General features: G+C 70.4%; 91 protein-coding genes, 2 tRNA genes and 7 pseudogenes (1 of these 100 cut by a window edge). 54 read left to right on the top strand and 46 right to left on the bottom strand.

The window, feature by feature from the left end:
- Positions 1–391 precede the first annotated feature (391 nt).
- Positions 392–1,606: a Cmx/CmrA family chloramphenicol efflux MFS transporter gene (locus KI385_RS36550; RefSeq protein WP_238576317.1), complete on the top strand. Its 1,215-nt coding sequence runs from the start codon at positions 392–394 to the stop codon at positions 1,604–1,606.
- Here KI385_RS36550 and KI385_RS36545 read toward each other — a convergent pair.
- From KI385_RS36545 to KI385_RS36520, 6 genes and pseudogenes are all read right to left on the bottom strand, one after another.
- Positions 1,578–3,033: pseudogene (locus KI385_RS36545) on the bottom strand (SDR family NAD(P)-dependent oxidoreductase). The gene KI385_RS36550 and the pseudogene KI385_RS36545 overlap by 29 nt on opposite strands.
- A gap of 178 nt (positions 3,034–3,211) precedes the next feature.
- A tRNA-Ala gene (locus KI385_RS36540) sits at positions 3,212–3,284 on the bottom strand.
- Positions 3,285–3,343: 59 nt separating this feature from the next.
- Positions 3,344–5,374: an FUSC family protein gene (locus KI385_RS36535; protein WP_238576316.1), complete on the bottom strand. Its 2,031-nt coding sequence runs from the start codon at positions 5,372–5,374 to the stop codon at positions 3,344–3,346.
- A gap of 310 nt (positions 5,375–5,684) precedes the next feature.
- The gene (locus KI385_RS36530) at positions 5,685–7,436 is read right to left on the bottom strand and encodes a BCCT family transporter (RefSeq protein ID WP_238576315.1); all 1,752 of its coding nucleotides are present in this window, start codon (positions 7,434–7,436) and stop codon (positions 5,685–5,687) included.
- Positions 7,437–7,514: 78 nt separating this feature from the next.
- Positions 7,515–8,897: a M14 family metallopeptidase gene (locus KI385_RS36525; RefSeq protein WP_238576314.1), complete on the bottom strand. Its 1,383-nt coding sequence runs from the start codon at positions 8,895–8,897 to the stop codon at positions 7,515–7,517.
- Positions 8,898–8,986: 89 nt separating this feature from the next.
- Positions 8,987–10,951, bottom strand: a complete 1,965-nt coding sequence (locus KI385_RS36520; protein WP_238576313.1) for a Xaa-Pro dipeptidyl-peptidase — start codon at positions 10,949–10,951, stop codon at positions 8,987–8,989.
- Positions 10,952–11,168: 217 nt separating this feature from the next.
- Here KI385_RS36520 and KI385_RS36515 point away from each other — a divergent pair, with 217 nt between their 5' ends.
- Positions 11,169–12,671: a M1 family metallopeptidase gene (locus KI385_RS36515; RefSeq protein WP_238576312.1), complete on the top strand. Its 1,503-nt coding sequence runs from the start codon at positions 11,169–11,171 to the stop codon at positions 12,669–12,671.
- Between the two features lie 117 nt (positions 12,672–12,788).
- On the opposite strand, the gene KI385_RS36510 is transcribed toward KI385_RS36515, so the two are convergent.
- Positions 12,789–13,583: an oxygenase MpaB family protein gene (locus KI385_RS36510; RefSeq protein WP_238576311.1), complete on the bottom strand. Its 795-nt coding sequence runs from the start codon at positions 13,581–13,583 to the stop codon at positions 12,789–12,791.
- Positions 13,584–13,953: 370 nt separating this feature from the next.
- Here KI385_RS36510 and KI385_RS36505 point away from each other — a divergent pair, with 370 nt between their 5' ends.
- Together KI385_RS36505 and sph are read left to right on the top strand one after the other, a co-directional pair.
- Positions 13,954–14,097, top strand: coding sequence for a hypothetical protein (locus KI385_RS36505; protein WP_238576310.1), 144 nt, complete (start codon positions 13,954–13,956; stop codon positions 14,095–14,097).
- Positions 14,098–14,246: 149 nt separating this feature from the next.
- Positions 14,247–15,182 carry a sphingomyelin phosphodiesterase gene (gene sph, locus KI385_RS36500; RefSeq protein ID WP_238578004.1) on the top strand — a complete coding sequence of 312 codons (936 nt, stop codon included), beginning with the start codon at positions 14,247–14,249 and terminating at the stop codon, positions 15,180–15,182.
- 23 nt (positions 15,183–15,205) lie between these two features.
- Here sph and KI385_RS36495 read toward each other — a convergent pair whose 3' ends face one another.
- From KI385_RS36495 to KI385_RS36485, 3 genes are all read right to left on the bottom strand, one after another.
- Positions 15,206–15,688: a macro domain-containing protein gene (locus tag KI385_RS36495; RefSeq protein WP_238576309.1), complete on the bottom strand. Its 483-nt coding sequence runs from the start codon at positions 15,686–15,688 to the stop codon at positions 15,206–15,208.
- A gap of 192 nt (positions 15,689–15,880) precedes the next feature.
- Positions 15,881–17,341, bottom strand: coding sequence for an amino acid permease (locus KI385_RS36490; RefSeq protein ID WP_238576308.1), 1,461 nt, complete (start codon positions 17,339–17,341; stop codon positions 15,881–15,883).
- A gap of 114 nt (positions 17,342–17,455) precedes the next feature.
- The gene (locus tag KI385_RS36485) at positions 17,456–19,285 is read right to left on the bottom strand and encodes an AMP-dependent synthetase/ligase (protein ID WP_238576307.1); all 1,830 of its coding nucleotides are present in this window, start codon (positions 19,283–19,285) and stop codon (positions 17,456–17,458) included.
- Positions 19,286–19,411: 126 nt separating this feature from the next.
- On the opposite strand from KI385_RS36485, the gene KI385_RS36480 reads away from it, so the two are divergent.
- Positions 19,412–20,161, top strand: coding sequence for a MerR family transcriptional regulator (locus KI385_RS36480; RefSeq protein WP_238576306.1), 750 nt, complete (start codon positions 19,412–19,414; stop codon positions 20,159–20,161).
- Positions 20,162–20,197: 36 nt separating this feature from the next.
- Here KI385_RS36480 and KI385_RS36475 read toward each other — a convergent pair whose 3' ends face one another.
- The 6 genes from KI385_RS36475 to KI385_RS36450 all read right to left on the bottom strand — a co-directional run bounded on the left by KI385_RS36475 (position 20,198) and on the right by KI385_RS36450 (position 27,640).
- A complete protein-coding gene (locus KI385_RS36475) occupies positions 20,198–22,378 on the bottom strand; it encodes a 3-hydroxyacyl-CoA dehydrogenase NAD-binding domain-containing protein (RefSeq protein WP_238576305.1) in 2,181 nt (726 codons plus the stop codon).
- 34 nt (positions 22,379–22,412) lie between these two features.
- Positions 22,413–23,627, bottom strand: a complete 1,215-nt coding sequence (locus tag KI385_RS36470; protein ID WP_238576304.1) for an acetyl-CoA C-acetyltransferase — start codon at positions 23,625–23,627, stop codon at positions 22,413–22,415.
- Positions 23,628–23,692: 65 nt separating this feature from the next.
- A complete protein-coding gene (locus tag KI385_RS36465; protein ID WP_238578003.1) occupies positions 23,693–24,835 on the bottom strand; it encodes an acyl-CoA dehydrogenase family protein in 1,143 nt (380 codons plus the stop codon).
- 27 nt (positions 24,836–24,862) lie between these two features.
- A complete protein-coding gene (locus tag KI385_RS36460; protein WP_238576303.1) occupies positions 24,863–25,888 on the bottom strand; it encodes an LLM class F420-dependent oxidoreductase in 1,026 nt (341 codons plus the stop codon).
- Entirely contained in the window at positions 25,888–27,081 is a 1,194-nt protein-coding gene (locus KI385_RS36455) for a CaiB/BaiF CoA transferase family protein (RefSeq protein WP_238576302.1), read from the bottom strand. The genes KI385_RS36460 and KI385_RS36455 overlap by 1 nt, the downstream gene beginning before the upstream one ends.
- 178 nt (positions 27,082–27,259) lie before the next feature.
- Complete coding sequence (locus KI385_RS36450; RefSeq protein ID WP_238576301.1) at positions 27,260–27,640, bottom strand: MmcQ/YjbR family DNA-binding protein; 381 nt, start codon at positions 27,638–27,640, stop codon at positions 27,260–27,262.
- Positions 27,641–27,793: 153 nt separating this feature from the next.
- Here KI385_RS36450 and KI385_RS36445 point away from each other — a divergent pair.
- Positions 27,794–28,005: pseudogene (locus KI385_RS36445) on the top strand (MgtC/SapB family protein); the annotation flags it as partial.
- A 38-nt stretch (positions 28,006–28,043) separates the two neighbouring features.
- On the opposite strand, the gene KI385_RS36440 reads toward KI385_RS36445, so the two are convergent.
- Both KI385_RS36440 and KI385_RS36435 read right to left on the bottom strand, forming a co-directional pair.
- On the bottom strand, positions 28,044–29,489 hold the full coding sequence (locus KI385_RS36440; RefSeq protein ID WP_238578002.1) for a sialate:H+ symport family MFS transporter: 1,446 nt from the start codon (positions 29,487–29,489) through the stop codon (positions 28,044–28,046).
- A 116-nt stretch (positions 29,490–29,605) separates the two neighbouring features.
- Positions 29,606–29,743, bottom strand: a pseudogene (locus KI385_RS36435) (dihydrodipicolinate synthase family protein); the annotation flags it as partial.
- A gap of 273 nt (positions 29,744–30,016) precedes the next feature.
- Between KI385_RS36435 and KI385_RS36430 the strand changes: the two are divergent.
- Complete coding sequence (locus KI385_RS36430) at positions 30,017–31,207, top strand: saccharopine dehydrogenase family protein (RefSeq protein ID WP_238576300.1); 1,191 nt, start codon at positions 30,017–30,019, stop codon at positions 31,205–31,207.
- 24 nt (positions 31,208–31,231) lie between these two features.
- Here the strand turns inward: KI385_RS36430 and KI385_RS36425 are convergent, their stop codons facing one another.
- A complete protein-coding gene (locus KI385_RS36425) occupies positions 31,232–31,921 on the bottom strand; it encodes an endonuclease V (RefSeq protein WP_238576299.1) in 690 nt (229 codons plus the stop codon).
- A 141-nt stretch (positions 31,922–32,062) separates the two neighbouring features.
- Complete coding sequence (locus KI385_RS36420) at positions 32,063–32,341, bottom strand: hypothetical protein (protein WP_238576298.1); 279 nt, start codon at positions 32,339–32,341, stop codon at positions 32,063–32,065.
- Positions 32,342–32,406: 65 nt separating this feature from the next.
- Between KI385_RS36420 and KI385_RS36415 the strand changes: the two genes are divergently transcribed.
- The 3 genes from KI385_RS36415 to KI385_RS36405 all read left to right on the top strand — a co-directional run bounded on the left by KI385_RS36415 (position 32,407) and on the right by KI385_RS36405 (position 34,646).
- Positions 32,407–33,828 (top strand): amidase, encoded by a 1,422-nt coding sequence (locus KI385_RS36415; protein ID WP_238576297.1) that lies wholly within the window; start codon positions 32,407–32,409, stop codon positions 33,826–33,828.
- 208 nt (positions 33,829–34,036) lie between these two features.
- Positions 34,037–34,336: a YciI family protein gene (locus KI385_RS36410; RefSeq protein ID WP_128503069.1), complete on the top strand. Its 300-nt coding sequence runs from the start codon at positions 34,037–34,039 to the stop codon at positions 34,334–34,336.
- Positions 34,337–34,484: 148 nt separating this feature from the next.
- Positions 34,485–34,646, top strand: a complete 162-nt coding sequence (locus tag KI385_RS36405; protein ID WP_238576296.1) for a hypothetical protein — start codon at positions 34,485–34,487, stop codon at positions 34,644–34,646.
- A gap of 39 nt (positions 34,647–34,685) precedes the next feature.
- Here KI385_RS36405 and KI385_RS36400 read toward each other — a convergent pair whose 3' ends face one another.
- Positions 34,686–36,152, bottom strand: a complete 1,467-nt coding sequence (locus KI385_RS36400; RefSeq protein WP_238576295.1) for a sugar porter family MFS transporter — start codon at positions 36,150–36,152, stop codon at positions 34,686–34,688.
- A gap of 358 nt (positions 36,153–36,510) precedes the next feature.
- Between KI385_RS36400 and KI385_RS36395 the strand changes: the two genes are divergently transcribed.
- From KI385_RS36395 to KI385_RS36385, 3 genes are all read left to right on the top strand, one after another.
- Entirely contained in the window at positions 36,511–37,416 is a 906-nt protein-coding gene (locus KI385_RS36395; protein ID WP_238576294.1) for an SIS domain-containing protein, read from the top strand.
- Positions 37,417–37,474: 58 nt separating this feature from the next.
- Positions 37,475–38,356: a class II fructose-bisphosphate aldolase gene (locus KI385_RS36390; protein WP_238576293.1), complete on the top strand. Its 882-nt coding sequence runs from the start codon at positions 37,475–37,477 to the stop codon at positions 38,354–38,356.
- A 504-nt stretch (positions 38,357–38,860) separates the two neighbouring features.
- Positions 38,861–39,664, top strand: coding sequence for a DeoR/GlpR family DNA-binding transcription regulator (locus tag KI385_RS36385; protein WP_128503077.1), 804 nt, complete (start codon positions 38,861–38,863; stop codon positions 39,662–39,664).
- 477 nt (positions 39,665–40,141) lie between these two features.
- On the opposite strand, the gene KI385_RS36380 is transcribed toward KI385_RS36385, so the two are convergent.
- Entirely contained in the window at positions 40,142–40,924 is a 783-nt protein-coding gene (locus KI385_RS36380) for an SDR family oxidoreductase (RefSeq protein WP_238576292.1), read from the bottom strand.
- Between the two features lie 470 nt (positions 40,925–41,394).
- Between KI385_RS36380 and KI385_RS36375 the strand changes: the two genes are divergently transcribed.
- Entirely contained in the window at positions 41,395–41,970 is a 576-nt protein-coding gene (locus KI385_RS36375; protein WP_238576291.1) for a TetR/AcrR family transcriptional regulator, read from the top strand.
- Between the two features lie 340 nt (positions 41,971–42,310).
- The gene (locus KI385_RS36370) at positions 42,311–42,622 is read left to right on the top strand and encodes a hypothetical protein (RefSeq protein ID WP_238576290.1); all 312 of its coding nucleotides are present in this window, start codon (positions 42,311–42,313) and stop codon (positions 42,620–42,622) included.
- A gap of 175 nt (positions 42,623–42,797) precedes the next feature.
- On the opposite strand, the gene KI385_RS36365 is transcribed toward KI385_RS36370, so the two are convergent.
- Positions 42,798–43,415, bottom strand: a complete 618-nt coding sequence (locus KI385_RS36365) for a TetR/AcrR family transcriptional regulator (RefSeq protein WP_238576289.1) — start codon at positions 43,413–43,415, stop codon at positions 42,798–42,800.
- A 217-nt stretch (positions 43,416–43,632) separates the two neighbouring features.
- Between KI385_RS36365 and KI385_RS36360 the strand changes: the two genes are divergently transcribed.
- Complete coding sequence (locus tag KI385_RS36360; protein ID WP_238576288.1) at positions 43,633–45,570, top strand: FUSC family protein; 1,938 nt, start codon at positions 43,633–43,635, stop codon at positions 45,568–45,570.
- Positions 45,571–45,656: 86 nt separating this feature from the next.
- Positions 45,657–46,163 carry a MarR family winged helix-turn-helix transcriptional regulator gene (locus tag KI385_RS36355; RefSeq protein WP_128503089.1) on the top strand — a complete coding sequence of 169 codons (507 nt, stop codon included), beginning with the start codon at positions 45,657–45,659 and terminating at the stop codon, positions 46,161–46,163.
- Between the two features lie 193 nt (positions 46,164–46,356).
- Here KI385_RS36355 and KI385_RS36350 read toward each other — a convergent pair whose 3' ends face one another.
- Complete coding sequence (locus KI385_RS36350) at positions 46,357–47,370, bottom strand: WD40/YVTN/BNR-like repeat-containing protein (RefSeq protein ID WP_238578001.1); 1,014 nt, start codon at positions 47,368–47,370, stop codon at positions 46,357–46,359.
- A gap of 477 nt (positions 47,371–47,847) precedes the next feature.
- Here KI385_RS36350 and ssgD (KI385_RS36345) point away from each other — a divergent pair, with 477 nt between their 5' ends.
- Positions 47,848–48,261, top strand: coding sequence for a spore wall synthesis regulator SsgD (gene ssgD, locus KI385_RS36345; protein WP_238576287.1), 414 nt, complete (start codon positions 47,848–47,850; stop codon positions 48,259–48,261).
- Positions 48,262–48,398: 137 nt separating this feature from the next.
- Positions 48,399–48,657 (top strand): annotated as a pseudogene (locus KI385_RS36340) (response regulator); the annotation flags it as partial.
- Here KI385_RS36340 and KI385_RS36335 read toward each other — a convergent pair.
- Positions 48,644–49,447: a TetR/AcrR family transcriptional regulator gene (locus KI385_RS36335; RefSeq protein ID WP_238576286.1), complete on the bottom strand. Its 804-nt coding sequence runs from the start codon at positions 49,445–49,447 to the stop codon at positions 48,644–48,646. The pseudogene KI385_RS36340 and the gene KI385_RS36335 overlap by 14 nt on opposite strands.
- Before the next feature lie 134 nt (positions 49,448–49,581).
- Here KI385_RS36335 and KI385_RS36330 point away from each other — a divergent pair, with 134 nt between their 5' ends.
- From KI385_RS36330 to ssgD (KI385_RS36320), 3 genes are all read left to right on the top strand, one after another.
- Positions 49,582–50,100 (top strand): PH domain-containing protein, encoded by a 519-nt coding sequence (locus KI385_RS36330; protein WP_238578000.1) that lies wholly within the window; start codon positions 49,582–49,584, stop codon positions 50,098–50,100.
- Entirely contained in the window at positions 50,097–51,758 is a 1,662-nt protein-coding gene (locus KI385_RS36325) for a PH domain-containing protein (protein WP_238576285.1), read from the top strand. The genes KI385_RS36330 and KI385_RS36325 overlap by 4 nt, the downstream gene beginning before the upstream one ends.
- A gap of 142 nt (positions 51,759–51,900) precedes the next feature.
- Positions 51,901–52,314 carry a spore wall synthesis regulator SsgD gene (gene ssgD, locus KI385_RS36320; RefSeq protein WP_238576284.1) on the top strand — a complete coding sequence of 138 codons (414 nt, stop codon included), beginning with the start codon at positions 51,901–51,903 and terminating at the stop codon, positions 52,312–52,314.
- A gap of 191 nt (positions 52,315–52,505) precedes the next feature.
- Here ssgD (KI385_RS36320) and KI385_RS36315 read toward each other — a convergent pair whose 3' ends face one another.
- Complete coding sequence (locus KI385_RS36315) at positions 52,506–53,285, bottom strand: polysaccharide deacetylase family protein (protein ID WP_238576283.1); 780 nt, start codon at positions 53,283–53,285, stop codon at positions 52,506–52,508.
- A 150-nt stretch (positions 53,286–53,435) separates the two neighbouring features.
- Here KI385_RS36315 and KI385_RS36310 point away from each other — a divergent pair, with 150 nt between their 5' ends.
- The 4 genes from KI385_RS36310 (at position 53,436) to KI385_RS36295 (ending at position 56,848) form a co-directional block, all read left to right on the top strand.
- Positions 53,436–54,143, top strand: coding sequence for a response regulator transcription factor (locus KI385_RS36310; protein ID WP_128503105.1), 708 nt, complete (start codon positions 53,436–53,438; stop codon positions 54,141–54,143).
- A complete protein-coding gene (locus tag KI385_RS36305) occupies positions 54,140–55,672 on the top strand; it encodes an ATP-binding protein (protein ID WP_238576282.1) in 1,533 nt (510 codons plus the stop codon). Before KI385_RS36310 ends, KI385_RS36305 begins: the two co-directional genes overlap by 4 nt.
- Positions 55,669–56,316: a hypothetical protein gene (locus tag KI385_RS36300; protein ID WP_238576281.1), complete on the top strand. Its 648-nt coding sequence runs from the start codon at positions 55,669–55,671 to the stop codon at positions 56,314–56,316. The genes KI385_RS36305 and KI385_RS36300 overlap by 4 nt, the downstream gene beginning before the upstream one ends.
- Before the next feature lie 130 nt (positions 56,317–56,446).
- Positions 56,447–56,848: a DnaJ family domain-containing protein gene (locus KI385_RS36295; protein ID WP_238576280.1), complete on the top strand. Its 402-nt coding sequence runs from the start codon at positions 56,447–56,449 to the stop codon at positions 56,846–56,848.
- 9 nt (positions 56,849–56,857) lie between these two features.
- On the opposite strand, the gene KI385_RS36290 is transcribed toward KI385_RS36295, so the two are convergent.
- On the bottom strand, positions 56,858–58,135 hold the full coding sequence (locus KI385_RS36290) for a DUF4185 domain-containing protein (RefSeq protein ID WP_238576279.1): 1,278 nt from the start codon (positions 58,133–58,135) through the stop codon (positions 56,858–56,860).
- Positions 58,136–58,403: 268 nt separating this feature from the next.
- On the opposite strand from KI385_RS36290, the gene mutA reads away from it, so the two are divergent.
- From mutA to KI385_RS36270, 4 genes are all read left to right on the top strand, one after another.
- The gene (gene mutA / locus KI385_RS36285; RefSeq protein ID WP_238576278.1) at positions 58,404–60,287 is read left to right on the top strand and encodes a methylmalonyl-CoA mutase small subunit; all 1,884 of its coding nucleotides are present in this window, start codon (positions 58,404–58,406) and stop codon (positions 60,285–60,287) included.
- Positions 60,287–62,560 carry a methylmalonyl-CoA mutase gene (gene scpA, locus KI385_RS36280; protein ID WP_238576277.1) on the top strand — a complete coding sequence of 758 codons (2,274 nt, stop codon included), beginning with the start codon at positions 60,287–60,289 and terminating at the stop codon, positions 62,558–62,560. The genes mutA and scpA overlap by 1 nt, the downstream gene beginning before the upstream one ends.
- A gap of 13 nt (positions 62,561–62,573) precedes the next feature.
- Positions 62,574–63,581, top strand: coding sequence for a methylmalonyl Co-A mutase-associated GTPase MeaB (gene meaB / locus KI385_RS36275; protein ID WP_238576276.1), 1,008 nt, complete (start codon positions 62,574–62,576; stop codon positions 63,579–63,581).
- Between the two features lie 150 nt (positions 63,582–63,731).
- A complete protein-coding gene (locus tag KI385_RS36270; protein ID WP_238576275.1) occupies positions 63,732–64,097 on the top strand; it encodes a coenzyme f390 synthetase in 366 nt (121 codons plus the stop codon).
- Positions 64,098–64,130: 33 nt separating this feature from the next.
- Here the strand turns inward: KI385_RS36270 and KI385_RS36265 are convergent, their stop codons facing one another.
- The gene (locus KI385_RS36265) at positions 64,131–65,033 is read right to left on the bottom strand and encodes a LysR family transcriptional regulator (RefSeq protein ID WP_238576274.1); all 903 of its coding nucleotides are present in this window, start codon (positions 65,031–65,033) and stop codon (positions 64,131–64,133) included.
- A gap of 111 nt (positions 65,034–65,144) precedes the next feature.
- Positions 65,145–65,648, bottom strand: a complete 504-nt coding sequence (locus tag KI385_RS36260) for an ATP-binding protein (protein WP_238576273.1) — start codon at positions 65,646–65,648, stop codon at positions 65,145–65,147.
- Positions 65,649–65,843: 195 nt separating this feature from the next.
- Between KI385_RS36260 and KI385_RS36255 the strand changes: the two genes are divergently transcribed.
- Together KI385_RS36255 and KI385_RS36250 are read left to right on the top strand one after the other, a co-directional pair.
- On the top strand, positions 65,844–66,086 hold the full coding sequence (locus KI385_RS36255; protein WP_238576272.1) for a DUF397 domain-containing protein: 243 nt from the start codon (positions 65,844–65,846) through the stop codon (positions 66,084–66,086).
- Positions 66,087–66,177: 91 nt separating this feature from the next.
- Complete coding sequence (locus tag KI385_RS36250; RefSeq protein ID WP_238576271.1) at positions 66,178–67,086, top strand: helix-turn-helix domain-containing protein; 909 nt, start codon at positions 66,178–66,180, stop codon at positions 67,084–67,086.
- A gap of 112 nt (positions 67,087–67,198) precedes the next feature.
- Here the strand turns inward: KI385_RS36250 and KI385_RS36245 are convergent, their stop codons facing one another.
- The 3 genes from KI385_RS36245 to KI385_RS36235 form a co-directional block, all read right to left on the bottom strand.
- Positions 67,199–68,014, bottom strand: coding sequence for an SAM-dependent methyltransferase (locus KI385_RS36245; RefSeq protein WP_238576270.1), 816 nt, complete (start codon positions 68,012–68,014; stop codon positions 67,199–67,201).
- A gap of 285 nt (positions 68,015–68,299) precedes the next feature.
- On the bottom strand, positions 68,300–73,027 hold the full coding sequence (locus KI385_RS36240; protein ID WP_238576269.1) for a caspase family protein: 4,728 nt from the start codon (positions 73,025–73,027) through the stop codon (positions 68,300–68,302).
- On the bottom strand, positions 73,024–73,998 hold the full coding sequence (locus KI385_RS36235) for an antibiotic ABC transporter ATP-binding protein (RefSeq protein ID WP_238576268.1): 975 nt from the start codon (positions 73,996–73,998) through the stop codon (positions 73,024–73,026). The genes KI385_RS36240 and KI385_RS36235 overlap by 4 nt, the downstream gene beginning before the upstream one ends.
- Before the next feature lie 289 nt (positions 73,999–74,287).
- Here KI385_RS36235 and KI385_RS36230 point away from each other — a divergent pair, with 289 nt between their 5' ends.
- From KI385_RS36230 to KI385_RS36220, 3 genes are all read left to right on the top strand, one after another.
- Complete coding sequence (locus KI385_RS36230; protein WP_238576267.1) at positions 74,288–75,001, top strand: ABC transporter ATP-binding protein; 714 nt, start codon at positions 74,288–74,290, stop codon at positions 74,999–75,001.
- Between the two features lie 89 nt (positions 75,002–75,090).
- Entirely contained in the window at positions 75,091–75,738 is a 648-nt protein-coding gene (locus KI385_RS36225; RefSeq protein WP_238576266.1) for a TetR/AcrR family transcriptional regulator, read from the top strand.
- Between the two features lie 66 nt (positions 75,739–75,804).
- Positions 75,805–76,686 (top strand): class I SAM-dependent methyltransferase, encoded by an 882-nt coding sequence (locus KI385_RS36220; protein ID WP_238576265.1) that lies wholly within the window; start codon positions 75,805–75,807, stop codon positions 76,684–76,686.
- 48 nt (positions 76,687–76,734) lie between these two features.
- Here KI385_RS36220 and KI385_RS36215 read toward each other — a convergent pair whose 3' ends face one another.
- Positions 76,735–77,208, bottom strand: a complete 474-nt coding sequence (locus KI385_RS36215) for a DUF6314 family protein (protein WP_238576264.1) — start codon at positions 77,206–77,208, stop codon at positions 76,735–76,737.
- A gap of 232 nt (positions 77,209–77,440) precedes the next feature.
- Here KI385_RS36215 and KI385_RS36210 point away from each other — a divergent pair, with 232 nt between their 5' ends.
- From KI385_RS36210 to KI385_RS36200, 3 genes are read left to right on the top strand one after another with little or no spacing between them, the layout of a single operon-like run.
- Positions 77,441–78,910: an aldehyde dehydrogenase family protein gene (locus KI385_RS36210; RefSeq protein WP_238576263.1), complete on the top strand. Its 1,470-nt coding sequence runs from the start codon at positions 77,441–77,443 to the stop codon at positions 78,908–78,910.
- Positions 78,907–80,481 carry an APC family permease gene (locus KI385_RS36205; protein WP_238576262.1) on the top strand — a complete coding sequence of 525 codons (1,575 nt, stop codon included), beginning with the start codon at positions 78,907–78,909 and terminating at the stop codon, positions 80,479–80,481. The genes KI385_RS36210 and KI385_RS36205 overlap by 4 nt, the downstream gene beginning before the upstream one ends.
- A gap of 15 nt (positions 80,482–80,496) precedes the next feature.
- Entirely contained in the window at positions 80,497–82,059 is a 1,563-nt protein-coding gene (locus KI385_RS36200) for a GMC family oxidoreductase (RefSeq protein ID WP_238576261.1), read from the top strand.
- A gap of 752 nt (positions 82,060–82,811) precedes the next feature.
- On the opposite strand, the gene KI385_RS36190 is transcribed toward KI385_RS36200, so the two are convergent.
- Genes KI385_RS36190 through KI385_RS36175 form a run of 4 tightly spaced genes read right to left on the bottom strand, consistent with a single transcriptional unit; the run spans position 82,812 to position 86,480 of the window.
- Positions 82,812–83,687, bottom strand: a complete 876-nt coding sequence (locus KI385_RS36190; protein ID WP_238576260.1) for a substrate-binding periplasmic protein — start codon at positions 83,685–83,687, stop codon at positions 82,812–82,814.
- Between the two features lie 29 nt (positions 83,688–83,716).
- The gene (locus KI385_RS36185) at positions 83,717–84,475 is read right to left on the bottom strand and encodes an amino acid ABC transporter ATP-binding protein (RefSeq protein ID WP_238576259.1); all 759 of its coding nucleotides are present in this window, start codon (positions 84,473–84,475) and stop codon (positions 83,717–83,719) included.
- On the bottom strand, positions 84,472–85,275 hold the full coding sequence (locus KI385_RS36180) for an amino acid ABC transporter permease (protein WP_238576258.1): 804 nt from the start codon (positions 85,273–85,275) through the stop codon (positions 84,472–84,474). Before KI385_RS36180 ends, KI385_RS36185 begins: the two co-directional genes overlap by 4 nt.
- Positions 85,275–86,480 (bottom strand): amidohydrolase, encoded by a 1,206-nt coding sequence (locus KI385_RS36175; RefSeq protein ID WP_238576257.1) that lies wholly within the window; start codon positions 86,478–86,480, stop codon positions 85,275–85,277. Before KI385_RS36175 ends, KI385_RS36180 begins: the two co-directional genes overlap by 1 nt.
- 124 nt (positions 86,481–86,604) lie before the next feature.
- On the opposite strand from KI385_RS36175, the gene KI385_RS36170 reads away from it, so the two are divergent.
- From KI385_RS36170 to KI385_RS36145, 6 genes are all read left to right on the top strand, one after another.
- Positions 86,605–87,735 carry an ArsR/SmtB family transcription factor gene (locus KI385_RS36170; protein WP_238576256.1) on the top strand — a complete coding sequence of 377 codons (1,131 nt, stop codon included), beginning with the start codon at positions 86,605–86,607 and terminating at the stop codon, positions 87,733–87,735.
- Positions 87,736–88,154: 419 nt separating this feature from the next.
- Complete coding sequence (locus tag KI385_RS36165) at positions 88,155–88,364, top strand: hypothetical protein (protein WP_238576255.1); 210 nt, start codon at positions 88,155–88,157, stop codon at positions 88,362–88,364.
- Positions 88,365–89,567: 1,203 nt separating this feature from the next.
- Positions 89,568–94,214 (top strand): DUF6531 domain-containing protein, encoded by a 4,647-nt coding sequence (locus KI385_RS36160; protein ID WP_238576254.1) that lies wholly within the window; start codon positions 89,568–89,570, stop codon positions 94,212–94,214.
- Positions 94,215–94,357: 143 nt separating this feature from the next.
- Positions 94,358–94,609 carry a hypothetical protein gene (locus tag KI385_RS36155; RefSeq protein ID WP_238576253.1) on the top strand — a complete coding sequence of 84 codons (252 nt, stop codon included), beginning with the start codon at positions 94,358–94,360 and terminating at the stop codon, positions 94,607–94,609.
- 608 nt (positions 94,610–95,217) lie between these two features.
- A complete protein-coding gene (locus KI385_RS36150) occupies positions 95,218–95,646 on the top strand; it encodes a DUF6086 family protein (protein ID WP_238576252.1) in 429 nt (142 codons plus the stop codon).
- Between the two features lie 57 nt (positions 95,647–95,703).
- On the top strand, positions 95,704–96,042 hold the full coding sequence (locus tag KI385_RS36145) for a hypothetical protein (RefSeq protein ID WP_238576251.1): 339 nt from the start codon (positions 95,704–95,706) through the stop codon (positions 96,040–96,042).
- Here the strand turns inward: KI385_RS36145 and KI385_RS36140 are convergent.
- The 6 genes and pseudogenes from KI385_RS36140 to KI385_RS36115 form a co-directional block, all read right to left on the bottom strand.
- Positions 96,007–96,091, bottom strand: a tRNA-Leu gene (locus KI385_RS36140). The two genes, KI385_RS36145 and KI385_RS36140, sit on opposite strands and share 36 nt — an antisense overlap.
- A gap of 274 nt (positions 96,092–96,365) precedes the next feature.
- A complete protein-coding gene (locus KI385_RS36135; protein WP_238576250.1) occupies positions 96,366–97,961 on the bottom strand; it encodes an aldehyde dehydrogenase family protein in 1,596 nt (531 codons plus the stop codon).
- Positions 97,962–98,158: 197 nt separating this feature from the next.
- Positions 98,159–98,597, bottom strand: a pseudogene (locus tag KI385_RS36130) (ATP-grasp domain-containing protein); the annotation flags it as partial.
- Between the two features lie 129 nt (positions 98,598–98,726).
- A complete protein-coding gene (locus tag KI385_RS36125; RefSeq protein ID WP_238576249.1) occupies positions 98,727–99,104 on the bottom strand; it encodes a chorismate mutase in 378 nt (125 codons plus the stop codon).
- Positions 99,105–99,398: 294 nt separating this feature from the next.
- A pseudogene (locus KI385_RS36120) lies at positions 99,399–99,911 on the bottom strand (sugar phosphate isomerase/epimerase family protein); the annotation flags it as partial.
- A 363-nt stretch (positions 99,912–100,274) separates the two neighbouring features.
- The gene (locus KI385_RS36115; protein WP_238576248.1) at positions 100,275–100,958 is read right to left on the bottom strand and encodes a GntR family transcriptional regulator; all 684 of its coding nucleotides are present in this window, start codon (positions 100,956–100,958) and stop codon (positions 100,275–100,277) included.
- Between the two features lie 225 nt (positions 100,959–101,183).
- Here KI385_RS36115 and KI385_RS36110 point away from each other — a divergent pair, with 225 nt between their 5' ends.
- The 3 genes and pseudogenes from KI385_RS36110 (at position 101,184) to fdhD (ending at position 104,077) form a co-directional block, all read left to right on the top strand.
- Positions 101,184–102,485, top strand: a complete 1,302-nt coding sequence (locus tag KI385_RS36110; RefSeq protein WP_238576247.1) for an FAD-dependent monooxygenase — start codon at positions 101,184–101,186, stop codon at positions 102,483–102,485.
- A 37-nt stretch (positions 102,486–102,522) separates the two neighbouring features.
- Positions 102,523–103,198: pseudogene (locus tag KI385_RS36105) on the top strand (4Fe-4S binding protein); the annotation flags it as partial.
- A 24-nt stretch (positions 103,199–103,222) separates the two neighbouring features.
- Positions 103,223–104,077 carry a formate dehydrogenase accessory sulfurtransferase FdhD gene (gene fdhD / locus KI385_RS36100; protein WP_238576246.1) on the top strand — a complete coding sequence of 285 codons (855 nt, stop codon included), beginning with the start codon at positions 103,223–103,225 and terminating at the stop codon, positions 104,075–104,077.
- A gap of 122 nt (positions 104,078–104,199) precedes the next feature.
- On the opposite strand, the gene KI385_RS36095 is transcribed toward fdhD, so the two are convergent.
- Positions 104,200–104,643, bottom strand: a complete 444-nt coding sequence (locus KI385_RS36095; protein ID WP_238576245.1) for a MarR family winged helix-turn-helix transcriptional regulator — start codon at positions 104,641–104,643, stop codon at positions 104,200–104,202.
- Positions 104,644–104,781: 138 nt separating this feature from the next.
- Here KI385_RS36095 and KI385_RS36090 point away from each other — a divergent pair, with 138 nt between their 5' ends.
- Both KI385_RS36090 and KI385_RS36085 read left to right on the top strand, forming a co-directional pair.
- Positions 104,782–105,723: a quinone oxidoreductase family protein gene (locus KI385_RS36090; protein ID WP_238576244.1), complete on the top strand. Its 942-nt coding sequence runs from the start codon at positions 104,782–104,784 to the stop codon at positions 105,721–105,723.
- A gap of 249 nt (positions 105,724–105,972) precedes the next feature.
- Positions 105,973–107,943, top strand: coding sequence for a sialidase family protein (locus KI385_RS36085; RefSeq protein ID WP_238576243.1), 1,971 nt, complete (start codon positions 105,973–105,975; stop codon positions 107,941–107,943).
- On the opposite strand, the gene KI385_RS36080 is transcribed toward KI385_RS36085, so the two are convergent.
- Positions 107,885–108,967 carry a bile acid:sodium symporter family protein gene (locus KI385_RS36080; protein ID WP_238576242.1) on the bottom strand — a complete coding sequence of 361 codons (1,083 nt, stop codon included), beginning with the start codon at positions 108,965–108,967 and terminating at the stop codon, positions 107,885–107,887. The genes KI385_RS36085 and KI385_RS36080 overlap by 59 nt on opposite strands.
- A gap of 201 nt (positions 108,968–109,168) precedes the next feature.
- Between KI385_RS36080 and KI385_RS36075 the strand changes: the two genes are divergently transcribed.
- From KI385_RS36075 to KI385_RS36055, 5 genes are all read left to right on the top strand, one after another.
- Complete coding sequence (locus KI385_RS36075) at positions 109,169–110,032, top strand: LysR family transcriptional regulator (RefSeq protein WP_238576241.1); 864 nt, start codon at positions 109,169–109,171, stop codon at positions 110,030–110,032.
- 253 nt (positions 110,033–110,285) lie between these two features.
- Complete coding sequence (locus KI385_RS36070) at positions 110,286–112,112, top strand: AMP-dependent synthetase/ligase (RefSeq protein ID WP_238576240.1); 1,827 nt, start codon at positions 110,286–110,288, stop codon at positions 112,110–112,112.
- Positions 112,113–112,242: 130 nt separating this feature from the next.
- Positions 112,243–113,283 carry a hypothetical protein gene (locus tag KI385_RS36065; RefSeq protein ID WP_238576239.1) on the top strand — a complete coding sequence of 347 codons (1,041 nt, stop codon included), beginning with the start codon at positions 112,243–112,245 and terminating at the stop codon, positions 113,281–113,283.
- A gap of 41 nt (positions 113,284–113,324) precedes the next feature.
- Positions 113,325–114,158 carry an aldo/keto reductase gene (locus tag KI385_RS36060; protein WP_238576238.1) on the top strand — a complete coding sequence of 278 codons (834 nt, stop codon included), beginning with the start codon at positions 113,325–113,327 and terminating at the stop codon, positions 114,156–114,158.
- A 224-nt stretch (positions 114,159–114,382) separates the two neighbouring features.
- Positions 114,383–115,174: a VOC family protein gene (locus tag KI385_RS36055; protein ID WP_238576237.1), complete on the top strand. Its 792-nt coding sequence runs from the start codon at positions 114,383–114,385 to the stop codon at positions 115,172–115,174.
- A 20-nt stretch (positions 115,175–115,194) separates the two neighbouring features.
- Here KI385_RS36055 and KI385_RS36050 read toward each other — a convergent pair whose 3' ends face one another.
- Positions 115,195–115,343 carry the 3' portion of a class I SAM-dependent methyltransferase gene (locus KI385_RS36050; protein ID WP_238576236.1) on the bottom strand. Its footprint extends 766 nt past the window's final position, so the window shows 149 of its 915 coding nt (coding positions 767–915); its start codon lies off the right edge, out of view — the gene reads right to left on this strand; the stop codon is at positions 115,195–115,197.

The raw sequence follows: 115,343 nt of genomic DNA, 5'->3' as shown, positions 1-115,343 counted from the left end.
CTGCGCCCATGTCCAGCCCCGAGGCGTCAAGACGCTAGCCACCGGTCGTCCGGTGGCTCCTCGCGTCGTCGAGCCGTCGCATCGCGATGTCGCGCGTTGCGCCAGCGCGCCGTTGTGCCCTGGCGCCGGCTGCGTTCCGCTGCCACCGGACCGCCGTAGTGCGGGCTGTTTCCCGACCTGAGATCCGAGTTCCGAGTTCCGAGATCTGACATCCGAGATCAGGAATCCGAGATCCGAACCGGGCGTCACGCTGTGACGCCGGCAGGTCGTTCTGCGCGGTAGCCGCGTGTGCCCGGCCGGACGGTCCGTCGCTTGGCGACCTCGTCACGGGCATCGCCGCGCGTCTGCCGCCGCACCGTGTCGATCCACCATGTGGTTGCGGAGTGTTGCTGTGCCCTTTTTTCTCTATCTGCTCGGACTGGCGGTCTTCGCCCAAGGCACGTCCGAGTTCATGCTGTCCGGCCTGCTGCCGGACATCGCCGCCGATCTGCAGATCTCGCTCTCGGCAGCGGGGTCACTGACCTCGGCCTTCGCCGTAGGGATGATCGTCGGCGCGCCGCTGATGGCGATCCTGAGCCTGCGCTGGTCGCGGCGCGGCGCCCTGCTGACCTTCCTGGTCACCTTTCTTCTGGTCCATATCGTCGGTGCGGTCACCACCGACTACGGGGTGCTGCTGGCCACACGGGTCATCGCGGCGCTGGCCAACGCCGGCTTCCTCGCGGTGGCCCTGACGACCGCGACCGCGGCGGTCCCGCCGAACGCCAAGGGCCGCGCCACCTCCGTGCTGCTCGGCGGCACCACCATGGCCTGTATCGCGGGCGTACCCGCCGGTGCGCTCCTCGGTGAACTGTGGGGCTGGCGCTCGGCGTTCTGGGCGGTGGCTCTGGTGTCGGTGCCGGCTGTCGTGGCGATCGTGTGGTCGGTACCGGCCGGCGGCGGACGGGACTCCGCCGCCGGAGAGCCGAGCGCGCGCGGCGAACTACGAGCACTGCGCAGCCCACGGCTGGTGGTGACCCTGCTGCTGGGCGCCCTGGTGAACGGCGCGACCTTCTGCACCTTCACCTACCTCGCGCCGCTGGTCACCGATGTCGCCGGAATCGGAACGAGCTGGGTGCCGGCCGTGCTGGCGCTCTTCGGTCTGGGATCGTTCGTCGGGGTCGGCGTCGGCGGACGGCTGGCCGATACCCGTCCCGTGCCGCTCCTGGTGGCCGGCGGGGTGGCCCTGCTCATCGGGTGGGCCGTCCTGGCGCTGACGGCCGGCAGTCCGGCGGCGACCGTGGTACTCGTCCTCGTCCAGGGAACCCTCTCGTTCGCCGTGGGATCCACCCTCATCGCACAGGCGCTCTACGCGGCGACCGGGGCGCCGACCCTGGCCGGCGGGTTCGCCACGGCCGCGTTGAACGTGGGTGCGGCGATCGGCCCCTGGTGGGGTGGCGCCGCCCTCGGCATGGGGTTCGGCTACCGCGGGCCGGTGTGGGTCAGCGTGCTGATGGTGGCTCTCGCACTGGCCACCGGCGGGGTGGCCGGTGCGGTGCCCCGGCGCAGGACGGCCAAGATCAACGATCGGCAGCCCGTGGTCACCACGCGGCTTCCTGGTAGTCCTTGAGAAAGACCCCGGCGACCTGGTCTCCGGCCTCGCCCCGCACGATCGGGTCGTAGACCCGGGCCACGCCGTCGACGATGTCGAGCGGGGTGCGAAAACCGGCCTTGGCGATCCGCTCCTTCTTCGGCAGCGGGTTCTCGTCGGTGATCCACCCCGTGTCGACGCTGCACATGTGCACGCCCTGGGCGGCGAGTTCGGGCCCGCTGGTCCGGGTGAGCATGTTCAGGGCGGCCTTGACCATGTTGGTGTGCGGATGCCCGCCGGTCTTTCTCCGTACGGTGAACCGCCCTTCGGCGGCGGTCACATTCACCACACAGCGGCGGGGTACGGCGAGGCGAGCAGCAGGGCCAGCAGCCGGTCGCAGAGCAGGGTGGGCGCGACGGCGTTGACCAGCTGGTCTCCAGCAGTTCGGCCGGGTCGAGCTCTCCTGTGCGCGCCGACCAGGAGTTGACGGGCGCGGCATCCGGCAGCAATCCGGCCTCGTCGACGGCGGACGGCAACAGCCCGGCGTTGTCGACGGCGTCCGGCGACCACGGGGCCTGGCCGCCGCCGTCCGGCAACCACGGCGCCTCGTCAACGCCGTACGGCAACAGCCCGCCATGCTCGACGCCGTACGCCGCCGGCCCGGCCTCCTCGAAGAATCCAGGGGCGCGGCGGACACCGGCCGGCAGTTCGCCGCCGTGCTCCCGCTCCCCCGCCGCGAGCAGCGCCTAGGACGCGGGCTGCCGGCGCACCGTCTGTGCCGCGTTGTTGACGAGGATGTCCAGCGGACGGCCCTCGTCCCGCAACTCCTGGCAGAGCCCCAGGACCTGGCGCGGGTCACGCAGATCGATACCGACGACGGTGAGCCGGTCCAGCCGGTCCGCGCTGCCCGGCGCGGCCCGGAACCGGCGCCGGGCGTCGTGCGGGAAACGCGTGGTGACCAGCAGCTCCGCGCCATCGCGCAGCATCATCAGCGCGAGCTGGAACCCGATCTTGACCCGGCCGCCGGTGAGCAGCGCGCGCCGCCCGGTCAGATCCGTACTCAGCCCCCGGCGGGCGGCGTTGCCCGCGGCGCACGCGGGACACAACAGGTGGTAGAAGGAATCGGTGTGCCGGTAGAGCGCTTTGCAGACATAGCAACGGTGCGGGCGGGACAACACGCCGCTCCTGCCTCCCTGTTGGGCGAGCGGAGCATCCTCGCGCCGCTCCGGCGCACCGGTCGTGGTCGCGGCCAGCACCGCCGCATCGGCCGCGGCCCGTTCCGCCTTGCGTGCCGTGCGCCGGGTGAGCCGGCCGTCGCGTACGAACGACTCGGCGACGCGTTCGGCACGCAGCCGCACGGGGTCGTCGACGGGCAGCGCCCGAAGCCGGGCAACCATACGGTCGAAGGCGGCGAGCTCCTCGTCGGTGACCGTGGTGGGCGCCCCGTCAGTGACCGTGCTGGGCATCTCGTCGGTGACCGTACTGGGCACCTCGTCGGTAACCGGGCCGCTGCCCGTGCCGTCGGGCGAACCGTTCTGCCCCCGTAGTGGCGCTTCCATCCCGTTCCCCGCCCCCCATGGCCGGCGTTCCCCGGTCCCCGCGGCAGTGAGCGGGTGCCGCGCGGCCGATGCGAGCGGGCAGCTGCCCGGACGGCCGGATTCGAACCGGCGTGACCCGCCCTGCCAGGGCGGCGCGCCTGCCTCTGCGCTACGTCCGGGCAGTGCCGTAGAGCGCATCCGGCGACGGGATCAGGCCGCGCCCACGGTGCACACCGGCTCAGCTCGCCCCGGCGTATCCGCGAATGCGCTCCAGTTCCGCCGCCACGTCCGTGAGCGTGGCGCAGTCCGGAACCGGCCGCAGATCGGGCCCCGAGAGAGCGGCCTCGCGGCGTCGGCGCGGATCCTCCAGGGCATCGGCCATCGCGGACAACGCCTGGCACAGCCGCTCCGCCTCGTCCACGCCGGGGCGGTGAGCGCCGTGGTCGAGGCGTACCGCGCAGGCGGTGGCGGCGTCCACGATGCGTTCGGCCGCGGTGACCACGGTCAGCCAGTCGGGATTGCGGTCGCGGGCGGCGAGGAGTTCCGCCGCGGCGGTCTCCGCTGCCGTCCTGGCCTCCCCCAGCGCCCGGTAGGCGGCCCGGCGCAGCGCCAGCCGCTCGGTGGGGTCCTGCCCCGGCTCCGCCTCCAGTACGTGCCGCAGGAACTGCTCGGTGCTGCGCAGCGCCGCGGTGACCCGGTGGCCGACCCGGCGGCGCGGGTCCGCGAGCCGTGGCAGGTGCCCCACGACAAGGACGATGCCGCAGGCGATGGAGGTGTCGACGATCCGCTCACCGGCGGCCTGCGGATCCCCGCTGACGTGCACGAACGACAGCACCATGAGAGTGATCGCCACGGTCTGCAGCGCGAAGTGGCGGGTGGCGAACGGCAGCAGGGCGCCGCCCGCACCGGCCATCAGCGCGGGCCACCACGAACCCGTCAGCAGCAGGCCCGCCCCGGCGAAGACCAGCACACCGGCGACGGTCCCGGCGAAGCGGTTGACCGTACGGGAGAACAGCGGGCCCAGGTCCGGCTTGACGAGGAAGGTGGCGGTCGCCGGGAGCCAGTACCAGTGGTCGGCGCGGAGCAGCAGGGCCACGGCGGCGCTCGCGGCGATGCAGACGGCGACCCGCAGGCCGTAGTCCCGCCCGGCGGGCCCGAGCAGGCTGCGCCCGCGCCGCGTCCGCGCACCGACGACACCCAGCACGCGGCGTGCCAGGGACGCGCCGGCCGGACCGCGACGGGACGAGGCCGGGGCACCGTCCGCTTCCGGCCGCGACCGCGCCTGCGTCCGCGCCAGCTGCTGTGACGAGGGCTCCTGGCGGGCGAAGGCCACCGCGGCGTCCAGCAACGCCTGGTCGAAGGCGCCGCGCGCGGCCGTACTGGTCTCCGGTGCGGACAGCCGGCCCGGCGGCCGCCCGGTGCGCAGCGCATCGGCGAACCGGCGGGGGCTCTGTGCGACCCGGGACGGCAGCGGCCGGGCCTCCCACAGCAGCGCGACGCTGGCCTCGCACAGCGCGGTGGCTGCGGCGAACCGCTCGGTCAGCAGCAACTCCTCGGTACGGGCGGGCCGGCGCAGCAGCCGGTCGGTCAGCCGGCGCAGCCGCAGCGCCTCGTCGGCGCGGTCCAGCGCGCCGGTGAGCCGGCGTCTGGCGGGCTCGGCGCCCGCGCCGCCGGCCGCGCCCAGGGCGTCGGCGAGCGCGTCGAAGACCGTGGCGACCGCCGCCCGCTCGCCGCTGAGCGCGCCGCCCGCGGGACGGGGCGAGCGCAGGACGAGGCGCAGCAGAAGCAGCCACAGGCAGCCGGCGAGGACGTACAGCGCCTTCGCCCAGGGCGCCCCGGGCAGCGGCATCCCGGCGCCCAGGATGGTGGTGGCCAGCATCTGCATCCCGGCGTTGGAGCGCACCGGCCCGGCCACGCTGCCCGCGCCGGAGACGAAGCCGACGGCGAAGAGCGCCGGCACGAGCCACCAGCCCGCGCCGACCGCCTGCAACGAGGCGCCGATCAGCATGCCGAGCGCCGAGGCGAGGGCGGGCAGGCCGATGTGCACGATGCCGGTGCGGCGGGTGCCCGGGCGGTCGTTGACGCCGGCCAGCATCGAGCCGAGACCGGCCAGCACTCCGGGCGCCGGGTGGCCGGTCGCGATGCCCGCGCCGAGCAGCGGCCCCGCACACAGCGCACCGCGGGCGACGGCGGCCCAGGGCACGGGCAGCCGTTGCCAGCGGAAGGGGTGCGCCAGCCAGGCGGGCACGGCGCGCTGCGCGCGGAGCATGGGTCTCCTCAGACGACGGCGTACGGACGGCGGCAAGCGAATCCGAGGGGCGACATCGGCCGACGGTGCTGGTACCAGCCTAAGGTCCGGGTTTGTCCGCACCACTGCCGGAGGGTTACCGCAAGATCTCGAACGGGCGGCGGGGAGCACACTGCCGTCACCCCCGTCCCTGCGGTCAGCGGCCGGGCATGACGAGCAACACAGGTGACGTGGTGCGTGGTCGGCGGTGGCGTGATCGTTCTGACGTCGGCGATCGCGCTGTCGAAGCCCCGTGGAGGGCCGCTGACTTCGGCCCTCCACGGAGGTCCCGCTAGCTGTCGGCCTTGCCCCCGGCGCCGCTGCCGTCGACGACGGCGGCATCACCGTCGCTCCCGTCGCCGTGGCCATCGCCCTCGCCCTCGGCAGTGCCGCTGCCGTTGCCGTTACCGACGGGCCCGATCCGGAACTCGAAATCACCGTCGTACTGCTCATGACCGGCGATCACCGCCAGCTCGACGGCTTCCTCACCCTTCTGGCCGCGCACGATCAGCGGATCGCTGCGCAGATCCCGCATCAGCGCCCAGCACATGACGATCATCACGAGCAGGAAGGGCACCGCGACCAGGATCGTCAGATTCTGCAGTCCGGTCAGGGCATCGCCCGAGCCGCCCCCGATCAGCAGCATGATCGCGGCAACCGCGCCGGTCACCACGCCCCAGAAGATCACCACGGGCCGGCTCGGCTCGAAGGTGCCCTTCTGCGACAGGGTGCCCATGACGATGGACGCGGCATCGGCTCCGGAGACGAAGAAGATGCCGACCAGGATCATGACGAGGATGCTCATGACCGTGGCGAGCGGGTACTGGTGCAGTACGTCGAAGAGCTGGCCCTCGGAGGTACTCGACCCGCTGAGCTGCTTGGAGTCCTGCAGCTTCATCGCCGAGCCGCCGAACACGGCGAACCACAGCAGGCTGACCACGCTCGGCACGAGAATGACGCCGCCGATGAACTGCCGGATCGTCCGCCCGCGGCTGATCCGGGCGATGAACATCCCCACGAAGGGCGTCCAGGAGATCCACCACGCCCAGTAGAAGACGGTCCAGCTGCGCAGCCAACTGTCCACATCGGCGCCGCTGCTGGCCTCCGTACGGCCGGCCAGCTGCGGCAGTTCGCCGATGAACGAGCCGAGGGAGGTCGGCAGCAGATTGAGGATGAGGATGGTCGGCCCGACCACGAACACAAAGACCGCCAGGATCAGCGCCAGCACCATATTGATGTTGGACAGCATCTGGACGCCCTTGGCGATCCCGGAGACCGCGGACAGGATGAACGCGACGGTCAGCACGGTGATGATGACGACCAGCAGGCTGGTGCTGACACTGTCCATCCAGCCGAGCACCTTGATGCCGCTGCCGATCTGCAGCGCACCGAGCCCCAGCGAGGCCGCGGAGCCGAAGAGGGTGGCGAAGATGGCCAGGATGTCGATGACCTGACCGCCCCAGCCGTTCGCCCGCCGGGTGCCGATCAGTGGGGTGAACACCGCGCTTATCGTCTGCCGCCTCCCCCGCCGGAAGCAGCTGTACGCGATGGCCAGGCCCACGACCGCGTAGATGGCCCACGGGTGCAGCGTCCAGTGGAACAGCGTGGTGGCCATCGCCGTGTCCATCGCCTGGGCGGCGTCCTTGGGATCGGTGCCCGGCGGCGGTTTGGTGAAGTGCCCCAGTGGCTCGCTGACACCGTAGAACATCAGGCCGATGCCCATGCCCGCGCTGAACATCATCGCGATCCAGGACACGGTGCGGAATTCGGGCTCCTCGCCCTCCTTGCCGAGCGTGATCCGGCCGTACTTGCTGACGGCCAACCAGATCGCGAAGATCACAAATCCGGAGGCGGAGAGCACAAAGGCCCAACCGCCGTTGTCGATAACCCAGTTCAGCATCGACGTCGATACGTTCTTGAGCGATTCGGTGGAGGTGGCTCCCCAGGCGATGAAGGCGAGGGTGAGCAGCGCGGTCACTCCGAAGACCACGCGGTCGGTCTGTGGTGGTCCGGTCCGCTGCGGGTCATCGGGGAGATCCGTCATGGATGACGTGCCACCCCCGTCTCCGGCCGCTTTGACTGTGTCCGGCACGCGTCAACCTTTCGATGGGCCATATTTTCCCTACCCGTTACCCCCTACCACACGAGGGCAGACGTCCATGGGCGTCGCGACCGTAAGGTGATATCCGGCCCGTTGGTCCAGCAGCAGCGGGACGAGCCGGCGCAGCGGCTGGCGCAGCGGTACGACCACACCGCCGTCCGCCCGCTTCCAGCGCACGCCGTGCAGCGCCAGTTGGTCCTTGACCTCGGCGAACTGTGCCGCGTCCAGGCGGTAGGCGCAGGGCGGGTCGGACAGGATCTGTGCGTCGGTGGGAGGTTCGTTGTCCGCGCCGCCGAGGTAGACCGGGCCGTGGTCGGTGTATCCGGCGAGCCGGGCGGCGGCGGTGGCCGCCTCGATGCGTGGGCGGTGCCGGTCGAGGAAGGTGAACGCGCCCTTCAGGGCGGCCAGTTGGGAGTCGACCCGGCGCCGGTTGTTGAGCGCGGGGTCGGCCTTCTCGGCAGTGGCGAGCGCAGCGAGATGGGGGTCCCCCCAGCCGGAGGCTGGGGGAGGATCGACCCGGGTCTCGACGAGCAGTCCGACCGAGCCCTTCACGCCCGCCGTGTTGCGCAGAATCCGCTCCTGGCCGTCGCCCGCCACCTGCTTGATGGGCGCACCGGTGTCCGGGTCGGTCCAGATGCCGTAGACGCCGGTGGTGAATCCGGCCTGGTGGACGGCGGGTTCGACGAAGTCCTCGGAGAGCGCACCGGCTTCACGGTGCACCGCGTGCGAGGTGTTGAGGTTACGGGGCCACAGCGACAGCAGGTCCTTCATGTAGTACGGGACCGTGGGGCCGTACTCGTGCAGGTCGTAGATGGTGTCGGGGCGGTAGTCGCGGATGACCGCGGCCATCGCGCGGGCCTCGGCGGTCTTGAGGGCGATGTGGTCCCGGTTGATGTCGGCGCCGTCGGAGTTGCCGCGGGTGTCCGCGGCCCGGCCGTCGGGGTTGGCGGTCGGTACGACCAGGACGCTGGTGCGCTCCAGGAAGCGCCGGGTCGCCCGGTCGCTGGCGTAGGCGAGATCGCGGACGGTGGTCAGACACGCCTCGCGCCCGGAGGGCTCGTCACCGTGCTGTGAGCAGATCAGCAGGACGGAGTTGCCGCGGCGTACGTCCGCGGGGCGCTCGGGGGCCGGGGCGCCGATGCGTACGAGCTGCAGCGGGCGGTCCTGCCGGGTGGTGCCGATCCGGTCGATCCGTACGCGCGGCGAGGCATGATCGACGGCGGCGAGGAACTCCTGCTCCTCGGACTGGCTGGTCCAGCGGGCACCGTGGCTGGTCTCGAACCCCGTACGGGGTGTGCGGGCTCCGGTGGCGCCGGCGGGCGAGGCCGGCAGGGTCGCACCGAGTGTGGCCGTCAGGCCGAGGGCCAGCGCACCCAGGACGAGGCGGCGGGAGCGGAGTATCACGAGGAGGTGCCTCCCTTGGTCGAGCGGTGGGGGTGGGGGTGACGTGGGGGTCGGGGCGGGGCCGCCCGCGGTGGGGCGGCCCCGGGCGGTCAACTCGCGTCCGGCATCCGGCTGATCGAACGCGGCGGGGCGATCCCGTCGAGCGGCGCCGCACCGTCCGCATACCGCGGCGCACCGGCGGTGGCCCGTGCGAAGGCCGGTGCGCCGCCGGTCAGCGGAAGTTCGGCGGAGGTGCGGGACAGATCGACAGTGAGCTTCGGCCGGGAAGCGGGCGGGTCGATCAGGCCGGCGTCGGTCCCGGCCACGATGAGCGCGAGGCGGTGTCCGGCGGGCACGATGTGATCGCTCGCGGCCAGGTCGAGGGTGAGGGTGTAGGGCTTGCCGGGGGTGAGCGGACGGCCCTTGTGGGGATCGGCGTAGTTGCCGAGGTCGGCCCAGCCGCGGCTGAAGACCGTGTGCGCCACCTTCTGGGTGTCGGCGGCGGTCTCCTTGAAGCAGCCGGTGTCGCCCTTGGTGCCGGCGCCCCAGCAGGTGCGCCGGTCGAGCGTGGTGATGCCCTCGCCGTCGGCCGCGTAATTGCGGATGGTGTCGGGGCCGAGGTCCACCAGGACGGCGGAGAGGTGGGCGGTGGAGGTGCTCGGGGTGACGGTCACGGTCACCTTGCCGGAGCCGGACAGCCGCAGCGGTGCGCGCAGCGGCCCGGTGCTGAACCCGGCCTTGGCGGGCGTCGATTCATCGATATGGGAAGCCCAGTCGGCCTCGCTCAGCCGCGGGTCGTCGGTGAAGGACTCGGTGGCGCCCTGCGGTGCCTTCTCGGTGCCGAGGACGCCGACGCCGGGCGCGGTGCCGGCGCGCGGCCGCAGGGTGGTGGCCGCGGTGCCGGGCGCGGGCCACTGCGGGTCGGTGGACCACGTTCCGGGAGCACGCTCGATATCGGCCATCGGCGCGCGCTCGATGCCGTTGTCGTAGCCCATCAAATAGTGGTCGAACCAGTGGTGCAGGGTCTTGACCCAGTCTGTGCGGCGGTAGTCGAACGGGTCGACATGCCCGGTCTGCGAGAGCCAGATCTTGCGTTCGACGCCGTGCCGGGCGAGCGCGTCCCACCACTGACCGGCGTGCCGGGTGCGGACGTTGAGGTCCTGCATACCGTGCACCAGGAAGACGCTGGCCCGGACCTTGCCCGCGTTGCGGACATAGTCCCGCTCGGTCCACAGATCGGTCCAGTCGCCACTGCGCGGCGCACCGTCGACGAGCTTCTGCTGTACGGCGGCGCAACGTTTTTGCGCGTCGGGGCTGTCGACCAGGTCCGCGAGGGAGTCGGGGCCGGAGCCGTAGAGCGGGGCGCCCTTGGCGAAGTAGTAGTCGTACCAGGAGGAGATGCCGGCGATCGGGACGATGGTCTTCAGCCCCTTGACGCCGGTGGCGGCGACGCCGTTGGCGATGGTGGCGTCCCAGCTCTTGCCGATCATGCCGGTGCTGCCGTTGGACCAGTCGGCCGCGACGGGTTTGCCTCCCGTACGCGCCGTATAGGCGCGGCCTCTGCCGCCCAGCCAGTCGACGACGGCCTTCGCCGACTGGATGTCGGAGCGGCCGCCGACGTCCACACAGCCGTCCGAGCGGTTGGTGCCCGCCAGGTCGACAAGGACCGTCGCATAGCCGCGCGGCACGAAGTAGTTGTCGTAGTAGAGCGGGAACTGGACCGGCCGGCCGTGGTCGTCGTAGGTCTTCTTCTGGCTCTCGTTGCCGCGTCCGCAGCAGGAGTAGTACGGACTGGCGTCCATGATCACGGGTATCCGGCGGCCCTGCTGGGCGGGTTCGGAGGGCCGCACAACGTCGACGGCGACGCGGTCGGTCTTTCCGTCCGCGTCGCCGTCGAGCCGTGTGTCCACCCAGACCGATTCGCGTATCGCGCGGTCGTAGGAGTAGACGGGTCTGCTCTCACCGGGCGCCGCCTGCGCGGCGGCCGGCCCGATCAGGGCGGACAGCAGGGCGCCGACGGCCGCCAGCACGAGCGCTGTGAAGGGGATGCGGGGGATCCGCGCAGGATTGGTCACGGGCGGACGGTAGCGCGGCCCAACTGCCGTGCGTAAGGGGGCGGGTGACGGCGGGAGTGCGGGCGGTGACGTAAGGGAGGGACGGTGACCGGACAACCACCGGGGCAGATGGTGGTTCATGTCGGTCATGTGTCAGATCAGGCCATGTACATGACGCTGGCCCGGCGGAGTACATAGGGTCTGAACAGAGCCATCCCCCCTACGAGTTGGAGGACTCGTGCGTCACAGACTCCTCGTCCCGGGCGCGGCCGCGCTCAGTCTGCTGCTGGCGATCCCGGCCTCCGCGGCTACCAACGCCGATGGACACGGCACCCCGGGCGCTCCGGGCGTGGGCGACACCTACTACCCCGAGAGCGGAAACGGCGGATACGACGTTTCCCACTACGACCTGCGACTCAAGTACCAGCCGAAGACGGACCTGTTGGAGGGCACGGCGACCCTGCTGGCCAAGACCACCCAGGATCTCTCCCGCTTCAACCTGGACTTCGGCCTCAAGGTCAGCGAGATCCGGATCAACGGCAAGAAGGCCACCTTCGCCACGTCCGGCAAGCATGAGCTGGAGGTCACCCCGGCCACCCCGCTGGAGAAGGGCAAGCAGATCAGCGTCGTCGTGCGCTATGCGGGCAAGCCCTCCGAGCTGAAGATCGACGGCTACAGCGCCTGGGCCCGTACGCCCGACGGCGGCGTGGTGGCGCAGGAGCCGGACTCCGCCGTGTGGTGGTTCCCGAGCAATGACCACCCCACCGACAAGGCGACGTACGACGTTTCGGTGGCGGTCCCGGACGGCACCCAGGCGCTCAGCAACGGCGTACTGGCCTCGCAGTCCTCCAAGCTCGGCTGGACGCGCTACAACTGGCGCTCGGACAAGCCGCAGGCGACGTACCTGACGACGCTGGCCGTCGGCAAGTTCGACATCACCACCGACACCACCGCGAACGGCCTGCCGGTGATCAACGCCATCAGCCCGGACCTCGGCGCGAACGAGGGATCGGCGCGGGCGAGCATCGAGCGCACCACCGAGGCCACCGAGTGGCTGGAGAGCGTCTTCGGCCCCTACCCGTTCAACGCGGTCGGCGGCTATGTCCCCAACGTGCCGGCCCACTACGCGCTGGAGACCCAGACCCGCCCGTTCTACGGCGCGAAGGTCTTCGACCGCGGTACGAACGTCTCGGTCGTGGTGCACGAGCTGGCGCACCAGTGGTACGGCGACAGCGTCTCGCTCAAGGACTGGAAGGACATCTGGGTCAACGAGGGCTTCGCCGCCTACAGCCAGTGGCTGTGGTCGGAGAAGGAGGGCGAGGGCACCGCTCAGGAACTGGCGGACTATGTCTACGCCCAGCACCCGGCCGATGACCCGTTCTGGACGGTCAAGCCGGGCAACCCGGGCGCGGAGAACCAGTTCGACGGCGCGGTCTACGACCGTGGCGCGCTGGCCCTCCAGGCGCTCCGCAACAAGGTCGGCGACAAGGTCTTCTTCGGCATCCTCAAGTCCTGGCCGACGGAGAACAAGTACGGCAATGCCTCGGTGGCCGACTTCGTGAAGTTCGCCGAGAAGAAGTCCGGCAAGCCGCTGGCCGACTTCTTCGACACCTGGCTGTTCCAGCCGTCCAAGCCGGCCGCGGGCGCGGTCAAGCGGACGCTCGGCGCACCGCACACGCCGGTCGCACAGCCCAAGTCGTGGAAGCAGATCGCGGCCACGCACGACGTGCACGGGCACTGAACCGCTGCACGGGCACTGAACCGCTGCACGGGCGCTGAACCGCTGCACGGGCGCTGATCCGGCCGGAGTCGGGGTGATCCCCCGGCTCCGGCCGGATCCGTCTCCACCCCGCCCCGTTTACCCGCGCGCCGCCCGTCGGGCCCGGCGCGCGATCGGCATGAAGCGCAGCCGCTCCGGAAGTACCGGCACCACGGCGCGTACGACCATCCCGAACCTGCGCAGCCGGCGCTCCTGTGCGTCCGTCCACTCCAGGCCGATGGCGCGCCGGGCGTCCGGCGGCATCAGCCCGATGGTGAGGAAGCGCCGGAAGCGGGCGAACCGCGGACCCAGCCAGGTCCAGGTAAGCCGGAGGAGCAACCGCAGCCACCGCGGCCCGCGGTCCGGGACCGGCACCGGCCGGTCCGTCGCGATCAACTCCCGTACCACCACGGTCGCTTCGAGATCGTTGTCGAGGACCTTGCGGTAGTAGGGCCAGAACTCCTCGATGGTCTGCGGCATATCACGGTCACGGATGCCGAGGATCCGGCCGACCTGGAGCCACTCCGCGTACAGCGCTCGCTCCTGCGCCTCGGTGAAGGGGCGGCCCAGGTACTGCTGTGCGTACCGGAAGACGGGGTAGCCGGTCGCGTGCACCCAGGCGTAATAGGCGGGGGTGAGCGCGTGGTACTTGCGGCCATGGGCGTCGGTGCCCTGGATGGTCTTGTGCAGCTGCCGCAGCCGGCGCCCCTCCTCGGCCGCGCCCTCACCCCCGTACACCCAGAGCTGTAGGGAGACCAGCGACCGCTCGCCGCGCCCCCAGGGGTCCGTACGGAACACGGAGTGGTCGTCCACGCCGGCGCCCACCGCCGGGTGCGCGACCTGCATGGTCAGCGCGGGCGGCAGGGTGAGCAGCATGCGGATGTCCCCGACCATCGACCAGAGGACACCTCCGACCGGTGGGGGCTTTGGGTCATTATTCACCGTAATCATGTCATTAATCATGATACGGCGGCTCCCAGCGGCCGGCGGAAGCGGGGCCCGTGCCGGGCCGGCGCGTGTTCCGGTACGCCATCAACCTCGCAGGGCGATCCGCAGCGGCGGCAGCACCAGAGCCATCAGACAGTGCGCCGGCCGGGCGAACAGCCGCCAGCCCCTCGGGCGCCACCTCGGGCAGCCACCGCACCGGCGGCCTCTACGAGCGCCTCGACTCGCCCAGCACATCCCGTACGGACCGGTTCAACTCCAGCCGGTCCTGGACCACGGCATCGTAGTGGACGCAGAACAACGCCCAGTTGGGCGGCAGATGATGGACAGCCACGGCTACGGCTACGGCTACGCGACCGAGTACGGCAGGGAGCGCCAACTCCGCACGGCCGTGATCTCCACCGTCCACGGCAGCATCGGCGAGACCCCACGCGACATCATCGGCAGGGCCTTCGATCTCTGAATCCGATGTGACCCGTACATCTCCTGCCTCCCGGGAGCTTACCTAGAAGTAACCCCGGCTGGTTGGATAAGCGCCACTGGACCAAGTCCCCACCCCCACAGGGAGATTCAGTGTCGCTCTCCACGCTGCGCACGGCCCGTGCCGCCGCGATGGCCACGGCCCTCGCCGCTGTCACCGTGGCCGCCGCTTCCCCCACCGCGTCGGCCGCCACCACCCCCCATCTGAAGGTGCTCAGCTACAACATCTTCCTCATGAGCAAGAACCTGTATCCCAATTGGGGCCAGGACCACCGTGCACAGGCGATCGCGGCCGCGGACTTCTTCCAGGGCAATGACGTCGTCGTGCTCCAGGAGGCGTTCGACAACTCCTCCTCCGACGCGCTGAAGTCGCAGGCCGCCGCGCAGTACCCGCACCAGACTCCGGTGGTGGGCCGGAGCAAGAGCGGCTGGGACGCCACCGGCGGCGCCTACTCGACCGTCACCCCGGAGGACGGTGGGGTGACGCTGCTGAGCAAGTGGCCGGTCCTGCGCAAGGAGCAGTACATCTACAAGGACGCCTGCGGTTCGGACTCCCTCTCCAACAAGGGCTTCGTCTATGCGGTGTTGGACGTCAACGGCACCAAGGTGCATGTGGTCGGCACCCACACCCAGTCCACCGACTCGGGCTGCAAGGCGGGCGAGGCGGCCGCGGACCGCGCCAAGCAGCTCAAGGAGATGGACGCCTTCCTGGACGCCAAGAACATCCCGGCGGACGAAGAGGTCATGGTCGCCGGCGACCTGAACGTGGACTCACACAGCGCCGAGTACAACGCACTGCTCAGCAACGGCGACCTGGCCCCCGCCGACAGCCGCACGGGGCACCCGTACTCCTTCGACACCCAGGACAACTCCATCGCGAAGTACCGCTACCCGGACGACCCCCGCGAGGACCTGGACTATGTCCTGCACCGCAACGGCCATGCCCGGCCCGCCGGCTGGCAGAACGAGGTGATCAAGGAGGAGTCGGCGCCCTGGACGGTCTCCAGCTGGGGCAAGGACTACACCTACACCAACCTCTCCGATCACTATCCGCTGATCGGCGGCTGAACCGCGGCCGGCGGGCGCAGACCTCACCGGTCGTAGACCGTCACCGGTATGCCGTGCCGGGTGAGCCGCTCGGTTATCAGCGGCTCCACCCGGGACCACTTACCGCCCGCCAGCCCACAGCCGATGCGTGGCATATGGACCGACGCCCCGAGCTCCTCGGCCCTGGCCGCCACCCGGCCGAGCCCGGCATCGATGGCCTCGTACCGCACCGGGACGCCCTTGCTGCCCGTACCCATTCCCCGCTGCCCGACGACATTGGCCACCCAGAGCCGCTCGCCGACCTGGACGAACTGGGCCGCGCCCAGCCCGAAGTCGTTCCGCGCCCGCTCGCGGTGCCACCGGCGATAGGCGGCCTCCGGCTCCGGCCAGCGGCGGGAGAGCGCAAGCACGAAGCCCTTGCCCCAGCCGCCCAGGTCGTTGCAGATGTGCGCGATCACCTTGACGCCCTTGCCCTGCGGGGCGGTGGCGTCCCCCTTGACGTAAGAGATCCCCGTGTTCTCGGTCATGAATCCAAAGTAAGGGCGACCACTGACAATCGGCCGGGCCGGCGAATCCGGACCGGCGGGCCGCCGGGACAGTCAGGACCCCCAGCACCGCCGGACCGCCAGGCCGGCGCCGCACACGCGAAAGGGCGGCCGCGGAAGCCTCTCGGCCTCCGCGACCGCCCCTGATTCGTCAGGCGCCCGCTACGTGCGTGGCTACTTCGACAGCTCGCGTTCCTTGGCGATCCGGGCCACCCGGCCGCGGACCGCGAACCAGCCGCCGACCAGCGCGACGGCGAGGACCGGGATGATCATCACGGTCTGGCGTCCGACACCGTCGTCGAACCACATCAGGACGATGACGCCGAGCAGGAAGGCGATGGTGGCGATATCGGTGATCGGCGTGCCGGGGAGCCGGAAGCGCGGACGCTCCACCAGGCCCTCCTTGGACCGACGCACAAACACCATGTGGCAGACCATGATCGTGCACCAGGTGCTGATGATGCCCAGCGCCGCGATGTTCAGCACGATCTCGAACGCCTCGCCCGGCATGACGTAGTTGAGGCCGACACCCAGCACACACACCGCCGAGGTGAGCATGATGCCGCCGTACGGCACCTGGTTGCGGTTCATCAGGCCGGCGAACTTGGGCGCGGAGCCCGCCATCGACATGGAGCGCAGAATGCGGCCGGTGGAGTAGAGGCCGGAGTTCAGGCTGGACATCGCCGCGGTCAGCACGACGAGGTTCATCACATCGCCCGCCGCCGGCACACCGACGTTGGACAGCACCGTCACGAAGGGGCTCTCGCCGCCGACGTACTTGTTCCACGGCAGCAGCATCGCGAGCAGGATCACCGAGCCGACGTAGAAGACGCCCACCCGCCACATGATGGAGTTGACGGCCTTCGGCACGACCTTCTCCGGCTCGTCGGTCTCGCCGGCGGTCACACCGACCAGCTCCACCGCGGAGTAGGCGAAGACCACACCTTGGAGCACGATCACCACAGGCAGCAGGCCGGTCGGGAAGAGACCGCCATGGTCGGTGAGCAGATTCAGCCCTGGTGTGTGCCCGGCGACCGGGTGCTGGGTGGCCAGCAGGAAGATGCCGATGAACATGAAGACGACCAGCGCGGCGACCTTGATGATCGCGAACCAGAACTCCAGCTCACCGAAGATCTTCACCGAGATCAGGTTCACCGTCAGCACGACCGCCAGGGCGATCAGCGCCATCACCCACTGCGGGATGTCGGTGAACAGGCTCCAGTAGTGGGTGTAGAGGGCGATCGCGGTGATGTCGGCGATACCGGTCGTCGACCAGTTGACGACGTACATCCAGCCGGCGACGTAGGCGCCCTTCTCCCCCAGGAACTCACGGGCGTAGGAGACGAACGAACCGGACGACGGGCGGTGCAGCACCAGCTCGCCGAGGGCCCGCACGACGAAGAAGGCAAAGAGGCCGCAGACCGCGTAGGCGATGGCCAGCGCGGGTCCGGCGGAGTGCAGTCGGCCACCGGCGCCCAGGAAAAGGCCGGTTCCGATCGCTCCACCGATGGCGATCATGTTGACGTGCCGGCCCTTGAGGCCCTTGCTGTAACCCGCGTCGCCCGCATCCTGCTGCGCGGCGCTCCCCCCGTCAGGTGACCTCTGGGCTGCGTCGGTGACGGTTTCTGTGCTCACTGCTGGTGTATCTCGCTTTCGGGCAGGCGCTTAGCGATGGCCGGATTCCGCGGATCGCGCGGACGACCGACGGCACACCTTCCCCGAAGAGTGCTCCCCCGTCTGTGGGCAAGATCACAGCGTGTATAGGCCATCCAAGATTTGTCCGTATTTGTCACGAATTTCCCGGCGTCGCATTTTCAAGGACGGCGTCAGTTCGCCCGATTCCGGACCCCACTCCTCGCCCAGAACCGAAAACTTCTTGACCTGTTCAGTGCGATTAAGGCAGAGATTGGCCGCCGCGACGGCCCGCTCGATCTCCGCCCGTACCTCCGGATGCCCGGCCAGCTCCGGCAGAGTGCCCTCGATGCCGTGCCGCGCCGCCCAGACCGGGGCCAGCTCCGCGTCCAGGACCAGCAGCGCGACGAGATACGACCGGCCGTCGCCGTGCACCAGCGCCTGCCCGATGAGCGGATGCTCCTTGAGGGTGTTCTCGACCAGTGCCGGCGAGACGTTCTTGCCGGTCGAGGTCACGATCATTTCCTTCTTGCGGTCGGTCAGCCAGAGGAAGCCGTCCTCGTCGACCCGTCCGATGTCACCCGTCGCGAACCAGCCGTCGGCGCCGGTCGCCGGCTCCACCGATCCGTCGGCCCGCAGGTACCCCTCGCACACGGTCCGGCCCCGGACCTCGATCTCCCCGTCCGCGGCCGTCCGCACCTCCACACTGCCGATCGGACGGCCGACCGAGCCCAGCCGGAAGCCACCGGGACCGTTCGTCGTGGTCACCCCCACCGTCTCGGTCAGCCCCCAGGCATCCATGATCACGATGCCCAGACCGGCCCAGAACCGCACCACATCGGGGGGCATCGGCGCGGCGGCGCTCGCCGCCCACACCAGCCGGTCGAATCCGGCCGGCGCCAGCAGCGGATCGAGCACCTCGGCCTTGGCCCTGGCGTACGCGTCCGCCAGCTCCTCGGACGGGCGCTCCCCGCGCTCCTTGCACGCGACATACGCACGGGCGCACTCACCCGCCGCCTCGACGGCCGTCCGCCGCTCCTCGGGGAGCAGCGCCAGCGCGGCCCGTACGGACGCCGCCAGCTTCTCCCAGACCCGCGGTACGCCGAAAAACTCCGCCGGATGCAGCTCGCGCGCGCTCTCCGCGACGGCAGCGGGATCCGCGCAGAGGTAGACGTGCGAGGCACGGAAGACCGGCAGATAGATGCCCAGCATCCGCTCGGCGATATGCGCGAAAGGGAGGTAGCAGAGGTGCTCGACATGATCGGGCAGCTCCACCACGGCATCCAGTGCCAGCGCGTTGAGCAGCACATTGCGATGGCTGACCACGACGCCCTTGGGGTCGCCGGTGGTGCCGGAGGTGTACACGACGGTCAGCGTGTCGGCCGCGTCCGCCTGCCGCCAGGTCTCCTCGAACGCCTCGGGTTCGTACAGCTCGGCGCCCCGGCCGGCCAGTGCCGCATACGTCTCCTGTGTGTCCGTCTCACCGGTGTCATCCGCCTCGACGATCACCAGCTTCTCCAGCCGGGCCGCGGCATCATCGAGCAGCGGCGCCCAGCGCCCGAGCTCACGCGCGCCTTCCAATACGGCGAAGCGGGCCCTGCTGTGCCGGACGATATGGGCGATCTGTTCGGGCGCGGCGGTCCCGTACACGGTCACCGGGACCGCGCCGAGGTGCACCAGGGCGAGGTCGCTGAGCCAGTGCTCGGGGCGATTGCCCATCATGAGGAGAACGATCTCGCCGCGCCGTACGCCGAGCGAGCGGTATCCGGCGGCCAGTTCCGCGACCCTGCGGCGGACCTCGGCCCAGCTGAGCGTGCACCAGCCGGACGTCTCAGGGGCGCGCCAGGAGAGCGCGGGCAGCTCTCCATGGTCCTCGGCGTTACGTAACAACAGGGCGGGGAGGGTGAGTTCGTCCGGTGCTCCGGGCAGACGCAGGATCGTGGTCAACGCGGCCTCCTGGCGATGTGGGCCGCCGGCTGCGGACCGGACGGGGGGAGTCTCTGCGCGGTTCTGCACGATCGCGCAGGATTCAGAAGGTTTCACAAGAGTGGTGAGACAGCAATACTGTTGAACATGATGGAGTCCGCCACCGATCTGACCGTCGACGAACTGGCCGCCCGCGCCGGCGTCACGGTCCGCACGATCCGCTTCTACAGCACCCGCGGCCTGCTGCCGCCGCCGGAGATCGGTCCGCGCCGGGTCGGCCGCTACGGACCGGACCATCTCTCGCGGCTCGCGCTCATCGAGGAGCTCCAGCACCAGGGCCTGACGCTGTCCGCGATCGAACGCTATCTGGCGCAGCTGCCGCCCGATCTGAGCGCCCAGGATCTGGCCATCCACCGTGCGCTGGTGGCGAGTTGGATCCCGGACAAGGCGGAGGACGCGACCCGGGAGCAGCTGGAGCGCCGGGTCGGCCGGGAGCTGACCGAGGAGGACCTCGACCGGCTGGCGGCCATGAGCGTGCTCGTACGGACCGATGACCCACGGGTCTTCCGGGTCGACCCGGGGCTGCTGCATCTGGGTGCCCGGCTGCTGGACGTCCCGATCGCGCTGGAGACCATCCTGGCGGCACGCACCGTCGTCATCGAGCACACCCGCTCGGCGGCCCGCGAGCTGAGCCGGCTCTTCAAGGACGAGGTATGGGAGCCGTACCGGGAAGGCGGGCCGGACGAGGAGGAGATGGCGCGGATGAAGTCGCTCTCGGCCCATATGCAGCCAATGGTGGTGCAGGCACTGGTCACCGCCTTCCAGCGGTCGATGAAGCAGGAGCTGCGGGAGTCGTTCGGCAAGGAAGAGCGGAAAGAAACCGGGAGCGAGGGGTGACGGGGACGGGCCGCGGCGGCCCGCCCCCGAGCCCGGTCAGTCGCTGAACTTCTCGCCCTTCTCGGCCTTTTCGACCAGCAGCGCGGACGGCGCGAACCGGTCGCCGTAGGCCGCCTGCAGCTCGCGGGCGCGGGCCACGAATCCGGGCAGCCCACCTTCATAGCCGTTGATGTACTGGATCACGCCGCCGGTCCAGCCCGGGAAGCCGATGCCGAAGAGGGAGCCGATGTTGGCGTCGGCGACGGAGGTGAGCACGCCCTCCTCGAAACAGCGGACGGTGTCCAGCGCCTCGGAGAAGAGCATCCGCTCCTGCATGTCGATGAACGGGATGCCGGCTCCCTCCTTGGCGAAGTGCTCGCGCAGCCCCGGCCACAGCCCGGCGCGCTTGCCGTCCTCGCCGTACTCGTAGAAGCCGGCGCCGCGGCTGCGGCCGGGGCGGCCGAACTCGTCGACCATCCGGTCGATGACCGTGTCCGCGGGGTGCGGCTGCCAGGTGCCGCCGGCCTCCTCGACCGCCCGCCTGCTCTCCTCGCGGATCTTGCGCGGCAGGGTGAGGGTCAGCTCGTCCATCAGGGACAGCACCTTGGCCGGGTAGCCGGCCTGGGCGGCGGCCTGCTCGACGGAGACGGGGTCGAGGCCCTCGCCGATCATCGCCACACCTTCGTTGATGAAGTGGCCGATGACGCGGGAGGTGAAGAAGCCGCGCGAGTCATTGACGACGATCGGGGTCTTCTTGATCTGACGGACCAGGTCGAAGGCGCGGGCCAGCGCCTCGTCGCCGGTCCGACCGCCCTTGATGATCTCCACCAGCGGCATCTTGTCGACCGGCGAGAAGAAGTGCAGGCCGATGAAGTCCTGGTCGCGCTCGACGCCCTCGGCCAGCAGGGTGATGGGCAGGGTGGAGGTGTTGGAGCACAGCAGCGCGTCCGGCGCGACGATGTGCTGGACCTCCTTGAACACCTTGTGCTTGAGGGCGACGTCCTCGAAGACCGCCTCGATGACGGCGTCACAGCCCGCGAGGTCGGCCGGCTCGGCGGTGGGTGTGATGCGGGCCAGCAGCTCATCGCGCTGCTGCTCGGTCGTACGGCCCCGGGAGAGCGCCTTGGCGAGCAGCCCCTCCGCATACGCCTTGCCCTTCTGCGCCGCGTCCAGGGTGACGTCCTTGAGGATGACCTGCATCCCGGCCTTGGCGCAGGAGTAGGCGATGCCCGCGCCCATCATGCCGGCGCCGAGGACCGCGACCTTCTCGACCTTGCGGGGCTGGATGTCCTTGGGGCGGTTGGCGCCGGAGTTGACGGCCTGCAGGTCGAAGAAGAACGCCTGGATCATGTTCTTGGAGATCTGGCCGGTCACCAGCTCGACGAAGTAGCGCGCCTCGATGGTCTGCGCGGTCTCGAAGTCGACCTGGGAGCCCTCGACGGCCGCGGCGAGGATGTTGCGCGGCGCCGGGTACGGGGCGCCGTTCAGCTGCTTCTTGAGGTTGGCGGGGAACGCCGGGAGGTTGGCCGCGAACTTCGGCTGGGCGGGGGTGCCGCCGGGGATGCGGTAGCCCTTGACGTCCCAGGGCTGCTGGGACTCGGGGTGCTCGTCGACGAAGGCACGGGCCTTGGCGAGCAGCTCCTCGGGGGTGGCCGCGACCTCATGGATCAGCCCGGCGTCCTTGGCCCGGCCGGCGTTGTACTGGGTGCCCTGGAGCAGCACCTTCAGCAGTGCGTCGGCGATGCCGAGCAGCCGGACCGTACGGGTGACGCCGCCGCCGGCCGGGAGCAGACCGAGGGTGACCTCGGGCAGGCCGATCTTGGTGCCGGGGGTGTCGAGGGCGATGCGGTGGTGGCAGGCCAGCGCGATCTCGTAACCACCGCCCAGCGCCGCGCCGTTGATCGCGGCGACGACCGGCTTGCCGAGCGTCTCGATACGGCGCAGATCGCGCTTGATGCCGTTGCCCGCCTCGAAGGCCTGCTGGGCCTGGGCGGGGGTGACGGCGATCAGGTCGCGCAGGTCGCCGCCGGCGAAGAAGGTCTTCTTGGCGGAGGTGAAGATGATGCCGCGGATGCTGTCCTTCTCGGCCTCCAGGCGGTCGGCGACCGCGGTCAGGGAGGCCTTGAAGGCGTTGTTCATGGTGTTGGCGGACTGGTCGGGGTCGTCCAGGACCAGGGTGACGATGCCGGTCTCGTCCTGTTCCCAGCGGATGGTCGACGACGCAGGGGACTCGCTCACTGTGGCTTCTCCGTAAGGGGGATGGGACGGGCGGTCAGAGACGCTCGATGACGGTGGCGATGCCCATACCGCCGCCGACGCAGAGGGTGGCCAGGCCGTAGCGCTTGTCCTGCCGCTCCAGCTCGTCGATGAGAGTGCCGAGGATCATCGCGCCGGTGGCGCCGAGGGGGTGGCCCAGAGCGATGGCGCCGCCGTTGACGTTGACCTTGTCCAAGCTCAGCCCCATGTCCTTGACGAAGCGCAGGACGACGGCGGCGAAAGCCTCGTTGATCTCGACGAGGTCGATGTCGTCGATGGTCAGTCCGGCCTTGGCCAGGGCCTTGCGGCTGGCCGGTGCGGGGCCGGTGAGCATGATCGTCGGCTCGGAGCCGGAGACCGCTGCGGAGATGATGCGGGCCCGCGGGGTGAGGCCGTAGCGCTCGCCGACCTCCTTGGAGCCGATGGCGACGAGCGCCGCGCCGTCCACGATGCCGGAGGAGTTGCCGGCGTGGTGGACATGGTCGATCTTCTCGACCCAGTGGTACTTCTGCAGGGCGACCGCGTCGAAGCCGCCGGCGTCACCGATGGTGGCGAAGGAGGGCTTGAGGCCGGCCAGGGAGTCGGCGGTGGTGCCGGGGCGCATGTGTTCGTCGTGGTCGAGGACGACCAGTCCGTTGCGGTCGCGCACCGGGACGACCGAGCGCTCGAAGCGGCCGTCCTTCCAGGCCTCGGCGGCGCGCTCCTGGGAGAGCGCGGCGAACTCGTCGACATCACGGCGGGTGTAGCCCTCGATGGTGGCGATGAGGTCGGCGCCGATGCCCTGGGGGACGAAGCCGGTGTCGAAGTTGGTCATCGGGTCGGCGAACCAGGCGCCGCCGTCGGAGGCCATCGGGACCCGCGACATGGATTCGACGCCGCCCGCCAGGACCAGGTCCTCCCAGCCCGAGCGCACCTTGGCGGCGGCCATGTTGACGGCTTCGAGACCGGAGGCACAGAAGCGGTTCTCCTGTACGCCGGCGACGGTGTCGGGCAGCCCGGCGGCGATCGCCGCGATCCGCGCGATGTCCGAGCCCTGGTCGCCGACCGGTCCGACGACGCCGAGCACGATGTCGTCGATGGCGGCCGGGTCGAGGCCGGGGAAGCGGCGGCGTACTTCGTGGATCAGGCCGACGACCAGGTCGATCGGCTTGGTGCCGTGCAGTGCGCCATTGGCCTTGCCGCGGCCGCGCGGGGTGCGGATCGCGTCGTATACGTACGCTTCGGTACTCAAGTCAACAAGCCTTTCGCATGAGGGTGGAGGCAGGGCAGCGGGTGGGGACCGGGGCCGGTCCGGGGTCAGCCGAGCAGGGAGCGTCCGATGATCTCCTTCATGATCTCGGTGGTCCCTCCGTAGATCGTCTGGATACGGCCGTCGGTGAAGGCCTTTGCCACGCGGTATTCCGTCATATAGCCGTAGCCGCCGTGGAGTTGCAGACAGCGGTCGGCGACCCGCTTTTGCAGTTCGGTGGCCCACCACTTGGCCATCGAGGCGTGCACCGCGTCCAGCTCGCCGGCGGAGTGGTCGGCGATACACCGGTCGAGAAAGGCGCGGGTCACGGCGCATTCGGTGGCCATCTCGGCTATCTCGAAGCGGACGTGCTGGAGCTTGGCCAGCGGCCGCCCGAACGCCTCACGCTCCTTGACGTACTGGCTGGTGATCTCCACCAGGTGTTCGGCGGCGGCGATCCCGGACATGGCGATGCTCATCCGCTCCTGCGCGAGATGGGTCATCAGATGGATGAACGCGCCGTTGAGCTCGCCGAGCAGATTCTCCTTGGGGACGCGTACGTCGTGGAAGAACAGCTCGGCGGTGTCCTGGGACTTCTGGCCGATCTTGTCGAGGTTGCGCCCGCGCTCGAAGCCCGCCATACCGCGCTCGACCACCAGCAGGCTCAGCCCGTGCGCCCCGCCCTCGGGCGTCGTCTTGGCCACGACGATGACCAGGTCCGCGAGGATGCCGTTGGAGATGAACGTCTTGGAACCGTTGAGGATCCAGTGGTCCCCGGCGTCCTCGGCGCTGGTGCGGATGCCCTGCAGATCGGAGCCTGCACCGGGCTCGGTCATGGCGATGGCGGTGATGATCTCGCCGCTGCAGAAGCCGGGCAGCCAGCGCCGCTTCTGCTCGTCGGTGCCGAGGGTCGTCAGATACGGGCCGATGATGTCGTTGTGCAGGCCGACGGCGAGCCCGGCGGCGCCGGCCCGGGTGAACTCCTCGGCCAGCACGGCGCTGTAACGGAAATCGCTCTGCCCGCCCCCGCCGTACTCCTCGGGCACGGCCGGCCCCAGCAGCCCCTGTCTGCCGGCCGCCCGCCAGGCGTCCCGGCTGACGATGCCGTCCTTCTCCCACTGCTCGTAGTGCGGCGTCACCTCCTTGGCGAGGAAGGTGCGTACGGTCTCCCGGAAGGCGTCGTGGTCCTCGGTGAAGATCTGGCGCTGCATCTGCGCGGTCATCGCTGCGGGCCCTCCTCAGAGCCAGTTCTTGACGGTCTCGATCAACTTGGCGGGCTCCGGCCCCACGGGGTGGACGTTGAGCATCGTGACGCCCGCCTCCCGGAACGCCGCGATCCGCTCGCGGACGTACCCCTCGGGCCCGCACAGCGACATCAGCTCGCAGAATTCGTCCGGCACGGCCGCTTCGGCCTCCCGCTTCTTCCCGGCGAGGTAGAGCTCCTGGATCCTGTCGGCGGCCTGTTCGTAGCCGTAGGCGACGGCGAGGTCGTGGTAGAAGTTCTTGCCCTTGGCGCCCATCCCGCCCACGTACAGCGCGATGGCCGGGCGGGCGAGGTCCCGCGCGGCGGCGGCATCCTCGCCGATGGACAGCAGGCCGCCGGCGACGGTCTGCAGCGGGCCGAGCGCCGGATCGCGCCGGGCGGCGCCCTCCGCGAGCGGGGTGCCCCACACCTCACCGGCCTTTTCCGGGATGAAGAGGGCGGGCAGCCAGCCGTCGGCGACCTCGGCGGTCAGCCGGACGTTGGCCGGCCCGAGCGCCGCGACATACACCGGGATCTCGGGGCGCACCGGCCGGGTGAGGATCTTGAGAGGTTTGCCGAGCCCGCCGCCCTTCTCCGGGGGCAGCGGCATGTCGGTGATGCCGTGGTGGTCGATGACCTCGCGCCGCCAGATCCGGCGGCACAGCTCGATGGTCTCGCGGGTGCGGCCCAGGGGCTTGTCGTACGGCTTGCCGTGCCAGCCCTCGATGACCTGCGGGCCGGAGGCGCCCAGGCCGAGCAGCGCCCGGCCACCGGAGAGGGCGTCGAGTCCGGCGGCGGTCTGGGCGATCAGGGCGGGGGTGCGGGAGTAGACGTTCAGGATCGCCGAGCCGATCTCGGCCCGGTCGGTGCGGGCGGCCAGGAACCCCATGACGGTGGGTGAGTCGAAGCCGTAGGCCTCGGCGACCCAGATGGCGTCCAGACCGGCAGCTTCCAGCGCGGCGACCTCTTCGGCGGCCCGGCGCGGATCGGCCGCGTACTGGAGCGTGGTGGCGAGTTCCATCAGCTGGCGGCGTCCTTCTGCTGGATGCGGCTCGGGCCGGCGGGCGGTGCCCCGGCGGGATCGGCCGGCGGCGGGGCGAGCAGGCCGGGGGCCTGCCAGTCGCGGGCGATCTCTTCGGTGTCCGCGCCGGGCTGCGCGGGCGGTCTGCGTACCGCGCCCGGGGTGCGCGAGAAGCGGGGCGCGGGCGCGGGCTGGGTGATTCCGGCGTGGTCGACGAAGGTGCCGCGGGCGGCGAGGTGCGGATGCCGCGGCGCCTCGCGCAGCGACAGGACGGGCGCCACACAGGCGTCGGACTCCTGGAACACCGCGGTCCACTCCTCGCGGGTACGGGTCTTGAAGCGGGCGGCGATGGCGGTGCGCAGCTCGCCCCAGGCGGCGAAGTCGTCGCGGCTGGGTGCCTCCTGCTCGATGCCCAGGAGGCGGATGAACTCGCCGTAGAACCGCTTCTCCAGTGCGCCGACCGCCATATAGCCGCCGTCGGCGGTCTCGTAGGCGCCGTAGAACGGTGTCCCGCCGTCCAGCAGATTCGCGCCGCGCCGGTCCTGCCATCCGCCGGCCGCCAGCATGCCGTGGATCATCGCCGTCAGATGGGCCGTGCCGTCGACGATCGCGGCGTCCACGACCTGGCCTTTTCCGCCTTCGGAGCGGGCGTGCTGGAGGGCGGCGAGGACACCGATGACGAGGTAGAGCGAGCCGCCGGCATAGTCGCCGACGAGGTTGGCGGGGATGGCGGGCGGGCCGTCGGGCGGGCCGATCATGCCGAGGGCGCCCGTGATGGCGATATAGCCGATGTCGTGTCCCGCGGTGTCGGCGAGCGGGCCCTGCTGCCCCCAGCCGGTCATCCGGCCGTAGACCAGCCGGGGGTTGCGCGCCAGGCACTCCTCGGGCCCCACGCCGAGCCGCTCGGCCACACCGGGGCGGTACCCCTCCAGCAGCACATCGGCGCGCTCGGCCAGCTCCAGCACCTGCGCCACCCCTTCGGACGCCTTCAGGTCGACCAGCACCGAGCGTTTGTTGCGGTTGGTGATGTCGTACGCCGGATCGATGCGCAGCCCGGCGCCTCCGGGCCGGTCCACGCGGACGACATCGGCGCCGAGGTCGGCGAGCAGCATGGCGGCGAACGGTCCGGGGCCGATGCCCGCGAGTTCGACCACCCGCACGCCGCTCAGCGGGCCGCTCCCTGACTCTGCCATCGCGCCCCATACCTTTCCGCACTGTGACACTTCTGATGTAACACTCGTGATGTTAAGAACGTGTTCCACTTTCCACAAGCCCCCCGTGCCAAGTGGCAACCGCGGAAAAGGCCCGCGCCGACGATGCTCAACTGCCATCGCCGCCACGGGCCTTTGCGCGCCTGCTGCCGCTGCGCCGCTATCCCCCGTCGAGCTCGGCGATGAGCTTCTTGGGGGCTATCGCGCGATAGGACTCCTCGGCCCAGTCGCAGAGCAGGTCGGCCGGCGGAGCGTCCCTCTCCTCCAGCGGGACCCGTACCCATCCGGACCTGCCCAGGCCGTAGCCGGCCGGCTTGGCGCCGGGCGAGGTCAGCGCATGGGCATGCGCCTCCGGATCCTTGAGCTTGAGCGTGAGCCCCAGCGGATGGCTGCCGTCACCGGCACCGAGGAAGACGAAGACCTTCTTGTTGACCTTGATGACGCTCTCGCCCCAGGGGAACTCCTCCACGGCCCCGGGCAGCCCGAGCGCGAACGCCCGCACCCGCTCCCGCACCGCCGCCGGACCCGCCGCCTTCGCCATGCGCTCCTCCACGTCCGTTCCCCCGTACGGCACCGCCTGCGATGCCGCCCGGCGCCCCGCCCGTACCGCGGACGCCGGCCCACGCATTCCACGCTAACGGCGACCACTGACAACGGCCCGCGGAGCGCCGGATGACGGGCCGACAGAGGGACTATGGCCGCTGTGCCCGACGCGCAACTCGCCGCCGCACTGTTCGACTTCCACAGCGGCCAGGGACTGTGTCGGTTCACCGAGCCGGCGATAGCGCTGCTGCCGCCCTCGCTGATCGGCCTCGAACGCGAGGCGCGACAGAAACGCGCCTCGGCGGCGGTCCGATCTTCGTCAGGAGGGACGCGGTCCGCGGGCTGACGACGGCCGCCACCATCCCACCGGCCCGTACGGGCCGCCGTCCGCCGAAGCGCCACTACGCCGAGTCGGGCGTCGGCTCCCCGGGAGCGGAGCCGGGCGAAGCCTTCGAGGCAACCGTCCCCGCTCCCCCGGCCTGCGGAACGAGATGGTCGTCGGGCGCCTGACGGTCCACCAGCCGGCCCAACCGCTGGGGGACGTTGCCACCCACCAGGACGATGACGACGAGTGTCAGCCCGAAGGTGAGCACGGCGAGCGCCCGCCCCAGGGGCATGCCTTCGGCCAGATGGGCTCCCAGGACGGGCGCCACCGCCCCGCCCAGGGCCCCGACGTTGTAGACAAAGCCCAGCGAGGCGGCGCGGGTCGCGGTCGGGAAGTGACCGGCGATGTACTTCGGCAGGATGCCGGAGATGCCCTGGCTGAGCGCCAGCAGCCCGAAGAGCAGCACGCCGAGCAGCGGCAGGCTGTCCTGCACCGCGAAGACCGGGAAGACGAAGACGAGGGAGGCCAGCAGGGTGCACGCGTAGGCGCGCCGGGTACCGAGACGGTCGCCGACGAAGCCCGCCAGCCAGCAGCCCGCCATGGCGCCGAAGCCCGCGTAGAACATCACGTCGCCGACCTGCCCGGGGGCGTACCCGAGATCGGTCTTCAGGTAGGTGGGCAGCAGGGCCTGGATGGGCCAGCTGTAGAGGAAGGCGCTGAACACGGTCACCATCAGGGCCACGTACAGCAGCCATCCCCGGCGACCGCCGAGTTGCACGGCGAAGGCGATCAGACACAGCGCCGCGGCGACCGCCAGCCAGGGGACGTACCCCGCGCCGACGGGCGTGAAGACGCAGAACAGCGCGACCGCGGCGGCCGCCGCCAGGACCGCGTTGGTCCAGGAGCGGACAGCTCCGGTGAACAACGGCCGGAAGGGGTTCGGGCGTTCCGCTTCCGAGCGGGCAGCGGCGCCGATCTCGTTCTGCCAGTCCCCGGCTTCCGGCAGCGACCTGCGCACCCACAGGGCGACGAGGACGGGCAGAACGCCGATCCAGAACATCCAGCGCCAGCCCCAGTTGGGGATCACCCACTTGTACAGCTCGGCCGCGAGGACGGTGCCGCCCGCGTAACCGGAGATCAGGAATCCGGAGGCACGGTTGCGCCATCGGGTGGGCCAGCTCTCCAGCACATACGTCACACTGGCGCTGTACTCCCCCGCCATCCCCAGCCCGATGACCAGCCGGGCGACGAACAGACTGGTGTAGCCCCAGGCGAACCCGCAGGCGAAGGTACCGAGCGAGTAGAGCAGGATGCTGGCGATCATGGCGGCCTTGCGGCCGTAGCGGTCGCCCATCGCACCCAGGACCGCGCCGCCCAGCCATCGGGTGATGAAGGCACCGGAGATGAGCGAGGCGGCGGTGGCGGTGCTCAGGTGGAAGTCGTCGGCGATCTCGGTCAGCACCAGCGTGATCAGGACGAAGTCGAAGCCGTCGAGGAGATAGCCGATCCAGGCGGCGAACATCGCCTTCCACTGGCGCGGGGTGACCTCCTGGTACCGGCGACGTCTGCGGTCAGGGGTGTCCACGGGGCGCGTCGTCACAACAATCCGGCCTCCTCCAGCAGTCGGCGGACGGTTCGGTGCGCGGCGGCGCCGACGAGGTGCTCCACGAGCGCGGCCAGCGACCGCATATCGACCCGGCCGCTCTCGGAGAGCGGGGTGCACAACGGGGGCACGACTCCGGTGAGGGGTGCGGGAAAGGGCGAGGCAAACGGCATGGCGTCCGGCTTTCTGCCGTACGGTCCTGTCCGGGAGAGCACCGAGAAGAGCAACGCCCGGCAAGCTGGACATTGGACGTCCTACCTCGTCGGTGCCATCGGTGAATCTGGCCCGGCCGCGACGCCCTGTCAAGACCGCATACCGCACCCCGTGTCGCCCACTGACGGCCAACAGGAAAGCCAAGAGGACGGCCAAGATCCACCGTTGACGGGACGACGGCGACTGCCTAGGGTCCGGAATCCAGGTCAAGAGGGCGGTCGAGAGGGCGGACGATGCGACGGCAGGACACCTCCGGACGGGCTCATGACCTCGTCCTGTACGGCGCCACCGGTTTCGCCGGCGCACTCACCGCCGAATATCTCGCCGCGCACGCCCCCAAGGGCTGCCGCTGGGCGCTGGCCGGGCGCAACACCGCCAAACTGGAGCGCCTGCGCGACCGGCTGGCGAAGATCGACCCGGCCTGCGCCGATCTGCCGCTGCTGCGGGCCGACAGCGGCGACCCGGACGCACTGCGCGCCCTCGCCGCCGGCACCCGGGTGCTGGCGACGACCGTCGGCCCGTACCTGGTCCACGGCGAACCCCTGGTCGCCGCCTGCGCCGCGGCCGGCACCGACTACGTCGACCTGACCGGCGAGCCGGAATTCATCGACCGTATGTATCTGCGGCACGATGCGACGGCCCGCACCTCTGGCGCGCGCCTCGTACACGCCGGAGGGTTCGACTCCGTCCCGCACGACCTGGGTGTCCTCTACACCGTGGGGCTCCTCCCCGACGGCGTCCCGCTGCGTATAGACGGCTTCGTACGCACCAACGCCACATTCTCCGGCGGCACTCTGGCCTCCGCGCTCACCGTCGCCTCGCGTCCGGTCGCCATGGCGCGGGCCGCCCGCGAGCGGCAGCGGGCCGAGCCGCGACCCAAAGGGCGCACAGTGCGGGCGTCGTTGGGCCCGCCGATCAGGAGCAGCGAGACACGCACCTGGGGCGTGCCGTTGCCGACCCTCGACCCGCAGATCATCGCCCGCTCGGCCGCCGCTCTGGACCGCTACGGCCCCGACTTCCGCTACCGCCACTACGCCGGGGTACGGCGGCTGCCGATCGCCGTCGGCGGGGCGCTGGGTGCCGGGGCGCTGTGCGCGCTCGCCCAGGTGCCGCCCGCGCGGCGCTGGCTGTCGGGCCGTCTGGAGCCGGGCGACGGTCCGAGCCCCGAGCGCCGCGCACGCAGCTGGTTCACGGTGCGCTTCGTCGCCTCCGGCGGCGGCAAACGCCTGATCACCGAGGTCTCGGGCGGCGACCCCGGCTATGAGGAGACGGCGAAGATGCTCGCCGAGTCGGCGCTCAGCCTGGCCTTCGACGACCTGCCGGAGACCGCGGGCCAGGTGACGACCGCGGTCGCCATGGGGGACGCGCTGACTGCCCGCCTCCAAAAGGCGGGGATCACCTTCCGCGTGGTCCGGGAGCAGTAGCCGGAACCCGCACCGGCCCCGCCGTCACGTGCTCGCGAGCGCCCTGCGGCACAGCGAGTCGGCGGCCCGGGTCGTCTCCGGAAGGCGGTATGCGGCCGCCAGATGGAGCGTATGCGCGCAAGCCCGGTCGAGGCCGACGCGGTGCCCCACGGAGACAAAGACCGGTTTGACGCCCTTCTGGGTACGCAACGCACGTCCCACCTCCTCGGCTCCGTCCAGGAGCGGAGAGGTGGCCCCGCGGTCCGGCCCCGGTGGCTCGTACCGGAAGGTGAAGGGGTTCTTGGCGACGCCGATCGTGGGCAGCCCGGTCAGCACCCCGAGATGGCTGGCCAGCCCGAAGCGGCGCGGGTGCGCCAGCCCGTACCCGTCGCAGACCACGAGGTCAGGGGTGCGGGCGAGGCCGGCGAGGGCGTCGAGCACGGTGGGAATCTCGCGAAAGGCGAGCAGGCCGGGCACGTAGGGGAAGGCGACCTGCCCCACGGCCGTGGCCTCGTCGACGACGGCCAACGTACGGGCGTCCAGCGCGACGGCGGCCGCGGCGACGACATCACGCGCGTCGTCGTAGGCGACATCCACCCCGACCACCGTGCCCTCGAAGCCCGGTTCCGGACCGGGCTCATCGAGCCGTACGTGGCGGCGCAACCGGTCCTGGACCGCGCGCGCCTGGGATTCGTCGGCCGGCCAGTGCCGCAGTTCGTCGTCGCGGGAGATCATTCCGGGAGTGTCCATGGTGGCCGCAACGCTACCGAACCGGTGATCGAGACCATGATCGGGCGGATCGGCCGCCCCGGCTCGCCGTCGGCGGATCGGCTGCCCCGGCCCGTTGTCAGCGGATCGGCTGCCCCCGGCCCGCTGTCAGTGGCCCTCGGTACCGTGGTGAGCGTGACCCCAGCCGCTGTTGACGTGGACGCTGTGGACGTGGACGCTCTCGCCCGCCGGATCATCGCTGCCCCGCAGGTCGACGGGCGTGCTTCGGGGCGGCGGATCGCGTCGGTGCTCGGCAGCGGGAACGTACGGTCGCCCGCCGGAGCGGCCGGCCCAGCTGATGCCGGAGGAGCTGCCCGCGCTGCCCGCGGTGGTCTCGCAGCATGTGCCGTCGACGCCACGGATCTCCGCACGAGGCACGAGTGGCACCCGGACATCCTGGACACGGAGATTCGCCCCTCGCCCCACGCCCCCTGACAACACCAGAGGTCTCCATGCCCGACGCTCTCCATCAGCTCGACGCCACCGACCTCGCCGCCCGGTTGCGCCGCCGCGACATCTCCGCCCGGGAGGTCGTACAGGCCCATCTGGACCGCATCGAACAGGTCAATCCGGCCGTCAATGCCATCGTCACCCTCGACCCCGAGGGCGCACTCGCCGCCGCCGCACAGGCCGACGAACGCCTCGCCCGAGGTGCCGCCGTCCCACCCCTGCACGGCCTGCCGATCGCCTTCAAGGACACCCACCTCACCCGCGGTATGCGCACCACGTACGGCTCACCGCTCTTCGCCGACCACATCCCCGACGAGGACGACCTGCTGGTCGACCGGCTGCAACGGGCCGGCGCCATCCGCCTCGGCAAGACCAACGTCCCCGAATTCGCCGCCGGTTCGCACACCTTCAACCCGGTCTTCGGCACCACCCGCAATCCGTACGACACCACGCGTTCGGCGGGCGGCAGCAGTGGAGGCGCCGCCGCGGCGCTCGCGGCCGGGCTGCAGCCCCTTGCCGACGGCAGCGACATGGGCGGCTCGCTGCGCAATCCCGCGTCCTTCTGCAATGTGGTCGGGCTGCGGCCGACGCCGGGACGCGTCCCCCCACACCCCGGCGCCAACCTGTGGGACACCCTCTCGGTCCCCGGCCCCATGGGGCGGACCGTCGCCGACACCGCGCTGCTGCTGTCGGCGATGGCCGGCCCGGATCCGCGCTGCCCCATGAGCCTGGAGACCCCCGGTGACGCGTTCCGGGTGCCGCTCGACCGCGAACTGCGCGGGCTGCGTATCGCCTGGGCACCCGACCTGGGAGGATTCGCACCGGCCGACCCGGACGTTCTCGCCGTTCTGGAGCCCCAGTTGAGGGTGCTGGAAGAACTCGGCTGCCATGTCGAGGCCGCCTGCCCGGACCTCACCGGCGCCGACGAGACCTTCCGTACGCTGCGGGCGCACAGCTTCGACCTTGCGTTCGGCGAGCTGCTCGACTCCGGCCGGCAGGCGCTCAAACCCAGCCTCGTTCGGAACATCGAGCAGGGCCGCCGGCTGACCACCGCCGACCTCACCACCGCCACCGCGACCCGCAGCCAACTGCACCTGCGCACGCTGGATTTCTTCTCCCGGTACGACCTCCTCCTCGCCCCAGTCAGCCAAGTCACGCCGTTCGACGCCGAGCTGGAGTATCCGCGGGAGGTCGCCGGCCAACCCACGCACACGTATCTGGACTGGATGCGTTCGGCTTACCTGATCTCCGTCCTCGGGGTGCCTGCCCTTTCGGTTCCCGCCGGGTTCACCCCGGGCGGCCTGCCCGTGGGGCTGCAGTTCATCGGTACGCCGCGCGCCGATCTCGCCGTCCTCCAGGCCGGCCATGCGTACGAGAGCGCAACACGGCACGGACGGCGCCGCCCGGACCTGCCTACGGCCTGATCCCGTCGTCCGCCCCTCGATCGGAGCCCCTGCGCACCGCGAACCCCAGGCGTGCCCACGGAAAACCCCACCTTGGCCGCCCAGGCCTCCCAGGCCGCCTCGACGGTGCTGCGCCGACGAGGACGCCCTCCCACAGAGCCGCCCTGGCCTGCGCCTTCCCTGCCGGGAGGCGCAACGGCACCGCCGACGGCTCCTCTATATTGCAGCTATGTTCGTATTGGAACTCACCTACACCGCGCCCATCGAACGCGTCGACGCCGCCCTTCAGGAGCACGTGGAGTGGCTGCAGAAGGAGTACGCCGCCGGGCACTTCATCGCCGCCGGACGCAAGGTCCCGCGCGACGGTGGCGTGATCCTCGCCGCCGGAATGGACCGGGCGACCGTGGAGCGGATCGTGGCCGAGGACCCGTTCACCCTCGCCGGGGTGTGCGAGTACCGGATCACCGAGTTCGTGGCGACGACGACCGCGCCGGCTCTGGAGGGATACCGGGAGCAGCTGCCGTCCTGAGGACCCGCTCCAGTTCCACTCGGGCACCAGGTACCGCCGGCCGGTGGCCGTCACTGCCAGATGACCGCCACCGGTAGACGTGGCCGCCCGTTACCACCGCCCGGCCGACGCAGCTCCGATCTCGTCGTGCAGTCCGACCGAGTACTCCGTGCTCCACCGGGCCGCCGCCTCCACCACCAGTTCCCGCGGACGCTCGACATGGGTAAGGAAGGCCCCTGAGCTGGGTGACGCACAGACGACACCCAGCGGCTGTCTCTACCTCTACCTCTACCTCTACCTCTACCTCTACCGCCAGGCGGAGTACTTTTGACCGCTGTCCGCCAGCTCAGGAAACGCCCATGCTGCGCGTCTACGGAGACGTGGTCGGAGGCGCCGCCGAGTTACCGGGCGGGCCCGCGCTGACGAACCCGTGCGTGGCTGTCGTGGGCCAGCGCCCCCCGTTGCGCCAATAGTCCTGGATCTCCTCCAACTGGCGCCCCTTGGTCTCGGGTGCGGTGGCGGAGGCGAAGACCAGCGCGGCGAGCGCGAGGACGCCGAGGCCCGCGAACGTCCGCGCCGCGCCGGCCCAAGACATCAAAGAAGGGAAGAACTGGGCGATCAGAAGATTGGCGACCAGGTCGGCGGTGAGCATCACCGACGCCCCCGTGGAGCGCAACTGGGCGGGGAACGCCTCGCTCGCATAGACCCAGATCAGCGATCCGAAGCCGAAGTTGAAGGCCGCGGTGAACAGAAGGATGGCGCCGAAGCCCACCCAGGTGGTGGCACCGCGCGGATCCCCCATGCCGAAGACCGCGGTCAGGACGGCGAGCATCACGACCATCGTGCCGATGCCGCAGAGCAGCACCACCCGGCGGCCGAGCCGGTCGATGATGAGGATGGCGAGAACCGTCGCGGCAAGTGAAGCGAGCTGGACGAACGACGGCAGCAGGAAGTTCTGGCCGTTGCCGGTGAAGCCCATCTCCTCGAAAATCTGCGGGCTGTAGTACGTCACGGCGTTGATGCCGGTGATCTGGCAGAAGAAGCCGAGGCCTACGACGAAGAACGCGGCGCGGGCGTACGGCTTGCGCAGCAGGGAGCGCGCCGAGCCACCGCTCTCCTCGGTGAGCGCGGCACCGACGGCAGCCACCTCGGCATGCGGATCAACATCGGGGTCGGTCATGGCCATGACCTCAACGGCTCGTTCCGTACGCCCCTTGAGGACGTACCAACGCGGAGTGTCCGGCAGCCGGAACAACGGGATCACGACGAGCGCCGCCGGGATCGCGGAGAGGCCGAGCATCCAGCGCCAGTGCCCGCCACCGGACAGACCCCAGTTGACGAAGTACGTGATGACGATGCCCGCCACCGTGGCCACTTGATAGGCGGCGACGGACGCACCGCGGATACGCGCCGGCGTCGATTCGGCGACGTAGAGCGGGGCGGCGACGATCGAGATGCCGATGGCGATGCCGAGCAGGAACCGGACGATGTCCAGCACGACGACGTTGGGCGCGAGGGCGGAAAGCGCGACGAAGACGGCGTACGAGCCGGCGACGATCAGCATCGCGGCCTTGCGGCCCAAGGCATCGGCGAGCTTGCCGCCGATCAGCGCGCCCACGATGGAGCCGAACACCAGGATGCTGTTGACCAGGCCTTTCTCGGCCTCGGTGAGATGGAAGTCCTTGCTCAGGAACACCAGGGCACCGGAGATGCTGCCGGTGTCGTAGCCGTAGATGACGCCGACAACGGCGCCCGTGAGTGCGAACAGCCTGCCGGTGCGGTGTGTGGTCTTGGGTGACGGCTGCGGGGGCGTCTCGGAGAGCGTGGCAATGGACATAGGAAGTCCTTTGTGCGGCGGAGCGGCCTTGCTGAATGACTGATCTTGCGAGTATTCGGCGAGTTTCACGCAACTGTCAACAGATCATTTCCAGCCCTGCCCCCACTCTCTCCACCCATCACCCTCCCTGCATTCACCCCTCCCAGACACCCAGCCAGACCATCACCCCATCGCCCCCCTCTGCCGCATCCACCCGTACGAGGGATGGAACGCGGACGCAATCATGCGTACAGTCGATTGCAACAAAGCCAAATCTTGCAGTTTCACGCACACAAGTCGGCCAGGAGATGCAGGCACACGTACGCGCAGACGTACGCAAAAGAGTCGGACCGTTTCACGCATCACGGGAGGGTGGGTCATGAGCGAGACCTCGTACATGGAGCAGGAGCTGAGCAGCCAGCCGGAGACCTGGCGGGAGGCCGCGCGGATCGGGGCGGCGGACGGCCCGCTGCCCAAGGCCGGACAGCGGGTAGCCGTCGTCGGCTGCGGCACCTCATGGTTCATGGCGCAGTCGTATGCAGCACTGCGCGAGAGCGCCGGCCTGGGTGTGACCGATCCGTTCGCCGCCTCCGAGGCATTCCTCGGCAGCGACCGCGGCTATGACGCGGTGGTGGCGATCACCCGCTCCGGCACCACGACCGAGGTGCTGCGCGTACTCGACGCCGTCAAGGGACGCATTCCCACGGTGACGATCATCGGAGACCCCGAGACGCCGGCGGTCGCGATCTCCGACGAGACGGTCGCGCTCCCGTTCGCCGACGAGAAGTCGGTCGTGCAGACCCGTTTCGCGACGACGGCGCTGACGCTGCTGCGCGCGCATCTGGGCGAGGACATCTCCCGGGCGGTGACCGACGCGCAGGAGGCGCTGGCGGCACCGGTGGAGCAGGCCTGGGTGGACGCGGAGCAGTTCTCGTTCCTCGGCACGGGCTGGACCTTCGGCCTGGCCAACGAGGCTGCCCTCAAGATGCGGGAAGCATCGCAGAGTTGGACGGAGTCCTACCCCGCGATGGAGTACCGCCACGGCCCGATCGCGATAGCCGCGCCGGGCCGGGTGACCTGGCTGTTCGGCCGGGCACCGGAAGGGCTCGAGGCGGATGTGGTGCGGACCGGTGCGCACTTCGTGTGCCATGCGCGCGATCCGCTGGCCGATCTGGTGCTGGTCCAGCGGGTGGCTCTGGAGCGGGCCCGCGCTCGCGGCCTGGACCCGGACAACCCGCGCAGTCTGACCCGTTCGGTGATGCTCGACGCCCCTGCCGCCTCGTAGCGATCCGCCTCCCCGTCACCACGTCGATCCTCCCCACCCGCAAGGGAGTCAGATTCCCATGCCCCTCGTTCCTACGTCATCGATCGTCGACACCGCGCGTGAGGCGCGGGTCGGTGCCGCGGCCTTCAATGTCATCCATCTGGAAACCGCCGAAGCCCTCGTCACCGCCGCCGAGCGCACGGGTATCCCCCTGATTCTGCAGATCAGCGAGAACTGCGTCCGCTACCACGGCAGCCTGCTGCCCATCACCCGCGCAACCCTCGCCCTCGCCGAGGCTTCCACCGCCCCGATCGCGGTGCACCTCGACCACATCACCGATGCGGAACTGGTCCACCAAGGCATCACCGCCGGGGTGGGTTCGGTCATGGTGGACGCCTCCGCACTCCCCTACGAAGAGAACGTCGCCACCACTGCCGAACTCACCGCTTGGTGCCACGACCGCGGCGCCTATGTCGAGGCGGAGCTCGGCGAGGTCGGCGGCAAGGACGGGGTGCACGCACCAGGGGTGCGCACGAACCCGGACGAGGCGCTGGCCTTTGTCCGTGCGACAGGCGTGGACGCCCTCGCTGTGGCCGTCGGCTCGTCACATGCGATGCACGAGCGCACGGCCGTACTCGACAAGGACCTCATCACCGCGCTGCACACCGTCCTGCCGGTGCCACTGGTACTGCACGGCTCCTCCGGAGTACCGGACGACGAACTCCGCCGCGCCATCGCCGCCGGAATGACGAAGATCAACATCTCCACCCATCTGGTCTCCGTCTTCACCCACTCGATACGACAGACGCTGGACGCGGATCCGTCCCTCGTCGACTCCCGGAAGTACGTCAAGCCGGCCCGGGAGGCAGTGGCCGAGGAGGCCGCAAGACTGCTGGGCGTACTGGGCACTCCGGCAACGGTCCCAGGCCAATACGCGGCCCAGGCGCCGGCTCGGGGGTGATCCGGCAGAGTCGATACCCGCCCCAGCAACGAGCACAGCACGACGGACCACTTCCTCGGCCGCTCGGACTGGACGCATAACGCGATTCTGGCCGGCGGCGACCAGGACCGCATCGCCCCCGGCCCGTACTGGCCCGAGCTGGCCCGAGCTGGCCCGAGCTGGCCACACTCCTCGACGCCCCACCCCCGGGCAGCCGGCGTCACCAATCCGCACGACCGTCTTCACGTACCACTCCCCGCTTCACCTACTACTCCCCGCGCTCGTAACTACTCCCGCACTCGGCGACTCCGACATCCCCAACGAAGCCATCACCAAGGTGACGGCGACCATCCACCGGACGCACAACGCGCGGCCTTGACCACCGCCTCACCCCAACAAACGCACGACCACCACATCGAACAATTCCGGCAGCACCGCCGACGGCAGGAAGGAGAACAAGGTGGAGTACGAGGGCGCCTACCAGGCGTCACCGTGGCCGGCTGAAACGAATTAGGCTCGCACGCTATGAAGCGCCATGAACGGATGAACGCACTGCTCGAGCTGCTCGGGGACCGGGGCCGGGTGGATGTCGAGGAGGCGGCGACCGCGCTGGAGGTCTCGGCCGCCACGATGCGGCGCGACATGGACGCCCTCGCCGAGCAGCAGTTGCTGACCCGCACCCGGGGCGGGGCAGTGCTGAGCTCGGTGGCGTACGACCTGCCGATCCGCTACAAGCACGCTCACCGGTCGGAGGAGAAGGAGGCGGTGGCAAAGGCCGCGGCGAAGCTGGTCGAGCGCGGGGATGTGGTGGGGCTGAGCGGTGGCACGACGACCACGGCGATCGCCCGGGTGCTTGCCACCCGTCCGGACTTTGCGGAGGCGGGCCCGCAACCGCATCTGACGATCGTCACCAATTCCCTCAACATCGCCAATGAGCTGGCCGTGCGGCCGCAGATCAAGATTGTGCTGACCGGCGGGGTGGCGCACTCGCGGTCGTTTGAACTGGTCGGCCCGTTCAGTGAATTGGTGCTGCAGCAGATCTCCATCGACATCGCGTTCATCGGGGCCAACGGCATGGACCCGATGATGGGGGCCACGGTGCATGACGAGGCGGAGGCGCGGGTCAATCGCCTCATGGCCGAGCGGGCCCGGCGTGCTGTGGTCGTTGCGGACTCGTCGAAGATCGGCGAGCGCTGCTTCGCCCGGGTCGGCGACGCGGATGTCTTTGACACGTTCATCACGGACAGCGGCGCAAAGGAGGCAACCCGTCGTGAGTTTTCGGACCGGGGGCTGAGGGTGGTCACGGCACGCCCGTCCACCACCGATTGACGCCATCGATTGACGCCACCGGCCGACGAAGGATGGGCGACGAAGGATGGGCGATCACCGGGCGCCAACGATCGAGGGACGACAACCAGCAAAGGGCAATGAGCGGTTGGCGGTTGGCGGTTGGCGGTTGGCGGTTGGCGGTTGGCGGTTGGCGGTTGGCGGTTGGCGGTTGGCGGTTGGCGGTTGGCGGTCAGCGAATGGTCGGCAATCGGCTGGCGGGCGGTGGGGTTGGTGAGAGCTGTCGACGGATGTGAGCGCTGGTGAGTGGCTGGCGTGGCTGAGGGGGTGGGGTGGGTGGGGGAGCCCCCCGGTGGGGGCGGGGCCCGCCCCTGGGCCCCGCCCCCACACCCGCCCCGCACCGCCCCAGATCGCCCCACATCGCCCCGACCCCACCCCGACCCCGCTTCGGACCCGGCGTCGCGTGACCTCGTTACGGGATGGTCGTTGCCTGGGCTCGTATTGAGGGGCTGATGGCTGCTACCAGGTGTTGTCGCTACGGAGGGCGGCGTCGGCGCCGCCGTCGAGATAGATGACCTGGCCGGTGACGTGCGTGTTCTCGGGGGAGGTCAGCCAGGCGAGCAGGGGCGCGACCTGCTCCGGGTGGGCGTGGCCGTGCAGCGGCATGGGGACGCTTGCGTCGACGACCTTGCGCACCTCGGGGTTGGCGAGCATGGGCTCGGTCATGGGGGTGACGACCGTGCCGGGGGCGACGGCGTTGAGGGGGATGCCGGCGGCGGCCCAGCCGTCGGAGATGGCCGTACGGCGGACCCAGCGGGCGATGGCTTGCTTGGAAGAGCCGTAGATGGCGTATCCCTCGCCCCTGTCCATGGCGGCCTGAGCAGCGGAAACGGTCGCGTCCTCGTCTCCGGCGAGTGCCGCGTCGACGATGGCCTGGTCGGTTGGATGGACGGCGGCGACGGACGAGATCAGTACGGCACGCGGGTCGGTACCGGCGGTGAGCAGGGGACGCAGGCCTTCGAGGGTGGCGATGACGCCGAAGTAGTTGACCTGGACCGTGAGCGGGATGAAGTGGGCGAGGCCGGCGCAGGCGATCACGGCGTCGAGGCGTCCGCCGGTCAACTCGCGGGCGCGGTCGACCAGTTCCGTACGGCCGTCGGGCGTGGCGAGGTCAGCGGAGATGTCGGTGCCTTTGAGGTCGGCGCCGATCACGGTGTGGCCCTGTTCGCGGAGATGGGCCACGGTGGCCTTGCCTATGCCGGAGGCGGCGCCGGTGACGAGGTATGTACGGGATCGGGACATGGGACGGTCGGCTCCTTCGTTGAGGCGTGGTGATGGGTGGCGTGTGCTGATGGATGGCGCGTGCGCTCACGGGTGGCACGTGCTGATTGGTGGTGCGGTCTGGGTGATCGGGTGCGCGATCTGATCGGTGGTGCGTTGCCGCCGGCCCGCTTGTGCCTGGTGGCGCGATCCATGGGCACGCCCGGTGGTGTGGTGCGTGCTGATCGTGCGCGACGCTCGACGCTCGACGCCGGTGTTGATGGTGGTGCTCGTGTTGGTGCTCGTGTTGGTGTCGCCGGGCTGAGGGGGCATGGGGGCGGCGCCGTCGACGGGCGGTCGGGGCGTCGGCGGGTTGGTTCGGCGTTGCCAACATACGCATTTTTGGCATGACGTGCCAATAAGCTTGTCTGTGACAAAATCGAGGTCCCGATAGACGGAACGGCCCACGCGACCAGGAGAGGTGGATGACGGCAGCGCGAGGCAGACCATCGTTGACCGAGCGGCGGCGGCAGGAGACCCGGCTGGAGATCGCCGAGACCGCGGCTGCCCTGTTTTCCGACCAGGGGTACGACGCGACGACGGTCGAGGACATCGCATCGGCGGCCAGCATCTCGTTGCGCACCTTCTACCGCTACTGCGCGGCAAAGGAGGACGCACTGACGCCCGTGCTGACCTCCGGCGTCGGTCTGCTCGTCGATGAACTGGCCACCCGGCCTGTCGATGAGCCGCTGACCAGCGCGGTACGGGCAGCGTTCGACTCGTCGGCCTCGGCCCGGCGCCTTGCGGATCCCGAGCAGGCCCGCCGACTGGTTCGCATCATGGCCACCGTGCCGGCCATTCGGATGCGGTGGCTCGCCGCCGGGCGGGACATGCAGGACCAGCTGGTGCCGGTGCTTGCGGCGCGCAAGGGCGCGCCGGAGGACAGCATGGAGGTACGGCTGCTGGCGTGCGCATTGATCGATGCGCTCAGCGTCGCCATGGAGCACTGGGCGTGGCAGGACGAACCGGAGGACGTGGTCGAGCTGACACGTCGAGCGTTGAACTATCTGCGTATTGATGATCTATAGGCGGGCTGGACGAGGTCGGGCCCCGTTTCCGTGAGCCTGTTGGGCCTGTTGGGCCTGTTGGCCTGTGAGTCTGTTGGACCCCGTGAGTGCGTCGCGAGCTTTGAGTCCCTGAGTCCAGGTGGCCGTGAGTCCGTACGGCCGTGAGTTCGCCGGGAAGGCTACGTTGCGTGAGGCGGGGGCCTGGATCGGGTAAGGGGGCGGGGTTCTTGTGTCGCAGTTGTGTCCCCGTGTGGCACCCGGGGCTGATTTTCCTCGGGGGCGTATGGACAATGGGGAATGAACGTGCGAAGCCCGTACTGGTTTCGCAGGGGAGTCTGAGTTTTCCATCGGGGGAGATCACGTGCGGAAGATCATGGCCATAGCGCTGGCGGCGGTCGCGTGCAGCGCCTCACTGACACTGACCACCGCAGCGGACGCCGCGGCCGCCGGTCGGTCGCCGCAATGCGTGAAGGTGCGGAAGTACTTCAACAAGGGCCAGCAGCGGTACGTCCGACTGACGAATCTGTGCACCCAGCGCACGTCGTGCTTCACCATCGTCATCCCGCACCACCGCGATCCCCACGGCAGTCTCCCCAAGGGCGCGACAAAGGACGTCTACTACGGACCGACCTCGTGGCCGCGGGCCCTGTACGTGAAGAACACGTCCTGCTGAGCGGACGGTGATCGGCGCCGATTCCTGAGCACCGATTCCTGAGCGCCGAATCTCGGACCTGGGCCCTCGGGCGCCGGCACTCAGGCTCCGGCTCTCGGGCGCCCGAGAGCGCTGCCCCGGCAAAGGGCGCCGTTCAGTTGCGGTGGGGCACGATTCAGGTGCGTTCAGGGGTGGGTCATTCACGTACGGCGATGCCGTCCAGGACCATCGAGAGGTACTGGCGGGCGATCTCCTCGGGGCTGTGCTGCCCGCCCGGCCGGTACCAGCTCGCCGCGACCCAGACGGTGTCCCGGACGAAGCGGTAGGTGAGCCGGATGTCGAGGTCGGCGCGGAAGACCCCGTCGGCCACGCCCCGCTCCAGCGTGCCCAGCCAGGCCTTTTCGAACTTCCGCTGGGAGTCGGTGAGATAGCCGAAGCGGGGCTGGTCGGCGAGGTGCTTGGACTCCTTCTGGTAGATGGCGACGGCGGCGCGGTGCCGGTCGATCTCGCGGAAGGACTCGGTGACCAGGGCTTCGATGGTCTCCCTCGGGCCGAGGCCGGCGGCGAGTACGGCGTCATAGCCGTCCCACAGCTCGGTCAGGAAGGTGGACAGGATCTCGTCCAGCATCGATTCCTTGGAATCGAAGTGGTAGTAGAGGCTGCCCGCCAGCATCCCGGCCTCGTCCGCGATGCGGCGGACGGTGGTGGCGTTGTAGCCCTGCGCGGCGAAGACCTCCGCCGCGGTGTTGAGCAGTTCGCGGCGACGCTCCGGGGACGCGTTCGCGGTCGTCGTCTTCTTTTTGGCGGCTGGCACCCGGCCATTGTCGCTCTCTCGTGGGTGGGGCCAGGCCCCGGGCGCGGCCATGGGGACCTGACCCAGGCGTGGCCATGAGGCCGAGCCAGGGTGCGTGCAGAAGGCTGCCGCAGGGCGTGGTGGGTAGAGGGCCGATCCCGGGTGCTTGCGTGGGGCTGGCTCCGGGCGTGACGCGGCACATATTCTTTACGAGTAAAACACCTGCTAATCTTCTCCCATGGGGAAGCACGCCAAACCTGCCGAGCAGCGGGGGAGAGCCACGCCGGGAAGCGCGGTGCGCGCCCGACCGTTGCCGATCAAGAGCACCGTGCGACTCCGCCGCCCCGTCGACATCTGGCACAAGCCCGCGCTCAGCGCGGTCGCGGCCCTGGCGATCCCCGACCTCACACTGTTCGCACTGGGCCGGCTGGATCTCATCCTCTACACCTCGGCCGGGGCGATGTGCGCGCTGTATGCGCACGGTCTGCCGTACGCGGCCCGAGCCCGCACCCTGCCGTGGGTGGTGCTCGGCATGGTCGCGAGCCTGGGCAACGCGCTGACCGCCGCATCGCTGACCACCTCGACCGCGCTGCTCGTCGTCCTCGCCTCGCTGATCGCCGCGGTCCACAAAATGCTCTGCGATGCGACGCGTATCGGCCCGCCGGGGAACCTCATCCTGACCTTCATCACCGCGTCGGCGTTCTTCGTGCCGCAACGCCTGGGAGAGGTGCCCCAGCACGTGGCGCTGGCGCTCGGCACGGGGGTCCTCGCCTGGCTGGTGTGCATGGCGCCGTCGCTGGTCCGGCCGCAGGGGCCGGAGCGGATCGCCACCGCTCGCGCGCTCGAGGCCGCCGCCGGGCTGCTGCGTACCGAATCGGGCGCCGGCGGCGTGGAATCGGCCGGGGTGGCGCACGCCCGGCATGCCACCGCGGCCGCCGTGAACGCGGCCTGGCACACGTTGTTCCTGGTCCCGGCGCGCACCCCTGCGAAGGCCGCGGCGCGGGCCCGGCTCGAACGTCTGCTGATACGGGCCGAGTCGGCGTTGGGGAGCGGGGAGAACGGGGGGAGCACGGGGCCGCACGGCAACCAGGTCACCGCTGACGGATACGACGACCGTTACGGCAGAAGCTCCGCCAATGCCAATGCCAACGCCAACGCCAACGCCAAACCCAACCCCACCGCCGCCCCCACCGCCACGGAAGTCGACCGGCTCGCTGCCTGGGCTCGTGACGTACGTAGCGGACGCCCGCTGCCCGAGGTCGGTCTCTCGGCCGCCCAGGCCGAGGAGTTGCGTGGCGTCGAGGCCACCGAGTTGCTGGGCATCGGTGCCGATGAGCGGGTGGGCGTGGACGCCGAGGCGCCCGGGCTGCGGCGGCCCGCGCCCGGGCGACCGCGTGGGATACGGGCGGTGCTCGCCCGGCTCGCGCCCGGGTCGGCGCTGCTGCCCATCGGCGCACGGGTCGCTGTCGGGTGTCTGCTGGCGGGCTGGGCGTCGATGGCCGTCGGCGTCGGACATCCGTACTGGGCCGTGGTCACCGCGGCCTCGATCTACCAGGCCAACACCACCCTCTCCTGGCAGCGCGCGCTACAGCGCACCATCGGCAATCTGCTCGGACTGCTGCTGTTCACCGCGTTGCTGCCGCTGATCCATACCGGGCAGCTCGCGATGATCGCGCTGGCGCTGGCCTTCCAGCTCGGCGCGGAGGCCTGCATCACCCGCAACTACTGGCTCGGCTCGGTGTGGGTCACGCCGATGGCGCTGCTGCTGACCGAATTCGGCGGTCATCTGCCCGCGGAGACACTGATCGCCGACCGCTGGATCGACACCGTTGTGGGCGCCGCGGTGGGCCTGGCCTGCTGCGTATTGGTCACCAACCGGCGGGCCACCGACCGTATCGACACCGCCCTGGCACGGGTCGCGGAGGCCGAGGCCGCCGCGCTCCGGCTGCTCGCGGCGGGGCCGGTGCCCGGGGCGGACGACGCCCTGGAGACCGGCTGGGCCCGCGACCGGCTGGCCGGCTGCCTGGTCGAGCTCCGTGAGGCCGTGGAGGTGGCGGCCGGTGAGTGGTGGCAGCGCGCCCTCCCGGAGGAGCGGATCGCACACGCCGAGCAGCAGGGCCATCGCGCGCTGGCCGGCCTCGTCCGCCGGCTCTCGGCACCGGCCCTGGCCGCCTGACCCACGCGCCCGCCCGGCGCGGCGGCCGGCACCCCCTGCGGCAGGCACAATTGGGGGCGTACGGCATGGTCGAGAGGAGAGTGCGGGTGACCGAGGACATCGTCGCAGGGGTGCTGCGCCAGTGGCAGCAGGTACACCCCGGGCTGGACACCGGCCCGATGGCGGTGATCGGGCGGCTCAACCGCTGTTCCGCGCTGCTCCAGCAGGCGGCCGATGCGCCGCTGCGGCGGGCCGGGCTCACCCGTCCCGAGTTCGACATCCTCGGCACCTTGCGCCGGATGGACCGTGAGCTGACCCCCGGACGGGTGGCCCGCGAGACCTTCGCCTCGGGTGCCGCGGTGACCAAACGCGTACGGCAGTTGGAGGAGCGCGGGCTGATCGCCCGCCGGCCCGACGACCGCGACCGCCGCGTCGCGCATCTCTCGCTCACCGATGAGGGGCGCGAGACCATCGACCGGCTGCTGCCCGAACAGCTGCGGTACGAAGCGTCGCTGCTGGACGGCATCGGCGACCAGCGGCAGGAGGAACTCTCCGAGGGCTTGAGCGAGTTGCTGGTCGTACTGGAGGGGCGGCTCGGCAGCTTGATGGACTGACGCCGGCGGAGGCGGAGGCAGGGGCAGAGGGGTGGGCCCATCGGTCCTCCGCCCCTGAGTCACTCAGTCACTCAGTCACTGAGTTTCACCGTCGTTGAGTGAGTCCTTGAGTCCATCAGCGGGTGATGCGGGGGCGGGGCCAGGGGGTGCATGCCATGCCCGGCCCGCCCGCGCGGAGCTGCGGGCGCCGGCCTCACGGTTCGAGTCGTGCGATCCGGCCCCGCTCACCAGCGGCCCAGCAGCCCAGGTCCGGGGCGCAGTCGACGGTGTCGTACGAGCCGTTGTCGAAGGTGCGCCAGGTGCGGCCGCCGTCGAGCGTGAGATCGCTTCCGGAGGGGCCGACGGCCAGGGCGAGCCGCCGGGAGTGCGGGAGCCAGGTGACGCCGGAGCGGTATGCCTTCGGGGGCTCGGCGGCCGACGTCCAGGTGGCGCCGGCGTCGTCGCTGACCGCGGCGGCGCGGGGCGAGGACTGGTCGGGGCGGTAGTCGCCGCCGACCGCCAGGCCGTGGGTGCGGTCGCGGAAGGCGAGCGCGAAGACGCCACGTGCCGGGTCGCCCGCCGGTACGGGGGCGTCGGTGACCGACCAGGTACGGCCGCGGTCGGCGGTGTGCAGAACGCGGGCGGTGGCCGCGCCGCCGGTCGCGATCCAGGCGTCACGGCTGCCGGAGGAGACCAGGCACTGGCCGCTGGCGGCGAACGCGGCTTCGCCGTTCTGGGCCGGCGGCATGCCGTCCGAGGGCAGTACCCGCCAACTGCGGCCACCGTCCCCGGTGGACAGGATGCGGTACTTGCCGTCGACGGGGTCGCTGAGGGCGATGCCGTGCCGCCGGTCGAAGAAGGTCAGGCAGTCGTAGAAGGCCCGTGGGTCGGTGTTGCGGAAGCTTTCGGTCCAGGTGGCACCGGCGTCGTCGGTGCGGAAGACGCGCGAGGCCTCGCCCTCGCCGATCGCGAGGACGACCGCGTGACGCGCGTCGAACGCCTCGATGTCGCGGAACTCCAGCGCTCCGGCACCGGGCGGGGAGATATCGCTCCAGTGCTTGCCGCCGTCGTGGGTGCGCAGCACGGTGCCCGCCGTACCGGCGACCCAGGCGGTGGTACGGCTGACGGCCGCCAGGCCGCGGAAGCGGGCGGTGCTGCCGCTGTCCTTGAGCTGCCAGCCGGCGGCGTGTGGGGTGGCGGTGTCGGCGATTGCCGGGGCGGCGGCCATCGTGGCGAGCGCCGTCGCCACGGCGGTCAGGGCCATCCAGCGCATGGCCCTGCGCCTGGGCACGGCCCGGCTCGTATCCCTGCTGGTATCCGTGCGCGTATCCCTGGTTGTGTCCGTGGTTGTGTCCCTGCCCGAGAACAAGGACATGCCCAACTGGCGTCCCGTGCGCCGCATTCGCCCCACCCCGCTCGTGTTGTGCGCTGGAAGCTAGCCCAGCCCGGCCGGCGCGTCCAGGCCACCGCCCTCACCCCTGACGGCCTGTCAAGTGAAGCCCCTTCGGGCCGATCCCGCACGCCGCTCGGACCGACCGCGCGCAGCAAAGAGGGCATATGCATACATTCAAAGGCCCGTGACGCAGGTCACATAGGAATCCAATGCACCTGGCGCAATGACCTGCACGTCCTAGTGGCTGTAGACCCAAGAATCCGCACCGAATGTCCGCACCGGATATCCGCACCGAATGCAAGGGAGCCGGCGATGTCCAGCGTCATCGACCAAGCCGTTCAGGCCCGTCTCATCGCGATCACTCCCCGGTCGCGGGTGATTCCGGCGAGTCTGCATTACGACCGTGCCGACCCGTTCGCGGTGCGGTTGGTCTTTCCGCCCGTCGCTTCGCTGGACGGGGTCGAGGTGGCATGGACGTTCGGGCGCGATCTGCTGGCGGAGGGGCTGCGCGAGCCGGCCGGGGCGGGCGATGTGCAGATCTGGCCGAGCGGCTCCGACGCCGTCGTGGTGGAATTCCATACCGCGGTAGGGATGGCGGTGGTGCAGTTCGAGGGGCAGGACCTGCGGAGCTTCCTGGCCCGGTCGTACGGGATCGTCGCGGAGGGCGATGAGGCGCGGCATCTGGATGTCGAGGCCGATCTCGCCGCCCTGTTGCGCGAGGCGTAGGCCTCCAGACCCTGTTGCGCGAGGCGCAGGCCTCCAGACCCCGGTTGCGCGAGGCATAGGTCCCCAGATCCCGGTTGCGCGAGGCATAGGTCTCCAGCAGACCCCGGTTGCGCGAGGCATAGGTCCCCAGATCCCGGTTGCGCGGCTCCTGGGCCTCAACGCCGGTCGGCCTGTTGGAGCGGTTCGGGCACACGGTCCTCGCGGCGGTCGGCGATGCGCGGTCGCTGATCGCCGCGGTCGAGGAGCACCGGCCGGAGGTGGCGGTCGTGGACGTACGGATGCCGTCGGGGTTCTCGGACGAGGGCCTGCGTGCCACGTGAACTGCAGTCCCGGCAGCCGTCGCTGGCGGTGCTGATCCTGAGTCGGTACGTCGAGCAGGCCGTCACCGAGGAGCTGGGGCGGCTGACGGCCCGGGAGCGGGAGGTGCCGGCGTTTCTTCGGGGGTGAGCCGTGGGGTGAGTCCTGGGGCGAGCCGTGAGTTGACCACCGGGGTGCCCCCAAAGCCGGCCGACTCCTCCGGCTCCCCTGCCTCCCCCCTCTCCCTTGCCTCCCCCCTCTTCTCTGTCTCCCCCACTTCCCCGGACTCCCCCGTCCCGAACAGATTCGCCAGATGCAGATCCAGCAGCCGTAGCGCGGTCTCCGGTGCGTGCACATCCAGCAGGACGTAGCTGGCGAGCCCGTCGGCCATGCTGATCAGCAGCATCGCCTCGTCCTCGGTGGCGCGTTCCGGGGGGAGTTCGCCGCGTTCCGCGGCCAGCCGCAGTTGGTCGGCGAAGAAGGCGCGGAGCTGGGGGATGCCGTCCCGGGCCTCGGCGCGCAGGGTTTCGTCGTGTACGGCGCGGGAGTAGTAGGCGGCGCCGACCAGCAGGCCGGTGCGGCTCTTGTCGTCCAGCGGCAGCATGCCCGACAGGCAGGCGCGCAGCACCTCGCGCGGGGTCGGTTCCTCGGTGAGCGCCTCGATGCGCTCGCGGATCCGTCGGGCGGCCAGCTGATTGATGTGCCGGAGGGCGAAGAGGAGCATCTCGTCCCGGGTGCGGAAGTAATGCTGTAGCCGGCCGAGCGAGATATCGGCCTCCGCGGCGACATCGCGCAGGCTCGCGCCGTCCAGCCCGCGGGTGCTCGCGATCCGCCACAGCGCCTCGGAGATCTCCTGGCGCCTGGCTTCGTGGTCCACCTTCTTGGGCACGGACGACCTCCTTCATCAGTACGCGGCCCCTTGCGCATGGCTCCGGGTTCGGGGCCTGCCCGCTTTTACAAGTCGCTTGTACCGTTATAACGTACCGCTACTCAATACGCTTGACTTGGAAACCGGTGACCCTGATGCCCGAGCACGCCGCCCCGCTCCTGCGCCCACCCCGCCACCGTGTCGATCCCCGGGCCCGCCGCTGGTGGACGGTCCAGGCACTGCTGACCCTCAGCGGTCCGATGCTGCTCACGGCGCTCGTCATGGCGGTCCTGTCCATACTTTTCTTCCCCGGTGCGCTGCCATGGCTGGGGCCGTTGCTGCTGGTCGTGCTCGTACTGCCGGCCGTCGGCTATCTCGTGGCCATGCCGCGGTGGCGGTATACGGTGCACGCATGGGAGCTGGGCGAGCGCGCGGTCTACGCGGCGGGCGGCTGGTTCTGGCAGAAGCGGCGGATCGCGCCGCTGTCCCGGGTGCAGACGGTGGACACCCTGCGCGGGCCGCTCCAGCGGCGGTACGGATTGGCGACGGTGACCGTGACCACCGCCTCGACCGCGGGCGACATCAAGATCGCCGGACTGTCCGACGCGGACGCCGAGGAGCTGTCCCGGATGATCGGCGAGGCCGCACAGGACGTACCGGGTGATGCCGCATGAGCGCGCCACTGCCTCCCGAGGTGCCCGGCACGAACCCCGACGCACCCGACGTTCCGCATGCCACCGCCGCCCCGTCCGATCCGTCCGCCCCGTCCGACACGTCCGACACGGCGCAGTGGCGCCGGCTGGATCCGCGCACGCTGCTGGTGCACTGCGGCTGGATGGCAGCGCCGCTCGGTTCGCTAGCACTGACAGCGCTGGCCACCGGGGGGCGGATCACGGCCGGAGCCTGGATCACGCTCGCCGCCATCGCGGCTTCCTTCGCCGTCGTCACCACGATCGGCCTGATCCGCTGGGCCCGTACGGAGTTCCGCGTCACCGTCCCCCACCGCCCCGGCGGCACGGGAGGCGCCCCCGCCACGCTGGACGTACGGAGCGGGCTGCTCAACCGTCGGCTGCGCAGTGTGCCGCTGCACCGCATCCGCACCGTCGATCTGACGGCGACACCGTTGCACCGGCTGCTGGGCGTCACCGTGCTGCGCGCCGGTACGGCGGGCTCCGGCGACGGCGGCAGTGAGCTGTCGCTGGAGGCGCTCACGGTTCCCGAAGCGGAGCGGCTGCGCGCGGAGTTGCTCGCGTACCCCGACTCCGACGCGGTCGCGAACGACCCCGTGGTGGCCCGCATCAACTGGCGCTGGCTGCGCTACGCACCGCTCACCTTCTGGGTCATCGGCGGGGTGTTCGTGGTGGCCGGATCGGTCTACCGGGTGCTGGACGGCATCGGCATCGAGGCGTGGAAACTCGGCTTCGTCCAGCGGGCGTTCGCGGAATTCGGCGCGAGCGCGCTCTGGCTGACGATCCCGGCCGCGCTGCTCGTCATCCTCGCCCTGGGCTCGGCCGGCGCCACCGCCCTCTATGTCGAGAACTGGTGGAACTACTGCCTGGAGTGGACCGACGCGCGCACGCTGCGGGTGCGCCGCGGGCTGTTCACCACCCGCTCGGTCACCATCGAAAGCGCCCGGCTGTCCGGTGTGTTGCTGCGCGAGCCGCTGCTGCTGCGGGCCGGTGGCGGCGCTGTCGTACGCGCGGTGGCCGGCGGCCTGGGCAACCGCGAGGAGAACCGCAAGCGCAGCGGACTGCTGCCGCCGGCGCCCCGGCCGGAAGCGCTGCGGGTGGCGGACGGCGCGCTGCGCGCACCCTTCCCCGGAAGCCGGTCACCCCTGTCGCTGGCGCCGCACCCGCGCACCGCCCTGCGCCGCCGCCGGGTCCGCGGTCTGCTGTTCGCCGTGCTGCCGGGCACCGCCGTCCTGGCCGGCCTCGGTGCGGCGTTCACACCCGTACTGCTGCACTGCGCCTGGATCTACGCGGTGGTCACCACTCCGCTCGTGCTGTGGCTGGCCCGGGACGCGTACCGCAATCTGGGGCACGGCGTGCACGGCCGGTATCTGGTCACCCGCTCGGGGACCTTCAGCCGGGACACCCTCGCCCTTCGGCGTGAGGCCGTCGCCGCCTGGACGTTCTCCACCTCGCCCTTCACCCGCCGGTCCGGCCTGGTCACGCTCACCGCGGCGGTCGCGGCGGGCGAGGGCGGCTATCGCATGCCGGACCTCGCGGCCTCCGAGGCTCCCGCCTTCGCCGCGGCGGCGGCCCCGGGAATCGTGGAGGAGTTCCTGATGCACCCCGGGGAGTCGGTACAGATGCCGGCGCAACTCCCGTAGCGGCGCCTCGTCATAGGTGCCCGACCGGCCGCCGTCAACATGAGATACATCACATACATGTCGCGTGCACGGCGAGAGCGGGCACATCGTCCTACTGGACGAGCCATTGCCCATGACCCGACAGCCGTGAGGGAGCAGCGCGATGAACACCGCCATCGACCAAGCCGTCCAGGTCCGCCTCATCGCCACCACCCACGGCCCGCACGCGGTCCCCGCGGTGCTGCACTATCAGCCCGCCGATCCGCTGGCGGTGCGGATGTCCTTCCCGCCGGAGATCTCGCTGGACGGCTCCGCGGTGGACTGGGCGTTCGCCCGCGATCTGCTGGACGAGGGGCTGCGGATGCCGGCCGGGCGGGGCGATGTACGGGTGCGGCCGTCCGGCCCGGACCGCACGGTGATGGAGTTCCACGCGGACGAGGGCATCGCCATGGTCCAGTTGAAGACCGCGGATGTGCGGCAGTTCCTCGCCCGCTCCTACGAGGCGGTGCCGACGGGTGGCGAGTCGGCGCATCTCGGCATGGAGCGCGGTCTCGCGGAGCTGTTCGGCGCGGCGTGAGGACGGCCGACGCCGGGAAAGCGGCGTAAGGAGAGCGGCCCGACGACAGCGGCGCACGGCGACGGTCGTGTACGGACGGCGGTGCCGTGCTGCGGCCGTCGCTCCCGGGGAGCCGGGATGCGACGGCCGCGGCGCTTCGGCCGGATGCCCGGGGCGTGCCCGAGCCTGATCCGCCGGGCGGCCGCCAGGCCCTAACGCTGCGGGAACCCGAACCCGTATCCCTGTTGCTGCATCCACGGCAGCAGCCGGTCCAGCGACTCGACGGTGCGGGCGCGGTTGCCGCCGCCGTCGTGGAAGAGGACCGTCGGGCCGTTGGGGAGTTCACCGCGTACGGTCGCCTCGATCATCTCGACGCTGCCGCCCTCGAAGTCCTTGCTGTCGACGTTCCAGCCCAGCGGGCGCATGCCGTGGTCCGCGGCCAGCTGCCGGCTGTAGGGCGTGAAGGCGCCGCCCGGGGCTCGGTAGTACTCGACCGTGGCGCCGCCCGCCGCGTCCTCGATCATCTTCTGTGCGTCGAGGATCTGCTGCGACTGATAGCTCTGCGACTGGTGGTCCATGCCGGTGTTGTGGCTGGTGGTGTGGTCGCAGAGCTTGTGCCCGGCGGCCACCACCTGCTTGACCAGGTCCGGGTGGGCCTTGGCCTGCGGGCCGATCATGCAGAAGACCGCCTTGACGTCGTGCTTCTTCAGCACTTCGAGCACCTTCGGGGTCCAGACCGGGTCCGGTCCGTCGTCGATGGTGATGTTCAGGCTGCGGCCGGGGCGGTCCGAGGCGTGCACGATGGAGGGGTCGACCGGTGCGATACGGGGTGCCCGCTGGGGCCGCTGCCGGGAGGAGTCGACACTGTCCGCCTCGGCCTTGGGAGTGGCTCCGGGCTGGGCGAAGGCGAGCGCCCCCGCCACCGCGAGCGACACCACTGCCGCCGCGGTCACTCCGATGATGCCGCCCTCGATGCCGAAGCGCCGTGCCATCCCGACCCCGTCCCTCATACCGTGCTCGTGTGCGTACCGACCGGCGGCGGGTGCTTTGCACGCGCCGCCCTGCACCACGACAGATGCGCCAGGGATCGGGCAGGCTGCTCCTGTTACGGATCCATCATGAAACTTATTGATACTGGACCCATGCCACGTGTACTTCTGATCGAGGACGACGCCGCCGTACGGGACGGAGTGACCCTCGCGCTGCGGCGGCGCGGCCACGAAGTGGCGGCCGCGGCGAGCGGTGAGGAGGGCCTGGAGACTCTGCCGGCCTTCCGGCCCGACATCGTGCTGCTGGACCTGATGCTCCCCGGCAAGGACGGCTTCGAGGTCTGCCGGCTGATCCGCGCCGAGCGGCAGTTGCCGATCATCATGCTCACCGCCCGTGGCGACGATCTCGATGTGGTGCTCGGCCTGGAGGCCGGGGCCGACGACTACATCGTCAAGCCGGCCCGTGGCGAGGTCCTCGAAGCACGCATCCGTGCGGTGCTGCGCCGTACCGCGCTGCCCGCCGACGGTGCGCCGGCCGCCGCGGAGCCGGGCCCCGCCCCGGTCGAGACGTACGGCGAACTGGCCATCGACCGGGCCGGTCTGGTCGTCGCCAAGGGCGGCCAGGACCTGGCGCTGGCTCCTTCGGAGATGAAGCTGCTGCTGTTCCTGTCGGCCACTCCGGGGCAGGTCTTCAGCCGCCAGCAGCTGCTGGAGCATGTGTGGGAGCACAGCTACCACGGCGACGCGCGGCTGGTCGATGCCTGTGTGATGCGGCTGCGGACGAAGATAGAGGACACCCCGCGCAGCCCCCGTTACGTCCAGACCGTGCGTGGCTTCGGCTACCGCTTCGGCCCCCTGTGAACCGCCTCGGCCGCCGGGTGCCGACCCGCACCGTGCTGCGCGGCCTGCGGGCCCGGCTCGTCGTGGGGTTCCTGGTGGTGGCGACCATCAGCGCGCTGACCACCGCGCTGCTGACCTATCGCGAGGCCCGTAACGCCATTCTCCAGCGCTCCCAGGACATCGCGGTCAACGATCTGCGGGCGCAGGTCAATTCGCTGGCGCCGGAGCTCACGGTGCCGCCGGCCCAGGAGGACCTGGACAACTTCCGGGTGCAGCTGGAGCGCTCCGGCAAATCCCGCGAATGGGATATTTCCGTACATTACAGCGGCGTCCCGGACAGCGAAGAGGGCGGCCTGCAGCGCAGTGTGGTGATACCGGCCGACCTCAAGGCGTCGGTGGAGAGGCGCCATGTGCCGGCCTTCCAGCGCATCGACCGGGGCGGCGACCCGTGGCTGCTGATCGGGATGCCGGTCCGGCAGTCCGACGGCGAGGCCTCCGCGCTGTCGATCTACGCCCAACTCCCGCTGAACGCCGAGGAGGCCAATGTCGAGGCGCTGGTGAGCGCGGCTCAGCGGGGCGCGCTGCCGGTGCTGATCCTCGCCGTGATCCCGGCGCTGCTCGCCGCGCGCGGGGTGCTGCGGCCCGTACGGGGACTGCGACAGGCCGCCGGGCGGATCGCGGAGGGCAAGCTGGACACCCGGCTGGAGGTCAAGGGTGCCGACGAACTCGCCGATCTGTCACGGACGTTCAACGACATGGCTGCCAGGCTGGAGGAGAGCATGGCCGAGCTGCGTCGCCTGGAGGCCAACTCCCGGCGGTTCGCGGCCGATGTCTCGCACGAGCTGCGGACACCGCTGGCGGCGATGACCGCGGTCACCGATGTGCTCGACGAGGACGCCGACTCCCTCGACCCCGACACCGCCTCCGCGGTCCGGCTGATCAGCCAGGAGACCGGCAAGCTGGCGCGGATGGTGGAGGACCTGATGGAGGTCTCGCGGTTCGACGCGGGGGCCGCGGCGCTCCATCTGGACGAGGTGGACGTCGCCGAGACCATTCGTAAGACGCTGCAGGCCAGGGCCTGGCAGAAGCGGGTGGCGGCGGAACTGCCGGCGGACGTACGGGCCAGACTCGATCCTCGGCGGCTCGATGTGGTGGTCGCCAACCTGGTCGGCAACGCCCTGCACCACGGTGGCGAGCCGGTCCGGGTGCTGCTGCACGCCCCGGAGCCGGGTGCCGACCGGCTGCTGATCGAGATCTCCGACAGCGGCCCCGGCATCGACCCCGAGGTCCTGCCGCATGTCTTCGAGCGCTTCTACAAGGCGGACTCCGCCCGTGCCCGGTCGGAGGGCAGCGGCCTGGGTCTGGCCATCGCGCAGGAGAACGTCCGGCTGCACGGCGGCACCCTGCGCGCCGCCAACTCCCCCGAGGGCGGTGCGGTGTTCACCGTGGAACTGCCGCTGCGCCACGACGAGCGGGCGGCCGGGGACCGGCCCGCGGAAGACGGCCGGGACGGCGCCCGTCCCGATGCCGGGAAAGAGAACGACGCATGAGCGCCACGAACGCCCGAAACGCCCTGCGCGCGGTGCGGGCCCGGCGGCGCGTGCTGGGCGGCGTGCTGACCGGTGCGCTCGCCGGTGCACTCGCCGGCTGCGGTGTCGCGCCGACCGATGTGATCGACGCCGGTGAGCCCGCCAGCGGCGTGAAGGCGCCGGGCCAGCCCGCCGCCGATGTCCAGCTGTTCTTCTACGGCCCGTCCGGGCTGCGCTCCGCGACCCGGCCGGCGAAGGCCCCGGCCGATCCGGAGCAGGCCATTTCGCTGCTGATGGAGGGCCCGAACCACGCCGAGCGGATGCGTGGGCTCTCCAGCGTGCTGCCGAAGTTCCCCGGCCCGCTGACCGCCGACACGGGCGAGGGCACCGTCGTGATCACCCTGCCGATGAATGCGAAGCTGCTGGACTCCGCCTCGCTCAACCAGCTGGTGTGCACCGCGGCCAACGCCCGGGTGCCCGGGAACATGCCTCCGGGGAAGGTCACGGTGACCCTGGTGGGCGCGGGTATCCGCGTCGGCCCGATGGTGTGCGGCGGCAACAACGCCTTCCCGGTGGTCCAGCCCAGCCCGACGGGCACGGGCCAGGGCTCCGCCGGCCGGACCGACAGCGCTCCGGCGGAGTCGGGTCCCGGCGCGGTGGGCTGAGCAGACGCCGGCCACCGCCCGCCCGTCCGCCCCGGGCCCGCGCTACCGTGAAGACAGGCACCCGTGCGCCGCGGACGCCGCCCCGAAGAGGGCCGGCCGACCGGCCCCTGAACCTCGGGAGACTCACACGATGACCGAGCGCAAACCACCCGGTGTCGACTTCGAGACCTGGGTCGACAGGCAGATCCGTGAGGCGGCGGAGCGCGGCGACTTCGCCAACCTCCCCGGCATCGGCAAGCCCCTCGCCCACCTCGACCAGCCGTACGACGAGCTGTGGTGGGTCAAGGACAAGATGAGCCGGGAGCACCTCTCCTACCTGCCGCCGAGCCTGGCCCTCCGCAAGGAGGCCGAGGACGCGCTGGAGAAAGCGACCGACGCCCCCTCCGAAGCGGCGCTGCGCCGTATTCTGACGGCGGTCAACGAACGGATCCGCGCGGCGCTCCGTACGCCGCTCGAAGGCCCGCCGCTCAATCTCGTACCGTTCGACATCGACGAGATCGCCCGTAAGTGGCGGGAACGGCACGCGAGTTGAGATGCCCCGTCAGCTCCCCGTGGGCGCCGTCCGTACGCGCACGAAGCGCGGCCGGTAGAGGTCCACATCCCCGTTGAGCCGGGGGTCGGCCGGGACACCGGGCGGGCCGAGCCAATTGATGTCGTAGCTGAGCAGCAGCTCCCCGTCCGCGGTGAATTCCGGGTGCGCCTGGGGGTTGTAGGCGGCGACGTACCGCGGGTCGGCGGCGGGCGGGCGGGGCGGTGCGATGCGGCCGTTCGGACCGTGCCAGGGGCCTTGGGGTGAGCAGGCCCAGTAGCTGGTGATCGTCCGCATCCCGGCCGTGCCGCCTCCCCCGGTGTCCATGGTGAACAGCATCCAGGTGGAGCCCTCCCGTACGACGGTGAAGGCGCTGCCGACGCCGCGCCGACCGCCGGCCCGCAGCACCGGCCGGGCCCGGTCGGGGCGGGGCTGCCAGTGGGTGCCGTCCCAGAAGCGCCAGCCGCCACGGTCCGCGAGCCGCCCGGCCGGGACCCGTGCCACAAAGGCGCTGGACGACGGTGACGACGGCGGGTCGTCACCGCCGAAGACATAGCTCCAGCCGCCGTCCCGGACCGCCGCCGCCCCGTACAGCACACGCCGGCCCGGGTCCGCGACGGCTGCCCGGCCCACGGTCTCCTGGATGCCCTCCAGGCGCAGGCCGGGGAGCGAAAGCGTGGCGACCTCGGTGCTGTGCGGCACCCCGAAGATCCACGGCCCGGTTCCCGGGGTGCGGTTCCACAGCAGTACGCGGACGACCTTCTCGTGCGCGCCGGGCGTACGGGGCTCCACGCTCGCGCGGACCGGCCAGCGCCAGCCGCCGCCCGGCGGGTCGGGGAAGAACGGGCCGGGGGCGGCTCCGGTGCCCCCGGTCAGGGTGCGCTCCAGACGGCCCGAACGGGACATCACCACCGCGGAGTTGTGCCGCAGGAAGGGGGTGCCGCCGCTGTCGGCGGTGCGCCAACGGTGCTGCTCCCCCTGCGGGTTGGGCGGTGGCTGGATCCGGTCGAGGAAGGTGTCGGAGAAGAGCCAGAGCGTACGGCCGTCGGGGAGGCGCACCGAGTGGGTGCCGTCGCCGCCGGTCCAGTCGTCCACCCGGGTGTTGTCGTTGCCGTAGCGGGCGAATTCCGCGGTATGCCGGGAATCGGTCGACCAGGAGGCGATCCGGCGCCCGGTGCAGTGCGCCGCGCGGTCCGGGGCGGCGGCTCGCGGCAGCGCCCACACGAGTGCGGCGGCGGCCAGGAGCAGGGCGGCGACGATGGTGGTGCGGATGCTCGGCGCCTTGGACATCGCGCTCCTCTGAGGGTCCCCCCTGCTCCTTAAGAGCTTGGGGGAGGGTGCCGAGCCCACCGTACAGATCCGGCCGGACCGCCCCGGGGAGCCGCGTCCCGCACGTAAGGAGACGTCTCCGCTCGATCCGGGCAACCCGCCCCACCTGCACCTCTGTCCCCTGTCCCCCCACACCGCACGGATAGGAACATCCATGAGCGGTCAACGAGTGCAACGTCACAGCTGGAGCCCCTGCTCCAGCTAACGGTCGTTCGCCTAGCCTGCTGCCATGACCGCCGAGTCCCCCGAACTCCCCCTGGCCGCCGCATTCCCGGACGCCGACCGAGAGCAGTGGCAGCGCCTCGTCGAAGGCGTGCTGCGCAAATCGGGCGTCACGCAGGCGACGGGTGCCGCCGCCGAGGATGCGCTCGCCACCGATCTCCAGGACGCGATCCGCATCCGCCCGCTGTACACCGCCGAGGACGGTCCCGCCGCCCTGGGCCACCCAGGGTTCCCGCCCTTCGTACGGGCCGGCCGGCCCGAGGGCACGGCCGTCGCCGGCTGGGACGTACGCCAGCGCCATGTCCACTCCGATCCTCGGCGCGCCAATGAAGCGGTCCTGGCCGATCTGGAGAACGGCGTCACCTCGGTCTGGCTGACCGTCGGGGACGGCGGGGTACCGGTCGCCGGTCTCGAAGCGACGCTCCAGGGCGTCTATCTGGACCTGGCCGCGGTGGTCCTCGACGCGGGCGCCGATTTCACCCCGGCCGCCGAGGAGTTGCTGCGGCTGTACACCGCGTCCGGCGCGCCGCTGAGCGAGGCCGTCGGCAGCCTGGGCGCCGACCCGCTCGGTCTGCTGGCCCGGACGGGCGACGATGCCAAGCTGCGCATCCAGTTGGAGGCGGCCGCCCGGCTGGCCGGGCGCTGCACCGCCGAGGCCCCCGGGATGCGGGCGCTGGCGGTCGACGCACTGCCGTACCACGAGGCGGGCGGCTCGGCCGCCGAGGAGCTGGGTACCTCACTCGCCACCGGTGTCGCCTATTTGCGGCAGCTGACCGGGGCGGGTCTGTCCGTCGACGACGCCTGCCGGCAGCTGGAGTTCCGCTATGCCGCCACCGCGGACCAGTTCCTGACCATCGCCAAGCTGCGCGCGGCGCGCCGGCTGTGGGCGCGGGTCGCGGAGGTGTGCGGCGCCTCGCCCGCCGCGTCCGCGCAGCGCCAGCACGCGGTCACCTCCACGGTGATGATGACCCGTCGGGACCCGTGGGTGAACATGCTGCGCACCACGGTGGCCGGGCTGTCCGCGGGCGTGGGCGGCGCGGACGCGGTGACGGTGCTGCCGTTCGACGCGGCGCTCGGCCTGTCCGACGCGTTCGCCCGCCGGATCGCCCGTAACACCCAGTCCGTGCTGCTGGAGGAGTCGCATCTGTCGAAGGTGATCGACCCGGCGGGCGGCTCCTGGTACGTGGAGAGCCTCACCGACGAACTGGCCCGGGCGGCCTGGGCGTTCTTCCAGGAGATCGAGGGCGCGGGCGGCCAGGCCGCGGCGCTGCGCTCCGGAATGCTCGGCGAGCGCCTGGCACGCACCTGGGCGCGCCGGACCGAGGAGCTGGCGCACCGCCGTGAACCGATCACCGGCGTCAGCGAGTTCCCGCATCTCGCCGAGCCGCCGGTGCACCGCGAGCCGGCCCCGGCGCCGGTCGGCGGAGGGCTGCCGCGGGTGCGCAGGGACGATGCGTACGAACAGCTGCGGTCGCGCTCCGATGCGCATCTGGCGGCGACCGGGGACCGTCCGAAGGTCTTTATGGCCACGCTGGGCCCGGTCGCCGCGTACACGGCGCGGCTGGCGTTCGCGGCCAATCTGTTCCAGGCGGGCGGCGTCGAGACGGTTCAGGAACCCGCGTCGGTGGACGCGGAGTCGGTGGCCGAGGCGTTCGCCCGCAGTGGCGCCCGGATCGCCTGTCTGTGTTCGAGCGATGCGGTGTACGGCGAGCAGGCGGCGGCCGTGGCGGCCGCGCTGAAGTCGGCGGGCGCGCTGCGGGTGCTGCTGGCCGGCAAGCCGGGCGAGCACCGCGAGGAATTCGTGGCGGCCGGTGTGGACGGCTTCGTCCACGCGGGCTGCGATGCGGTCGAGGCGCTGTCCTCGGCCCTGGATGTCATGGAGGTGGCGTGATGGAGGAGACGACGGAACAGGCGGGCGCCCTCGGCGGGCCGCCGTCGGGCATCGCGGCGCCGACAGGCGCCATCCCGGACTTCAGCACGATCGAGCTGGGGGACGCGGTCACGGCGGATGCCGCGAGCGCCGGCGGGGAGTGGGCCGCCGCCGTACAGCAGGCGACCGGCAAGGGCGTTGCCGATCTGACGTGGGAGACGCCGGAGGGCATCGACGTCAAGCCGCTGTACACCGAGGAGGACCTCAAGGGTCTGGACTTCCTGGGGACGTACCCGGGGATCACGCCGTATCTGCGCGGCCCGTACCCGACGATGTACGTCAACCAGCCCTGGACGATCCGGCAGTACGCCGGCTTCTCCACCGCCGAGGAGTCCAACGCCTTCTACCGGCGCAATCTCGCCGCCGGCCAGAAGGGCCTGTCGGTCGCCTTCGACCTGCCCACGCACCGCGGCTACGACAGCGACCACCCGCGCGTCACCGGCGATGTCGGCATGGCGGGCGTGGCCATCGACTCGATCTACGACATGCGGCAGCTCTTCGAGGGCATCCCGCTGGACAAGATGACCGTGTCGATGACGATGAACGGCGCGGTGCTTCCGGTGCTGGCGCTGTACATCGTGGCCGCCGAGGAGCAGGGCGTACCGCCCGAGAAGCTGGCCGGGACCATTCAGAACGACATCCTCAAGGAGTTCATGGTCCGCAACACGTACATCTATCCGCCGCAGCCCTCGATGCGGATCATCTCCGACATCTTCGCGTACACCTCGCAGAAGATGCCGCGCTACAACTCCATCTCGATCTCCGGCTATCACATCCAGGAGGCGGGCGCGACGGCCGATCTGGAGCTGGCGTACACCCTCGCCGACGGGGTGGAGTATCTGCGCGCGGGCATGGCGGCCGGTATGGACGTGGACTCCTTCGCCCCTCGCCTCTCCTTCTTCTGGGCGATCGGCATGAACTTCTTCATGGAGATCGCCAAGCTGCGGGCGGCCCGGCTGCTGTGGGCGCGGCTGGTGCAGCGCTTCGAGCCGAAGAACCCCAAGTCCCTGTCGCTGCGCACCCATTCGCAGACCTCGGGCTGGTCGCTGACCGCGCAGGACGTGTTCAACAATGTGACGCGTACGTGTGTGGAGGCGATGGCCGCCACCCAGGGCCACACCCAGTCGCTGCACACCAACGCCCTCGACGAGGCGCTCGCCCTGCCGACCGACTTCTCGGCCCGTATCGCCCGTAACACCCAGCTGTTCCTTCAGCAGGAGTCGGGCACCTGCCGGGTCATCGACCCGTGGGGCGGCAGCGCGTACATCGAGAAGCTCACCCACGATCTGGCGCAGCGGGCCTGGCAGCACATCGAGGAGGTCGAGGCGGCCGGCGGTATGGCCAAGGCCATCGACGCGGGCATCCCCAAGCTGCGTGTCGAGGAGGCCGCGGCCCGTACCCAGGCGCGGATCGACTCGGGGCGGCAGGCGCTGATCGGCGTCAACAAGTACCGCGTGGAGACCGACGAGGAGATCGAGGTCCTCAAGGTCGACAACTCCGCGGTGCGCGCCCAGCAGATCGAGAAGCTCAAGCGGCTGCGCGCGGAGCGCGACGAGGACGCCTGCCAGGACGCGCTGCGGGCGCTGACCGAGGCGGCCAAGTCCGGTCCCGGCGAGGGGCTGGAGGGCAATCTGCTGGCGCTGGCGGTGAACGCCGCGCGGGCGATGGCGACCGTCGGTGAGATCTCGGACGCCCTGGAGTCGGTCTACGGGCGGCACTCCGGCCAGATCCGTACGATCTCCGGTGTGTACCGAGACGAAGCGGGCCCCTCCTCCGGTGTCGAGCGCACCCGGGATCTGGTGGCCGAGTTCGAGCGCGCCGAGGGGCGCCGGCCGCGGATCCTGGTGGCCAAGATGGGCCAGGACGGCCATGACCGCGGCCAGAAGGTGATCGCCACGGCCTTTGCCGACCTGGGCTTCGACGTCGATGTCGGCCCGCTGTTCCAGACGCCGGCCGAGGTGGCCCGCCAGGCGGTCGAGGCGGACGTCCATATCGTCGGGGTGTCCTCGCTGGCGGCCGGCCATCTGACGCTGGTGCCCGCGCTGCGGGAGGCGCTGGCCGCGGAGGAGCGGGAGGACATCACGATCGTGGTGGGCGGGGTGATCCCGCCTCAGGATGTCCAGCCGCTGCGCGACATGGGCGCCGCCGCGGTCTTCCTGCCCGGCACGGTCATCCCCGATGCCGCCCACGACCTGGTGCAGGACCTGGCGTCGGTCCTCGGCCACGAGCTGTGAGCCGGTGCCGTTGATGCCACCGAGGATCGATGTCGCACGGTACGCCGAGGGTGTCCGCGCGGGCTCCAGGGCCTGGATCGCCCGCGCCGTCACCCTGGTCGAGTCCACCCGCCCCGACCACCGGGCGGCGGCCCAGCAGTTGCTGATCGAGCTGCTGCCGTACTCCGGCTCGGCCCGCAGAGTGGGCATCAGCGGGGTGCCGGGCGTCGGCAAGTCGACCTTCATCGACGCGCTCGGCACGCTGCTGACCGGTGCCGGACACCGGGTGGCGGTGCTCGCCGTCGACCCGTCCTCCAGCCGTACCGGCGGCTCCATCCTGGGTGACAAGACCCGGATGGAGCGGCTGGCGACCGACCCTGCGGCGTTCGTCCGCCCCTCCCCCACGTCCGGCACACTGGGCGGGGTGGCACGGGCCACCCGCGAGTCCATCGTGGTGATGGAGGCCGCGGGCTATGACGTCGTGCTGGTGGAGACGGTCGGTGTCGGCCAGTCCGAGACCACCGTGGCCAACATGGTCGACACCTTCCTGCTGCTGACCCTGGCGCGCACCGGCGACCAGCTGCAGGGCATCAAGAAGGGCGTACTGGAGCTGGCGGACCTGGTCTCCGTCAACAAGGCCGACGGTCCGCACGAGCGGGACGCCCGCTCGGCGGCCCGCGAACTGGCCGGCGCGCTGCGGCTGTTGCAGCCGCCGGACGCGGCCTGGACACCCCCCGTACTGACCTGTAGCGCCCGTGAGGGCACGGGTCTGAAGGGGGTGTGGGAGCGGATCGAGCAGCACCGCACTCTGCTGGAGTCCACCGGGGCGCTGGCCGAGCGGCGCCGCACCCAGCAGGTCGACTGGACCTGGTCGATGGTGCGCGAACGGCTGATCGACCGCCTCCAGGAGCACCCGGAGGTCCGCCGGCTGGGCCCCGATGTCGAGCGTGCGGTGCGCGACGGCGAGCTCACCGCGACGCTCGCGGCCGAGCGCCTGCTCGCGGCGTTCGGCCTGGCGGACGGCGCGCCGGACACCGCCTAGGGTTCCCGGCCGGGGCGCACCCGGCCGGGCCCCGTCCCGTATGCGTACGGGATACTCACCCGCGGACCTGAGTAGCCGCACTCATGACGCCCCCGCGCCCGGCCCCGAGTATGTCGATGACTGTACGGGCGGGCCGATTTCAGCATCTTCATGGGGGCCACCATCAATCCGCAGGACGTCGCACACGGGCTGTACGAGAACAATCCGCTGGCCGAGCTGATCGAGGGATTCTGCCTGGCGCCGGCCGCGGGCGGCGATCTGGAGTCCCGGCCGGTCGTCCATGTCCAGTTGCGGCGCGCGGCGCGGCTGACGGCCGTCGAGGCCGACCGGCTGGCCAAGGCCTGCCAGCACGGCGTGCTGCGTCAACTGGCCACCGGCAGCCGGGACTGCTCCGGCACGACCTGCGAGGACCCCTCGGCCCACGAGATCGCGATCGCCCTGCATCCTTACGGCACGGGCCCGTTCGCCGATGCCTCGTCGATCAGGAACACCTATCCGCGGCACGGGGACGGCTGACGGCGAGCCGACGTCGGCGCTCGCCGACGTCAACTACTTCTCCTGATATGGGCGTTGGGCTCGCTCCGCAAAGTGGGCGACGGCCATGTCGCGGAACCGCGCGGCGGCCGCGGAGAGATAGCCGTCCTCGCGCCGGACCAGGCTCAGGGTCCGTACGCAGTCGGGAGTGTCGAGGTGCAGCCAGGCGAGCGGCACCTTCGACAGGTCGGCGCGGGCGAGCGAGGGCATCAGGCCGACGCCGAGGCCGGCGGCGACCAGGAAGTGTGTGGCGCCCGGTTCGTCGCCCTCGCAGGAGATGACCGGACGGCGTCCGATCGACGCGAACAGCCGATCCAGCAGGGACCGTTGCCAGTGCCCTGGGCGGGTGGAGATGAACGGTTCCTCGGCGACGTCGGCCACCGTGACCCGGCCCCGTCCGGTCAGCGGATGACCGGTCGGCACGACCAGCAGCACCTCTTCGTGCAGCAGCCGCACCGCGCCGAGCCCCGCCCCGGACAGCGGCTGGGAGGCGATACAGAAGTCCACCTCCCTGGCACGGAGTTGATCCAGCATCGCGTCGGGGGTGGACTGGAAGCAGCGGACGGCGACGCCGGGGTGGGCGGCGCGGAATCCGGCCAGCAGCTCCGTGAAGGGCAGCAGGGTCTCGGCGGCGAAGGCGACACTGCCGTCGTCGAGTCCGGCGGCGTCGGCGACTTCCCTCCGGGCGTCGTCGAGTTCGTTCAGCGCGCGCTCGACCCGGGTCAGGAATGCGGCGCCGTAGCGGTTGAGCCGGATGGCGCGGCCCCGCCGGTCGAAGAGCGGCACGCCCAGTTCGGCCTCCAGCCGGGCGATGGTCCGGCTCACCGAGGGCTGGGCCACCCGTAGTTCCTCGGCGGCCCGGCTGATGTGTTCACGGCGCGCGACCGCCCGGAAGTAGCGCAGGGACAGCAGATCCATCGGCTTCTCGGGCTTCCCGGTCGGTTGACGTCGACCCGGGAATCGTCACATACGGCAGCCCCGCCCCCTTCGCCGGTGGCGGGCCCGCGCCCCGTGCGTACGGTGCCGGCCTCAGCCGCCCGTCGAAACCGTCGCCCAGACCGTCTTTCCCGAGTGGTCCGGTGTCCAGCCCCAGGCGTCGCTCAGCCGGTCGACTATCTGCAGCCCGCGCCCGGATTCGGCCAGCGCGTCAAGGGGCTTGACGACGGGGGCGCCGGCGCCGGTGTCCGAGACCGCGCACAGCACGGTGGTGTCCTGCCGGGTCAGGGCGAGCCAGGCGGGACCCAGGGCAGCGGGTGCACTCGGGGCGTCGTCCTCCTCAGCGGGCTCGATGCCGTAACGCAGGGCGTTGCTGACGAGTTCGGAGACGACCAGCGCCGCGTCCTCGGCGACATCGGCGCACATCTTCCAGCCCCGGAGGGTCGCCCGGGTGAAATTGCGGGCCTCCGCCACGGTGCACGCCGAGCTGCTGAGGGCGCAGGCGGCGAAGTCGTCGGGACCGGGCATCCACCAGGCGTCCTCACCCGGTTCGTCCCGAAGGCTGTGGTGCACGGTCTCTGCCGGATGTGTGGTCATCAACATCTCCGCGAGGGCGATTTCGGGGCTGGGCCGGGCTGCCTCGGAGAGTTAATATCCTCGTCAGCCGTCTCTTGCTGCAAGTGCATCTGCAATTACATCAGTAAGGACGGCCGCACAGGGGCTCGTTCACGCCAATGTGATCGCGGGCTCGGGATCGGTCGGAGGGTGTCCTCCAGCAAGGGAGCAGCTGTTATGGAGTCGGTGACCAACGGCATGCAGGCGACCAGCATCGAAGGCGTCATCTGGCGCAAGAGCCGCCGCAGCAATCCCAGCGGCAACTGCGTTGAGCTGGCCGTTCTTTCGGACGGCGGGGTGGCGGTACGCAACTCCCGGTTCGCCGAGGGGCCCGCGCTGATCTACACCCGCGACGAGATGGTGGCCTTCGTCCAAGGCGCCAAGGACGGCGACTTCGACGACCTCATCGCCCACAACTGACGCATATGTCGATCGGATAGTCGCCGCGGCTGTACCTACACTGGAGCCAATGGGACACTGGGCGTTCGCCCGACCACTCAGGGGAGTCAGCATGAGCGCCGCGCAGCCGAGCAGCGAACCTTCTCTGCGCCGCTATCTCGATCACCCGCGAGGCGGCCCGACCGTTCTGCGCATCGTGCTGGGCACGCAACTCCGCCGGCTGCGCGAAGCGGCGGGCATCACCCGTGAGGCCGCCGGCGATGCCATCCGCGGATCGCATGCGAAGATCAGCCGCCTGGAACTCGGCCGGGTGAGCTGCAAGGAGCGGGACGTCGCCGATCTGCTGACGCTCTACAACGTCACGGACGAGGCAGCCCGCTCCGACTTCCTCAAGCTGGCCGGCCGGACCAGCACACCCGGCTGGTGGCATCAGTACGGCGATGTGCTGCCGGGCTGGTTCGAGACGCATATCGGCCTCGAAGAAGCCGCGTCCGTGATCCGCACATACGAAGTCCAGTTCGTGCCGGGCCTGTTGCAGACGGCCGAGTACGCCCGTGCGGTGGCGCAGCTCGGCCATCCGCGGTCCACGCCCGAGGAGATCGAGCGGCGGGTGCAGCTGCGCGTACAGCGTCAGGAGCTGCTCACCCTCCAGGACGCGCCGCGGCTGTGGGCCGTGATCGACGAGGCGTCGCTGCGCCGACCGCTCGGCGGACCGGAGGTGATGGCGGGTCAGCTCAGACATCTGCTGAAGATGGCCGAACTCCCCAATGTCACGCTGCAGATCGCACCGTTCAGCCTCGGTGGCCTGGCGGCGGCCGGTGGGCCGATCACGATTCTGCGGTTCCTCGAACCGGATCTGCCGGACATCGTTTATCTGGAGCAGCTGACCAGCGCGCTCTATCTGGACAAGCGCGATGATGTCGATCATTACCTCGCGGTGATGGACCGGCTCAGCGCACAGTCCGAGTCGCCGCGCGAGTCCATGGCGATCCTGGAGCGGCTGCTCAAGCAGGAGAGCTGACGCGCGCAAGGCGCGTCACGAACAAGGGCGGTAGGGAGGCCGAGAGAGACAGGCACCCGGTGGGCGCCCGTCCGTCTCCATGTCGTCGTGTCCGGCTGCGGCCGCGGATCCGTTACAGCTTGCGGGCGACGCCGCCGTACTCGATCCACTCCTTGGTGAGCTGCCTGGGGCCGATGTCGGCATCCGGCTTCCAGGTGGAGACCTCCACCAGACCGGGCTCCTGGACCTCCAGCCCCTCCAGGAAACCGGCGAGCTCATGCGCCTGCCGTACCCGGCCCCACTGGCCGTGGGTGCTGACCCGCATGAATTCGGTAACGAAGTCCCGGGTCGCGGCATCCTCGCTGACCAGCTGGCACACCACCAGGAAGCTGCCGGGCACCAGCCGGTCGGCGACCCGCTTGATCAGACCGGCCGGGTCGTCCGAGTCCGGGATGCAGTGGAGTACGGAGACGAACAGGGCGGCCACGGGCCGGTCGAAGTCGATCAGCCGCTCGACCTCGGGGCTGGTGAAGATGCCGTCGGTGTCCCGCATGTCCGCCTGGATGACGGCGGTGTTGGTGTTCTCCTCCAGCAGCGCGCGGCCGTGGGCGAGCACGATGGGGTCGTTGTCGACGTACACCACACGGGACTGCGGGTCGACCCGCTGCGCGACCTGGTGGACGTTGTCCTGGGTCGGCAGGCCTGATCCATGGTCGATGAACTGCCGGATGCCGTGTTCGGTGGCCAGCCAGCGGACCACCCGCTGCAGGAAGCGCCGGTTGTTGATCGCCAGCACCTGGGTGCTCGGGACGACCTTGCTCAGCTCGTCGCAGGCCTCGCGGTCGACGGCGTAGTTGTCCTTGCCGCCGAGGTAGTAGTCGTACATCCGCGCAACGCTCGGGATGCTGACATCGACAGCGCTGGACTGCGGGGGTATCTCTTGGCTCATTCCACACTTTCCCGTCGCTTCGACAGCCCTCAGTCATGGCGCAGCGGCGATCACTCCGTAGGGGGACGACTACGCCACGCAGTCCCCAACATACCCACCGAATGACAGTTGTTGCAGACGAGCGGCAGGGTCCCTTGCGCAAAGTTGGCGATGTTCCGTCAGTGCCGGCCATAAACCCAACAGGCGCACGAATCAAGGGTGTTCCACCGGACCGATGAGGGTCGGGGTGTCGGCCATCGCCACCGTGGTCATCATGGCCGGGAATCGGCCCCTCAGGTGTGGCGATCAGGAGGAGCAGCCCAGTCTGCGGCGCCAGTCGGCTGTGAGCCGTGGCCGCAGCAGGACGACGCCTTGCTGCGTCCCGACGGCCATGTCGAAGCGGGGAAGGAGGACGAAGGAGGTGACGAGGGCGGGTAGTGGAGCGCTCCATACCCGCTCACAGCTGGGGAGATGACAGAGAACCACGCCGTGTTCATCGCTCACGGCGACCAGGGGTTCGCCGTTGGGGGCCTGGCCGGTCCACAGGATGCTGCGGCAGGGCATCGGAAGGCCCCGGGACTCCTCGGGCCGCTCGGGGTTCCAGACGCGCACCGGCATCAGGCCCCCGTCGTCGTTTCTCGAACAGTCCCCGTGGACGAGGAGGGGTGGTCCCGAGGGCTGATCGGCCCAGCGGAGATAGCGTCGGTGGTCCGCGCCCCGGCGGCCCTCCCGCCCGAACGCGCTGCCCGGCAGCTCGGAGCGTGACCGGACGTGGGTCAGCTGCGCGGTGGTCAGGTCGACGACCCGGACGTCGCCGGTACGCCCGGTCACCGCGATATAGCGAGCGCCGGACGGCGCGTGGTGCGGCACCATCAGGGTGGTCCGAGGCGGGAGGACCAGGGGCTCCTCCCGTACTTCCCTTTCCGCTGTGACGTTCCAGAGAAGGCCGCGGAACGGAACCTTGTCGTCGTACACCTGCCGATGGCCCTCCTCCGACGACGGGTCGGGGCCGGCGATCAGCAAGATGATCTCTCCTGTGGTGGTTGTGCACGCCGTCGAGGAATTCAGGAAGGGACCGCCCTGCATCCGCCACGGCACGGATGTCACCTGGTGCGGGGCATCAGGTGAGGACACCGTGGTGATCCGGCCGGCCGCCAGATCCCACATCAGCACGCTCACCTCGGGGCGGTTCTCGGTGGGCGGGAGGATATGTGCCGTGAAGCTGCTCCTGGGGCGATCGTCATGCACCTGGCCCAGGAGGGCGGTGCTTACCTCGTCGTTCGGTGAGAGCCGCTCCCACACGAGCCGTTCGAGCCGGGTGCTCCGCCCGTCCGTGGTGCTGGTGAAGTACTCCCTGGCCAGGATGTTCAGGTCTCCGGTCGGCCCCTCGGCAATGTCCTCCTCACCGGCGAAGCCCAGATAGTGAACCGGACGTGCGGAGATCCGGCTACTGTCGCCGGGGAATCGGTCAAGAGCCCCGGTGTCAACGGTACGAAGGGTGCCGCCCGTCTTGGCGATCACCTCGTCAGGTCTCGCCGACCAGGTCCTGACCAGTGCGGCCCCCACCAGATCGTCGTTGACCTCGCCCTCCCGCCGCGCGGCGTCCGCCCGGGGATGCAGCGACCGCCACAACCGTGCGGTCCCGTCATTACCGATGGCGAGTACGTCCAGGCTCTCGGCCGTCGATGAAGCGAGGAGGTGCACGACGCAGACGGCGCTCTCGTGCCCGAGCAGCGGCTCCGCCATCAACTCCCCGGTGAAGGCGTCCAGGACACGCACCTGACCCGAAAAGCCCGCGGCGACGGTCAGGAGACGTCCTTCGCTCACCTGCCGCAGCGTTCGGTACGTCATGAGATCGCTCGGGACGGGGGCGGGGACGGACCGATGTTGTCCGGTGGCCACCGACAGGAAGTGGATCCTGCCGAAATCGCCGCAGACGAGCCCCCCGTGTTCCTTGGTGTCCCCGACGAACTCCCAGTCCACGCCGGTCAGGAAGCCGTCCCACTTCGCGGAGGAGAGAGTGCTGCGCGATGCCACATCGAGGACGGTGAGCCGTCGGCCCCGTCCCGGCCCTTCCTCGGCGATCAGGGCCACCGGGTCACCGTCGAGTGTGGTGAGCGCCTTGAGTTCCGGACAGTGCAGTCCGGTCAACAAGGGCTCGACGGGGTCCTGTCCCTCCACGGGGTACAGCCGTACCTCGCCCCCCATGTGATCCGTGACCAGCAGCCATGCGCCGTGCCCTGGGAGATGGACCAGGGCACAGGTCACATGGGGCGTCCGGTCCGGCATCGGCGGGGCATCGGGGTCCTGCGGCTCCTGGGCGATCTCTACAAGGGTGTGCCCCTCGTAGGGGTCCCACAGGGTCACCCGTCCGTCGCCCGCACCCACCACGACAGGCGTCCGGTCGGACAGCAGGCCCGCATCGAGCAAGCGCGAGCAGCCGGTGCCCGGTATCTGCCGGACGAGCGAGGCCTCCGCCGCGTCCCACAGGCTCAGTGTGCCGTGTTCATCAAGGGTCACCGCCAGCGCACGGCCGTGATCGCCCGGCAGCCCGACGAGCCCCTTCACCTCCGCCACATGGGGCAGCACGGTCGTACGCGAGGGGTCGTCCACGTCCCATACGTGCACATCCAGTGTGTCCGGCGGAGCCGCCAGGACCAGCGTGCGTCCGCCCGGCGTGGTCAGTTCCCTGACGGTCCAGCCGGCCGAGATGGAGTTGGTGGAGTACGTCCCCGCCGTGTGCTGGCCGACGATGCGGTGCGGGGTCACCTGGCGCGGTTCGGCCCACAGCCGTTCCACGCTGGTCGAGTGCTCCAGGAACCGCCGCGCAAACCCCTGCGCCCCATGGGTCTCCGCCGCGAACGCCAGCTGTGCCGCCCGGTCGCCGCCCTGGGCGGTACCGCCCAGCATGTCGGCACACCGCTCGATGGTCATTGCCAGCATGGGGTTGCGCTCGGCGTGGCGTACCGCCGGCAGGAGCCGGGTGATGTCCGCCGACAGCACGAAGGCCGGGTCCTCGATCAGATCGTCGATGACTCCGGCGGCGGCCCCGTGTGTGGCGAGGTGCTCGCGTACGTACCGGGGCGCACGGGACCAGTCACGACGGCCCGGCGCACCCTGTGCACCCGGCGCATCCGGCACGACGCTCAGCAGCGTCTCGACGAAGCAATGCTGGATGTCGGTCAGATCGCGCAACTCCAGCGCCCGGCCCCTCAGGTGGTCCGTCAACTCCTGGTGATAGAGCCGGAAATGCTTGCGGCCATCGATGTCCGTGGCCGTGAGGTAGGAGCGGTCCTCCCTGACCAGGGTGTCGATGTCGGATTCGGTCAGGGGTATGCCGGAGAGGCGAGCGGCCACCCGGGCCCAGACGTCCGCGCGCGGCAGGCCGTACCCCTCGCCGAAGGCCAGACTGGTCAGCAACGGCTCGGCGAGCGCGCGGCGTTCGCGCGGCATCCGTTCCAGGTACTCCTCGAAGGCGCCGCCGACGTTGGAGGGGAGCCGGTCCGCCCAGCCGGGGGCCGTGACATCGACCGGTTCGCCCCGCTGCAGTGCGCTCGCGGTCATCCGCGCCACGAGGAAGCAGCGCCCGGCCCGCCGGGCCACCGCCTCCGCGATGGTGCGCGCGGTGCCGGGATCCTGTGCGTAGGGCGAGCCGGCATCGGCCAGGATGCGTTCCACGTAGTCGGCGCTGCTGGTGTCCTCCGCGTACTCGGCGGTGTCGAGGTCGATCACCGCGGCGTTCGCGCCGATGTGCAGCAGGAGTTCGCTGCGGGAGCCGACCACCAGGCGTACGCAGGGGAGCTCGCCGAGCGGGCGCAGCAGCTCCCAGGCGATCCGGCGGGCCTCCGCCTTGTCGCCCGCCGGTCCGGCCTCGTCGAGGGAGTCGACGACGATGCGGAACGGGTTCTGCCGCTCGGCGAGGGCGGCCAGCAGATCGGCGGGGGCCGTCGCCGTGACATCGGCGGCCGCGGCAAGGCGCCCGACCATCGCCTCCAGCGTCTGGTGCCGCGCGTTGACCGACACATCGATACGGTGCGCGGACCGCGCCGTACCGCCCTCCAGGACCAGCCGTCCCAGCACCGCCGATTTGCCCGATCCGGGCGCCGCGGTGACGACCAGGGCGCTGCGGCCGCCCGGACCGCTGAGGTGGGCGCGCAGGACGTCGAGCGCGTGTGCCCGGCCCGTGAAGTAGAAGCCGGGATCGTGGACGTACTCGACGCCGCGGCCGCGCGGGTCGAAGTGGGAGGCCAGGTCCGAGGCGTCGAAACCGGTGCGGCCGTCGCCGGCGCTCGTGGCGCCGGGTTCGTGGAACGGGTTGGCGAAGAAGGGCAGTTGGGCCGTGAGGTCGGTGCCGGAGCAGTTGGCGCGCTGGCGCAGCCCGTCGCGCACAAAGCCCTGGTTGATCCGGCCGGTCAGCTTCTCCAGGGAGAGATATCTCTGTGACGGCCCGTCACCTTGGCCCTGCGCACGGACCAGTTCGACGACGAAGGCGCCGTCGCCGGCCCGGTCACGGTGACGGGCGGACGAGAGCACCCAGGTGCCCGCCCCGGTGGCCTCCCCGCGCGGGCGCACCGCGGCGAAGTCGTCGGCCACGGCACCGATGTCCTGGGCGCCGGAGCCCGCCTGGCAGGCGTCGATGATGAACAGGACATTGCGCACCGGGGACGACGCGAGCGAGGACGCGAGGTTCGCCGGCGAGAGCCAGCTCCGGGCGCGGGCGGGGTCGCTGTCGTGGCAGGCGAGCCGGTAGGGGCCCACGGGCGGCGGCTCGCCGTGGCCCGCGTAGTAGAGGACCACGATGTCGTCGGCCCGCAGCTCCGCGCCCGCGCACCAGTCGGCCAGCGCGTTCTCCAGGTCCTCCGCACGGGGTTCGTACGATACGGACATGAGCACCCGCTCGTATCCCATGCCGGTGAACAGCTCCACGATGCGCTCGACGTCGGCGTGTGCCTCGGGGAGTTCGTCCATCCGGTCGTAGCGCCGTGTACCGGCCGCGATCAGATAGCGCCGTGCTGCGGCGCCCGCCTCGGTCACCCGGCGCTACCGCCGTCCGCCGGCACCGGTTCGGCGTCCTGTCGTTCGGCGTCCTGTCGTTCGGCAGCGTCCGGCACTGCGCCGGACAGCCCGGCGGCGATCGCCCGCCCCGTCTCCACGGCCGTCAGATAGCGCGTCGCCTCGTGCATATGGCTGCCGTTGTGCACGGTCACGTCGGTGACACGGCTACCGAAGGCGGGACGCAGCTCGCGGACGACGGCGACGATGTCCGTCGCATCGGCGATATTGGTCCACCGCCGCAGCGCCCGTGGCCAGCGCGCCAGGCCGCCCGCCGCCGGCTCGGGGCGCAGTCGCGGCAGGACCAGTCCCCGCATGCCGAGCGGTGAGCCGAGCGTGACGAGCATATGGACGTCCCGACCGGTGCTCAGCGTCTCGTCGCAGAGGGTCTCGTAGGCGATGACCGAGCCGAGCGAGTGCGCGACGACCACCCGGGTTTCGGGGGTGATGCGGGCGGCCAGCCGCGCCTTCGCCCGCTCGCGGATGTCGTCGTCGGTGAGGTAGCCGACCAGCTGTTTGAGATCGCTGATCAGTACGCGGTCGAGCATGCCGGTGAGGAACTGCGCGCCGGTGAGGGCGTCCAGGGCGGCCCGCACCAGCTGCAGCCGCATCAGCTGGGAGCCCGCCCGGCCGGCCGGTCCGCGCCCGCCGCTCTCGTCGGGCGCGGGAACGCCCGGGTCCGTTCTGGCGGCCTGGGCCCACCACTCCATGAGCAGCGCGTATTCCTCGTCGCTCTCGACATCCGACGCGTCGAACGATTCTGACGGCCCCGCGCGGCCGCCCCGCGGCCGGAAGAGGTCACCGTAGAACGCGATGGCCACGTCCTCCGGTTCCGGCACCGGCGCCCGCGCCAGCCGGACTCCGCCGCGCAGTTCCGGTACGAGGTCGCGGGCGAGGGAGTCCTCGCTCAGATACTGCTTGCCCACCCCGTGCACAAAGACGACCTTGGCCATCGCCGCTCCCCCACTCCGTCCCCGAACGGACCGTCACCCTATCCTCGCCGTCCGGAGCGCTCCCGTCCGCGCTTCGACCCATGAGGCCCGCACCCCGGCCCGCCCCGCCGCATTCTCATCGCTCTCTCACCCGGCGCTTATCACCCCGTCACACCACGTCCCTACGGTCGCCGCAGGCTCGTCGTCCGCCCGCCGTCCGCCCCGGAACGGACCGGACGGTGTCGGTACGGGCCTCGTACGACAGCCGTCCGGCGCGCGCCCGGCCGACGGAGCCAGAGGAGAGTGCACCGTGTACCACCTGACCGGCGTGACCAAGTGCTACCGGAGCGGCCGGCAGGAAGAGGACGTGGTGCGGGCCCTGGACGGGGTCGGGCTCTATGTGGAGGACGGGGGCGGCCTGGCCGTCCAGGGGCCGGCCGGGGCGGGGAAGTCGACGCTGCTGCGGATCCTCTGCGGGCTGGAGCGGCCGACCCGGGGCAGCGTCGAGCTCGACGGTACGGATCTGGCCACGGTGACCGAGTGCCGGCTCGCGCGGATACGTGCCGAGTCGATCGGCACGGTACTCGGCGAGGATGAGCTCACGCCGGGGCTCACCGCCCGGCAGAACGTGGCGGGTGCCCTCGTACCGCTGCGGCTGCGCCCGGCCGACTGCTGGGAGCTGGCCGGAGAGGCCTTGGAGGAGGTCGGGCTGAGCGACCAACAGGGCTTGCTTCCCGGTGAGTTGGACGAAGGCGCGCGGCGGCGGGTCGCGCTGGCGCGGGCGCTGGTGAAGCGGCCCACGGTGCTGCTGGCGGATCAGCCGACCGCCGGTCTGGACGCCGACGCCCGCGAGGGCGTTGCGGATCTGTTCGCGCGGCTGTGGAGCGAGCGCCGGCTCAGCTGCATCGTGGCCACGGAGGACGAGGCGCTGGCCCGGCGGGCGCCCCGGCTCGCGACACTGTCGGCGGGGAGGGTGACGGCCATCGCCCGCTGCGCGGGCCGAGACGCGGACCGCCACCACTGACCATGCCGCTCACCACGTCGCCCACCGCGACACAGACCTTACTTTTCAGTAAACTTACTGACCAGTAAGGTTAAGGTAGGCTGGCGTGGATGAATGACACACGCAGGCGACGCGTCCCCCGGGCCCTCCGGGAGCAACAGATCATCGACGCGGCGATACGGGTCTTCGCCAAGCGCGGCTATCACGCCGCGTCGGTCGACGAGATCGCGGAACTCGCCGGAATCTCCAAGCCGATGATCTATCTCTATCTCGACTCCAAGGAAGGACTGTTCATCGCCTGTCTGCGGCGCGAGGCCGCGCGCCTGGTGGCCGCGTTCCAGGATGCCGCGGGGCATGCGCCCTCACCCGAACTACGGCTGCGGGCCGGGCTGCTCGCGTTCTTCACCTTTGTCACCGAGCACCGCGACAGCTGGGTGGTGCTGCACCGGCAGGCCGCGGAGCTGAGCCCGGCGATCGCGGCGGAGCTGACACAGGCGCGGCGGGCGGTGATGGCGGAGGTCGCCGGGCTGGTCCGGGTCGGCATCGTGGAGAGCGGCGGGCCCGCCCAAGCCGGCGAGCAGGAGGCCGACTTCGTGACCTACGCCCTGGTCGGCGCGGCGGACTCACTCACCGACTGGATGGCCAAGCACCCCGACGAACCGCCGGAGCGGATCACCCTGCGGCTGATGAACATGGTGTGGGTCGGGATGCGCAACGTCCTGGGCGGCGAGGTGTGGGCGCCGGCCGAGGACGGCTAGCCGGCGCCCAAGAGCCGCCTCATCACCTACTGGTGGGCTCACCCGGCCGGCCGGTAGAAGGGACGGATGACCACACAGAAGAGTGAGGCACCGCCGACCGCCGCACAGCAGCAGCCCAGCACCGAGGAGATGGTCCGGGCCAACCAGGCGAACTGGGACGCCCGTACCCCGGTCCATGTGGCCAGCGAGTTCTACGGCCTGGACGGCTCCCGAAGTGCCGAGGACTGGTTCGCACCGTTCGAATGGACGGATCTCGGCGATCTGACGGGGCGGGACGTGCTGCATCTGCAGTGTCATCTGGGCACCGAGACGGCCGCGTTCGCCGCGCGGGGCGCCGCGCACACCGTGGGGCTGGACTTCTCCGCCGCGGCGGTCGCGGAGGCGCGGCGGCTCGCCGGCGAGGCCGGCCGGGACATGGAGTTCGTCCGGTCGGATGTGCACCGGGCCGTGGCGGCGCTGGGCGGCCGCCGGTTCGATGTGATCTACACGGGCAAGGGGGCGCTGTGCTATCTGCCGGACCTGACCGCCTGGGCGGAGATAGTCAGCTCACTGCTGCGGCCCGGCGGGACGTTCTATCTGGTGGAGTTCCATCCGCTGCTCGACGCCCTGGGGCCGACACCGAGCCCGGACCGGCAGCAACTCCGGCTGCATCATGACTACTTAGCGGGACGCGGCGCCATCAGGAGCGACACGCCCTGCACATACACCGACGGCCCGCCGGTGCGGGGCGCCACGACCAGTTACGAGTGGCGGCACGGCCTCGGGGAGGTCATCTCCGCCGTGATCGGCGCGGGGCTGACCGTCGAACTGGTGCGGGAGACCGAGCTGCTGCCCTGGAAACGGTTCGATTCCATGGTGCCGTCGGAGAACGGCTGGTGGCGTCTGCCGCCGTCCGAGCCGATCATTCCACTGCTGTACGCCCTGCGGGCGGTGAAGGCGCGGGGATGAGCGGAAAGAGGTGACGGCGAAGGGCTGAGCGCCCGCTCGGCACCGCGCTCACCCCCGGCGGTACACCGAACACAGCAGCTGATCCTTCGCCGGCCCGGTGACCCGCCACCGCAGATGCCATGCGTCCGCCGCGACGGCGATGAAGGTCCCCTCGTACCGGTCCTCGGAGCAGGGGTGGACGGCGGTCCACCGGCCGGTGCGGAGGTCGAGATCGTGGAAGGGCCGGCCGTCGGCGAAGTCGATCTCGGCGGTGCCGTCCGGCCGGGGCCGCAGCCGCAGTGTGCGGTGCGCCGGGTACACCGTGCCGCCCCAGGTCAGCCGGCCCTCCTCCACGTGCAGCAGCGCATCCCCCGCCGCGTCGGGCCGGAACTCGGCGGTGCCGCGGAAGCTGCCCTCGGAGCCGGCCCGCAGGTCGTACACGGTGCGCTCAATGCTCCAACGGCCGGCCAGATACCCCGCCACATCGGGGACCGGGTACGGCGCCGGCTGTCGCGCCGGCTCTGGCACTGGCTCAAGGGGCATCCCCCCATTCTCCCGCCGCCCAGCGCCCCTCACCCCATCGGCCCCACCCGGCGCCGCAGGCCTCTCCCCCGGCCCCTCGTACCGTGCGGACCCGCATCACCCGTCTTACTCTCGGTGCAGTGATCGTCACCGAGGTCCGCACGGCGGGCCGGCCGGCTGCCGTACGCCGTCGGCCGGGGCGCCGCGCCCGCCGCTGCCGCCTCGTACGAGCCCGGAGACCGGAGGCACCACCATGCCGGAGCTGTTCATCGGCGGTCAGTGGACCGCAGCGGCCGACGGGCAGGTGCGTGAGATCCGCTGCCCCGCGGACGGCACGCTGGTCGCGACCGTCGACGAGGGCGGGCCGAAGGACGCGGTGGCGGCGATCACCGCTGCCCGGCTGGCATTCGACGACGGCCCCTGGCCGCGCACACCGGCCGCCGAGCGCGGCCGTCTGGTGCTGCGCGTCGCCGAACTGCTGGAGCGCGACAAGGACCTGCTGGCCAGGGCCGAGTCCCTGGACACCGGGAAGCGGCTGGTCGAGAGCGCGTACGACATGGACGACATCGCCGGCTGCTTCCGCTACTTCGGCAACCTCGGCGCGGCCGGCGGCACGGACCGGGTGGTGGACACCGGCGTCGCGGAGACGGACAGCTCGGTACGGCACGAGCCGGTCGGCGTCTGTGCGCTGATCACGCCGTGGAACTACCCCCTGCTGCAGACCGCCTGGAAGGTCGCCCCCGCCCTGGTCACCGGCAACACCTTCATCCTGAAGCCGAGCGAGCTGACCCCGCACACCGCCATCCACCTCATGCGGCTGCTGGCCGAGGCCGGGCTGCCGGCCGGCGTCGGCAATCTGGTGCTGGGCACCGGCCCGATGGTCGGCGCGCTGCTGACCGAGGACCCGCGGGTGGACATGGTGTCGTTCACCGGCGGTCTGCTCACCGGCCGGCGGATCATGGCCGCGGCGGCGCCCACGGTGAAGAAGATCGCCCTGGAACTGGGGGGCAAGAACCCGAACATCGTCTTCGCGGACGCCGACTTCGACACCGCCGTCGACTACGCCCTGATGGCGGTCTTTCTGCACTCCGGGCAGGTCTGCTCGGCGGGCGCCCGGCTGCTCGTCCAGGACGAGCTGCACGATGCGTTCGTCGACGAGCTGGTCTCCCGCGCCCAGCGGATCCGGCTCGGCGGGCCGTTCGACGAGCATGCCCGTACCGGCCCGCTGATCTCCGCCGAGCACCGCGCAAAGGTCGAGGCGTATGTGGCGGCCGGGCTCGACGAGGGTGCCGTACTGCTCTGCGGCGGCTCGGCGCCGGACGACCCGTCGCTGTCGAACGGCTACTACTATCTGCCGACCGTGCTGGACGAGTGCACCCCGGACATGTCCGTGGTCCGCGACGAGTCGTTCGGCCCGGTGCTGACCGTCGAGCGGTTCCGCGACGAGGACGAGGCGGTCTCGCTCGCCAACGACACGGTGTACGGGCTGGCCGGGGCGGTGTGGACGCAGGACAGCGAGCGCGCCCACCGGGTCGCCACCCGTCTGCGGGCCGGGACGGTGTGGATCAACGACTTCCATCCCTATGTGCCGCAGGCGGAGTGGGGCGGCATGAAGCAGTCCGGCGTCGGGCGGGAGCTGGGTCCTGCGGGGCTGGCCGAGTACCAGGAGGCCAAGCATGTCTGGCGCAATACCGCGCCACGTCCGCAGAGGTGGTTCGAGTGACCGAACCCGAGCCCCGCCGCCCCGGTACCCGGGCCGATGGCTCGCACGACGACGATTCGCTCGCCGAACTCGGCTACAAGCCCGAACTCAAGCGCACCCTGGGCAACTTCCACACCTTTGCCGCCGGCATCAGCTATATCTCCATCCTCACCGGCACCTTCCAGCTGTTCTACTTCGGTATCGCCCACGGCGGCCCGGCGTACTGGTGGTCCTGGCCGATGGTCTTCCTCGGCCAGCTGATGGTGGCGCTGTGCTTCTGCGAACTGGCCGCCCGCTACCCGGTGGCCGGGTCGATCTACAACTGGGCCAAGAAGCTCGGCGGCCCGCACATCGGCTGGCTCGGCGGCTGGATGATGCTGACCGCCACAATGGTCTCGCTGTCCGCGGTGGCGCTGGCGTACCAGGTGACGCTGCCGCAGATCTCGTCGTGGTTCCAGTTCATCGGCGACGGCACCGGCAAGTCCGCGGCCGCCAACGCCGTACTGCTCGGCACCGTCCTCGTCGCCTTCACCACCCTGGTCAACGCCTTCGGCGTCAAGCTGATGGCCCGGATCAACTCGGCGGGTGTGGCGATCGAGCTGATCGCCGCCGTCGTCCTGGTCATTCTCCTCGCCGCTCACGTCACCCGCGGCCCCGGCGCGCTGACCGACACCTTCGGCCTGGGCAAGGGCGAGAGCCTCGGCTACTTCGGTGCGTTCCTGACCGCGTCACTGGCCTCGGCGTACGTCATGTACGGCTTCGACACGGCCTCGTCACTCGGCGAGGAGTCCAAGGACCCCGGCCGCAACGCCCCCCGCGCGATCCTGCGCGCGCTGGTCGCGTCCTTCGTCATCGGCGGGCTGATCCTGCTCTTCGCGCTGCTCTCCGTACCCGATCTGCACGCCGAAGAGCTGTCCGTGGACGGTCTGCAGTACGTCGTGCTCGCCACTCTCGGCTCGACGATCGGGCAGATCGTGCTCTGGTGTGTGGTGATCGCGATCACCGTGTGCGAGCTGGCGGTGCACACCGCCGGGATCCGGCTGGCGTTCGCGATGGCCCGGGACAACAATCTGCCGGCCTCCTCGCTGCTCGCCAAGGTCAGCCCGCGCTTCCAGACTCCGGTGCTGCCCGCCGTCGTCATCGGCCTGGTGGCGGTCGGCATCCTGGTCATCAACGTCAATCAGCCGCAGATCTTCTCGGTGATCACCAGCATCGCGATCATCATGATCTATCTGGCGTATCTGGCGGTCACCCTGCCGATGCTGGTCCAGCGGCTGCGCGGGAACTGGACCCCGCTCAAGGGGAAGTTCTCGCTCGGCAGATTCGGCCTCCCGGTGAACATCCTCGCCGTGCTCTGGGGCTTCGGGATGTCCCTCAACCTCGCCTGGCCGCGCGCCGCGGTCTACAACGCGACCGGCCCACAGCACTGGTATCTGCGCTGGGGCGCCTTCCTGTTCATCGGAGTCGTGGCCATCGGCGGCTTCGCCTACTACTGGTTCGTCCAGCGCAAGCGCACGGGCGTCCTGGCCATGCACGCCGCCGCCGGCCCCGACACCGATTCTTCGGGCACCCCCGGCGCCCCCACCCCTTGACCTGGAGACGGCACGATGTCCCAAGAGGCCCCAGTGGACGAGTTCGACTATGTCGTGGTCGGCGGCGGCACGGCCGGCGCCGTGGTGGCCGCCCGGCTCAGCGAGGACCCCACCGTCACCGTATGCGTCCTGGAGGCCGGGCCCTCCGACGTCGGCGACGACAATGTGCTCCGTCTGGACCGCTGGATGGGCCTGCTGGAGTCCGGCTACGACTGGGACTACCCCGTCGAGCCGCAGGAGAACGGCAACAGCTTCATGCGGCATGCCCGCGCCAAGGTGCTCGGCGGCTGCTCCTCACACAACTCCTGTATCGCCTTCTGGGCGCCGGCCGAGGACCTCGACGAGTGGGCCGCGCGGGGCTGTACGGGCTGGAGCGCGGCCGACTGCTTCCCGCTCTACCAGCGGCTGGAGACCAATGACGCGCCCGGCGACCACCACGGCCGCAGCGGCCCTGTCACCCTGCGCACCGTGCCGCCCCACGACCCGTGCGGTGTGGCGCTCCTGGAGGCCTGCGCGGCGGCCGGCATCCCGACCACCCCGTTCAACACCGGCACCACCGTCATCCGCGGCGCCCACCGGTTCCAGATCAACTGCCGCCCCGACGGCACCCGTTCCTCCGCCTCGGCCTCCTACCTCCACCCGGTGATGGACACCCGCCGCAACCTTGAGGTGCGCACCGGGCTCCAGGCCAAACGCCTGAACTTCGATCCGTCCCGGCGCTGTACCGGCGTGGACTACCTCTCCCCCGATCTGTTCCACACCCGCACCGTCCATGCCCGCCGTGAAGTGATCGTCTCCTGCGGCGCCATCGACTCCCCCAAGCTGCTGATGCTCTCCGGCATCGGCCCGGCCGACCACCTACGGGCCACCGGTATCGAGCCGATCGTCGACTCCCCCGGCGTCGGCTCCAACTTCCAGGACCACCCGGAGGGCGTGATCATGTGGGAGGCCAAGCAGCCCATGGTGACCTCCTCCACCCAGTGGTGGGAGATCGGCATCTTCGCCGACACCGAGCCCGGCCTCGACCGTCCGGACCTGATGTTCCACTACGGCTCCGTGCCCTTCGACATGAACACCTACCGCCGCGGCTACCCCACCTCGGAAAACGCCTTCTGCCTCACCCCGAACGTCACCCGGGCCCGCTCCCTGGGCACCGTCCGGCTGCGCACCCGCGACTTCCGCGACAAGCCCATGATCGATCCGCGCTACTTCACCCACGAACACGATGTACGGGTGATGACCCACGGCCTCCGCCTCGCCCGCGAGATCATCTCCCAGGCACCGATGGCCAGTTGGGCCGGCACCGAACTCGCCCCCGGCCTCTCCGCGCACTCCGACGCGGACCTCCTCGACTACATCCGCGCCACCCACAACACCGTCTACCACCCCGGCTGCACCGTCCAGATGGGTGCCCCCAACGACAAGGCGGCCCCCCTGGACCCCCAGCTTCGCGTCAAGGGAGTCACCGGTCTCCGGGTGGCCGACGGCTCGGTGATGCCGTTCCTGACGGCCGTGAATCCGTGCATCACCACGATGATGATCGGGGAGAAGTGTGCGGACATGATCAAAGAGGCCTAAGGGCTGTCCCGTAATCCCTGGTGGATCAGCGCACGGCGTCAGATGCACTGCGTTCTCCCCCACGCCTTAAGGGCGCAGGAGGGGCCCCCACCGCTCACTCCGTCTCGGCTCTTCATTCGCTGTACGGATGCCGAGCTGCATCGCAAGGCGGAGGGACGTCCGGATACTGGGCGTATCCGGACGTTCCGACAACGCGGCGTGGGGGCACCTCCCAGCGTTAGCTGGGGGAGTGCCGTAGCTGTCGTCGTGCGCCCGCCAGGGATTATGGGACAGCCCTTAGGCGCACGGGGGGCGGCCTCGGCGCGCAGAAGACCTCATGGGCACACTGAAGACCTACGAGGTGGGCTCCCTTCGCCGGCATTGTCCGGATCAGGTGCTTGGGGGTCGCCGTCCGGTCTTTACGACCTTTCAGCCTCTCAGCCCGACCTTTGTTCACATCCTCGGCGAGAGCCAGAGCTCCCTTCCCCGAGGCCACTCCGGTCGAACTCCCTCGCTCGCCCCGTAGGCCGACTATTAGGATACATCCGCTCAAAGGATATGGAACAGGGGAAAGGAAGAAATTTCGGGCACAAATCGCATGCCGGGATGTGCCCGCCGACCCGGCCGCCGTTGCCGACATCCGCGCAGCCGTTGTCCGGCAGCTGGCCGACCGGGGCCTGGACGAGGCTGTCTGCACGACCGAATCGGTGCTCAGGGAGCTGCTCACCAACGCCATCCGGTACGGCACCAGCCCCATCCAGGTCCGCCTCCCGTTACTTCTTCGCGGGAGCCAGGTCGGTTCCCTGGACCTGCTTGGCGAGGTGGGGGCGCTTCTTGATCAGGTCGGCGGCGATCGGGTCCTGGAAGTACTTCTTGTACAACGTGACGTAGGTACCGTCGTCGATCATCGCGTCGATCTGGGCGTCGATGTCCTTGAGGAGTTTCGGGTCGCCGTTCCTACGCAGCGGGAAGGCGCTGCCTTGGAGGCTGTCCTGTTCGACCGCGATGCGTACGGGCTGCTTCTTGACGTATGCGTCGGCGTCGGCGCCGCCGAGGACGATCGCCTCGACTCCGCCGGAGAGCAGCTGTGAGATCAGCGCGGTCTGGTCCTTGAACTTCACGAGCTTCGCCTGGGGCATCTTCTTGGCGATGAAGGCTTCCTGGACCGCGCCGCTGACGACTCCGACCCGCTTGCCGTCGAAGTCCGAGAGGTGAGTCTCCTTGCCGCTCTTCCTGGTCACCACGGAGGTGAAGCCCCAGTAGTACGGGGTGGTGAAGGAGACCTGCTTGGCGCGCTCGGGAGTGGCGCCCACGCCGGCGACACCGATGTCGTACTGCCCGGCGGACAGCCCGGCGAGGATGCCCTGCAGGTTCGTGGTCTTGTACTGGACCTTCACATCGAGGCGCTCGGCGGCCTCGTTCATCAGGTCGACGGCGAAGCCGGTGGGATTGCCGGAGGCGTCGGTCACGGCGAAGGGCGGCTGCTCGGCCTGCGTACCGGCGGTGATCACTCCGTTCTGGACCAGCTTGTACTTGGCGGTCGAGGCCTTCGCCGAGCTGCTGTCGCTGTCACCGCCGCAGGCGGTGAGGGGGAGCAGCAAGGTGGCCGCGGCGCCGGCGAGAAGTGATCTGCGGAGGGTGCTGTGCATGGGAGGGGCTCCTGTACGGGGACGGGCGTTCAGAGGACCTGGGAGAGGAACTGGCGCAGCCGGGGGTGGTCGGCGCGTTCAAAGATCCGGTCAGGGGTGCCGATCTCGGCGAGGCGGCCGTCGCACATGAAGGCGACGCGGTCGGCGGCCTCCCGGGCGAAGCCCATTTCGTGGGTGACGACGGCCATGGTCATGCCGGCCGATGCGAGGTCCCGCATCACGGCGAGCACGTCCTTGACCAGTTCGGGGTCGAGCGCGGAGGTGGCCTCGTCGAAGAGCATCACCTCGGGCTCCATGGCGAGCGCGCGGGCGATGGCGACGCGCTGCTGCTGGCCGCCGGACAGCTGGGCGGGCCGCCGGTCGGCGAAGGCGGCGAGGCCGACCTCCGCCAGGCGGCGCAGCGCGCTCTGCCGGGCTTGCTCGCGGCCCATGCCCTTGACCGAGGTCAGGGCGAGCGTGACATTGCGCTCGACGCTCAGGTGCGGGAAGAGGTTGAAGTGCTGGAAGACCATGCCGATGCGGGCGCGGGCGGCGTCGACGTCGGCGCGCGCGGCGGTCAGGCAGGTCTCACCGAGCCAGATCTCGCCGGAGTCGGGAGTCTCCAGGAGGTTGAGGCACTTGAGGAGGGTGGACTTGCCGGAGCCGGAGGGGCCGATCAGGCAGAGGGTCTCGCCGGCGCGTACGTCGATGGTGATGTCGCGCAGCACGGTGTGGCTGCCGTAGCTCTTGCTGAGGCCGGTGACCCGCAGAGCGGCGGGGGTGGCCGGGGCCTTGGTCATGGCGGTCATGCCTTCACTCCTGCGGTGGCCGATACGGGGGCCGGGGGGACGTCCGCGTCGGCGACGGCCAGGGGGTGCCCGCCTTTCGGGCCTTCGCGCAGTCGCTTGTCGAGATGGTTGACGAAGTACGTCAGCGGGATGGTCAGGCAGAGGTAGCACAGGCCGGCGGCGATCAGCGGGGAGGAGTTGTAGGTGCGGGCGACCTCCTCCTGCGCGATGAAGTACAGCTCGCGCTGCCCGGCGGCGAGGCCGAGCAGGTACACCAGCGAGCTCTCCTTGATGTCCTTGACGAACTGACCGGCCATCGCCGGCAGCACACGGCGGATGCCCTGCGGCACCACGACCAGGCGCATCGCCTTGAGGTAGCTCAGGCCGAGACTGCGGGCCGCCTGCAGCTGGCCGGGGTCGACGCTCTGGATGCCGGAGCGGAAGATCTCCGCGGTGTACGCGCCGGAGATGATGCCGATCGCCAGGATGGCGTAGCCGAAGGGGTCGGTGCCGAAGGGGCGGATTCCGGCGGCGGGCAGGCCCACGCCGACCAGCATCACTGTGATGATCACCGGCAGGCCGCGGAAGATGTCGACGTACAGCCGGGCGGGGAGCCGCATCCACCAGCGGTTCGACAGCAGCAGCATCGCCGCCAGCAGGGCGATGACGATGCCGACGACGATCGCACCGGCCGCGATGACGACGGTGTTGAACAGCCCCTCGGTGATCAGCCGGGGGAAGGTCTGGGCGATGAGATCCCAGTTGAAGAACGTGTTGACCAGGGCATTGGACGCCAGGTCCGGCGGGGAGGAAGCGGCCATCACGACTCCTGACAGCGGTCGGGGGCACAAGCGGGCACGGACGCGTGGAACTCCTCGCGCACCGAGGTAAGGAATTCCGGGTCGCCGAGCAGGTCCAGGACCAGGGCGGCGAGGGCGGTCGCGATCGTTTCGGTCATGGCGTGGGCTTCCGGCGTACGGGCTGCCTCGCGCATCTGCGCGGAATGCCCGGGAGTCCCGCGGGGGCAGATCTGCACGTACGGATGGATCACGGGTAGTTGCACGGAGACATTGCCGATGTCCGAAGAGCCGGCCGGATTCGCCGGGGACGGCGGTTCCAGTTCCAGGCCGAGGCCGGCGGTGTGGGCGGCGAGCCGGTCGGCCATCGTCATGTTGTTGTTGCGCTCGGTGTAGCGGGGCGCGGTCTCGGCGTGTTCGACCGTGGTGCCGGTGGCCAGCGCGGCGCCCTCGGCAGCGGCGAGTACCCGGACCAGCAGCTCGTCCAGGGCTGCGGAGGTGGCCTCGCGTACGTAGATGTCCAGCTCGGCATGCTCGGGCACGACGTTGGGGGCGTCGCCCCCGTGCGTCACGATGCCGTGGACGCGGGCGGTCGGCGGAATGAACTGCCGCATCGAGTCGACCGCCGTGAGAAACAGCTGCGCGGCGGCGGCTGCGGAGCGTCCGTCCCAGGGCGCCTTGGCGGCATGGGCGGCGACGCCGTGGAAGGTCAGCCGCAGGTGGCTGGCGGCCAGCGCATGCCGGGCCCGGAGGCTGCGGTCGGCCGGATGGAACATCACCGCCGCGTCCACGCCCTCGAACGCGCCGCGCTCCAGCATGAGGATCTTGCCTCCGCCGCCCTCCTCACCCGGGGTGCCGATCACCTTCAGCGTCCCGGCGTGGCCGGGCCGGACGGCGACGGCGGCGAGAGCGGCGATCAGGCCACCGGCCGCGATGAGGTTGTGGCCGCAGCCGTGACCGATGCCGGGCAGCGCGTCGTACTCCAGCAGCACCGCGATCGTCGGGCCGTCCGCCGCACCCCGGTGGGTGGCGGTGAAGGCGGTCGGCAGGTCCGCGACTCCCTTGTCCACCTCGAAGCCCGCCGCGGCGAGCCGGCCGGTGAGCTGTTCGACGGCGTAATACTCCTCGAACCGGGTCTCCGGCATGGCGTGCAGCTTGAGGCTCAGCTCCTTCAACGCAGGCCGGTGCTCGCACACGGCGGCACGCAAATCGGGGGCAAGGGAATGCATGGATGCTCCGGGAGGTGCGACGTTCTGGGGTTGCCGGAACGTTAGGAGCTGCCCGAACCGCTTCGACTATGGTTACCGCACTCGCGGTAAGCGACCGAGGTGCCGCAAGGAACGGGAGACGGCGATGAGCGTTGTCCTGATGCTTGCCGGAGCGGCCCCGTCCAGCGTGGTCGTCGGCGCCTCGCCGCTGGCCGAGCTCACCGCGGCGCTCCACGCCTACACGGAAGCCGAGCACCACCCCGCCACGGTCCGGTGGGCCCGCAACCTGGACACCGAAGGCCCTGGAAACGGTGGCCCTGCCCAGGATGAGGGGTCGGTCTCGGCCCTGCCCGCGGGGCTTCGGCAGCGCATCATGGACTGGGCCCCGCTGTGGGCCTCCTACCGCGCCCGGTACCTGCTGCCCTTGCGCGCGGCGGCAGACCGCTCGCTCGACGCCGAACTGGCCGACATCGCGGACCTGCCGCTCGAGCGCTTCGCCGAGCTCACCGGCTATGCGGTCCGCGGCGGCAACTCCGGAGCGCCGCTGGACCGGGTACTGCACGACTCCACGCAGCGAGACGGCCTGCTGGCCGCGGCCGAGCTGCGCTCCACAGCCCGGGCCGAGCTCGCCCGGCGACTGCTCGACGCTCCCGACGAACTGCGCTCCGACCTGCTCGCCCTGCTTTCCGCGGCAGCCCAGGCCCTGGAACCGGACCTGACGCGGGCAGCTCGTACGATCGCCACCCATGTGCCACGGCTCCGCGCGGCCATCGAACGCAGCGGCCCCGGCCAGGCACTGGCCGGACTGGACCCCTCGGCCTCATACCGCAGCGGGCCACCGCGGGTCGTCTTCGACAAGTTCCACCACGGCATCGTGAACGTCGCCACCACGCGGCTTCTCGTCGTGCCCTCGGTCTTCGGCCGCCCCCACGTCCTGGTCAAGCACGAGCCGGGGCCGGTAGCCGTCATCCAGTACCCGCCGCTCACGGACGGCGCCGCACAGCCCAATTACGCGGATGTCCACCGCCGGCTCGAAGTGCTCCGCGACCCCGGTCGTCAGCGCATCGCCCGGGCCATCGCACGCGAACCCCTCACCCCCTCGGAACTGGCCGCCCGCAGCGCCATGACCCTGCCTCAGGTCTCCCGGCATCTCGCCCGGCTGCGCCAGGCCGGCCTGGTGACGGTCGACCGCGCCGGCCGCCGCGCGTACTACCAGCTGAACCTGGAGCCGGTGCGCCGCATCGGCGATGATCTGCTCGCCGCACTCTTCCGCTGACGTCGGTGCCGCACCTCGAACGCGCATGCCGTATGGGCAGGTGGCGCAGACGCTGCTGGTCGCGGTCATCATCTCGCCAAGCCGACCGCAGGACCCAAAGCCCCATGAACGACGAATTACCGGTGATCCCTAAGGATTCAACCGGTAACTCGTGAACGAGAGAGGGACGATCTCGCGAATGTCCCGAAAGGAAAGTGTCCGAGGGGGGACTTGAACCATACGCACATGCCGGTGATGCGAGGTGAGTTGCGGCTGCCATAGCCGAGGCCTCGGCACATGCTGTTCGATCTGGGGCGGATCAGTAGGGACGCATGCAGGGCCTTGCCATTGGAACAAGTCCTGAGCTTGCCGACGTCAGCTCAGGCTCCGGAATGAGCACGCCCACTGTCGCTACTTCATGTGGATCCGGTGTGGCCGGAATGACCAGCAGCAAGAAGATCACCCCAGGCCCAGCAGACGACTGGGAAGCCCAAGGCATCGAGAGCGAGGCGGGCGGTCTTCACGCCGGAGGGCGTAGTGCCGGTGGCCTCGGCCATCAAATCCAGGACGTAGTGGAGGCCGGTGCCGACGAGGGCGTACCACTCACGGTTCCGGCTGAACGTCGCGCTGTGCGCTGGGACAAGACGTGAAGCGGCGGCTTCGACCTGGGCACGGGTGATGGTGTGTCGAGTACCACCGGAGACGAACTCGGCAGTGACGGACTTGCTTCTCACGATGCTTCACTCTCTTCGCGGCCGAGGTGGGCGGGCAGACCAACCGTTCCTCCGCGGCATTGTGCCGCTCTGCGGGTGGAAGCGCTGAGCACTTGCCTCATTCCGTCCCGGGCAGTGTCACCGCACTGTGACGTGCTCGCTGGTACGGAGCGGTCAGCCACATGGGGGCGCGCCTGCATTGGTTGGTACATAGCGGTGGTCCCCAGCCGCCGGTCCGCGATCAAGGTTTGCGCGCGGCCGCTGGGTAGCTCGGCGCGACGTCCTGCACAACTCTCGGCGCCCACGACCTGACGGTGAGTCACGCGTTTCGCGTGGACTGCGTGCTTTGCGTTCACGTTGCTGGGCAACGCAGGGGCGGGCGGGATCCTGCGAAGCCTCGACCGTGCCAGTGGTGAGCCGGTCGCGGAAGGACTCACCATGGCGACGCAGCGTTCAGTAGGTGTGAGGCCGGCAGCAAGGACGCGGAAGTTCTGCAACAACCGCCGCCTCCCCGCGACCTGATGGCCTTCCTCGCTGACGCCCACGAACACCGCGGCGTCCTCCACCAGATCGGCGCCGTCTACCAGTTCCGTCACATCGACCTGCAACGCGCCTCGCCAACCACCCTCCCCCACCTGGGCATTGACTCGACCCCCCAACCCCATGCCCAGTCACAGGCCGACGCCGCCCCAACTCGTCACGCGAACGTAGGACCGATGAGCTGGACCGCGCCGAGACTGCCTTCGACAACGCGCGGGTCTACGGGTTCGGGTTCGGCATCGGGTTCCTACGCCGAATCGCCGACGATACCAAAGGCCTTCCCACCCACCCCGCACCAGCGTCGTGGGTCCCGAGGGGCAGCAGGAAGGCGGAACCGACTGCCCAGTGATCACGACACCCAGACGCGCACTCCCGGATGGATAGCGCCTGGAGCCCGTCCGCCCCAACGGCGTCACCAGCCCGCAGTGGCTGATCGCCGAATGGCCCGAGGGTGATCGTGAGCGCCCTGGTACTGGTACACAAAACGGCGGCCTGGCCGGGTACGGTCCCGCATGCGGCTCATAGTGCACTTGAGGAACCGTTTGCCCCGCTGGAATAGTCTGTTCATCTAGCAAGTGTTTTACGGGGGGCGTGTTTCGCATGGGCGTTGTGCTGCCGGGCTGGGCGGATGAACTGCTCGACCTGATCGGTGTCTCGTGGCCGAACGTGGACGAGGACGACTACCGCGAAATGGCCAACGCCATGCGGGAGTTCGCCGACGACATCGATGAGGGCGCGAACGAGGCGCACACCGCGATACAGAGCCTGGTGGGCTCAGCGGGTGGCTCATTGGCCGTGGAGGCGCTGAACGCCCACTGGGGCAAGATCAACGGCCAGCATCTCAAGGGGCTTGCCGACTGCGGCCGCATGGCAGGCACTGCGATGGACGGCGTCGCGATCCTCATCGAGGGTGCCAAGATCGCTGCGCTCGTCCAACTCGGCATCCTCGCGGCCGAGGTCATCGCCGCCCAGGCGGCGGCCCCGTTCACTCTGGGACTTTCCGAGGTCGGCGCGCTCGGTGCCACCCAGGCGACCCGAATGATCGTCAAACGCCTCTTCAAAGAGGTATGCCAGCAGGTCGCCGAGCAGGTCATCAGCATCGCGCTCACACCCGTCGAGGAAGCCCTCGCCGCGATGGTCGGCGACCTCGTCGTCCAGCTCGGCGCCAACGCCCTCGGTGTGCAGGACGGAGTGGACCTCGGGCACGCGGCCAAGGCCGGCAAGGACGGGTTCAATCAGGGCGTCAAGGACGCCAAGGACTCCGCCAAATCAGCCGCCGACAACCCCATGGAACTCCTCAGCGCCGGTGGCCGCCGCGGAGGCGGGGGCGGGCTCGGCGGAGGCGGCTCCCACGGTGGCGGCGGTGGCGGGTTCAGCTTCGACAAGGACGAGCACGACCGCGCCGTGACCAGCCTGGAGAGCGCCGGCGGCACCTTCCGCAACAAGGCCGGCGGCAAGATCAGCCGAGCCAGGAGCCACCACGGCCGTACCCGCGGCAAGGACTTCATCGCCGACGCGGCGAACACCATGCTCGACAAGGTCATCGAAGGCATCGAGAACGCCGTCAAGAAGACCGCCAAGCACCTCGACGACAACATGACCCGCGGCATCAAGCAGATGGCCAAGAACCACCACGAGAACGACAAGGGCCTCGCCGACCACTTCAAGGGCCTTGGGAAGGATGGAAAGGGCGATCCCAAGTCCCCTATTCGGGGTGGCTCAGGCCGGGGTGGCAGCGGCGACGGCAAGTCACCGAAAGCGAAGGGCCCCCAGTCCAAGGGACCCTCGAAGAGCGAGGCCGCCAAGCAGGCGGATGCCGACCATGCCAACGACAAGACCCGTAAGGACGAGGGCAAATGCACCGACGGCACCGACCCGGTCGACCTCGCCACGGGCAAGGTGTTCCTGACCCAAACCGACATCGCACTGCCCGGCGCCCTGCCGCTGGTCTTCACCCGTAAATACGAGTCATCGACCCGCATCGGGCGCCACATCGGACCATCGTGGTCCTCCACCATCGACCAGCGCCTGGAGATCGACAGCGACGAGGTCGTCTTCGTGACCGAGTCCGGGATGCTGCTGCGCTACGCCATCCCGGAGACCGGCGAGCGGGCACTGCCGAAAAACGGCCCGCGCTGGCCCCTGACGCGCACCGACCAGGGCGACTGGGCCGTCCACGACCCCGACACAGGTCAGACCCGCTACTTCACTGACGCCCTGCACGCTCCTGGCATCGCCCTGCCTGATGAGATCACGGACCGCAACGGACACCGGATCACCTTCGACTACGCAGACGAGACCGGCATCCCGTACGCGATCCGCCACAGCGCCGGCTACGAGCTCAAGCTGACCTGCGACGAGCAGGGACAGCTGACCGCCGTGCACCTGGCCGACGCGGCCGAGGACGGCTCGGACCAGCTGATCCGGTCATACGGGCACGACGAGGCCGGAAACCTGACCAGCGTCACCAACTTCACCGGCGCGGTGATCCGGTTCGAGTACGACACCGAACACCGGATATCCGCCTGGGTCGACTCCAACAACTCCCGCTACGAATACACCTACGACGACCGCCACCGCTGCATCACCCAGTCCGGCGCCGAGGGCCACCTGGCCAACCGGTTCACCTACGGCGAAGTCGACCCCGAGACCGGGCACCGCACCACCACCCACACCAACGGCGAAGGCTTCCCTACCCGGTACCTCATCAACGACCGCCTCCAGGTCATCGCGATCACCGACCCGCTCGGCAACACCACCCGCACCACCTACGACCCGCACGACCGGCCCGTCCAGACCACCGACCCCCTCGGCAACACCACACACCTCACCTACGACGAGGACGGGCACCTGGTTTCCATCCTCCGCCCGGATGGGACCAGCAGCACCGCCACGTACTCTGACCTGGGGCTGCCATTGGAGGTCACCGGCCCTGATGGCCGGGCGTTCCGTCAGGAGTACGACGCCAAGGGGAACCGTACTTCCATCACGGACCCGGCCGGCCAGACCACCGGCTTCACCCATGACGGACGCGGCCACCTAACCTCGGTTACCGACCCGCTGGGAAACACCACCCGAATCGAGTGCGACGAGGCCGGTCTTCCGCTCACGATCACCGACCCTCTCCGCGCCGTCACCCATTTCCGCCGGGACCGATTTGGCCGCACCACCTCCGTGATCGACGCCCTCGGCAACACCACCAGGTACACGTGGACACCCGACGGGCACCTTGCCACCCGCCTGAATCCGGACGGCACGCAGGAATCCTGGACTTACGACGGTGAGGGCAACTGCACTGCCCACACCGACCCGCTGGGCCAGGTCACCACCTTCGAGTACGGCCACTTCGACCAGCTGAGGGCGCGCACCGACCCGGACGGGGCACGCCACGAGTTCGTGCACGACACCGAACTCAAGCTCATGAAGGTCACCAACCCGCAGGGCCTGACCTGGCGATATGAATACGACGAGGCCGGGCGTCTGATCGCCGAGACGGACTTCGACAACCGCACCCAGAGCTATGCGCACGATGCGGCCGGGCGGCTGACCTCCCGCACCACCCCTCTGGGCCACACCACCCGTTTCCAGCACGATGCGCTTGGCCGGATCCTCACCAAAGACGTCGACGGCCAGCTCACCACCTTCGCCTACGACGACGCGGGCCGTCCGGCTCGGATCACTGGACCGGACAGCGAACTCGCTTACAGCCGGGATGAGGTCGGCCGGGTCGTCGCCGAGACGGTGAACGGCCGCACCACCACCTTCACCTACGACGTCCTGGGCCGTCGAATATCCCGCACCACCCCCACCGGCGCGGTCAGCACCTGGACCTACGACGTGGCGGGGCGGCGCACCAGACTCGATGCCTCCGGCCGCACCCTGGCCTTCGCCCACGACGCACTCGGCCAGGAACTCTCCCGCACCATCGGCGACATCATCTTCACCCACGCCTACGACGCCCTCGGCCGCCTCACCGACCAACACGTCACCTCAGCCGCCGAAACCCTCCAGCACCGCGCCTACACCTACCGCGCCGACGGCTACCTCACCGGCATCGACGACCACCTCAACGGCCCCCGTCGCTTCGAACTCGACACCATCGGCCGGGTCACCACCGTCTCGGCCCACAACTGGACCGAGACCTACGCCTACGACACCGCCGGAAACCAAACGCACGCCACCTGGCCCGACCGCCACCCCGCCCCCGAAGCCCGCGGCGAGCGCACCTACACCGGCACCCGCATCAACCGCGCCGGCACCGTCCGCTACGAATACGACGCCGCCGGTCGCACCACCCTCCGCCAGAGGACCCGCCTGTCGCGCAAGCCCGACACCTGGCGCTACACCTGGGATGCTGAGAACCGGCTGACCGCCTGCACAACCCCCGACGGTACGACCTGGCGCTACACCTATGACCCCCTCGGCCGCCGCACCGGCAAACTACGCCTGACCGACGACGGCCAGAACATCGCTGAGCAGGTGAACTTCACCTGGGATGGCGCCAGGCTGTGCGAGCAGACCACCGCCATCCACGGCCACTCCACACAAACGACCATCACCTGGGACCACAAGGGACACACCCCTCTCGCCCAGTACGAACGCAAGCACCTCTGCCAGGACGAAGTCGACGCTCGCTTCTTCGCCATCGCCACCGACCTCACCGGTATGCCGACGGAGCTCATCAGCGAGGACGGCGACGTCGCGTGGCAAGCCCGCCCCACCACCTGGGGTTCCACCGCCTGGAACCACAACGCCACCGCGTACACGCCCCTGCGCTACCCCGGGCAGTACGCCGACCCCGAGACGGAGCTGCACTACAACTTCTTCCGGCATTACGATCCGGACACCGGCCGGTACGCCAGCCCGGACCCGCTCGGGCTCAGGCCGGCTCCCAACCCGATCAGCTATGTGCTGAACCCCTCACGCTGGCGGGATCCCCTTGGGCTGTTCGGCTGCGAAGACGATGACGAATTCTCAAGCCACCATGAACCAGCGCGTGATCTTGCCCGGTACACTGAAGGACAGAGTACTCGCGATCCGAGTTCGCAGTGGTATCACGAGTACCTGAGTAACGATGAGCTTGTGGCGTCATTCAACACTGCTGGACTAGGGGATGGGTTCTTTGTTTCACCCGGAGGGCAAGTACTCGGTGGGCACCACCGATGGGATGAGCTCATGACCAGGGTGGGCGATGGCCGTATCGATCCCGAAACTCCCATCCGTGTCGATGTTCTTCGCGGGGAGTAACACCTATGTCATTCGTCCGGTCTTCAGATCCTGATTTTCGCGTGTGCCAGGTCCGCTTCGCGGCTCTGCTCGAACTGCAGTCGCGGGCAGAGAGGGAAGGGTGGGCAACGCGTTGGTCCTCTGAGGAGTCTCTGCGTGGGCAGGTGAAGGAGAATACCGTATTCCTCTGCACCATATTGCGGGAGGAACGAAATGGCGAAGTTCACGCCTACCGATGCCTCGTGCTTTTCCCGGCGGCGAAGGGGGACGCCGCAGGAGGCGTGACCACAATCGACATCGCCCCAGAGGCGCTCGCGTCAATGGAAAGAATTGATCGAGATCCGCAGTCCCGAAAGGCGCTTGCGAAAATGTTCTCCATCGCCTCGGGCGGCATCTCCATGGTTTCGAAAGACTGAGTTCCTTCTCGGATAAGATTTCTGCTACTGACTTCCGAACTCATCCCCGTTCTGGTGGCAAGGTATGTGACACAGCTGCACTCACAGGACGGGCGGCGGGATGTCATCATTAATCATGACGCGCACCGCCGTCCCGGGTACCACGAATCGTACGAGTGATCACGTGCATTCATGCCACGCACAACGCCGCCAGGACCAATTGGTGTCCGCCTGGCCAGCAGCAGAATTCCGTGACCAGAATCCGAGTTTCGGTTTCATCCGAGGCGAAGATTCCGGCATCGCGGTTGGCGAGGATCAGGCCGGCCGCCATGGCTGCCTGCCACGGTTCGGCCGGGGTCTGGGCGGTGCAATCGTCCGCGACAGGGTGGGTATCGGGGCACGCAAGTAGCGGCGGTCACCCGGGCCACCGTGCTCTTGGCCGGGGCGGGGCGTACCGGCGCCTTCGGCGCTGCGGGTCACCTTACGCACGAGGGTCAGCTGTTGCGGCAACAGCTGACCTGGCTGCGTAGGTGAGAACGGGTTCTGGCTCGCATTCCGTGGAAGGCCGACTGACCGTAATTTCATATGCTCACTACGCTGGCCGGTATGACCAGCAAGGAGAGGCTGCATTGAGCCAGTACTACGACATGGGCGACCAGACGCTGTGGAACCCGTCCAACGGGGCCTCCCGCCTGTTCATGAGCCAGGTGAGCGTCTATCAAGCCGAGCTGGGGCTGCCGTCCGGAATCGGGCCCATGCAGGCTGACGAGTACCAGATCGACCCCAGCGCGTTCAAAGCGTTCGTCGACGCCCTGCTCGCGTGGCATCGGAGAATGAGCCACGCCGTCATGGCCGCCCTGTCCGAGGGGTTCGTTGCCACGGTGCTGGTCCTGGCGGAGAGAGCGGGCATCGAGGTGAACTGGCACCCGGCCGACTTGGCCGAGAGCGGCGAGCTCAACGATGTTCAGGTCCCGACGGCCCTGGATTCTCCTGAGGGCGCGTGGGCAGCCGCCCTTCGGCAGAAGTCACGCGAGCTGGGCCGCTTCATGGCGAGCTGAGGCTAGTCGGCCAACATCCGAGGAGGACTCGCAAGCCAGTAGAAAACGATGCCCTCCGTGCTCGACGCCGGAGCCGACCCCCAGCTCGTCGCCACATGGATCAATCAGGCCCAGACCGAGAAGGCCTCTGCCCAACAAGATCTCCTTGCCACGACGACAGCCCGGCCCGAGACCCTCACCACAGGCCAGATCGAGCACATGGTCTCCGCGCTCGGCTCGATGACCGGCCGGCTCCTCACCGCTGCACCCGAACGCAAACGCCCCCTGTACGAGAGCTTCGGGCTCGCACTGACCCTTGACATGCCAAAGAGGATCATGACCGTAGAGTCACAACCCTCTCAAACATGTACATATGGAGAGTGTCCGAGGGGGGACTTGAACCCCCACGCCCGATAAAGGGCACTAGCACCTCAAGCTAGCGCGTCTGCCATTCCGCCACCCGGACTAGGTGTGATCTTCACGGGGCGTTCCCCGCGGCGACATGGACAACAATACCAAGGTTTCGGAGTGCCTTTCACCTGCGTATCCGGCTGGACATAACTTTGATTTATGGGCAATGAGGGACAAGTTGCGCATCTCAGTGGGCCGTGCAAGCCATGGGCGCTTTTGCCGCTGATGATCTGGTGCCGCTCGCGCCGGAGGGGCGGGTCGAGCCGCTGCTGCGGCGCCGCACGCCCCTGCCGCAGGGGGTGGAGCGTGCGGTGCCGTCGGCGGCGGGGCTACGGCATCAGGTGGTAGTCGGGGAAGTTGCCCGGGAGTCGTTCGGGCGACGGGCCCTCGGTCACCGCCTGGACGAGGAGTTCGCCGCCGACGAAGGCGCCGCTCCAGGAGTTGCCGAAGCCGCCGAAGAGCTCATCGCGGTCGCCGCGGGAGCGGGGCTTGCCATGGCCGACCTTGAAGGCGCGGATCTGCGGCGCGAGCCGGTCGTATGTGTCCTTGTCGTCGCAGGACAGGCTGGCCACCAGGGCGCCGTTGCTGGCGTTCATGGCGGCGAGGAGTTCGGCTTCGGTGTCGACGAGGACGATGGTGTCGACGGGGCCGAAGGGTTCGGCGTGGTGGAGGGGGGACGAGGGTGGCGGGGCCAGGAGGGTGGTGGGTGGGAAGTAGGCGGAGGTGTCCTGGGAGGGGAGGAAGTGGCCGTCGGCGAGGCTGCCGCGGTGCAGCGGGACGGCTCCCCGGGAGATCGCCTCGGTGGTGAGGTCGGCAAGTTCCTTGGCCTTGGCCGCGTTGATCAGGGGGCCGAAGTCGAGTTCGGGCAGCGGGTCGGCGGGGTCGGCGACGGCCAGCGGGTGGCCGAAGCGGACGCTGCGTACGGCCGGGAGGTAGGCGGCGAGGAAGTCGGCGAACGCGTCGCGCTGGACGACGAAGCGGGGGTAGGCGGTGCAGCGTTGTTTGGCGTAGTCGAAGGTCTTGCGGAGGAGGGGGGTCAGGGCCGGCCAGTCGGTGAAGTTCCAGATGCCCCAGGTGTTGAGGCCCTCTTGTTCGAGGATGTGGCGTTTGCCGAGGTCGGCGACGGCGGTGGCGACGCGGGCGCCGGTGTCCCGGCCGCCGACGAAGGAGACACAGCCGATTTCGGGTGAGCGGACCAGGGACGGGGAGAGTTCCCGGCCGCTGCCGCTGACGAGGGTGGCGGGGACGCCCTCACGGGCCGCGAGGGCGCAGGCGAGGGTCAGACAGACCAGGCCGCCGTCGGTGGGTGTCTTGGCGATCACGGCGTTGCCGGCCAGCGCCTGGACGAGCATCGCGTGGATGAGGACCGACATGGGGTAGTTCCAGCTGGCGATGTTGCTGACCGGGCCGGGCAGCGGTGTGCGGTCGGCGAGCATCCGGTCGATCTCGGCGACGTACCAGCGGACGCCGTCGATGGCGCGGTCGACATCGGCCTGCGCGAGCTTCCAGGGCTTGCCGATCTCCCAGACGAGGAGCAGGGCGAGCAGTTCGCGGTGTTCGGTGAGGGCGTCGAGAGTGGCGGAGATCCGGGCCTTGCGTTCGGCAAGCGGGACATGGCGCCAGGCACGGTGCTGGTCGAGGGAGGCGCGTACGGCATGCAGCGCGGTCTCCGCGTCGAGGCGCGGCGGGCCGGCGATGGGGGTGCCGTCGACGGGGCTGGTGGCGGGCAGCGGGTCGCCGTCCGGGTGCCAGGTGGCGGCCCAGAGGTTGAGCGCATGGTCGTCGCGGAACGCTTCGGGGGCGGCGGCGAGGCTGCGCTGCCAGGCGTCCTGCCAGGACGTTCCGGGTTTGAGGGCGAGCGTCGGGGCGGGTGCGCTGCGCGTATGCGACTGCGGGCTCGGGGTGGTTTCGGGGGTGGTGGCCATCGTGTGTCTCCGCTCTCGGTGCACGGCCGGAGGGGCAGGGTGGTGGCGCTCGGCGGCTCCCGTAGGAGCCGTTACTGGACGGTAGTGGGCGTGGTGGCGCTGCGGGACGGTCCGGCGTCAGGTATGGCGAGTGTCACTCGGCGTGGCCGGCGGGGCCACCTGGGTGAGGCGACCGGTGGGCGAGGTGGTCGCGGACGAGCCTCGGTGACGCCCTCCACCGGGTCGATGGGGATACGTGCCACCGCCTCGGGGCGCGCGGCGGGCCACCTCCTCGATCTCCGTCCCGCCCTCGGCGGGGGCGATGGCGAGGAAGCGGCCGGTGGCCCGGTCCAGGACGTAGGAGAGCTAGAACTCGGCTTCGATGTCGGCGGGTTGGGCCAGTAGTGCGCGGTGGGCGGTGTGGCCCTTGATGTCCATACCGAGGATCTGGCGTGTGGTCAGTTCCGCGGCGGCCGGGTCGGCGGCGCGTTTGACGCCGCCGGCCTTGCCCCGGCCACCGGCCTTGACGACCACGCGGCCGCCGAGGCGCTCGGCGGCGGCGCGGGCCCGCGCCGGACTGTCGGCGGCCTCAGCGGCCGGCACCAACACGCCGTAGCCGTCGAAGAGTTCCCTTGCTTGATGCTCGAACAGGTCCATGCCCGCTCCTTGGCTCGATCGCCAACACCCCGGCCTTTTCGGCGGCGGTCTGGCGGCGGGCCGGTATACGACGAGGGCGGGCGGTGCCGCGGGGGCACCACCCACCCTCGTCCGTACTGCGCGGGCGGCTCAGCCGGCGGCGGGTCCGGCCGACTCCCCCGCCTCTTCCAGCGTGCGGTCGGCGATCGCCCGGTGGTGGCGGACGACCTCGTCGATGATGAAGTTGAGGAACTTCTCGGCGAACGCCGGGTCCAGTCTGGCGTCCTCGGCCAGCCGGCGCAGCCGCTCGATCTGCGCGGCCTCGCGGGCCGGGTCGGCGGGCGGCAGGCTGTGCCGGGCCTTGAGCTCACCGACCTGCTGGGTGCACTTGAAGCGCTCGGCGAGCAGATGCACCAGGGCGGCGTCGAGGTTGTCGATGCTGCTGCGCAGGTAGAGCAGCCGCTCGCGGGCCGCCTGGTCGGCGACGGAGGCCGCTTCGCCGGCCGCCGGTGCTGTCCCTTCGCTCATGTGCGTCTCGCCATTCGTGGTCGGTCGGGTGCGTGGTGCGGGTTGTGCTTGTGGTACTTGATCGTGATCGGGTGAACATTACCCGGATCGTGCCGGGCGGCCAGGGCTGGTCTCGCGGATCGGAACGGGGGCGACCGGATCAGGCCGGATCCAGCCGGATCAGGCCCGGATCCGCTGGACCAGGCCGGATCCGCTGGACCAGCCCCGGGGAGGCGCCAGCCGCGCAGCTGCCGGAGGTAGCGGGCGGAGCGGGCCGCGGTGGACAGCGAGCCGGCCGGGTTGGCGGCCGGGTCGCGGGTAGCGGTACGGGGTCTTCAGCACGTGGTCGAACGGCTCGAAGGGGGCGGGTGTGCCGTCGGGCCGGCGCGAGAAGCGGTACTGCGCGACATACGCCCAGTAGATGTCCATCTCCAGGACGAAGATGTCCATCTCCAGGAAGACCGGCTCGGGGTCGGTCTCGGCGAGCAGCACGTCGTAGCGGCGGACGCGGGGGTCGTCGGTGGCGAAGGAGAATTCGTCGGCGTGGTTGTGGTGGTGGAAGCGCAGCCCACGGGCCTTGGCGGCGGCTCCGTAGGTGTTGAACTCCTCGGCCGCGCGCTTCCAGGCGTCGACGGTGTTGCCGTAGCGGTTGGGGCTGGAGGGCGTGCCGATGTACGGCAGGCCGAGCGCCTCGGCGTCGTCGAGGACCTGGGTGAGGTGGGTCGCGAAGGTGTACGCCTTGGGGTCGGTGGAGGAGTGGCCGACGTGGCTGCCGATGCCGCGCAGCCCGTTGTCCCGTAGCAGGCGCTTGAGCTGCGCGAGCAGGGCCGCGGCGGCGGTGCCCGCGAGCAGATCGCCGGGGACGCCGAAGAGCGCCGAGATGCGCGGGAGTTCGGCCCGGCCTCGGCCCGTGCCTTCGGTTCCCCCGTACGCCCGGTGGCAGGATCCCCCACAGAACCCGCCACCGGGCCGCTCATGTCGGGCCGTCCCGGTCGCCCGGCCCCGGTACCGGGACGGTGCTCCGGCCCCGGCACAGGCACCCGCTCCGGCCCAGGCTCAGGCACATACCCACGCCGATACCCGGCCATCCCTCAGTCCCCCTCGATCGGCCGCCTTGCCCCGTTTTCGGCACTCCTCGCGCTCATGACCGCGCTCCGGTGCGCAGCCGTTCGGCGTATGCGGCCGGGCTCCTCAGGCGTCCTCGCGCTCGCGCTCGTGGTACGTACGGCGGGTGTGCTCGGTGTGTGCGCGCATGACGGCGGTCGCGCGCTCCTCGTCGCGGTCGGCGATCGCCGCGGTCAGCTCGCGGTGCTCGATCCACGACTGCTTGCCGCGCTGCCGGGCCACCGGGGTGTAGTACCAGCGCACCCGCCGTCCGACCTGGGCGGCCAGTTCCGCCAGCACCGCGTTGCCGGCCAGCTCCATCACCTTGGCGTGGAATTCGGCGTTGGTCGCCACCGCGACATCCACCTCGTCGTCCAGCACCGCACGCTCCCCCTTGGCGCACAGCCGCTCCAGCTCCGCGACCCCGGCCGAGCCGGTGTTCGCCGCGGCGAGCCGGGCCGCCTCGGCCTCCAGCAGCGTACGGACCGTCAGCAGCTGGTCGGCCTCCTCCTCGGTGGGCTCGTGCACAAAGGCGCCCTGCGCCGGGCGCAGATCGACCCAGCCGTCGGTGTTGAGCCGCTGCAGCGCCTCGCGGACCGGCTGCCGCGAGACACCGAGATGGCCCGCGAGCTCGCTCTCGACCAGATGCCGGCCAGGCCGCAGCGCACGGGTGGTGATCAGTTCGAGCAGCGCTTCATAGACGCGCTCGCGCAGCGGGCCGGGTCGTTCGAGCTTCGGCACGGCTCCCTGCGGTAGCCCTGTGGACAGCATCGAGGCCTCCCTCTGCGGACGCGTGCGTGGACGTGGGCCCGAAATGAACGGAAGGCGATTGGTTATCCTCTACAGTCTACCGAGCACGCCCCTTACCACACCGCACGACCCGGTGATGCGCATCACGGACCGCAGTCGTCCGAGTACCAACTGCTGGGAGAATGCGGCCGGTTGAACCCGGCCGACCGACCATCGGCCGCCGGACGGACAGTGGGGAGTGGCCGAATGAGCGGCAGCAGGAGCACGGAGAGCGGCATGGGCGGGGGCGGCGTCCCGATCGCCGGGGCCGATGTCGCCGTCGTCGGGGGCAGTATCGCCGGCTGCGCCACCGCACTCGCCGCCCATCGCGCCGGCGCCGGCCGGATCACCGTCTACGAACGCACCACCGGCCACCTCGCGGACCGCGGTGTCGGCCTCGCGATGCACAACGCCCGCTACGCGGAGCTCGCGGCCGCCGGATACCTGGACGCCGCGATGCCCTGGGTGCAGCTGACCACCCGCCGCTGGTATGTACGCGACGGCGCCGCGCCACTCGGCCGCCAGGTCGGGGTACAGCCCTTCCCGTTCCGCTCCTACTGCTGGGGGCCGCTCTGGCGGGAGTTACACCGCCGGCTGCCCGCCGGCACCGTATTCCGCTCGGGGGTTTCGGTACGCGCGGTCAGCGACACCGCGAACGGCGCCACGCTCCATCTCGACGGTGGCGACAACGGGGCGGGCAGCGGCGCCGGCACGGAGCGGTTCGACCTGGTCATCGGCGCGGACGGCTATCGCTCGGTGGTCCGTGACGCGGCATTCCCCGATGTACGGCCCAGCTATGCCGGCTATCTCGCCTGGCGCGGCGCCGTGCCCGCCGAGCGGCTGACGGAACTCGACCTCCCCGGCCTTCCGACGGACCCGTGGGCGGAGGAGGACTGCATCTACGGCGTCTTCGACGGCGGCCATGTCATCATCTACCGCATCCCGGACGGCCGAGGCGGCCATCGCGCCAACTGGGTCCTGTACACCGCCCCGCCGGCCGGTCTCGACCTGGCCCTGGACACGCCCACCAGCCTGCCGCCCGGCACCCTCACCGAGGCGCTGCACACCCATCTCGCCCATGTCACCGGCGAGTTGCTCGCGCCTTACTGGGGCGCTCTGCTGCGTCTGACGCCCCCTCAAGAGGTGTTCATCCAGCCGATGTACGACTTCACGGCGCCGCGCTACACCGCGGGCCGGCTGCTGCTCGCGGGCGACGCGGCCACCGTCGCCCGTCCGCACACCGGCGCCGGCGCGGTCAAGGCGCTGCAGGACGCCGCCGCGCTGGAGGCCGCGTTGCGCGCCGCGCCGGAGCGACCGGACGCGCTGGACGCGTACGGCACGGAGCGTGGCGTGACCGGCCGGACGATGGTCGAGCTGGGCCGGCGGCTGGGCCGGTCCTTCGTCCAGGAGACTCCGGACTGGCGGACGCTGGACCAGGCGGGGCTGGATGCGGCCTGGGCCGCGGCGGACGGCTCGGGCGCGTTCGGCGGCCGTGAACTGAAGAACTGACGGCACGTCAGCCGTACCTCCTCCATCCGACTCCCCCCTCGAGGTCGAGGGGGCCCGTACGCTCACCTCGGCCTGTTCACGCCGCGCGGAGCCCGGTACGGAGGTCCGTACGGATACGGAACGGGCCCGGCACAGCCGCAGGGTGGTGCTGGAGCCGCTCGCCTCATCGGTCGATCTGCCGCCCACACCGCGCGCCGAGGAGTGGATCAAGGAGTACGGTGCCGAGCCGGACCGCTTCGGCCCGGACGCGGCCCGCATGAACGAGGAACCGAAGGTCGACAACGACCTCTACGTCCGCGACTACGACAAGTGCATCCCGCGCTACAAGTGCGTCGACGCGTGCGGTGAGCAGTGGCAGAACACCTTCGCCATCGCGGTCAGCGGGCGCGGCTTCGATGCCCGGATCGCCGCCGAGCACGATGCCGCGCCGACCGACTCGGCGTATGTGTACTGCGGGAACTGCATAAAGGTCTGTCCGACCGGCGCGCTGAGCTTCAGGTCCGAATTCGACATGCGCCGCCGGCACCCGGGACGCGTCACAGCAGACCGAGACGACGACGGTGTGCGCCCACTGCGGAGTGGGCTGCAATGTCACCCTCCATGTGCAGGACAATGACATCGTCAAGGCCACCTCGCCGCACGACGACCCGGTGACCCATGGCAACCTCTGCATCAAGGGTCGCTTCGGCTACCAACACGTACAGCAGCGCTGAATCGACGAGTGGGACTGATCAGACATGGGACGGGTCACCGAGCGACGCCGCGTCATCCGTATCCGCGACGGTGCCGTGAGCACCCGCCCGGACACCCTCGTCGCCGAGGAGCCGCTGGAGATACGGCTCGGCGGCAAGCCGCTGGCGATCACGATGCGGACGCCCGGTGACGACTTCGCGCTCGCCGCCGGCTTCCTCGTCAGCGAGGGCGTCCTGGCGAGCGCCGACGAGCTGGCGAACATCGTCTACTGCGCGGGGGCGACAGAGGACGGTTTCAATACCTACAACGTGGTCGATGTCCGGCTCGCGGACGGGGTCCCGGTCCCGGACATCACCCTGGAACGCAACGTCTATACGACGTCGTCGTGCGGGCTGTGCGGCAAGGCCAGCCTGGACGCGGTGCGCACCACCGCCCGCTGGCCGCTGGACACCTCTCCCGACACCCCGGTCCGTATCGAATTGGCGACGCTTGCCGCCCTCCCCGACCGGCTGCGGGCCGCCCAGCGAGTGTTCGAGCGGACCGGGGGCCTGCATGCCGCGGCGCTGTTCACGACGGACGGGGAGCTGCTCGACGTCCGGGAGGACGTGGGACGGCACAACGCCGTCGACAAGGTCGTCGGACGGGCGCTCCAGCAAGGCAGGCTGCCGCTGTCGTCCTGTGTGCTGATGGTCTCCGGCCGGGCCTCGTTCGAGCTGGCACAGAAGGCCGTGATGGCGGGCATTCCGGTGCTGGCCGCGGTCTCGGCGCCGTCCTCGCTCGCCGTCGACCTGGCCGCCGAGACCGGGCTGACCCTGGTCGGGTTTCTGCGCGGCACCTCCATGAACGTGTACGCGGGTGAGCACCGTCTCGCCCTGAGCGCGGCGGCCGCCTCGGACTGACGGCGCGCGCCTGATGCGCGCGGCGGCCGCCACGGGCGGAGGCCATGTGCCCGCCGCACGGGCCGGCGGACCGGTCGACGGGGTGCGCCCCCTGCGCCGGCCGGTCCCCGCCGGTCCGTGGGTCACTCCGCGGGCAGCGCGATCCGGGTGAGCAGGGCGATCAGCTGCTCGCGCTCGTCCGGGGTCAGTGCCGCGGTCAGCTCCGCGTTGGCCTCGTCGCCGAGCTGCTGGGTGCGGCGCAGCCGCCGCCGGCCGTCGGCGGAGATCTCGATGGCGTTCTTGCGCCGGTCCTTGGGGTCGGGGGTGCGGGTCACCAGCCCGTCCTTCTGCAGGTCATTGACGATCGCGACCATGTCCTTGGGGTCGATGCCCAGCGTCCGGCCGAGCTCGGCCTGGGAGACCGGGCCAAGTTCGGCGACGCCCGACAGGACGGCGTGATGCATCATCCGCATGCCCTCGGCGGCGAGGGCGTCGGCGACGAGCCGGTGGCCACGGGCGGCGGCGCGGCCCAGCAGCCAGCTGGGGAGCGCGCGGATACGACTGGGGGCGTACGGGGTTTCGGCCATGGGACCACCGTACCGAGAAATCCGTTGGAGAGCCCAACGAAAAACCATTGGCAATCCCAACGGTCTATGGTTATCGTTGGGGCACCCAATGAAGCCCGCTCGGTGCCGACCGATCGACAACCCTGGAGGTGCCCGCCCATGCGCCGCGTCCGATTCCATACCTATGGCGGCCCGGAAGTCCTGCGCGTCGAGGAGGCCGAGGCGCCGGTGCCCGGCCCCGGTGAGCTGCTGGTGCGCACGGAGGCGATCGGCGTCACGCTGCCGTGTGTGCGGCGGGTGCGCGGCGACGGCAAGGGCGGTGGCGATCCACTGCCCGCCGTGCCCGGTGGTGAGATCGCCGGCGAGGTCGTCGCGCTCGGCCCGGACGTCACCGGCTTCGCCGTCGGCGACCGCGTCACCTCGCTCACCTTCACCGGCTCGTACACCGAACTCGCCCTCGCGCCCGCCTTCCTGGCGAGCCGGATACCGGACCGGGCGAGCGCCGTGGAGGCGGTGGCACTGGTGCGCAGCGGGCATGTCGCGCTCGCCGCGCTCAGCACCGCCGCGCCGCAGGGCACCGAGTCCGTACTGATCACCGGCGCGGCCAGCGGCACCGGTCACCTAGCCGTCCAACTGGCCAAGCTCCAGGGGGTGCCGCGGGTGGTCGCGGCCGTCAGCTCGGCCGACAAGGCGGAGTTCCTCCACGGGCTCGGGGCCGACGAGGTGGTGACGTACGGGCAGGAGTCCTGGGGCGAGCCCGTCGATATCGTCCTGGACGGCGTCGGTGGCGAGGTACTGCCGGGCGCCCTGGCCGCCCTGGCGCCCGGTGGACGGCTGATCTTCTTCAACTCCGGTGGTGGCACGGTCCCGGCGTACGAGCTGCTGGCGGGCGACAAGACCATCACCGGGCTGACGATGCGGCGCTTCACCACGGTCCATCCGGAGCTGTACGCACAGCACCGCGCGCAGCTGTGGGAGCTGGCCGGATCCGGCCGGCTGCGGGCCGCCGTCCATGCCGAACTGCCGCTGGACGAGGCCGCGAAGGCGCACGAGATCATCGAGGCCCGGACCAACCTCGGGAAGGTGGTGCTGCGGCCATGAAACGCGACGGCGCATCCGGAACATGCGGGGCGCCCGGCACACCCGACGCTCCCGGCCCTGGCAGCGCACACGGCGCACCCGGCGCAGCGCCCTGCGGGCCGGGAGAGTGAATTCGGGGCGCGGCGCGGAGAACCGACGCACGCTCCTTGTCGCGGTCCACACGCGGCAGTAGCTTCCGTCAGGGATGCACATAGGACGTGGGATGTCCTGATGACCCGACCGCCGATGCCTCGAAGGGCAGGCCGGACCATGACGTCAGTTCTCCGCGCACACCCCAGCCCCCGCAGCAGACCCCCGCGCCGCCGCGCCACGGCCCTGCTCACCGCGCTGACCGCCACAGCCCTCGCCCTCCTGACGACCGCCCCCGCACACGCCGCGCCCGACCGGGCGTCGGGCGGCCCCGCCACCGCCGCGGCGCCGTCCCCCGCCGGCGGATTCGACCAGCGGATCCTCTTCAAGGCCTCCCAGGAACAGGGCTACTTCTGCTTCCGGATACCGGCCATCGTGAAGTCCGCACGCGGCACCCTCCTCGCCATCGCCGAAGGCCGGCGGCACGACTGCGGCGACGCCGGCGATATCGACCTCGTCCTCAAGCGCTCCACCGACGGCGGCCGCACCTGGGGCCCGCTCCAGGTCATCAACCGCGGCAACGGGGACACCCACGGCAACCCGGCGCCCATCGTGGACCGCCGCACCGGCCGTATCGTGCTCGTCGAGACCTACAACAAGGGCCGCACCGACGGCCTCAGCTGCGCTGTCCCCTGCGACCGCACCCCGCACCTCCAGTACAGCGACGACGACGGCGCGACCTGGTCCCCGCCCCGGGACCTGACCTCCAGCATCCGTCCCCCGCAGTGGAATTCCTGGTACGCCACCGGGCCCGTGCACGGCATCCAGCTCACCCACGGACGGCACGCCGGCCGGCTGGTCTTCGGCATGAACTCCGAGAGCTACGCGGACAACCGGGTCACCGCCAACCACGCCGCCCTGGTCCACAGCGACGACGGCGGCGCCACCTGGAAGGTCGGCGCGCTGGACACCTGGCCCATCGCCGCCGACAGCACCTTTCGTCAAAAGCCCTCGGAGATGACCCTCCTGGAGCGCTCCGACGGCTCCGTCTACGTCAACGGCCGCGAACAGGACGGCACCGACCTGGGCCACCGCACCGCCGCGGTCAGCCGCGACGGCGGCAACTCCTTCGCCGCGCCGTTCCGCGCCGTCCCCGACCTCTACACCCCGATGGTGCAGGGCTCGGCGCTGCGCCTGCCGCATCCGCAGGCCGGCCGCAGCCGCACCCTGTTCGCGGCGCCCGCCGACCCCGACCGGCGCCGCACCATGACCATCCGCTCCTCCTACGACGAGGGCCGCACCTGGGAGGGCGTCGACCGGGGCGCCCGGGTCACCACCGACTGGTCCGGCTACTCGGACCTGGTCGCCGTCTCCTCCGACGTCACCGGCCTGATGTACGAGGGCGGCGCGGTCGACGCCCGGGACGAGATCCGCTTCGCCCGCTTCACCGAGGACTGGCTCGGCCCGCGCCGCGCCCCCGACCCCACGACCCGCGACACCGCACCCGGCGCCCGGCCGGCACTCGTCCTCGGCGGCGCCCGCACCACCGACGGCCGTTTCGGCAACGCGCTGTCCTTCGACGGCACGGACGATGCGGTACGCCTCCCCTTCCGCACCTCCCTCCCCCTGGGCACCCACGACTTCACCTGCAGCCTGTGGTTCCGCTACGACGCCAAGACCGGCGAACAGCCGCTGCTGTGGATGGGCGGCGTCGGCACCAGGACCCCGCAGGTCGCGCTGGAGGGCGAGCCCAGGAACGGCCGGATCATCGCCCGCGTCACCGCCGTCGACGGCGCCGCGCCGGTCGCCACCGCCCAGGCCGAGACCGGCGACGCGTACAACGACGGCAGCTGGCACCATCTGGCGCTGCGCCGCACCGGCGGCCGGCTGCAGCTCACCGTGGACGGCACCGAGACCACCGTCGTCCCCGATGTCCCGGGGTCGGTCAGCCGCGGTTCGGTCTTCGGCGTACACCTCGGCCAGAAGCCGGACAGCCGCGTCCAGTTCACCGGCGCGCTGGACGAGGTACGCGTCTACCGGCGTGCCCTGAGCGACACCGAGCTGTCCCGCGTACGGACGGATGATGCGCCGGTCAGCGGGCCGATGGTGCTGGGGCTGTCGCTGGACCGGGTACGGGGACCGGGTCGGTAGAACCGCCGACCGCTGTCGCGGCGGGAGAAGACTCCCGCCGCGGCTCCGGTTCCGCACGGGCCGCACACCGCTTCGCCAGCACCGCGCAGACCATCAACTGCATCTGGTGGAAGAGCATCAGCGGCAGCACCGCGAGCCCGGCCTGGGCGCCGAAGAGGACGCTGGCCATCGGCAGCCCGGCCGCCAGGCTCTTCTTGGACCCGGCGAAGGTGATCGCGATCCGGTCCGCGCGAGGGAAGCCGAGCTTCTTCGCGCCGTACGAGGTGGCGGTCAGCATCACCGCGAGCAGCACCGCCTCCACCCCCAGCAGGCACAGCAGCCGCAGCGGGGAGACCTGGTGCCAGATGCCCTGGACCATACCGGCGCTGAAGGCCGTGTAGACGACCAGCAGTATCGAGCCGCGGTCGACATGGCCGAGGGCCTTCCTGTGGCGGGCGATGAATCCTCCCACCCAGCGGCGCAGCAGCTGCCCGGCCACGAACGGGAGCAGCAGCTGACAGACGATCGAGACCAGCGAGCCGGCCGAGAAGCCGCCGCCGTCCCCGTGCAGGACGAGACCGGCCAGCAGTGGTGTGACGACGATGCCGACGATGCTGGAGAACGAGCCGGCGCAGATGGCCGCCGCCACATTGCCACGGGCGATGGAGGTGAAGGCGATCGACGACTGGACCGTGGAGGGCACCAGGCACAGGAACAGCAGCCCGGTGTAGAGGGTGGGCGGCAGGACGTACGGGACGAGCCCGCGGGCGGCCAGCCCGAGCACCGGGAAGAGCACGAAGGTGCAGGCCAGGACGGTCAGATGGAGCCGCCAGTGGCGCAGCCCGTCCAACGCCTCGCGGGTGGAGAGCCGGGCGCCGTAGAGGAAGAAGAGCAGTGCGACGGCTCCGGTGGAGGCGCCGTCGGCGACGGTGGCGGCCGGTCCGCGGGCGGGCAGCAGCGCGGCCAGGGCGACGGTGCCCACAAGCGCCAGGATGTAGCCGTCCACGGGCAGCCAGGAGGGCAGCTTGGGCAAAGCGCGGCGCATGGTCTCTCTTCGGTCGTTCGGCGGCTCTCGGGCGGTGGCATGGACGGTGCCCTCTCCAGAGTGCCGTGGACCCCGGCGATCGGGAACCCCTCTTACCGTAGTGACTGTCATTATGGATCGCGATGAGCAGCGGCTGGGATCGGGCAGGGATGAGGGCCCGAACGGAGCGGCGCAGACAGCGGACGGCAGGACGGAGCGGCCATGTTCGAACCCGCGCAGCTGCGCACCTTTCTCACTGTGGCGCAGACGCTGAGCTTCACGCAGGCCGCGCACCGCCTCGGGCTGCGGCAGTCGACCGTGAGCCAGCACGTACGGAAGCTGGAGGAGGCCGCCGGGCGGCGGCTGTTCGCCCGGGACACCCACGCCGTGGAGCTGACCGAGGACGGCGAGGCGATGCTCGGCTTCGCGCGCACGATCCTGGAGGCGAACGAGCGGGCCGCGAGCTTCTTCGCCGGGACCCGGCTGCGCGGCAGGCTCCGCTTCGGCGCCTCCGAGGACTTTGTGCTGACCCGGATGCCGGAGGTCCTCGAAGGGTTCCGGCGGGACCATCCCGAGGTCGATCTGGAGCTGACGGTCGAGCTGTCGGGGACCCTGCACGAACTGCTGGCGGCCGGCCGGCTCGATCTCGTCCTGGCCAAGCGGCGTCCGGAGGAGTCGCGCGGGCAGCTGGTGTGGCGCGACCGGCTGGTGTGGGTGGGCACCGAGCGTCTGCGGCTCGATCCGCAGCGTCCGGTGCCGCTGGTCGTCTATCCGCCGCCCGCGCTGACCCGGGCCCGCGCCCTGGAGGCGCTGGAGCACCAGGGGCGGGAGTGGCGGATCGCCTGCACCAGCGGGAGCCTGAACGGACTGATCGCCGCAACTCGGGCAGGTCTGGGCGTCATGGCGCACACCATGGGCATGATCCCGCCGGGTCTGGTCCGGATCCCGCCACGTGCCGGGCTGCCGGAGCTGGGCGGGGTGGACTTCGTCCTGGTGTACGGGCAGCGCGACCGCGCGGCGCGGGGCCCGGCGGAGGCGCTCGCCGAGGCGATCCTCGCGGGCGGCGACCGGCTGCATCTGCCGTAGTCAGAGGCCTGCCGCGGACCCACGGCCTGAACCGGTGTCATGTGCAGAGATTTGGTGCAGATATGGTCCCGGCGTCGTGATCGTCCGGCGCCGAAGTGGCCGGATCATGTCCGCGCTTCTCCGAAGTAGCCCGTTTTCTCCGGTTGGCCAGTTCCCGTGGGAGCGCGTCCGGGACGTGGTACCGCCCTGCCGGATGCTGTCCCGTTGGGGTACGGTCGCGGCCTTGTGAGCAACACCACGAGGAGCTGGGTCATTGCGCGAGTTCACCGTCCCACCTTTGGCGACCGCGCCGCGGGTCGGCGGGCTCGCTGACGCCGTCTACGAGAACGCCGAAACCGATCCCGGACGGGTTGCGCTGGCGCGTAAGGACGACGCGGGAAACTGGCAGGACGTCACCGCCGGACAGTTCCGGGACGAGGTCATCGCGCTGGCCAAGGGCCTGCTCGCGCAGGGGGTCCGGTTCGGCGACCGGGTCGGCATCATGTCCCGTACGCGCTATGAGTGGACCCTCTTCGACTTCGCGCTGTGGTCGATCGGCGTCCAGTCCGTACCGCTGTATCCGACGTCCTCGGCCGAGCAGGTCTTCTGGATGCTGCACAACGCGGGCGCCTCGGCGTGCCTGGTCGAGCACGAGGACCATGCGATGACCGTCGGCTCGGTCATCGACCGGCTTCCGCAGCTGCGCAAGCTGTGGCAGCTGGACGCCGACCCGGTGGCGGAACTGACCGCGGCCGGTGCGCATATCGACGACGATGTGGTGCACCGCCACCGGATGGCCGTCACCCCGGACGCCACCGCGACGCTCATCTACACCTCCGGCACCACCGGCCGCCCCAAGGGCTGTGTGATCACCCACGCCAACTTCATGGCCGAGGCCGACAACATCGTCATGCGCTACGAGACGGTCTTCGCCTCGAAGCCGGGCGACGAGGCGGCCACGCTGCTGTTCCTGCCGCTGGCGCATGTCTTCGGGCGGATGGTGCAGGTCGGCGCGGTCCGCGGCCGGGTCAAGCTGGCCCACCAGCCGGAGCTGGCGGCCCGTGCGCTCCTGCCCGACCTGCAGTCCTTCCGGCCCACCTTCATCCTCGCGGTGCCGTACATCTTCGAGAAGGTCTTCGCCGCGGCCCGGCGGCGGGCGGAGACGGACGGCAAGGTGGGCCCGTTCGACAAGGCCGTCGAGATCGCGGTCCGCTACGCCGAGGCGCAGGAGAACAAGGCCTTCGGCACCGGCTCCGGCCCCAGTGCCTCGCTGCGGATGCAGCACCAGATCTTCGACAAGCTGGTGTACAGCAAGGTCCGTACGGCGATGGGCGGCCGGATGCGGTACGCGATGTCCGGCGGCTCGGCGATGGAGCGCCGCCTCGGACTGTTCTTCGCCGGTGCCGGTGTGCGGATCTTCGAGGGTTACGGCCTGACGGAGAGCACCGCGGCCGCCACCGCCAACCCGCCCGAGCGCACCCGCTACGGCACCGTCGGCACCCCCATCCCCGGCACCACCGTCCACATCGCCGAGGACGGCGAGATCTGGCTGTACGGCGGCCAGATCTTCCACGGCTACCACAACGATCCCAAGGCGACCGATGCCGTGCTGCACGACGGCTGGTTCGCCACCGGTGACCTCGGCGCCCTGGACGAGGACGGCTATCTGACGATCACCGGCCGGAAGAAGGAAGTCCTGGTCACCTCCGGTGGCAAGACGGTCTCCCCGGTGTCCCTGGAGGAGCGGGTACGGGCGCATCCGCTGGTCGCCCAGTGCATCGTCGTCGGCAACGACCGGCCGTTCATCGCCGCGCTGGTGACCCTGGACCCGGAAGCGGTCGCGCACTGGCTGGCCATGCGCGGCAAGCCGGAGTTGCCGCCGACCGACCTGGTGCGCGACCCGGACCTGGAGACCGAGATCCGGCGCGCCGTCGTCGCGGCCAACACGCTGGTCTCACAGGCCGAGTCGATCCGTACGTTCCGGATACTGGCCAACCAGTTCAGCGAGGAGCACGGGCTGCTGACGCCGTCGCTGAAGCTGAAGCGCAAGGCGATCGAGACGGCGTACTCGGTCGAGGTGGACGCGCTGTACAAGGCGTGAGGGTCGGGTGGGAGCGGCCTTGGCCGTCCCGCCCGCGCCGCTCGCCTCCGATCCGCCTCCCCCGTACGGCGGAGGCGGATCGGCCGCAGGCCTGACGTCCAGGAGGCCGGCGCCGACCAGACTCCGGGCCATGGACTCTCGCCGCCTCACCGTTCTCGGCCGGATCGCGGTCTTCGCCTGCGCGCCGTACCTCACCCTCAAGCTGCTGTGGGTGCTGGGCTTCGACATCGGCGTCGTCGACACCCAGCGCTTCAGCCGCGCCGTATGGGTCGCGGCCAATGTCTTCACCTTCCTCCTGGATGCGATCGCGGCGGCGGTGGCGTACACCCTCACCCGCCCAGCTGGCCGCCGCGCCCCGCCCTGGCTGCTGGCCTTTCCGCTGTGGATGGCGTCCGGGCTGCTCGTCCCGCTGGTGACGGGCGTGGTGGGCGGCAGCCTCGCCGGCCTCGTCACGGGTGCCGACAACCCGATGTCCCGCGGTGACTTCCTCGCGCCCTGGGTCGTCGGCGTCGTCTACGGCGGCTTCATCATCGAGGGCGGCACACTGCTCGGTGCCTTCGCGGTGTACGCGCACCAGCGCTGGGGCGGTCTGCTGCGCCGCCCGCTGGGCGCGCTTCCGGACACCGGCACCCGGGCGCTGCAACGGATCTTCCTGGCGCCCGCCGCGGTGCTGCTCGCCACGCTCGGCACCGTCCACGTCCTGTGGGGCGCCGGCTCGACGCTGGGCATGGAAGCGGCCGAGGTGGCGGCATCCACCGTCATCAGCTCCGCCTCGGACTGGGCCCAGGGCCTGTTCACTCTGCTCGGCGCCGCCGGGATACTGCTCCTGCTGTTCCCGCGCCTGCGGCCCCGGCTCCCGGTGCGTATCCCGCTCGCCCTGGCCTGGGTCGGCAGCGCCTCGGCTTTCGCCTTGGGCGGCACGCTGTGGCTGGGCCAGGCGGTGACCGACGGCCTCTCCCCCGGCGCGTCCGCGGTCCCCGGCGGGCTCCCGGGACTGGTCGGCGCCCTGGAACTCTTCGCCGGGCTCGTGGTGCTGTGCGGCGGCGCCTTCACACTCTGCGAACTCACCACACTCTGCGAACTCACCGCCGCGGCACGCACACAGGAACGCTCCGCATTTTCCTCAACGCATCGGCATGCACGGGAATGCGCGACGGCGGATGATCGTTGACATCGCAGAACACGAAAGTCGACGTAAGGACCGATTCCCCCGTGAGCAAGGTTCCTTCCCTCACGCTCAACAACGGCATCGCGATGCCCCAGCTCGGCTTCGGCGTCTGGCAGATCGAGGACGACCAGGCGTTCACCGTCGTCGGCCAGGCCCTGGAGGCCGGTTACCGCAGCATCGACACCGCGGCGGTCTACGGCAACGAAGCGGGTACGGGCAGGGCACTCGCCGCTTCCGGCATCGCCCGTGACGAGCTGTTCGTCACGACCAAGCTCTGGAATTCCGAGCAGGGCTACGACTCCACGCTGCGCGCCTTCGACGCCTCCCTGACCAAGCTCGGCCTCGACCATGTGGACCTCTACCTGATCCACTGGCCGCTGCCCTCCAGGGACCTGTCCGTCGACACGTACAAGGCCTTCGAGAAGATCTACGCGGACGGCCGCGCCAGGGCCATCGGCGTCTCCAACTTCCTGCCCGCGCACCTGGAGCGGCTGCTGGGCGAGACTTCCGTCGTCCCGGCCGTCAACCAGATCGAACTGCACCCGCAGTTCCAGCAGGCCGAGTCCCGCGCCTTCCACGCCCGGCACCACATCGTCACCGAGGCCTGGTCGCCGCTCGGCCAGGGCAAGGGGCTGCTGGAGGACCCGACGATCGCCCGGCTCGCCGCCAAGCACGGCAAGACGCCCGCCCAGGTGGTGCTGCGCTGGCACCTCCAGATCGGCAATGTCGTCATCCCGAAGTCCGTCACCCCCTCGCGCATCGCCGAGAACATCGACGTCTTCGACTTCGAGCTGGACGACGCGGATCTCGCCGCCCTCGCCGGCCTGGACTCCGGCAACCGCCTCGGCCCGGACCCGGCCACCTTCGACATGGCCTGACCCTCGCCCCCGTAAGGCGCCGCCCGGCCGGTCCGGGCGGCGCCTCGGCGTACGGGGCGCGGCCCATCCGAGTGGCGGGCTCGGCGGACGGCAGGAAGTGTGGAGGGTGAGCGTGCGGTGGCCGCTGCGGAGCACCGACAGGGGCGCGGACGCTCTGTTCCGCTCTGCTCTGCTCCTCCCCGATGCCTCAAGGGCATGGGGGGTGCTCCCTCCAGGAGGCCACGATGCCTGACGTCACTTCTGCCTACCGGCCCGGAACCCCCTGTTGGGTCGACCTCGCGGCCCCCGACCAGCAGGGCGCCATCGACTTCTACTCCAGCGTCTTCGGGTGGACCGGCGAGGTCGGCCCAGCGGAGACCGGCGGGTACGCCGTGTGTCGGCTGAACGGCAAACCGGTGGCCGGCATCATGGCCGCGGTCCCGATGGGCGGCCAGCCCGCGCCGCCGACCGTATGGACCACCTATCTGGCGGCCGCCGATGCGGATGCCACCTCCCAGGCGGTGAGCGATGCCGGCGGCACGCTCCTGATGCCCGTCACGGACGTGATGACGCTCGGCCGGATGTGCATCGCGGCCGACCCCACAGGAGCGGTGTTCGGCGTCTGGCAGGCCGTGGACTTCCCCGGCGCCGGCATCGTCAACGAGCACGGTGCGCTGATCTGGAACGAGCTCAACACCACCGACCGGTCCGCCGCCTCCGCCTTCTACCGGGCTGCCATCGGCGTGGAGAGCGCCCCCCTGGAAGGCGCCGAGAACTACTACGCGCTCAAGGTGAACGACCACCCGGTGGGCGGTATGCAGCCGATGTCCGAGCAGATGCCGCCCGACACCCCCTCGCACTGGCTGGTGTACTTCTCGGTGGCGGACACCGACGAGACGGTCGAGAAGGTGACCGCGGCCGGCGGCGCCGCGCTCCAGCAGCCCTTCGACATGATCGCCGGCCGGATGGCCGTGGTGACCGATCCGCAGGGCGCGACCTTCGCCGTGATCAACCCGAAGCCGATGAGTCAGGGCTGACCGCCGCCGGTGGCCGGCGGTTACCGGGCACGAGCGGTGTGCACGGTCTGCGCAGACAGCAGAAAGGCGTCGGGCCGGCGGGTGATCCCGGCGGCGTCGTGGGGATCGGTGAGGCGGGCGAGGGTGGTGAGGTCGTCCTCGTCGAGGCGGTCGCCGTACACGTCGATGC

The organism is Streptomyces inhibens, assembly GCF_022221585.1.
Lineage (GTDB): Bacteria > Actinomycetota > Actinomycetes > Streptomycetales > Streptomycetaceae > Streptomyces > Streptomyces inhibens.
Note: the sequence above shows the minus strand (reverse complement) of the source record. Positions and strands in the feature narration are given on the sequence as shown.

What these genes read in the sequence shown, in the direction of transcription:
- KI385_RS36115 (WP_238576248.1), bottom strand. Translation starts at nt 100,958, where the DNA reads ATGCTGTCCACAGGGCTACCGCAGGGAGCCGTGCCGAAGCTCGAACGA.
- KI385_RS36400 (WP_238576295.1), bottom strand. Translation starts at nt 36,152, where the DNA reads ATGTCCATTGCCACGCTCTCCGAGACGCCCCCGCAGCCGTCACCCAAG.
- KI385_RS36440 (WP_238578002.1), bottom strand. Translation starts at nt 29,489, where the DNA reads ATGTTCGCCGCCTGGATCGGCTATCTCCTCGACGGCTTCGACTTCGTC.
- KI385_RS36135 (WP_238576250.1), bottom strand. Translation starts at nt 97,961, where the DNA reads ATGGCCACCACCCCCGAAACCACCCCGAGCCCGCAGTCGCATACGCGC.
- ssgD (WP_238576287.1), top strand. Translation starts at nt 47,848, where the DNA reads ATGTCCAGCGTCATCGACCAAGCCGTTCAGGCCCGTCTCATCGCGATC.
- KI385_RS36175 (WP_238576257.1), bottom strand. Translation starts at nt 86,480, where the DNA reads ATGCATTCCCTTGCCCCCGATTTGCGTGCCGCCGTGTGCGAGCACCGG.
- KI385_RS36270 (WP_238576275.1), top strand. Translation starts at nt 63,732, where the DNA reads ATGGGGGCCACCATCAATCCGCAGGACGTCGCACACGGGCTGTACGAG.
- KI385_RS36530 (WP_238576315.1), bottom strand. Translation starts at nt 7,436, where the DNA reads ATGACGGATCTCCCCGATGACCCGCAGCGGACCGGACCACCACAGACC.
- KI385_RS36190 (WP_238576260.1), bottom strand. Translation starts at nt 83,687, where the DNA reads ATGCACAGCACCCTCCGCAGATCACTTCTCGCCGGCGCCGCGGCCACC.
- KI385_RS36395 (WP_238576294.1), top strand. Translation starts at nt 36,511, where the DNA reads ATGAGCGAGACCTCGTACATGGAGCAGGAGCTGAGCAGCCAGCCGGAG.
- KI385_RS36170 (WP_238576256.1), top strand. Translation starts at nt 86,605, where the DNA reads ATGAGCGTTGTCCTGATGCTTGCCGGAGCGGCCCCGTCCAGCGTGGTC.
- KI385_RS36080 (WP_238576242.1), bottom strand. Translation starts at nt 108,967, where the DNA reads ATGCGCCGCGCTTTGCCCAAGCTGCCCTCCTGGCTGCCCGTGGACGGC.
- KI385_RS36160 (WP_238576254.1), top strand. Translation starts at nt 89,568, where the DNA reads ATGGGCGTTGTGCTGCCGGGCTGGGCGGATGAACTGCTCGACCTGATC.
- KI385_RS36425 (WP_238576299.1), bottom strand. Translation starts at nt 31,921, where the DNA reads ATGATCTCCCGCGACGACGAACTGCGGCACTGGCCGGCCGACGAATCC.
- KI385_RS36310 (WP_128503105.1), top strand. Translation starts at nt 53,436, where the DNA reads ATGCCACGTGTACTTCTGATCGAGGACGACGCCGCCGTACGGGACGGA.
- KI385_RS36110 (WP_238576247.1), top strand. Translation starts at nt 101,184, where the DNA reads ATGAGCGGCAGCAGGAGCACGGAGAGCGGCATGGGCGGGGGCGGCGTC.
- KI385_RS36220 (WP_238576265.1), top strand. Translation starts at nt 75,805, where the DNA reads ATGACCACACAGAAGAGTGAGGCACCGCCGACCGCCGCACAGCAGCAG.
- KI385_RS36065 (WP_238576239.1), top strand. Translation starts at nt 112,243, where the DNA reads ATGGACTCTCGCCGCCTCACCGTTCTCGGCCGGATCGCGGTCTTCGCC.
- KI385_RS36055 (WP_238576237.1), top strand. Translation starts at nt 114,383, where the DNA reads ATGCCTGACGTCACTTCTGCCTACCGGCCCGGAACCCCCTGTTGGGTC.
- KI385_RS36535 (WP_238576316.1), bottom strand. Translation starts at nt 5,374, where the DNA reads ATGCTCCGCGCGCAGCGCGCCGTGCCCGCCTGGCTGGCGCACCCCTTC.
- KI385_RS36255 (WP_238576272.1), top strand. Translation starts at nt 65,844, where the DNA reads ATGGAGTCGGTGACCAACGGCATGCAGGCGACCAGCATCGAAGGCGTC.
- KI385_RS36415 (WP_238576297.1), top strand. Translation starts at nt 32,407, where the DNA reads ATGCCCGACGCTCTCCATCAGCTCGACGCCACCGACCTCGCCGCCCGG.
- KI385_RS36465 (WP_238578003.1), bottom strand. Translation starts at nt 24,835, where the DNA reads ATGCAGCGCCAGATCTTCACCGAGGACCACGACGCCTTCCGGGAGACC.
- KI385_RS36455 (WP_238576302.1), bottom strand. Translation starts at nt 27,081, where the DNA reads ATGGCAGAGTCAGGGAGCGGCCCGCTGAGCGGCGTGCGGGTGGTCGAA.
- KI385_RS36315 (WP_238576283.1), bottom strand. Translation starts at nt 53,285, where the DNA reads ATGGCACGGCGCTTCGGCATCGAGGGCGGCATCATCGGAGTGACCGCG.
- KI385_RS36090 (WP_238576244.1), top strand. Translation starts at nt 104,782, where the DNA reads ATGCGCCGCGTCCGATTCCATACCTATGGCGGCCCGGAAGTCCTGCGC.
- mutA (WP_238576278.1), top strand. Translation starts at nt 58,404, where the DNA reads ATGACCGCCGAGTCCCCCGAACTCCCCCTGGCCGCCGCATTCCCGGAC.
- KI385_RS36430 (WP_238576300.1), top strand. Translation starts at nt 30,017, where the DNA reads ATGCGACGGCAGGACACCTCCGGACGGGCTCATGACCTCGTCCTGTAC.
- meaB (WP_238576276.1), top strand. Translation starts at nt 62,574, where the DNA reads ATGCCACCGAGGATCGATGTCGCACGGTACGCCGAGGGTGTCCGCGCG.
- KI385_RS36390 (WP_238576293.1), top strand. Translation starts at nt 37,475, where the DNA reads ATGCCCCTCGTTCCTACGTCATCGATCGTCGACACCGCGCGTGAGGCG.
- KI385_RS36380 (WP_238576292.1), bottom strand. Translation starts at nt 40,924, where the DNA reads ATGTCCCGATCCCGTACATACCTCGTCACCGGCGCCGCCTCCGGCATA.
- KI385_RS36085 (WP_238576243.1), top strand. Translation starts at nt 105,973, where the DNA reads ATGACGTCAGTTCTCCGCGCACACCCCAGCCCCCGCAGCAGACCCCCG.
- KI385_RS36125 (WP_238576249.1), bottom strand. Translation starts at nt 99,104, where the DNA reads ATGAGCGAAGGGACAGCACCGGCGGCCGGCGAAGCGGCCTCCGTCGCC.
- KI385_RS36385 (WP_128503077.1), top strand. Translation starts at nt 38,861, where the DNA reads ATGAAGCGCCATGAACGGATGAACGCACTGCTCGAGCTGCTCGGGGAC.
- KI385_RS36075 (WP_238576241.1), top strand. Translation starts at nt 109,169, where the DNA reads ATGTTCGAACCCGCGCAGCTGCGCACCTTTCTCACTGTGGCGCAGACG.
- KI385_RS36290 (WP_238576279.1), bottom strand. Translation starts at nt 58,135, where the DNA reads ATGTCCAAGGCGCCGAGCATCCGCACCACCATCGTCGCCGCCCTGCTC.
- sph (WP_238578004.1), top strand. Translation starts at nt 14,247, where the DNA reads ATGGCCACGGCCCTCGCCGCTGTCACCGTGGCCGCCGCTTCCCCCACC.
- KI385_RS36505 (WP_238576310.1), top strand. Translation starts at nt 13,954, where the DNA reads ATGATGGACAGCCACGGCTACGGCTACGGCTACGCGACCGAGTACGGC.
- ssgD (WP_238576284.1), top strand. Translation starts at nt 51,901, where the DNA reads ATGAACACCGCCATCGACCAAGCCGTCCAGGTCCGCCTCATCGCCACC.
- scpA (WP_238576277.1), top strand. Translation starts at nt 60,287, where the DNA reads ATGGAGGAGACGACGGAACAGGCGGGCGCCCTCGGCGGGCCGCCGTCG.
- KI385_RS36495 (WP_238576309.1), bottom strand. Translation starts at nt 15,688, where the DNA reads ATGACCGAGAACACGGGGATCTCTTACGTCAAGGGGGACGCCACCGCC.
- KI385_RS36245 (WP_238576270.1), bottom strand. Translation starts at nt 68,014, where the DNA reads ATGAGCCAAGAGATACCCCCGCAGTCCAGCGCTGTCGATGTCAGCATC.
- fdhD (WP_238576246.1), top strand. Translation starts at nt 103,223, where the DNA reads ATGGGACGGGTCACCGAGCGACGCCGCGTCATCCGTATCCGCGACGGT.
- KI385_RS36410 (WP_128503069.1), top strand. Translation starts at nt 34,037, where the DNA reads ATGTTCGTATTGGAACTCACCTACACCGCGCCCATCGAACGCGTCGAC.
- KI385_RS36360 (WP_238576288.1), top strand. Translation starts at nt 43,633, where the DNA reads ATGGGGAAGCACGCCAAACCTGCCGAGCAGCGGGGGAGAGCCACGCCG.
- KI385_RS36185 (WP_238576259.1), bottom strand. Translation starts at nt 84,475, where the DNA reads ATGACCGCCATGACCAAGGCCCCGGCCACCCCCGCCGCTCTGCGGGTC.
- KI385_RS36295 (WP_238576280.1), top strand. Translation starts at nt 56,447, where the DNA reads ATGACCGAGCGCAAACCACCCGGTGTCGACTTCGAGACCTGGGTCGAC.
- KI385_RS36460 (WP_238576303.1), bottom strand. Translation starts at nt 25,888, where the DNA reads ATGGAACTCGCCACCACGCTCCAGTACGCGGCCGATCCGCGCCGGGCC.
- KI385_RS36215 (WP_238576264.1), bottom strand. Translation starts at nt 77,208, where the DNA reads ATGCCCCTTGAGCCAGTGCCAGAGCCGGCGCGACAGCCGGCGCCGTAC.
- KI385_RS36200 (WP_238576261.1), top strand. Translation starts at nt 80,497, where the DNA reads ATGTCCCAAGAGGCCCCAGTGGACGAGTTCGACTATGTCGTGGTCGGC.
- KI385_RS36480 (WP_238576306.1), top strand. Translation starts at nt 19,412, where the DNA reads ATGATGGAGTCCGCCACCGATCTGACCGTCGACGAACTGGCCGCCCGC.
- KI385_RS36180 (WP_238576258.1), bottom strand. Translation starts at nt 85,275, where the DNA reads ATGGCCGCTTCCTCCCCGCCGGACCTGGCGTCCAATGCCCTGGTCAAC.
- KI385_RS36250 (WP_238576271.1), top strand. Translation starts at nt 66,178, where the DNA reads ATGAGCGCCGCGCAGCCGAGCAGCGAACCTTCTCTGCGCCGCTATCTC.
- KI385_RS36330 (WP_238578000.1), top strand. Translation starts at nt 49,582, where the DNA reads ATGCCCGAGCACGCCGCCCCGCTCCTGCGCCCACCCCGCCACCGTGTC.
- KI385_RS36300 (WP_238576281.1), top strand. Translation starts at nt 55,669, where the DNA reads ATGAGCGCCACGAACGCCCGAAACGCCCTGCGCGCGGTGCGGGCCCGG.
- KI385_RS36235 (WP_238576268.1), bottom strand. Translation starts at nt 73,998, where the DNA reads ATGGCCAAGGTCGTCTTTGTGCACGGGGTGGGCAAGCAGTATCTGAGC.
- KI385_RS36095 (WP_238576245.1), bottom strand. Translation starts at nt 104,643, where the DNA reads ATGGCCGAAACCCCGTACGCCCCCAGTCGTATCCGCGCGCTCCCCAGC.
- KI385_RS36325 (WP_238576285.1), top strand. Translation starts at nt 50,097, where the DNA reads ATGAGCGCGCCACTGCCTCCCGAGGTGCCCGGCACGAACCCCGACGCA.
- KI385_RS36450 (WP_238576301.1), bottom strand. Translation starts at nt 27,640, where the DNA reads ATGGCGAAGGCGGCGGGTCCGGCGGCGGTGCGGGAGCGGGTGCGGGCG.
- KI385_RS36260 (WP_238576273.1), bottom strand. Translation starts at nt 65,648, where the DNA reads ATGACCACACATCCGGCAGAGACCGTGCACCACAGCCTTCGGGACGAA.
- KI385_RS36165 (WP_238576255.1), top strand. Translation starts at nt 88,155, where the DNA reads ATGACCAGCAGCAAGAAGATCACCCCAGGCCCAGCAGACGACTGGGAA.
- KI385_RS36350 (WP_238578001.1), bottom strand. Translation starts at nt 47,370, where the DNA reads ATGGCCGCCGCCCCGGCAATCGCCGACACCGCCACCCCACACGCCGCC.
- KI385_RS36265 (WP_238576274.1), bottom strand. Translation starts at nt 65,033, where the DNA reads ATGGATCTGCTGTCCCTGCGCTACTTCCGGGCGGTCGCGCGCCGTGAA.
- KI385_RS36225 (WP_238576266.1), top strand. Translation starts at nt 75,091, where the DNA reads ATGAATGACACACGCAGGCGACGCGTCCCCCGGGCCCTCCGGGAGCAA.
- KI385_RS36510 (WP_238576311.1), bottom strand. Translation starts at nt 13,583, where the DNA reads ATGGTCGGGGACATCCGCATGCTGCTCACCCTGCCGCCCGCGCTGACC.
- KI385_RS36210 (WP_238576263.1), top strand. Translation starts at nt 77,441, where the DNA reads ATGCCGGAGCTGTTCATCGGCGGTCAGTGGACCGCAGCGGCCGACGGG.